109 protein-coding genes, 3 pseudogenes and 1 riboswitch (1 of these 113 cut by a window edge) are annotated in these 115,343 nt (G+C 55.0%); of the genes and pseudogenes, 43 read left to right on the top strand and 69 right to left on the bottom strand.

Annotated features, from left to right (window positions below):
- The first annotated feature begins 10 nt into the window (after positions 1–10).
- From pabB to N6P30_RS06655, 4 genes are all read left to right on the top strand, one after another.
- Entirely contained in the window at positions 11–1,336 is a 1,326-nt protein-coding gene (gene pabB / locus N6P30_RS06640; protein WP_032663285.1) for an aminodeoxychorismate synthase component 1, read from the top strand.
- Positions 1,337–1,342: 6 nt separating this feature from the next.
- Positions 1,343–1,921, top strand: a complete 579-nt coding sequence (locus N6P30_RS06645) for a CoA pyrophosphatase (RefSeq protein WP_023293938.1) — start codon at positions 1,343–1,345, stop codon at positions 1,919–1,921.
- Positions 1,922–2,106: 185 nt separating this feature from the next.
- Positions 2,107–3,471, top strand: coding sequence for an L-serine ammonia-lyase (gene sdaA, locus N6P30_RS06650; protein ID WP_008500494.1), 1,365 nt, complete (start codon positions 2,107–2,109; stop codon positions 3,469–3,471).
- Between the two features lie 130 nt (positions 3,472–3,601).
- Positions 3,602–5,200, top strand: coding sequence for a cyclic diguanylate phosphodiesterase (locus N6P30_RS06655; RefSeq protein ID WP_023293939.1), 1,599 nt, complete (start codon positions 3,602–3,604; stop codon positions 5,198–5,200).
- Positions 5,201–5,206: 6 nt separating this feature from the next.
- Here the strand turns inward: N6P30_RS06655 and yoaE are convergent, their stop codons facing one another.
- Positions 5,207–6,766: a CNNM family cation transport protein YoaE gene (gene yoaE / locus N6P30_RS06660; RefSeq protein WP_008500492.1), complete on the bottom strand. Its 1,560-nt coding sequence runs from the start codon at positions 6,764–6,766 to the stop codon at positions 5,207–5,209.
- Positions 6,754–6,963: a protein YoaL gene (locus N6P30_RS24640; RefSeq protein ID WP_071530947.1), complete on the bottom strand. Its 210-nt coding sequence runs from the start codon at positions 6,961–6,963 to the stop codon at positions 6,754–6,756. Before N6P30_RS24640 ends, yoaE begins: the two co-directional genes overlap by 13 nt.
- Before the next feature lie 264 nt (positions 6,964–7,227).
- On the opposite strand from N6P30_RS24640, the gene manX reads away from it, so the two are divergent.
- The 5 genes from manX (at position 7,228) to mntP (ending at position 11,383) form a co-directional block, all read left to right on the top strand.
- Positions 7,228–8,193: a PTS mannose transporter subunit IIAB gene (gene manX / locus N6P30_RS06665; RefSeq protein WP_008500491.1), complete on the top strand. Its 966-nt coding sequence runs from the start codon at positions 7,228–7,230 to the stop codon at positions 8,191–8,193.
- 46 nt (positions 8,194–8,239) lie between these two features.
- The gene (gene manY, locus N6P30_RS06670; RefSeq protein WP_008500490.1) at positions 8,240–9,040 is read left to right on the top strand and encodes a PTS mannose transporter subunit IIC; all 801 of its coding nucleotides are present in this window, start codon (positions 8,240–8,242) and stop codon (positions 9,038–9,040) included.
- A 12-nt stretch (positions 9,041–9,052) separates the two neighbouring features.
- Positions 9,053–9,904, top strand: a complete 852-nt coding sequence (locus N6P30_RS06675) for a PTS mannose transporter subunit IID (protein WP_006810994.1) — start codon at positions 9,053–9,055, stop codon at positions 9,902–9,904.
- A 55-nt stretch (positions 9,905–9,959) separates the two neighbouring features.
- Complete coding sequence (locus N6P30_RS06680) at positions 9,960–10,418, top strand: DUF986 family protein (RefSeq protein ID WP_023293940.1); 459 nt, start codon at positions 9,960–9,962, stop codon at positions 10,416–10,418.
- Positions 10,419–10,616: 198 nt separating this feature from the next.
- Positions 10,617–10,806: riboswitch (yybP-ykoY riboswitch) on the top strand.
- 10 nt (positions 10,807–10,816) lie between these two features.
- Positions 10,817–11,383: a manganese efflux pump MntP gene (mntP, locus tag N6P30_RS06685; RefSeq protein ID WP_023293941.1), complete on the top strand. Its 567-nt coding sequence runs from the start codon at positions 10,817–10,819 to the stop codon at positions 11,381–11,383.
- On the opposite strand, the gene rlmA is transcribed toward mntP, so the two are convergent.
- From rlmA to mgrB, 7 genes and pseudogenes are all read right to left on the bottom strand, one after another.
- On the bottom strand, positions 11,380–12,195 hold the full coding sequence (gene rlmA / locus N6P30_RS06690) for a 23S rRNA (guanine(745)-N(1))-methyltransferase (protein WP_023293942.1): 816 nt from the start codon (positions 12,193–12,195) through the stop codon (positions 11,380–11,382). The genes mntP and rlmA overlap by 4 nt on opposite strands.
- Before the next feature lie 65 nt (positions 12,196–12,260).
- Complete coding sequence (gene ftsI, locus N6P30_RS06695; RefSeq protein ID WP_023293943.1) at positions 12,261–13,979, bottom strand: peptidoglycan glycosyltransferase FtsI; 1,719 nt, start codon at positions 13,977–13,979, stop codon at positions 12,261–12,263.
- Between the two features lie 219 nt (positions 13,980–14,198).
- The gene (gene cspE / locus N6P30_RS06700) at positions 14,199–14,408 is read right to left on the bottom strand and encodes a transcription antiterminator/RNA stability regulator CspE (RefSeq protein ID WP_001062678.1); all 210 of its coding nucleotides are present in this window, start codon (positions 14,406–14,408) and stop codon (positions 14,199–14,201) included.
- Between the two features lie 12 nt (positions 14,409–14,420).
- Positions 14,421–14,565 (bottom strand): annotated as a pseudogene (locus N6P30_RS06705) (DUF2627 domain-containing protein).
- A gap of 525 nt (positions 14,566–15,090) precedes the next feature.
- Positions 15,091–16,080, bottom strand: coding sequence for an MBL fold metallo-hydrolase (locus tag N6P30_RS06710; protein WP_023293944.1), 990 nt, complete (start codon positions 16,078–16,080; stop codon positions 15,091–15,093).
- Between the two features lie 24 nt (positions 16,081–16,104).
- Positions 16,105–16,395, bottom strand: coding sequence for a YebO family protein (locus tag N6P30_RS06715; protein WP_008500484.1), 291 nt, complete (start codon positions 16,393–16,395; stop codon positions 16,105–16,107).
- Between the two features lie 74 nt (positions 16,396–16,469).
- Positions 16,470–16,613, bottom strand: coding sequence for a PhoP/PhoQ regulator MgrB (gene mgrB / locus N6P30_RS06720; protein WP_006175995.1), 144 nt, complete (start codon positions 16,611–16,613; stop codon positions 16,470–16,472).
- A gap of 159 nt (positions 16,614–16,772) precedes the next feature.
- Here mgrB and N6P30_RS06725 point away from each other — a divergent pair, with 159 nt between their 5' ends.
- Complete coding sequence (locus tag N6P30_RS06725) at positions 16,773–17,012, top strand: YobH family protein (protein WP_008500483.1); 240 nt, start codon at positions 16,773–16,775, stop codon at positions 17,010–17,012.
- A gap of 66 nt (positions 17,013–17,078) precedes the next feature.
- Here the strand turns inward: N6P30_RS06725 and kdgR are convergent, their stop codons facing one another.
- On the bottom strand, positions 17,079–17,870 hold the full coding sequence (gene kdgR / locus N6P30_RS06730; protein WP_021240421.1) for a DNA-binding transcriptional regulator KdgR: 792 nt from the start codon (positions 17,868–17,870) through the stop codon (positions 17,079–17,081).
- Between the two features lie 178 nt (positions 17,871–18,048).
- On the opposite strand from kdgR, the gene N6P30_RS06735 reads away from it, so the two are divergent.
- Complete coding sequence (locus N6P30_RS06735; RefSeq protein ID WP_023293945.1) at positions 18,049–19,422, top strand: MFS transporter; 1,374 nt, start codon at positions 18,049–18,051, stop codon at positions 19,420–19,422.
- Between the two features lie 50 nt (positions 19,423–19,472).
- Here N6P30_RS06735 and htpX read toward each other — a convergent pair whose 3' ends face one another.
- The 4 genes from htpX to N6P30_RS06755 all read right to left on the bottom strand — a co-directional run bounded on the left by htpX (position 19,473) and on the right by N6P30_RS06755 (position 23,896).
- A complete protein-coding gene (gene htpX, locus N6P30_RS06740) occupies positions 19,473–20,354 on the bottom strand; it encodes a protease HtpX (RefSeq protein WP_014884290.1) in 882 nt (293 codons plus the stop codon).
- A gap of 193 nt (positions 20,355–20,547) precedes the next feature.
- Positions 20,548–22,596 (bottom strand): carboxy terminal-processing peptidase, encoded by a 2,049-nt coding sequence (gene prc, locus N6P30_RS06745; protein ID WP_023293946.1) that lies wholly within the window; start codon positions 22,594–22,596, stop codon positions 20,548–20,550.
- Positions 22,597–22,615: 19 nt separating this feature from the next.
- Positions 22,616–23,302 (bottom strand): RNA chaperone ProQ, encoded by a 687-nt coding sequence (gene proQ / locus N6P30_RS06750; protein WP_014884292.1) that lies wholly within the window; start codon positions 23,300–23,302, stop codon positions 22,616–22,618.
- A 96-nt stretch (positions 23,303–23,398) separates the two neighbouring features.
- Entirely contained in the window at positions 23,399–23,896 is a 498-nt protein-coding gene (locus N6P30_RS06755) for a GAF domain-containing protein (RefSeq protein WP_008500476.1), read from the bottom strand.
- 132 nt (positions 23,897–24,028) lie between these two features.
- Between N6P30_RS06755 and yebS the strand changes: the two genes are divergently transcribed.
- The 4 genes from yebS (at position 24,029) to N6P30_RS06775 (ending at position 29,780) form a co-directional block, all read left to right on the top strand.
- Positions 24,029–25,312: a membrane integrity lipid transport subunit YebS gene (yebS, locus tag N6P30_RS06760; RefSeq protein WP_021240425.1), complete on the top strand. Its 1,284-nt coding sequence runs from the start codon at positions 24,029–24,031 to the stop codon at positions 25,310–25,312.
- Positions 25,281–27,914 carry a PqiB family protein gene (locus tag N6P30_RS06765; RefSeq protein ID WP_021240426.1) on the top strand — a complete coding sequence of 878 codons (2,634 nt, stop codon included), beginning with the start codon at positions 25,281–25,283 and terminating at the stop codon, positions 27,912–27,914. The genes yebS and N6P30_RS06765 overlap by 32 nt, the downstream gene beginning before the upstream one ends.
- Positions 27,915–27,991: 77 nt before the next feature.
- Complete coding sequence (rsmF, locus tag N6P30_RS06770; RefSeq protein ID WP_032663281.1) at positions 27,992–29,434, top strand: 16S rRNA (cytosine(1407)-C(5))-methyltransferase RsmF; 1,443 nt, start codon at positions 27,992–27,994, stop codon at positions 29,432–29,434.
- Positions 29,435–29,540: 106 nt separating this feature from the next.
- Positions 29,541–29,780: a YebV family protein gene (locus N6P30_RS06775; protein WP_008500472.1), complete on the top strand. Its 240-nt coding sequence runs from the start codon at positions 29,541–29,543 to the stop codon at positions 29,778–29,780.
- A gap of 34 nt (positions 29,781–29,814) precedes the next feature.
- Here the strand turns inward: N6P30_RS06775 and pphA are convergent, their stop codons facing one another.
- Entirely contained in the window at positions 29,815–30,459 is a 645-nt protein-coding gene (gene pphA, locus N6P30_RS06780) for a protein-serine/threonine phosphatase (protein ID WP_154827292.1), read from the bottom strand.
- Between the two features lie 166 nt (positions 30,460–30,625).
- On the opposite strand from pphA, the gene N6P30_RS06785 reads away from it, so the two are divergent.
- The gene (locus N6P30_RS06785) at positions 30,626–31,567 is read left to right on the top strand and encodes a VirK/YbjX family protein (protein WP_021240429.1); all 942 of its coding nucleotides are present in this window, start codon (positions 30,626–30,628) and stop codon (positions 31,565–31,567) included.
- Positions 31,568–31,873: 306 nt separating this feature from the next.
- Here the strand turns inward: N6P30_RS06785 and N6P30_RS06790 are convergent, their stop codons facing one another.
- From N6P30_RS06790 to yobA, 4 genes are all read right to left on the bottom strand, one after another.
- On the bottom strand, positions 31,874–32,365 hold the full coding sequence (locus N6P30_RS06790; RefSeq protein WP_023293949.1) for a hypothetical protein: 492 nt from the start codon (positions 32,363–32,365) through the stop codon (positions 31,874–31,876).
- A 654-nt stretch (positions 32,366–33,019) separates the two neighbouring features.
- Positions 33,020–33,358: a YebY family protein gene (locus N6P30_RS06795; RefSeq protein ID WP_008500468.1), complete on the bottom strand. Its 339-nt coding sequence runs from the start codon at positions 33,356–33,358 to the stop codon at positions 33,020–33,022.
- A 16-nt stretch (positions 33,359–33,374) separates the two neighbouring features.
- Positions 33,375–34,244, bottom strand: coding sequence for a copper homeostasis membrane protein CopD (gene copD / locus N6P30_RS06800; protein WP_023293950.1), 870 nt, complete (start codon positions 34,242–34,244; stop codon positions 33,375–33,377).
- 1 nt (position 34,245) lies between these two features.
- Entirely contained in the window at positions 34,246–34,617 is a 372-nt protein-coding gene (gene yobA / locus N6P30_RS06805; RefSeq protein WP_008500466.1) for a CopC domain-containing protein YobA, read from the bottom strand.
- A gap of 137 nt (positions 34,618–34,754) precedes the next feature.
- On the opposite strand from yobA, the gene N6P30_RS06810 reads away from it, so the two are divergent.
- The 3 genes from N6P30_RS06810 to exoX all read left to right on the top strand — a co-directional run bounded on the left by N6P30_RS06810 (position 34,755) and on the right by exoX (position 36,433).
- Complete coding sequence (locus N6P30_RS06810; protein WP_023293951.1) at positions 34,755–34,985, top strand: DNA polymerase III subunit theta; 231 nt, start codon at positions 34,755–34,757, stop codon at positions 34,983–34,985.
- Positions 34,986–35,095: 110 nt separating this feature from the next.
- Positions 35,096–35,746 carry a carbon-nitrogen hydrolase family protein gene (locus tag N6P30_RS06815; protein WP_023293952.1) on the top strand — a complete coding sequence of 217 codons (651 nt, stop codon included), beginning with the start codon at positions 35,096–35,098 and terminating at the stop codon, positions 35,744–35,746.
- Positions 35,747–35,770: 24 nt separating this feature from the next.
- Positions 35,771–36,433: an exodeoxyribonuclease X gene (exoX, locus tag N6P30_RS06820; protein ID WP_008500463.1), complete on the top strand. Its 663-nt coding sequence runs from the start codon at positions 35,771–35,773 to the stop codon at positions 36,431–36,433.
- Here exoX and ptrB read toward each other — a convergent pair.
- Both ptrB and N6P30_RS06830 read right to left on the bottom strand, forming a co-directional pair.
- A complete protein-coding gene (gene ptrB / locus N6P30_RS06825) occupies positions 36,430–38,490 on the bottom strand; it encodes an oligopeptidase B (protein WP_023293953.1) in 2,061 nt (686 codons plus the stop codon). The genes exoX and ptrB overlap by 4 nt on opposite strands.
- Positions 38,491–38,575: 85 nt before the next feature.
- Entirely contained in the window at positions 38,576–39,226 is a 651-nt protein-coding gene (locus N6P30_RS06830; RefSeq protein ID WP_021240435.1) for a tellurite resistance TerB family protein, read from the bottom strand.
- A 171-nt stretch (positions 39,227–39,397) separates the two neighbouring features.
- Between N6P30_RS06830 and purT the strand changes: the two genes are divergently transcribed.
- A complete protein-coding gene (gene purT, locus N6P30_RS06835) occupies positions 39,398–40,576 on the top strand; it encodes a formate-dependent phosphoribosylglycinamide formyltransferase (RefSeq protein ID WP_021240436.1) in 1,179 nt (392 codons plus the stop codon).
- A 41-nt stretch (positions 40,577–40,617) separates the two neighbouring features.
- Here the strand turns inward: purT and kdgA are convergent, their stop codons facing one another.
- The 3 genes from kdgA to zwf form a co-directional block, all read right to left on the bottom strand.
- On the bottom strand, positions 40,618–41,259 hold the full coding sequence (kdgA, locus tag N6P30_RS06840) for a bifunctional 4-hydroxy-2-oxoglutarate aldolase/2-dehydro-3-deoxy-phosphogluconate aldolase (protein ID WP_008500459.1): 642 nt from the start codon (positions 41,257–41,259) through the stop codon (positions 40,618–40,620).
- Between the two features lie 39 nt (positions 41,260–41,298).
- A complete protein-coding gene (gene edd, locus N6P30_RS06845; RefSeq protein WP_023293954.1) occupies positions 41,299–43,110 on the bottom strand; it encodes a phosphogluconate dehydratase in 1,812 nt (603 codons plus the stop codon).
- Between the two features lie 233 nt (positions 43,111–43,343).
- Positions 43,344–44,819, bottom strand: a complete 1,476-nt coding sequence (gene zwf, locus N6P30_RS06850; protein ID WP_008500457.1) for a glucose-6-phosphate dehydrogenase — start codon at positions 44,817–44,819, stop codon at positions 43,344–43,346.
- A gap of 356 nt (positions 44,820–45,175) precedes the next feature.
- Here zwf and N6P30_RS06855 point away from each other — a divergent pair, with 356 nt between their 5' ends.
- Together N6P30_RS06855 and pyk are read left to right on the top strand one after the other, a co-directional pair.
- Positions 45,176–46,045, top strand: coding sequence for a MurR/RpiR family transcriptional regulator (locus N6P30_RS06855; RefSeq protein ID WP_008500456.1), 870 nt, complete (start codon positions 45,176–45,178; stop codon positions 46,043–46,045).
- Positions 46,046–46,182: 137 nt separating this feature from the next.
- Complete coding sequence (gene pyk, locus N6P30_RS06860) at positions 46,183–47,625, top strand: pyruvate kinase (protein ID WP_008500455.1); 1,443 nt, start codon at positions 46,183–46,185, stop codon at positions 47,623–47,625.
- A gap of 45 nt (positions 47,626–47,670) precedes the next feature.
- Here pyk and lpxM read toward each other — a convergent pair whose 3' ends face one another.
- From lpxM to znuA, 3 genes are all read right to left on the bottom strand, one after another.
- Positions 47,671–48,642, bottom strand: a complete 972-nt coding sequence (gene lpxM / locus N6P30_RS06865; RefSeq protein WP_008500454.1) for a lauroyl-Kdo(2)-lipid IV(A) myristoyltransferase — start codon at positions 48,640–48,642, stop codon at positions 47,671–47,673.
- Positions 48,643–48,762: 120 nt separating this feature from the next.
- Positions 48,763–50,082 (bottom strand): murein DD-endopeptidase MepM, encoded by a 1,320-nt coding sequence (gene mepM / locus N6P30_RS06870; RefSeq protein WP_008500453.1) that lies wholly within the window; start codon positions 50,080–50,082, stop codon positions 48,763–48,765.
- 15 nt (positions 50,083–50,097) lie between these two features.
- A complete protein-coding gene (znuA, locus tag N6P30_RS06875; protein WP_025910050.1) occupies positions 50,098–51,042 on the bottom strand; it encodes a zinc ABC transporter substrate-binding protein ZnuA in 945 nt (314 codons plus the stop codon).
- Positions 51,043–51,119: 77 nt separating this feature from the next.
- Between znuA and znuC the strand changes: the two genes are divergently transcribed.
- Complete coding sequence (gene znuC / locus N6P30_RS06880; protein ID WP_023293956.1) at positions 51,120–51,875, top strand: zinc ABC transporter ATP-binding protein ZnuC; 756 nt, start codon at positions 51,120–51,122, stop codon at positions 51,873–51,875.
- Positions 51,872–52,657 (top strand): zinc ABC transporter permease subunit ZnuB, encoded by a 786-nt coding sequence (znuB, locus tag N6P30_RS06885; RefSeq protein ID WP_023293957.1) that lies wholly within the window; start codon positions 51,872–51,874, stop codon positions 52,655–52,657. Before znuC ends, znuB begins: the two co-directional genes overlap by 4 nt.
- 52 nt (positions 52,658–52,709) lie before the next feature.
- On the opposite strand, the gene ruvB is transcribed toward znuB, so the two are convergent.
- From ruvB to aspS, 6 genes are all read right to left on the bottom strand, one after another.
- On the bottom strand, positions 52,710–53,720 hold the full coding sequence (ruvB, locus tag N6P30_RS06890) for a Holliday junction branch migration DNA helicase RuvB (RefSeq protein ID WP_008500449.1): 1,011 nt from the start codon (positions 53,718–53,720) through the stop codon (positions 52,710–52,712).
- Positions 53,721–53,728: 8 nt separating this feature from the next.
- Complete coding sequence (gene ruvA / locus N6P30_RS06895; protein ID WP_008500448.1) at positions 53,729–54,343, bottom strand: Holliday junction branch migration protein RuvA; 615 nt, start codon at positions 54,341–54,343, stop codon at positions 53,729–53,731.
- An 80-nt stretch (positions 54,344–54,423) separates the two neighbouring features.
- A complete protein-coding gene (gene ruvC / locus N6P30_RS06900) occupies positions 54,424–54,945 on the bottom strand; it encodes a crossover junction endodeoxyribonuclease RuvC (RefSeq protein WP_003859749.1) in 522 nt (173 codons plus the stop codon).
- 34 nt (positions 54,946–54,979) lie between these two features.
- Positions 54,980–55,720, bottom strand: coding sequence for a YebC/PmpR family DNA-binding transcriptional regulator (locus N6P30_RS06905; protein WP_008500447.1), 741 nt, complete (start codon positions 55,718–55,720; stop codon positions 54,980–54,982).
- Between the two features lie 27 nt (positions 55,721–55,747).
- On the bottom strand, positions 55,748–56,191 hold the full coding sequence (gene nudB, locus N6P30_RS06910) for a dihydroneopterin triphosphate diphosphatase (RefSeq protein WP_008500446.1): 444 nt from the start codon (positions 56,189–56,191) through the stop codon (positions 55,748–55,750).
- Between the two features lies 1 nt (position 56,192).
- Complete coding sequence (aspS, locus tag N6P30_RS06915) at positions 56,193–57,965, bottom strand: aspartate--tRNA ligase (RefSeq protein ID WP_008500445.1); 1,773 nt, start codon at positions 57,963–57,965, stop codon at positions 56,193–56,195.
- A gap of 263 nt (positions 57,966–58,228) precedes the next feature.
- On the opposite strand from aspS, the gene N6P30_RS06920 reads away from it, so the two are divergent.
- The 5 genes from N6P30_RS06920 to cmoB are packed head-to-tail and all read left to right on the top strand — an operon-like array spanning position 58,229 to position 61,809.
- Complete coding sequence (locus tag N6P30_RS06920; protein ID WP_023293958.1) at positions 58,229–58,795, top strand: hydrolase; 567 nt, start codon at positions 58,229–58,231, stop codon at positions 58,793–58,795.
- A complete protein-coding gene (locus N6P30_RS06925; RefSeq protein ID WP_023293959.1) occupies positions 58,792–59,610 on the top strand; it encodes a DUF72 domain-containing protein in 819 nt (272 codons plus the stop codon). The genes N6P30_RS06920 and N6P30_RS06925 overlap by 4 nt, the downstream gene beginning before the upstream one ends.
- Before the next feature lie 51 nt (positions 59,611–59,661).
- The gene (locus N6P30_RS06930) at positions 59,662–60,057 is read left to right on the top strand and encodes an MAPEG family protein (protein WP_021240443.1); all 396 of its coding nucleotides are present in this window, start codon (positions 59,662–59,664) and stop codon (positions 60,055–60,057) included.
- A gap of 40 nt (positions 60,058–60,097) precedes the next feature.
- Positions 60,098–60,841 carry a carboxy-S-adenosyl-L-methionine synthase CmoA gene (gene cmoA, locus N6P30_RS06935; RefSeq protein WP_008500441.1) on the top strand — a complete coding sequence of 248 codons (744 nt, stop codon included), beginning with the start codon at positions 60,098–60,100 and terminating at the stop codon, positions 60,839–60,841.
- Complete coding sequence (cmoB, locus tag N6P30_RS06940) at positions 60,838–61,809, top strand: tRNA 5-methoxyuridine(34)/uridine 5-oxyacetic acid(34) synthase CmoB (protein ID WP_023293960.1); 972 nt, start codon at positions 60,838–60,840, stop codon at positions 61,807–61,809. The genes cmoA and cmoB overlap by 4 nt, the downstream gene beginning before the upstream one ends.
- Before the next feature lie 175 nt (positions 61,810–61,984).
- On the opposite strand, the gene cutC is transcribed toward cmoB, so the two are convergent.
- A complete protein-coding gene (cutC, locus tag N6P30_RS06945) occupies positions 61,985–62,728 on the bottom strand; it encodes a copper homeostasis protein CutC (RefSeq protein WP_023293961.1) in 744 nt (247 codons plus the stop codon).
- 69 nt (positions 62,729–62,797) lie between these two features.
- A complete protein-coding gene (locus tag N6P30_RS06950) occupies positions 62,798–63,367 on the bottom strand; it encodes a VOC family protein (RefSeq protein ID WP_023293962.1) in 570 nt (189 codons plus the stop codon).
- Between the two features lie 239 nt (positions 63,368–63,606).
- Here N6P30_RS06950 and argS point away from each other — a divergent pair, with 239 nt between their 5' ends.
- Positions 63,607–65,340, top strand: coding sequence for an arginine--tRNA ligase (argS, locus tag N6P30_RS06955; protein WP_008500436.1), 1,734 nt, complete (start codon positions 63,607–63,609; stop codon positions 65,338–65,340).
- Between the two features lie 58 nt (positions 65,341–65,398).
- On the opposite strand, the gene N6P30_RS06960 is transcribed toward argS, so the two are convergent.
- From N6P30_RS06960 to N6P30_RS07025, 14 genes and pseudogenes are all read right to left on the bottom strand, one after another.
- The gene (locus N6P30_RS06960) at positions 65,399–65,791 is read right to left on the bottom strand and encodes a flagellar protein FlhE (protein WP_023293963.1); all 393 of its coding nucleotides are present in this window, start codon (positions 65,789–65,791) and stop codon (positions 65,399–65,401) included.
- Positions 65,791–67,869 carry a flagellar biosynthesis protein FlhA gene (gene flhA / locus N6P30_RS06965; RefSeq protein ID WP_008500434.1) on the bottom strand — a complete coding sequence of 693 codons (2,079 nt, stop codon included), beginning with the start codon at positions 67,867–67,869 and terminating at the stop codon, positions 65,791–65,793. The genes N6P30_RS06960 and flhA overlap by 1 nt, the downstream gene beginning before the upstream one ends.
- On the bottom strand, positions 67,862–69,010 hold the full coding sequence (flhB, locus tag N6P30_RS06970; protein WP_021240449.1) for a flagellar biosynthesis protein FlhB: 1,149 nt from the start codon (positions 69,008–69,010) through the stop codon (positions 67,862–67,864). The genes flhA and flhB overlap by 8 nt, the downstream gene beginning before the upstream one ends.
- 148 nt (positions 69,011–69,158) lie before the next feature.
- On the bottom strand, positions 69,159–69,803 hold the full coding sequence (cheZ, locus tag N6P30_RS06975; protein WP_008500432.1) for a protein phosphatase CheZ: 645 nt from the start codon (positions 69,801–69,803) through the stop codon (positions 69,159–69,161).
- A gap of 10 nt (positions 69,804–69,813) precedes the next feature.
- A complete protein-coding gene (gene cheY / locus N6P30_RS06980) occupies positions 69,814–70,203 on the bottom strand; it encodes a chemotaxis response regulator CheY (protein WP_008500431.1) in 390 nt (129 codons plus the stop codon).
- A 17-nt stretch (positions 70,204–70,220) separates the two neighbouring features.
- Positions 70,221–71,270 carry a chemotaxis response regulator protein-glutamate methylesterase gene (locus N6P30_RS06985; protein ID WP_008500430.1) on the bottom strand — a complete coding sequence of 350 codons (1,050 nt, stop codon included), beginning with the start codon at positions 71,268–71,270 and terminating at the stop codon, positions 70,221–70,223.
- On the bottom strand, positions 71,267–72,133 hold the full coding sequence (gene cheR / locus N6P30_RS06990) for a protein-glutamate O-methyltransferase CheR (RefSeq protein WP_008500429.1): 867 nt from the start codon (positions 72,131–72,133) through the stop codon (positions 71,267–71,269). Before cheR ends, N6P30_RS06985 begins: the two co-directional genes overlap by 4 nt.
- Positions 72,134–72,152: 19 nt before the next feature.
- Positions 72,153–73,753 (bottom strand): annotated as a pseudogene (tap, locus tag N6P30_RS06995) (methyl-accepting chemotaxis protein IV).
- Positions 73,754–73,797: 44 nt separating this feature from the next.
- Positions 73,798–75,465, bottom strand: a complete 1,668-nt coding sequence (gene tar, locus N6P30_RS07000) for a methyl-accepting chemotaxis protein II (RefSeq protein WP_023293966.1) — start codon at positions 75,463–75,465, stop codon at positions 73,798–73,800.
- 84 nt (positions 75,466–75,549) lie between these two features.
- The gene (locus N6P30_RS07005) at positions 75,550–76,515 is read right to left on the bottom strand and encodes a spore coat U domain-containing protein (RefSeq protein WP_023293967.1); all 966 of its coding nucleotides are present in this window, start codon (positions 76,513–76,515) and stop codon (positions 75,550–75,552) included.
- Complete coding sequence (locus tag N6P30_RS07010) at positions 76,512–78,896, bottom strand: fimbria/pilus outer membrane usher protein (RefSeq protein WP_023293968.1); 2,385 nt, start codon at positions 78,894–78,896, stop codon at positions 76,512–76,514. Before N6P30_RS07010 ends, N6P30_RS07005 begins: the two co-directional genes overlap by 4 nt.
- Positions 78,872–79,630, bottom strand: coding sequence for a molecular chaperone (locus N6P30_RS07015; protein WP_023293969.1), 759 nt, complete (start codon positions 79,628–79,630; stop codon positions 78,872–78,874). Before N6P30_RS07015 ends, N6P30_RS07010 begins: the two co-directional genes overlap by 25 nt.
- A 16-nt stretch (positions 79,631–79,646) precedes the next feature.
- On the bottom strand, positions 79,647–80,195 hold the full coding sequence (locus N6P30_RS07020) for a spore coat U domain-containing protein (protein WP_025912278.1): 549 nt from the start codon (positions 80,193–80,195) through the stop codon (positions 79,647–79,649).
- 12 nt (positions 80,196–80,207) lie between these two features.
- A complete protein-coding gene (locus tag N6P30_RS07025; protein WP_008500422.1) occupies positions 80,208–80,780 on the bottom strand; it encodes a spore coat U domain-containing protein in 573 nt (190 codons plus the stop codon).
- A 430-nt stretch (positions 80,781–81,210) separates the two neighbouring features.
- Here N6P30_RS07025 and N6P30_RS07030 point away from each other — a divergent pair, with 430 nt between their 5' ends.
- A complete protein-coding gene (locus N6P30_RS07030; RefSeq protein ID WP_008500421.1) occupies positions 81,211–82,476 on the top strand; it encodes a dicarboxylate/amino acid:cation symporter in 1,266 nt (421 codons plus the stop codon).
- 661 nt (positions 82,477–83,137) lie between these two features.
- On the opposite strand, the gene cheW is transcribed toward N6P30_RS07030, so the two are convergent.
- The 6 genes and pseudogenes from cheW to flhD form a co-directional block, all read right to left on the bottom strand.
- The gene (gene cheW / locus N6P30_RS07035) at positions 83,138–83,641 is read right to left on the bottom strand and encodes a chemotaxis protein CheW (RefSeq protein ID WP_008500420.1); all 504 of its coding nucleotides are present in this window, start codon (positions 83,639–83,641) and stop codon (positions 83,138–83,140) included.
- 19 nt (positions 83,642–83,660) lie between these two features.
- The gene (gene cheA / locus N6P30_RS07040; RefSeq protein WP_023293970.1) at positions 83,661–85,697 is read right to left on the bottom strand and encodes a chemotaxis protein CheA; all 2,037 of its coding nucleotides are present in this window, start codon (positions 85,695–85,697) and stop codon (positions 83,661–83,663) included.
- 4 nt (positions 85,698–85,701) lie between these two features.
- Positions 85,702–86,631, bottom strand: coding sequence for a flagellar motor protein MotB (gene motB / locus N6P30_RS07045; protein WP_008500418.1), 930 nt, complete (start codon positions 86,629–86,631; stop codon positions 85,702–85,704).
- A complete protein-coding gene (gene motA / locus N6P30_RS07050) occupies positions 86,628–87,515 on the bottom strand; it encodes a flagellar motor stator protein MotA (RefSeq protein WP_008500417.1) in 888 nt (295 codons plus the stop codon). The genes motB and motA overlap by 4 nt, the downstream gene beginning before the upstream one ends.
- A gap of 123 nt (positions 87,516–87,638) precedes the next feature.
- Positions 87,639–88,217, bottom strand: coding sequence for a flagellar transcriptional regulator FlhC (gene flhC, locus N6P30_RS07055; RefSeq protein WP_008500416.1), 579 nt, complete (start codon positions 88,215–88,217; stop codon positions 87,639–87,641).
- 2 nt (positions 88,218–88,219) lie between these two features.
- Positions 88,220–88,569: pseudogene (flhD, locus tag N6P30_RS07060) on the bottom strand (flagellar transcriptional regulator FlhD).
- A gap of 795 nt (positions 88,570–89,364) precedes the next feature.
- On the opposite strand from flhD, the gene uspC reads away from it, so the two are divergent.
- Positions 89,365–89,793, top strand: coding sequence for a universal stress protein UspC (gene uspC / locus N6P30_RS07065; RefSeq protein WP_023293971.1), 429 nt, complete (start codon positions 89,365–89,367; stop codon positions 89,791–89,793).
- A gap of 15 nt (positions 89,794–89,808) precedes the next feature.
- Here the strand turns inward: uspC and otsA are convergent, their stop codons facing one another.
- The 5 genes from otsA to araF all read right to left on the bottom strand — a co-directional run bounded on the left by otsA (position 89,809) and on the right by araF (position 95,764).
- Entirely contained in the window at positions 89,809–91,233 is a 1,425-nt protein-coding gene (otsA, locus tag N6P30_RS07070) for an alpha,alpha-trehalose-phosphate synthase (protein WP_021240457.1), read from the bottom strand.
- Complete coding sequence (gene otsB, locus N6P30_RS07075) at positions 91,208–92,011, bottom strand: trehalose-phosphatase (protein ID WP_023293972.1); 804 nt, start codon at positions 92,009–92,011, stop codon at positions 91,208–91,210. The genes otsA and otsB overlap by 26 nt, the downstream gene beginning before the upstream one ends.
- Positions 92,012–92,187: 176 nt before the next feature.
- The gene (gene araH, locus N6P30_RS07080; protein WP_171843394.1) at positions 92,188–93,177 is read right to left on the bottom strand and encodes an L-arabinose ABC transporter permease AraH; all 990 of its coding nucleotides are present in this window, start codon (positions 93,175–93,177) and stop codon (positions 92,188–92,190) included.
- An 11-nt stretch (positions 93,178–93,188) separates the two neighbouring features.
- Entirely contained in the window at positions 93,189–94,703 is a 1,515-nt protein-coding gene (araG, locus tag N6P30_RS07085) for an L-arabinose ABC transporter ATP-binding protein AraG (protein WP_023293973.1), read from the bottom strand.
- Positions 94,704–94,774: 71 nt separating this feature from the next.
- Positions 94,775–95,764 (bottom strand): arabinose ABC transporter substrate-binding protein AraF, encoded by a 990-nt coding sequence (gene araF, locus N6P30_RS07090; protein WP_008500409.1) that lies wholly within the window; start codon positions 95,762–95,764, stop codon positions 94,775–94,777.
- A 788-nt stretch (positions 95,765–96,552) separates the two neighbouring features.
- On the opposite strand from araF, the gene N6P30_RS07095 reads away from it, so the two are divergent.
- Together N6P30_RS07095 and N6P30_RS07100 are read left to right on the top strand one after the other, a co-directional pair.
- Entirely contained in the window at positions 96,553–97,056 is a 504-nt protein-coding gene (locus N6P30_RS07095; RefSeq protein WP_008500408.1) for a non-heme ferritin-like protein, read from the top strand.
- A gap of 156 nt (positions 97,057–97,212) precedes the next feature.
- Positions 97,213–98,556: an anaerobic C4-dicarboxylate transporter gene (locus tag N6P30_RS07100; protein ID WP_023293974.1), complete on the top strand. Its 1,344-nt coding sequence runs from the start codon at positions 97,213–97,215 to the stop codon at positions 98,554–98,556.
- A gap of 42 nt (positions 98,557–98,598) precedes the next feature.
- On the opposite strand, the gene N6P30_RS07105 is transcribed toward N6P30_RS07100, so the two are convergent.
- The gene (locus N6P30_RS07105) at positions 98,599–98,850 is read right to left on the bottom strand and encodes a DUF2766 family protein (protein WP_008500405.1); all 252 of its coding nucleotides are present in this window, start codon (positions 98,848–98,850) and stop codon (positions 98,599–98,601) included.
- A 108-nt stretch (positions 98,851–98,958) separates the two neighbouring features.
- Positions 98,959–99,042: a stress response protein AzuC gene (gene azuC / locus N6P30_RS07110; protein WP_014884364.1), complete on the bottom strand. Its 84-nt coding sequence runs from the start codon at positions 99,040–99,042 to the stop codon at positions 98,959–98,961.
- Between the two features lie 234 nt (positions 99,043–99,276).
- On the opposite strand from azuC, the gene yecR reads away from it, so the two are divergent.
- Entirely contained in the window at positions 99,277–99,615 is a 339-nt protein-coding gene (yecR, locus tag N6P30_RS07115; protein ID WP_021240460.1) for a YecR family lipoprotein, read from the top strand.
- A gap of 203 nt (positions 99,616–99,818) precedes the next feature.
- A complete protein-coding gene (gene ftnA / locus N6P30_RS07120; RefSeq protein WP_008500403.1) occupies positions 99,819–100,316 on the top strand; it encodes a non-heme ferritin in 498 nt (165 codons plus the stop codon).
- Between the two features lie 36 nt (positions 100,317–100,352).
- On the opposite strand, the gene N6P30_RS07125 is transcribed toward ftnA, so the two are convergent.
- On the bottom strand, positions 100,353–100,694 hold the full coding sequence (locus N6P30_RS07125; RefSeq protein ID WP_023293975.1) for a hypothetical protein: 342 nt from the start codon (positions 100,692–100,694) through the stop codon (positions 100,353–100,355).
- 229 nt (positions 100,695–100,923) lie between these two features.
- On the opposite strand from N6P30_RS07125, the gene tyrP reads away from it, so the two are divergent.
- Entirely contained in the window at positions 100,924–102,135 is a 1,212-nt protein-coding gene (gene tyrP / locus N6P30_RS07130) for a tyrosine transporter TyrP (protein ID WP_032663268.1), read from the top strand.
- A 33-nt stretch (positions 102,136–102,168) separates the two neighbouring features.
- Here tyrP and N6P30_RS07135 read toward each other — a convergent pair whose 3' ends face one another.
- Entirely contained in the window at positions 102,169–102,837 is a 669-nt protein-coding gene (locus N6P30_RS07135) for a YecA family protein (RefSeq protein ID WP_023293977.1), read from the bottom strand.
- A 424-nt stretch (positions 102,838–103,261) separates the two neighbouring features.
- Here N6P30_RS07135 and N6P30_RS07140 point away from each other — a divergent pair, with 424 nt between their 5' ends.
- From N6P30_RS07140 to N6P30_RS07165, 6 genes are all read left to right on the top strand, one after another.
- Entirely contained in the window at positions 103,262–104,383 is a 1,122-nt protein-coding gene (locus N6P30_RS07140) for a branched-chain amino acid ABC transporter substrate-binding protein (RefSeq protein ID WP_023293978.1), read from the top strand.
- 99 nt (positions 104,384–104,482) lie between these two features.
- Positions 104,483–105,397: an ABC transporter permease subunit gene (locus N6P30_RS07145; protein ID WP_008500397.1), complete on the top strand. Its 915-nt coding sequence runs from the start codon at positions 104,483–104,485 to the stop codon at positions 105,395–105,397.
- Between the two features lie 11 nt (positions 105,398–105,408).
- The gene (gene livM / locus N6P30_RS07150) at positions 105,409–106,683 is read left to right on the top strand and encodes a high-affinity branched-chain amino acid ABC transporter permease LivM (RefSeq protein ID WP_032676933.1); all 1,275 of its coding nucleotides are present in this window, start codon (positions 105,409–105,411) and stop codon (positions 106,681–106,683) included.
- Complete coding sequence (locus N6P30_RS07155) at positions 106,680–107,555, top strand: ATP-binding cassette domain-containing protein (protein WP_021240464.1); 876 nt, start codon at positions 106,680–106,682, stop codon at positions 107,553–107,555. The genes livM and N6P30_RS07155 overlap by 4 nt, the downstream gene beginning before the upstream one ends.
- Positions 107,552–108,268, top strand: a complete 717-nt coding sequence (locus N6P30_RS07160) for an ABC transporter ATP-binding protein (protein ID WP_008500393.1) — start codon at positions 107,552–107,554, stop codon at positions 108,266–108,268. Before N6P30_RS07155 ends, N6P30_RS07160 begins: the two co-directional genes overlap by 4 nt.
- 1 nt (position 108,269) lies before the next feature.
- Positions 108,270–108,428, top strand: coding sequence for a hypothetical protein (locus tag N6P30_RS07165; protein WP_021240466.1), 159 nt, complete (start codon positions 108,270–108,272; stop codon positions 108,426–108,428).
- A gap of 118 nt (positions 108,429–108,546) precedes the next feature.
- On the opposite strand, the gene N6P30_RS07170 is transcribed toward N6P30_RS07165, so the two are convergent.
- From N6P30_RS07170 to N6P30_RS07190, 5 genes are all read right to left on the bottom strand, one after another.
- Complete coding sequence (locus N6P30_RS07170; RefSeq protein WP_023293980.1) at positions 108,547–109,224, bottom strand: DUF2076 domain-containing protein; 678 nt, start codon at positions 109,222–109,224, stop codon at positions 108,547–108,549.
- 647 nt (positions 109,225–109,871) lie between these two features.
- Positions 109,872–111,641: an anti-phage dCTP deaminase gene (locus N6P30_RS07175; RefSeq protein ID WP_023293981.1), complete on the bottom strand. Its 1,770-nt coding sequence runs from the start codon at positions 111,639–111,641 to the stop codon at positions 109,872–109,874.
- A 521-nt stretch (positions 111,642–112,162) separates the two neighbouring features.
- Entirely contained in the window at positions 112,163–113,344 is a 1,182-nt protein-coding gene (locus tag N6P30_RS07180; protein ID WP_023293982.1) for a restriction endonuclease, read from the bottom strand.
- Positions 113,345–113,389: 45 nt separating this feature from the next.
- Positions 113,390–115,228, bottom strand: a complete 1,839-nt coding sequence (locus N6P30_RS07185) for a DUF262 domain-containing protein (protein ID WP_023293983.1) — start codon at positions 115,226–115,228, stop codon at positions 113,390–113,392.
- A gap of 58 nt (positions 115,229–115,286) precedes the next feature.
- On the bottom strand, positions 115,287–115,343 hold the 3' end of the coding sequence (locus N6P30_RS07190; RefSeq protein WP_032676935.1) for a M48 family metallopeptidase. The gene runs 699 nt beyond the window's last position; only the last 57 of its 756 coding nucleotides appear in the window; the start codon falls outside the window, past its right edge; its stop codon occupies positions 115,287–115,289.

Genomic DNA, 115,343 nt, shown 5'->3' on the forward strand with positions numbered 1-115,343 from the left:
TATGCCACACATGAACATGCGCTTCCCCACTGTTATTACCCTGCCCTGGCGGACAGACGCCGCTGAATACTGGTTTTCCCGCCTGAGCCATCTTCCTTTTGCGATGCTGCTGCACTCCGGCCATGCGGACCATCCCTACAGCCGCTTTGATATTCTGGTCGCCGATCCGCTGAAGACGCTGACAACCGATGACCTGTCGCTGACGGACGATCCGCTGGCGCAGCTTCAGCACGATATTAACGCGCTGGGCTTATCCGCTACGCCAAACCCGGACCTTCCCTTCCAGGGAGGCGCGCTGGGCCTGTTTGGCTATGATTTGGGCCGCCGTTTCGAAACGCTGCCCGAGCATGCTCAGGCTGATATTTCTCTGCCAGACATGGCCGTGGGGCTGTATGACTGGGCGTTAATTGTCGATCACCAGAAAAAAACGGTTTCCCTGCTGAGCCATCGTGACGTCCAGGCGCGTCTGGACTGGCTTGAGGCGCAACAGGCTGCACCCGCAGAGACGTTCACGCTGACCTCCGGCTGGCGCTCCAACATGAGCGCTGCGGAATATGCCGAAAAATTCGCGCGCGTTCAGGCGTATCTGCAAAGCGGCGACTGCTACCAGGTTAACCTCGCCCAGCGCTTCCAGGCGACCTATCGGGGAGATGAATGGCAGGCGTTTACCCGCCTAAATGCCAGCAATAAGGCGCCGTTCAGCGCATTTGTCCGTCTGGAACAGGGGGCGATCCTCAGCCTGTCGCCCGAGCGTTTTATTCATCTGGCCGAGGGCACCATTCAAACCCGTCCGATTAAAGGCACGCTGCCACGCCTTGCCGATCCCGACGCCGACCGCAAGCAGGCGGAAAAACTCGCCGCCTCGCCGAAAGACCGCGCCGAAAACCTGATGATTGTCGATCTGATGCGCAACGACATTGGCCGGGTGGCCGTGCCGGGCAGCGTCCGCGTGCCGGAACTGTTTGTCGTCGAGCCTTTCCCTGCGGTGCATCATCTGGTCAGCACCATTACCGCGCGGCTGCCAGACTCGCGCACGGCCTGCGACCTGCTGCGCGCCGCGTTCCCGGGCGGCTCCATCACCGGTGCGCCGAAGGTGCGGGCAATGGAGATCATTGATGAACTGGAGCCCCACCGCCGCAATGCCTGGTGCGGCAGCATCGGCTATATCAGCCTGTGCGGCACGCTGGATACCAGCATTACCATCCGCACGCTGACCGCCTGCAACGGAAACCTTTACTGTTCGGCCGGGGGCGGGATTGTTGCCGATAGTCAGGTCGATGCGGAATATCAGGAAACCTTTGATAAAGTTAACCGTATCCTGAAACTACTGGAGTAATCACGGGTGGAAAAAGAGAACCTGACGCTGGATGATTTTTTATCGCGTTTTCAGCTACTAAGACCGCAGGTCAACCGCGAAGCGCTGAATCAGCGTCAGGCGGCCGTGCTGATCCCGGTCGTGCGTCGCGCACAGCCGGGCCTGCTGCTCACCCAGCGTTCCGCCCATTTACGCAAGCATGCCGGTCAGGTCGCTTTTCCGGGGGGCGCGGTAGACAGCTCCGACGCCTCGCTGATTGCCGCCGCGCTGCGGGAGGCGCAGGAAGAGGTCGCCATTCCGCCGGAGGCCGTTGAGGTCATCGGCGTGCTGCCGCCCGTCAACAGCGTCACCGGCTTTCAGGTTACGCCGGTGGTCGGTATTATCCCGCCGGACCTGCAGTATCACGCCAGCGTCGATGAAGTCTCAGCGGTGTTTGAAATGCCGCTGGAAGAGGCCCTTCGGCTGAGTCGTTACCACCCGCTGGATATTCAGCGTCGTGGGCATGACCATCGGGTCTGGTTGTCCTGGTATCAGCATTATTTTGTCTGGGGCATGACGGCGGGCATCATTCGTGAACTGGCGCTGCAGATCGGCCTGAAACCTTGACTATACTTTACATTCCGCCCTCTTCTGCCAGGTTTGCGATCTGCGTCGCGCTATTAGCAAAACCCATCGTTAACCATTAGTTTAATTCATGTGAATAGTTAAGCCGAGGTCGGTGTTCCCTCTTACACTATGCGCAGTTATAACATCGTTACTGGAACCCCGGTAACCCTGTCAGGAGTGTGAAAGTGATTAGTATATTCGACATGTTCAAAGTGGGAATTGGCCCTTCGTCTTCCCATACTGTTGGCCCGATGAAGGCCGGTAAACAGTTCGTCGATGATCTGGTCGAAAAAGGATTACTGGAAAGCGTTACCCGTGTGGCCGTGGATGTTTACGGCTCGCTGTCATTAACGGGTAAAGGCCACCACACCGATATCGCCATTATTATGGGTCTGGCAGGCAATATGCCGGATACCGTTGATATTGATGCCATTCCGGCATTCATCCGCGACGTGGAAACACGCGGCCGCCTGCTGCTGGCAAACGGCCAGCAGGAAGTCGATTTCCCGCAGGATGACGGCATGCGTTTTCGCAGCGACAACCTGCCGCTGCATGAAAACGGCATGACCATTCACGCATATAGCGGTGAAAAAGAGATTTACAGCAAAACGTATTACTCCATCGGCGGTGGCTTCATCGTGGATGAAGAGCATTTTGGCAAGGACAGCGTCGGCGACGTCAGCGTACCGTACCCGTTCAAATCGGCGACCGAGATGTTGGGTTACTGCAAACAGACCGGTCTTTCCCTGTCCGGCATGGTGATGCAGAACGAACTGGCCCTGCACAGCAAACAAGAGATTGAAGACTATTTTGCCAACGTCTGGCAAACCATGCGCGCCTGTATCGATCGCGGGATGAACACCGAAGGCGTTCTGCCGGGTCCACTGCGCGTGCCGCGTCGTGCCTCTGCTCTGCGCCGTATGTTGGTAACCACGGACAAGTTCTCCAACGACCCGATGAACGTGGTCGACTGGGTGAATATGTTTGCGCTTGCGGTTAACGAAGAGAATGCCGCCGGGGGCCGCGTCGTGACGGCGCCAACCAACGGCGCGTGCGGCATTGTTCCTGCGGTGCTGGCGTATTACGACCACTTTATTGAGCCCGTGACGCCGGACATCTATATCCGTTATTTCCTGGCGGCAGGTGCCATCGGCGCGCTGTACAAGATGAATGCCTCCATCTCCGGTGCGGAAGTGGGCTGTCAGGGTGAAGTCGGCGTGGCCTGCTCCATGGCGGCGGCAGGTCTGGCAGAGCTGCTGGGCGCAAGCCCTGAGCAGGTCTGCGTGGCGGCTGAAATCGGTATGGAACATAACCTCGGTCTGACCTGCGACCCGGTCGCGGGCCAGGTGCAGGTGCCGTGCATTGAGCGTAACGCGATTGCCTCGGTGAAAGCCATCAACGCCTCTCGTATGGCGATGCGCCGTACCAGCGAACCTCGCGTATCGCTGGATAAGGTGATTGAAACCATGTACGAAACGGGCAAAGACATGAACGCGAAATACCGCGAGACGTCCCGTGGTGGCCTGGCCATTAAGGTGCAGTGCGACTAATACTGCCTTTCGCCCATCTGCAACGGATGGGCGAATTTCCCTCTTCTTCCTCGTCTCCTTCTGCTTTCCCCACTACACTTTGACTGTTGCGTCCGGCTTTTGTGGCTGGTGGCTTACCAGGCGACCGTTCATGCAAACTGCACAAACGATCATTAAAAATTATCGCCGAAAACGCGTTATCGTCTGCGTGACGGTTGCGCTCCTCACGCTCATCCTGACGCTAGGCATTCGCTTTATCTCCCAGCGCAACGTTAACCAACAGCGGATCCTCGATTTTACCAGCCATACCGTTCGCGCCCTTGATAACGTTCTGCTTTCCCTGGAAAACCACCGCAACGTGCTGCAGCCGCTGGTGGGGCAGCCCTGCCCGCAGGTGCAGCTGGCGCTGCGGCAGCAGGCAGCCATTTTGCAGACGGTACGCTCCATTGCCCTGATCGAAGACGGTATCCTGTACTGTTCGAGTATTTTCGGCAGCCGCAGCGAGCCTGTGCGTGACGTCCTTCAGGAGCTCCCTGCCAGCACGGCGAAGCTGATTTTATCGACCGACCAGTGGCTGCTTAAGGGCAGCCCTGTTTTGATCCAGTGGTATCCCGTCTCTCAGGACGGTGAAGATGGCGTCGTCGAGATTATCAATATCGACCTGATCGCCAGAATGATCCTTGAGCCCCAGCGTCCGCTCATCAATGACGTGGTGCTGACAGTCGGCAATCGCTTTTTACGCTACGGTCAACGCGTCACCGACAGCCTGATGTTTGATGAGGAGAGCGCCCTTTTCCAGCAGTCTTCAACCCAAAATCCTTTCACGATTACGGTCGGCGGACCTGGCCCCGGAGAGTTAGCCTTAAAAAGCCTGCCCGCCCAGCTGCCGCTGGGACTGATGCTCAGCCTGCTGCTGGGCTATCTCGCCTGGCTGGCGACGGCAAACCGGATGAGCTTTACGTGGGAGATCGATATGGGCATTGCGGCTCGGGAATTTGAGCTTTTCTGCCAGCCGCTGGTGAATGCCCGCACCCAGGCGTGCACTGGCGTGGAGATCCTGCTGCGCTGGAATAACCCCCGTCAGGGTTGGATCACCCCGGAGGTGTTTATCCCTCTGGCAGAAGAACATAACCAGATTGTCCCCCTGACCCGCTACGTCATCGCCGAAACGGTGCGCCAGATAGGCTACTTCCCGTCCAGCCCCGGTTTTCACATCGGCATTAACGTCGCCGCCAGCCATTTCCGCCACGCAGTATTGATTCAGGATCTGAACCGTCTCTGGTTCAGCGCCTGTCCGCGCCAACAGCTGGTAATTGAACTCACGGAACGGGATGCGCTGCTGGACGCGGATTATCGCATCGTGCGCGAACTGCATCGCAAGGGCGTGAAGCTTGCTATCGACGATTTCGGCACCGGGAACAGCTCCCTCTCCTGGCTTGAAAAGCTGCACCCGGACGTCCTGAAGATTGACCAGTCTTTTACGACCGCCATCGGCACCGATGCCGTGAATTCAACGGTGACGGATATGATTATCGCGCTGGGCCAGCGGCTGAATATCGAACTGGTGGCGGAAGGGGTTGAGACTGAGGAGCAGGCGCGCTATTTACGCCGTCACGGCGTACCTGTGCTGCAGGGATTTTTCTATGCGCGGCCGATGCCGCTGCGGGACTTTCCAGACTGGCTGGCGGGAAGTGCTCCCCCGCCAGCACGTCATAACGGGCACATCGTGCCCTTAATGCCGCTGCGTTAAGCAGACTTACTCATCTTCATCGTGGGCAGATTGTTCTTTAACAATGCGGACCATATCAACGCGATAGTCGTTGGCTTCGACAATGGTAATGTGCAGCGGCGGCAGCTCAATCACATCGCCGACGCGCGGGATCTGCCCGTTCACGGCGATAACCAGACCGGCAACGGTCGCGATGTCTTCTTCATCGTTAACCACGTTTTCCAGCCCCAGCGTGTGCGAGAGCGCGTGCAGGTCGGTCGTACCTTTAACCAGCCAGCCTTCGCCATCGGCAACAATTTCCGGCGTTTCGTCTTCATCCGGGAATTCACCGGCAATCGCTTCCAGCACGTCCAGCGGCGTCACCAGCCCCTGCACCACGCCAAACTCGTTGGTGACGATAACAAAGCTACCGCGCGCGCGGCGCAGCACACCGAGCAGGTTGATCGGATCCAGCGTTTCCGGCACCACAATCGCAGGCGATGCGGCAGCAACGGCTTCGACGTTAACGCCTTCTTCCAGAGCGACAAGCATCTCTTTTGCCCTGACCACGCCGATGATCTCATCCAGCTCGCCGCGACACACCGGGAACAGGCTGTGCGGTGAAGAGAGCAGCTGCTGGCGAATTTCATCCACGCTCAGGTTAGCATCGACCCAGCTGATCTCCCCGCGCGGCGTCATGATGCCGCGCAGCGAACGGGAGGCCAGGGAGAGCACGCCGTTAATCATGTAGCGTTCCTGTTCCACAAACGCCCCTTCCGGCACCGGAACCGGGTTGTGGTTTTCGGAATCAGACTGAACGTTCACCTGACGACGACCGCCCATCAGACGCAGAATGGCATCCGCGGTACGGGCGCGCAGCGGCTGATTTGACTGCTGCTTAATAAAGTTACGACGCGCAATCTGGTTGAACAGCTCGATCAGGATCGAGAAGCCAATCGCAGCGTACAGGTAGCCTTTCGGAATATGGAAGCCAAAGCCTTCCGCCACCAGGCTCAGACCAATCATCAGCAGGAAGCTCAGACACAGCACCACCACCGTTGGATGCTGGTTCACGAAACGCGTCAGCGGTTTCGACGCCAGCAGCATGACCGCCATCGCAATAACCACAGCCGCCATCATGACCGGCAGGTGGTTCACCATGCCGACCGCCGTGATCACCGCATCCAGCGAGAAGACCGCATCCAGCACCACGATCTGCAGCACCACTACCCAGAAGCTGGCATAGCCTTTACCGTGACCATCATCGTGCTGCCGGTTTTCCAGCCGCTCATGGAGCTCTGTCGTCGCTTTAAAGAGCAGGAATATCCCCCCGATCAGCATGATCAAATCACGGCCGGAGAAGGTGTAATCCATGACGGAGAACAACGGTTTGGTCAGCGTGACCATCCACGAGATAACGGAGAGCAGACCCAGTCGCATGACCAGCGCCAGCGAGAGACCAATCAGACGCGCTTTATCACGCTGTTTTGGCGGCAGCTTATCCGCAAGGATGGCGATAAACACCAGGTTATCGATGCCGAGAACAATCTCCAGCACCACCAGCGTGAGCAATCCTACCCAGATTGACGGGTCCATTAAGAATTCCATGACAAGCTCCTGCTAAAGGAATGACGAAACGGTGCCCCACTCAACGTGGGCAAAACAGAGGCAGACAGAGTCGATACGTGGCGAGGATCGCCGGTGAAAAAGGCGCGAAATGGCCTGAAAGATGACTGACGTCGGTGACGGTCCATATAGTGGGCTGTAGCCCTATACTCCTGAACAATTAAACGGAGGCTAAACATATCAGACACAATGCATTTTTAGCAAAGATTTACGTTCCTTTGCAAAGATCTGTAACACAGTGGCTGTACCCTTAAGATAAATCTGTCGCGCGTGGCTAAATTACGGATCTTCATCACATAAATTATTTTTTCACTATCTAAAATAATTCGCGGAAGTCTTAGTTTTTGAACTCTAACCCTTATCTGAATCGATTCGGTTCGCCAATACGATTCTCAGTACGACTGCCCGGCAGGCGTATTAATGATAATAAAAGGAGGTAGCAAGTGACCATTGCTATTGTCATAGGCACACATGGTTGGGCTGCTGAGCAGCTACTCAAAACGGCAGAGATGCTGTTGGGCGAGCAGGAAAACGTCGGCTGGATCGATTTCGTTCCCGGTGAAAATGCCGAGACGCTGATTGAGAAGTACAACGCTCAACTCGCGAAGCTGGATACCAGCAAGGGCGTGCTGTTTCTCGTTGATACATGGGGCGGCAGCCCGTTCAATGCTGCCAGCCGCATTGTCGTCGATAAAGAGCACTATGAAGTTGTCGCCGGGGTCAATATCCCCATGCTGGTGGAAACCTTCATGGCGCGCGACGACAATCCGTCTTTCGACGAGCTGGTGGCCCTGGCCGTTGAAACGGGCCGTGAAGGGGTGAAAGCCCTGAAAGCACAGCCGGTGGAAAAACCTGCCCCTGCGCCCGCAGCGGCACCGAAAGCGGCAGCGCCGGCAAAACCGATGGGTCCGAATGATTACATGGTGATTGGCCTTGCGCGTATTGATGACCGCCTCATCCACGGTCAGGTTGCAACGCGCTGGACCAAAGAGACCAACGTTCAACGCATTATCGTGGTCAGCGACGAAGTGGCCGCCGACACCGTTCGTAAAACCCTTTTGACTCAGGTTGCTCCGCCTGGCGTTACCGCGCACGTCGTGGATGTCGCCAAGATGATCCGCGTTTACAACAACCCGAAATATGCGGGCGAACGCGTAATGCTCCTGTTCACTAACCCGACAGACGTAGAGCGCATTGTTGAAGGCGGCGTGAAAATCACCTCCGTTAACATTGGTGGTATGGCCTTCCGTCAGGGCAAAACGCAGGTCAACAACGCCATTTCAGTTGATGCGAAAGATATCGAGGCATTCAACAAGCTGAATGCGCGCGGTATTGAGCTGGAAGCCCGTAAGGTTTCCACGGATCAAAAACTGAAAATGATGGATTTGATCGGCAAAGTTGGGAAATAAGCCCGCGCCGGTTCTCACATAAAGTTTATGTAATAGGAGAAGTGCAATGGAGATTACCACTCTTCAGATTGTACTGGTGTTCGTCGTCGCATGTATTGCGGGTATGGAATCCGTACTTGATGAATTTCAGTTCCACCGCCCTCTGGTGGCCTGTACGCTGATTGGGGCCGTTCTGGGTGACATGAAAACCGGTATCATCATCGGTGGTACCCTGGAAATGATCGCCCTGGGCTGGATGAACATCGGTGCGGCAGTTGCGCCTGATGCCGCGCTGGCCTCTATCATTTCGACCGTTCTGGTTATTGCCGGTCACCAGAGTATTGGTGCAGGTATCGCCCTGGCGATCCCACTGGCAGCCGCAGGCCAGGTTCTGACCATCATTGTTCGTACTATCACCGTAGCCTTCCAGCACGCAGCGGATAAGGCCGCCGAAAACGGCAACCTCACGGCACTGTCGTGGATCCACGTTTCTTCCCTCTTCCTGCAGGCGATGCGTATCGCGATCCCGGCGGTTATCGTTGCGATCTCCGTCGGTACCAGTGAAGTCCAGAGCATGCTGAACGCCATTCCTGAAGTGGTCACCGGTGGTCTGAACATCGCGGGCGGCATGATCGTGGTCGTTGGTTATGCGATGGTCATCAACATGATGCGCGCAGGCTACCTGATGCCGTTCTTCTACCTCGGCTTCGTGACCGCGGCATTCACCAACTTCAACCTGGTTGCACTGGGTGTGATTGGTGCGGTAATGGCGATTCTCTACATCCAGCTCAGCCCGAAATATAACCGCGTCGCGGGTGCCCCAGCGCAGGCTGCTGGTAACAACGATCTCGATAACGAACTGGACTAACAGGTGAGCGACATGGTTGATATGACAAAAACTACCACCGAGAAAAAACTCACTCCGGGTGATATTCGTGGCGTGTTCATCCGTTCTAACCTGTTTCAGGGTTCATGGAACTTCGAACGTATGCAGGCGCTGGGTTTCTGCTTCTCCATGGTTCCGGCAATCAAACGCCTGTATCCGGAAAATAACGAAGCGCGCCGTCAGGCCATCAAGCGTCACCTGGAATTCTTTAACACCCATCCTTACGTTGCGGCCCCCGTACTGGGCGTAACGCTGGCGATGGAAGAGCAGCGTGCGAACGGTGCAGAGATTGACGATGGTGCCATCAACGGTATCAAAGTCGGCCTGATGGGCCCGCTGGCCGGTGTCGGTGACCCGATCTTCTGGGGTACCGTGCGTCCGGTCTTCGCGGCACTGGGTGCCGGTATCGCGATGAGCGGCAGCCTGCTTGGCCCTCTGCTGTTCTTCATCCTGTTCAACGCCGTGCGTCTGCTGACCCGTTACTACGGCGTGGCCTACGGCTACCGTAAAGGGGTGGACATCGTTAAGGACATGGGCGGCGGCTTCCTGCAGAAACTGACTGAGGGGGCGTCAATCCTCGGCCTGTTTGTCATGGGGGCACTGGTTAACAAGTGGACGCACGTGAACATCCCGCTGGTGGTATCGACCATCACCGGACAGGATGGTCAGACCCGCGTCACCACCGTACAGACGATTCTGGACCAGCTGATGCCGGGCCTGGTCCCGCTGCTGTTGACCTTCGCCTGTATGTGGCTGCTGCGTAAGAAAGTGAACCCGCTGTGGATTATCGTTGGCTTCTTCGTCATCGGTATCGCGGGTTACGCCGTCGGCCTGCTGGGTCTGTAATGCAATAACGTTAGACGCCGGGGGCTTGCCCCCGGTTTTTTTATCTGGAGGATGAATGACTGCCACGGACATCGTACTGGTTTTATTTATTATTGCCCTTCTGGCTTATGCGATCTATGACGAGTTCATCATGCCGCGCCGTCACGGCGAGACGCTGCTCTCCCTTCCCCTGCTACGACGCGGGCGCGTGGATGCCTTTATCTTCGTGGGCCTCATCGCCATTCTTATTTATAATAACGTCACCAGCCATGGTGCATTATTAACCACATGGTTATTATGTGCGCTGGCATTAATGGCGATTTATCTGTTCTGGATCCGCATACCAAAAATCATTTTTAAATCCCACGGATTCTTCTTCGCCAATGTATGGATAGAATATAACCGTATTAAAGAGATGAATTTATCCGAGGACGGCGTGCTGGTGATGCAATTAGAACAACGCCGCCTGCTTATTCGGGTGAAGAATATTGATGACCTGGAAAAGATATACAAATTACTCGTTAAGACTCAATGAGTTAGATATATAGCAATGGCTATAACTTGTCTTTATTTTGCGCAGGCAATATAGCCAAAGCTATATCCACACCGTTAATTTTATCTCTATTTGTTAACGATATTTTCACGCTTAAAGACAAATGAAAATCGTTATCAACAAACAATTTAAATAATGCCTCTTCATTGTTGTTTTATATTCTCAAAATATGTTAAGGTTGCGCCCGTCGTTGGGGAGTAGCCGATTTCCTGTTCGCAGGAAATGTACGTGTCAACATACTCGTTGAAAAACGTGGCACGTACGGATCGCTTACCGCATGTCTTATGTGCGTTGCGATCAGGCGAGACCATAGATACATCAACTGCTGTTTACTGGGGGCAGTGATGTGTCATATGGATATCCCCGGTCTGGACGCTGTTATGAATATCTCCGCTACGATCCTTCTCGCTTTTGGCATGTCCATGGACGCGTTTGCTGCTTCCATCGGAAAAGGCGCCACGCTCCACAAACCTAAATTCTCAGAAGCTCTGCGTACCGGCCTGATTTTTGGCGCTATCGAAACGCTGACCCCGCTTCTCGGCTGGGGACTTGGCATGCTCGCCAGCCAGTTCGTGCTGGAGTGGAACCACTGGATTGCCTTCGTCCTGCTGGTGTTCCTCGGTGGCCGAATGGTCATTGAAGGTTTTCGCGGCGGTGATGATGAAGACGAGGAGCCGCAGCACCGTCACGGCTTCTGGCTGCTGGTCACCACGGCCATTGCCACCAGCCTTGATGCGATGGCCGTCGGCGTCGGTCTGGCATTTTTGCAGGTCAATATTATCGCCACCGCGCTGGCTATTGGCTGTGCAACCCTGATTATGTCCACGCTGGGCATGATGGTCGGACGGTTTATCGGCCCGCTGCTGGGTAAACGCGCCGAGATCCTCGGGGGGATTGTGCTGATTGGCATTGGCGCCCAGATCCTCTGGGCACACTTCGCCGGTTAATCTTCGCGCTGCCAGACGTGGATGCTGAAGTCCGTCTGGCAGCGAAATGTTGAGTGTGCCGCTAACGTTTCCCATACCTCAGGTTTTGCCCGCCACGCGAACGGCGTCATCTGCAATAACGCGACGGCCTCTTCCCCTTTCAGCATCATTTCGTACGCCACCGATTCCGCCTGCTTCAGGGTAAAACCGGCCAGCTGTTCAGAATGAGGGGCATGGAGACGCACTTCGTCGTAGATCAGCCCTTTCAGCTCCATCAGATGACGCGGACCTGGCGTCACGGTGACCACCCATCCGCCCGGTTTCACGACGCGCGCCAGCTCCTCCGCCTTACACGGCGCGTAGATGCGGATAACCGCGTCCATGCTGGCATCGTCAAACGGCAGCCGGTGGCTGGACGCCACGCAGAACGTCACGTCGGTATAACGTTTTGCCGCCGCGCGAATGGCCACTTTGGACACGTCCAGACCGAATGTCTGTGCGCCCTTCTCACGAGCAACCTCCGCAAACCGTGCGGTGTAGTACCCTTCCCCACAGCCGATATCGAGCATGGCGGTGGCGGAAGCAGGCAGAATGTCATTCAGCCTCTGCGCGACGGTCTCCCGCAGCGGCAGATAGTGCCCGGCATCGAGAAACGCGCGGCGCGCCCGCATCATCTCTGCACTGTCGCCAGGATCGCGCGAGCGCTTATGCTGCACCGGCAGAAGATTCACGTAGCCTTCTTTTGCCCGGTCAAACTGATGCCCCTGCGGACAGGTATAACGTTTATCTGAGTGCGTCAGGGGGGCGTGGCAAAGGGGACAGCTGAAGGACATGGCAACTCCGGAGCATAATCAAAGGGCGAAGTGTACCGCTATTCGCCCCTGTTATAAACGCCCGGTTAGCGCATGACGATAAGGTGATCGGACCCCGCCGGTAATCCGTCAGGTTTGATATTCTCCAGACGCAGCACGTTACCCATAATCTCGCTGAAGACAGGCGCGGAGACGGCACCGCCGTAGTAGGCCCCGTTTTGCGGATCGTTAATCACCACCACCAGCGCAAAACGCGGATTGCTGGCAGGCGCAACGCCTGCGGTGTAGGCGACGTATTTATCGACATACTTCCCGCTATCGTCAATTTTCTTCGCCGTGCCGGTTTTCACCGCCACCCGGTAATCACGCACGGCAGCCTTAACGCCCCCGCCGCCCGGCAGCGCAACGCTCTCCATCATGTGCTCCACTTCGTGCGCAATCTCTTCCGGCATGACGCGGTGCCCGATAACGGGGGGATCGATGCGGGTGATGGAGAGAGGACGCTCAAGCCCGAACCCGCCAATCGTGGCGTAGACGTGGGCCAGCTGGAGCGGCGTGACCATCAGCCCGTAGCCGAAGGCAAAGGTCGCGCGATCGAGCTGGCTCCAGTATTTACGCTGTGGCAACAGCCCTGAACTTTCCCCCGTTAAGCCAAGCCCCGTATTGGTGCCAAAACCAAAGTTTCGATAGGTGTCAATAAGGTGCTGAACGGGCATCGCCAGAGAAAGCCGGGACACGCCGGTGTCGCTCGATTTTTGCAGGATCCCGGTCATCGTCAGCTCAGGGTAATAGCCCACGTCGCGAATGCGATGCCCGTCAAGGGTATACGGATGGGTGTCAATCACGCTGTCCGGCTGGACCAGGCCCTGCTGCAGGGCCGTCATCAGCACCAGCGGCTTGACGGTCGAACCGGGTTCGAACGTATCGCTGATCGCGCGGTTGCGGAAATCATTTATCGTCGCGCCTTCCCGATTATTGGGATTGAAATCCGGATAGCTCGCCATCGCGAGTATTTCCCCGGTTGGGATATTAATTAATACCGATGCCCCCGACTCGGCCTTGTTCCAGGCCACGGCATTGTCGAGCGCATCTTCGGTGATGGTTTGCAGCCGCTCGTCAATACTTAACTGAATGTTATGCGCCGGTGAGGGCGCGATTTCAGTCAGGTTTTCAACCACGCGCCCGTAGCGATCTTCCCTCACCTGACGTACGCCCGGCTTGCCGGTGAGTTGGGCGTTGAAGCTCTTTTCCACACCTTCAATGCCCTGCCCGTCAATATTGGTGAAGCCAATCAGGTTCGCTGCCACATGACCTGCAGGATAAAAACGGCGGGACTCGTCGCGTAAATTGATGCCGGGCAGATTCAGTTTATCGATCCACTTTGCCTGTGCCGGATCGACCTGGCGGGCAAGGTAAATAAAACGACCCTGCGGGTTGGCGTTGATGCGTGCCGAGAGCGTGCCGAGGGAGAGATGCAGCGCGCTGGCCAGCGCCTGCCAGCGCTCATCAAGGCTGACGCCCCCTTTTGCCAGCACCGTCTTAGGATCGGCCCAGACGGCCTGGACAGGCACGCTCACCGCCAGAGGGCGGCCCTCGCGATCCATTATCATGCCGCGCGGCGCATCAATCGCCAGCTGGCGGAGGGATCGCATATCTTCCTGCTTCACCAGATTGTCAGGCTTAATGATTTGCAGCCAGGCAACGCGGCCCAGCAGAAAAGCCAGACTACAAAAAATAGCTAAACAGAGCAGCACAAAACGCGCCGGCGTGAAATTTCCGACGGTCGCTATCGATTTCTTCTTCACCTGAACCCCAGGACTGTAAAACAACGCACTGATTTAACGGGAAAAGATGGGTTTAGGGTGGCAAAACAGTGCTACTAACCTCGCAGCTTTGCAACAAGTTACTAACAAGACCGTGGATGGTAATATTTTGAAAGATAAGGGACATAAAAAAGCCCCGCGACAGGCGAGGCTTTATGTCTGAAAGTGAAGTGCCGGGCACTTCAGTCAGCAGCGGTTCGATCAGATAGCAGTTACGTTAACTGCAGCTGGGCCTTTCTGGCCGTCCTGAATTTCGAACTCAACGTTCTGGCCTTCAGCCAGAGTTTTGAAGCCGTTACCCTGGATTGCAGAGAAGTGTACGAACACGTCTTTGCTGCCGTCAGCAGGAGTAATGAAACCAAAACCTTTAGACTCGTTGAACCACTTAACTTGACCTTTAATCTTTGCCATTTGCAAAATTCCTTAGAGTGTTTTCTTAGCCCGCAGGCATTAACTGAGATAAAACTGAGACATTACTGCATGAGGCACTAATATAAGGTTCGGCAGAGAAGCGGTATTCAACGACAACGTGTTTACTCAGGACTTCTTTACTGAAAATGCCACACATAAACAGAACTGTACCTCGTTTGACCCAAAACGTGTTATCACACACTATGTTTAATATGGCAAGCCATTTTTAAACATGTCTCGATCCGCCGCACAAATTCGAACAGTGCCTGTCAGGTTTTGCACAATTATGCGCATCGCGTACAGACAGCCCTGCTGCGTAACAAAGACCCAGCATTGCTTGCACAACCGCTGTAATCTAAGACTTTTTTAACATAGCTCATTCATTACGAACCGTCCAGCAACCAGGAAAAGAAATCTTTCGTCCTGATTGAGTTAGAACATTTTGTGAAAAGTTATGCTTAAATCATTGTAACGCGACCAAATTGTTTCAGAGAAAAAACACTGTTAAAAACCCGCTTCCATCTGTATTAAAATGCACCAGCGAATAAACAGCGTTATGCACCAAAATAATGAAATTTTTATGACTCTGCATCAAAAGAAGGCAAGCAAAACGTTTCGATAAAAATAAAACATTCCCAGGCGCGTTTACATCAAGAATATATGCAACAATTTATCGCTTCGTTTAGAAGGAGAAATATTCACCAATTTTCAGTATCCTGAAAGAATGATTAACTGGTGCTAAATTATCGAGCGCGTCAGTTAACTCCTGCACAGGTTCATCTAAAGCTTCATCTGCCAGTTCAAACACGCCCCAGTGAATGGGAAACGCCAGAGGGCAACCCAACTGCTGCCACAATGCCACCGCTGATTGCGGATCCATATGATGAACAGCCATGAACCATCGTGGGGCATAGGCACCAATCGGCAACGCGGCGGCATCTATCTGGCCCAGGCGTTCAGGAATCAACAACAGCTCAGGCGAATAGCCGGTATCACCGCTGAACCAGAAACGGTGATGCCATCCTTCCATCACCCAGCCGCACCATAAGGAACGATTGCGGTTCCATGGCGTGCGCATGCTCCAGTGCTGTGCCGGCACGGCGGTCAGCGTCATCCCCTGCCAGGTGAAACTCTGCCACCAGTCGAGTTCGACCACGCGTTTTGCTCCCCGGCGACGAAACCAGTCGGCCAGGCCCAACGGAACGAAACAACAGACCTCGGGAAAGCGCTTGAGGATTCTGCGAATGGTTGCGTCATCAAGATGATCGTAATGATTATGGGAGATGACAACCGCATCAAGCTGATGAAGTTGCTCGACAGACAGTACGGGAGGCGTTTTGCGCTGGGGTCCCAGGAAAGGCAGCGGAGAAGCACGTCGTGAAAACACCGGATCGGTAAGGATGATATTGCCGTCCAGCTGCAGCAACACGCTCGCGTGTCCGAGCCACCACACCCCATCTTCATGAGATTGCGCCAGCTCAACGGGTTGCCACCACTGGCGGATGAAATCGTCATAACCCAGCGCGGGCGGCTTCGGTAAACCGGCCTCTTTGCGCGCTTTACGCCAACGGTCAAGGTCACCGGGTTGATGTCCGACAGGAAGGGTATTACGAAAACCGTTCGGGGTATGATGTTTCAGGGAGGGGTCATACCAGGGATTTTTCCAGACCACAGCCACCTCCCAGGACAAAAAAGATTAACGCTCAGCCACCAGGCGGATAAAGTCGTCTTCGTCTTTGTTATCTTCAGCGACCGCGTCTTTCGGCGCGTCTTTCTCTTCCGGTTCGTTAGCCTCGCAAAGACGGCGTAGCAATGCATTCTGGCGTTTTTGCTGATCGAGCAGCGCTTCCAGCAGTTCGATCTGCTCATTTGTACGCGAACTGGCCCGATTCACGAAAAACCAGATAACCAGCCCCACAAGCAGAACCACCAAAGAAATCATCAGGGATGCCATATTCAGCAGCCCTGAATTCAGTAACTCACCCATTTCACCACCTCAATAAAAACGTCTATTTTACCACTGGCGTGAAGGAAGGAAATCACGTTGAGAAAAAATGTGTATTACCACGGAATAAATTTGTTGATTGCGCAAACGCCGCTAAAAAACTGTACATCCTGATCGCACATCACATTGATCGTCTGCGTCCATAACACCACGCACGCTATCAGTACGATAATCAGAATTACCCAGCGTATTTTTTTCACTCCACACTCCGTCTAAGGACCTGATGTAACGAGATTATCACGCTTATCTTAAACAAGGGCTAACTGCGCCACCATCGCGGTTTTTAAGAATGCTGCACTTGTTTCATTGCGTAAACACGTTACGCTAGCATTACGATAACAACGATAAAAGAGGTAATAATGCGATTCATCATTCGAACAATTATTGCACTGGCCCTTGTCTGGATTGGCCTTCTGTTAACGGGCTATGGTGTGCTTGTGGGGAGCACAGAAAACGCAGCCGGGTTAGGCATTCAGTGTAAATACCTAACCGCACAAGGAATGAGCACCGCCCAGTATCTGCATACTGACAGCGGGATCATTGGCTTAACCCAATGTCCTGTACTGCGTAAAACATCCGTCGTGATTGATAACGGCTAATCAGCCAGGTTCATGAGGCATAAAAAACGCCGCATCAGATGCGGCGTTTTTTCATTTCAGCAGGGATTAAAACGGGTAGTCGTGATAGCCCATCTGTTCAGAAATTTTACGTGCGGCAGTGTGCAGAATAGTCACATACTCATGCAGACGCTCTTCGGAGAAGCGTAAGGTTGGGAAAGAGATACTTAAGCCCGCAATCACCACGCCAAAGCGGTCAAATACCGGGACGCCGATACAGCGCAGCCCCTCTTCCTGCTCTTCGTTATCTTCGCCATACCCTTGCTCGCGCACGCGGTCGAGCACCGTAAGCAGCGCTTCCGTACTGGTAATGGTTCGTTCCGTGCTGCGCTTGTATTCCACGCCGTCGAGGATCTGCTCCACTTCCTCGCGATCGCGCCACGCCAGCAGAACCTTACCAATCGCGGTACTGTAGAGCGGGTTGCGGCGCCCAATGCGCGAATACATGCGCAGATTGTACATGGAGTCGATTTTATGGATGTAAACGATGCTGTCTTCATCCAGCGCACCGAGATGAATGGTCTCTTTGGTCAGGCGAGAGATTTCACGCATCTGAATGTCCGCGCTGCGGATCAGGTCAACATTTTGTAGCGCACGCGCACCTAATTCAAACAGCTTCAGCGTCAGAGAATATTTTTCAGATTCGCCTTCCTGCGCAACGTAACCCAATGACTTCATGGTTTGCAAAAAGCGATAAACGGTGCTTTTTGACATCATCACGCGCTGTGACAGCTCTGTAATACCTATTTCACGCTCTTCTCCAAGCGCCTGTAAGATGCCAAACACCTTCAGCACGGAAGAAACAGAATCTGGTTGTTTATCCAAATCCGCAATAGCCATTTACCACCTCATAGCGAGTGTTTTATAAAAATCAGAACTGGTTTTTATTATAAGTTCCCGTCATGTCAGCTGCAATCAATCCGCGTTTACTTCGTTACAAATCTGCGACATATCGCGGCTGTAACAATGCTAAAATAGTTACCCTGAGAATAATTTCACGCTGAGCTTTTTACTCCTGATGGAAAAGAATCTTTCCGATGGCCTGCCATTACCCCAGCGGTATGGCGCAATAGCGACCATCATTATCGGTATCTCCATGGCCGTCCTTGACGGCGCGATTGCGAACGTTGCCCTGCCAACCATCGCCAGCGACCTGCATGCCTCACCCGCCAGTTCGATTTGGATTGTTAACGCCTACCAGATTGCGATTGTGGTTTCACTGCTCTCGTTCTCTTTCCTGGGCGATATGTTCGGTTACCGCCGGGTGTATCAGTGTGGCCTGGTGGTTTTCACGTTTACCTCCCTGTTCTGCGCCCTTTCAGATTCACTGCATACCCTGACGCTTGCGCGTATTGCGCAGGGTTTTGGCGGCGCGGCGCTCATGAGCGTAAACACGGCGCTGATCCGCTTGATTTATCCGCAGCGTCATCTGGGGCGCGGAATGGGGATAAACTCGTTTATTGTCGCCGTCTCTTCTGCCGCCGGGCCAACCATTGCGGCGGCGATCCTCTCCGTTGCGTCATGGCAATGGCTGTTCGCCATTAACGTGCCGCTGGGTATCGTCGCCATCTTCTTTGCCCTGCGCTTTCTTCCCGCTAACGGTCCCAAAAGCAGCATGCCGCGCTTCGACGTGGCAAGTGCGGTGATGAATGCCCTGACCTTCGGCCTGCTGATTACGGCGCTAAGCGGCTTTGCCCAGGGACAATCGCTGATGCTTACCGGCGCTGAGCTCATCGCCCTGCTGGCGATCGGCTTCTTCTTTGTTCGCCGCCAGCTCACCCTCCCCGCGCCTTTGCTGCCCGTTGATCTGCTGCGTATTCCTCTCTTTTCACTCTCCATTTGCACGTCCGTCTGCTCGTTTTGCGCCCAGATGCTGGCTCTGGTTTCTCTGCCCTTCTTTCTGCAGAGCGTGGTAGGCCGGTCAGAAGTGGAGACCGGACTGCTGCTCACCCCCTGGCCGCTGGCGACCATGGTGATGGCCCCGCTGGCAGGTTACTTAATTGAACGCGTTCATGCCGGTTTACTCGGGGCGCTGGGGCTGGCGGTGATGGCGACAGGCCTTTTCGCACTGGCATTGCTGCCCTCGTCGCCTTCCGATCTGGACATTATCTGGCGCATGATCCTCTGCGGCGCGGGGTTTGGGCTGTTCCAGTCCCCCAATAACCACACCATTATCACCTCAGCACCGCGACATCGTAGCGGAGGGGCCAGCGGCATGTTGGGAACCGCGCGTCTGCTTGGGCAAAGCACCGGTGCGGCGTTGGTCGCCCTGATGTTTAACCTCGCAGGCCAGAACGGCAACCATGTTGCCCTCCTCACCGCCGGTGTGCTTGCCACCCTCGCGGCCATCGTCAGCGGCCTGCGGGTGACCCAGCCCAGGGTTCAGGCATAAAAAAAGCCGGGCGGAGTGTTCTCCTGCCCGGCTTATTGTGTTTTGTTGCGTTACTTCAGGTATTCCCCACTGCGCAGCGCTTCAATACGTTTATCCAGCGGCGGGTGAGACATAAACAGCTCGCTCAGCGATTTGGATTTACCGTTAATGCAGAAGGCCATCATGCTGTTCGCTTCCTGCGGCTCGTATGAGGTTTTCAGACGCTGCAGCGCGGCAATCATCTTCTCGCGACCAACCAGCTTCGCAGAACCGGCATCCGCGTGGAATTCACGGTGGCGGGAGAACCACATCGTGATGATGCTCGCCAGAATACCGAATACCAGTTCCAGCACCATCGACACGGCAAAATAGATCAGCGGGTTGCCGTTGCTCTCTTCGCCTTCGTCACGGTTGCCGCCCATGAAGCCAGCGGCAATCTGCGCCAGAATGCGGGAGATAAAGATCACGAAGGTGTTTACCACGCCCTGAATCAGGGTCATGGTCACCATGTCACCGTTTGCGATATGGCTGATTTCGTGGGCGATAACCGCTTCGGCTTCGTCACGGCTCATGTTCTGCAGCAGTCCGGTGCTAACAGCGACCAGTGACGCATCGCGACGGGCACCCGTGGCGAACGCGTTGATGTCCGGAGCATGGTAAATGGCCACCTGCGGCATGGCGATCCCGGCCTGACGGGACTGCTGAGCCACCGTATTCATCAGCCACTGTTCCATATCGTTACGCGGCTGTTCAATAACCTCACCCCCTACCGATTTCAATGCCATCCACTTCGACATCAGCAGGGAGATGAACGAGCCACCAAAACCAAACAGCAGCGCCATAATCAACAGACCCTGAACGCTGCTCGACTGAATTCCTGTCAGGCTTAGCACGAGCCCGAAAACCACCATCACCGCAAGGTTGGTGAGCAGGAAGAGCGCGATTCGCATCATAATTTTCTTTTTACCTCAGTTTAACAAAACGCACTATGCGATTACCCACATCGTATGGGTATTGCGGCTATTTTCAAGCATCCTGAGGGCGTAAGTCACCAGAAAGACACAACTTTACACAATTGAAAATCTGGCTGACGGAAGGATAAAGTACAAAAAGAAACAGGCACAATCTCTTGTGCCTGTTGGGAGGTTATTTTGCCGGAGCGGGCTGTACGGCAGGTTTCTCTTTTTCCTGATTTGCCAGGTCGAGAGCGATATGCACCGTCTCGTCGAGATACGGATCCGGCTCCTGGTAATCTTTTGGCAGATCGTCCAGTTTCTTGAGCAGAGGTTTACCTTCACGCTTGAAGCGATCGTTGACACGCGCCAGGCGGGTTGCATCGTCTTCGTTGTTCTCTTTTTCACGCTGAGCGTAGTTCAGAGAAACGATATTCCGCTTATCTTTCAGGGCATTGAATCGGGCAATATCCTTCAGGATGTACTGGAACTCCGGATCTTTCGCGATGCGGTCGTTATGCGCCTTCAGCAGCTCAGGGCCAAATTGCGTCATATCACCCGCTTTCACGTAGGTCGCGGCATTGATGCTGTCCCACGGCAACGCGTTATCTTCAAACTTCTCGCCAGTTTCCGTCTCCTGGGTGCCTGTCGGCATGATGATGTCCGGCGTGACACCCTTACGCTGCGTACTGCCGCCGTTTACGCGGTAGAATTTCTGAATGGTGTACTGAACCGAGCCCAGTGCAGGCCATTCCGGACGCAGCATTTGATCGTAAATCCGATTCAGAGAGCGGTACTGCTGAACGGTGCCTTTACCGAAGGTTGGCTCACCGACGATCAGCGCGCGGCCGTAGTCCTGCATGGCAGCGGCGAAGATCTCAGATGCAGATGCACTGAAGCGGTCAACCAGAACCACCAGCGGGCCTTTGTAGTAGACCACACCGTCATTGTCCGCATCTTCACGCACTTTACCGTTGTTATCGCGCACCTGAACCACCGGGCCAGATGGGATGAACAGGCCAGAGAGTGAAACCGCTTCCGTCAGCGCCCCGCCGCCGTTACTGCGCAGGTCGATGATGATGCTGCTGACGTTCTGCTTTTCAAGTTTCTGCAGCTGAACTTTCACATCGTCAGTCAACCCGACGTAGAAGCCAGGAATATCCAGGACACCCACCTTCTCTTTACCCACGGTTTTCACCGACATTTTCACCGCGCGGTCTTCCAGACGGATACGCTCACGGGTCAGGGTAACGATACGGGTTTTGGTGCCTTTTCCGGCTGGCAGAATTTCCAGACGAACCTTGCTGCCCTTCGGACCTTTGATCAGCGCAACCACGTCATCAAGACGCCAGCCGATCACATCGACCATGTTCTGGCCGGTTTGCCCCACCCCCACAATGCGATCGCCTACGCTAATGGCTTTGCTTTTGGATGCCGGGCCACCCGCGACCATCGAATTGATCACCGTATAATCATCGTCCATCTGCAGCACCGCGCCGATACCTTCCAGAGACAGGCTCATTTCGGTATTAAACTGCTCGGTGTTGCGAGGTGAGAGATAGTTGGTGTGCGGATCGATTTCGTGCGCAAAGGCTGTCATGGCCAGTGAGAAAACATCCTCACTGTTGGTCTGTGCCAGGCGACGAATAGCAAATTTGTAACGACGCGTCAGCGTGTCACGGATCTCTTTTTCGTCTTTGCCGGTGAGCTTAAGGCTCAGCTCGTCGTATTTCACTTTGCCGTCCCACAGCGCATTCAGCTCGGCTTCATCTTTTGGCCAGGGCGCTTTGCTGCGGTCCAGATTGAAGGTGTCGTTGCCGGTGAAGTCCATCGGACGTTCCAGCACTTTCAGCGCGTACTGATAGCGTTCGAAGCGGCGCTTTTGCGACAGGTTGTAGAGATCGTAGAAGAGATCCAGCTTGCCTGAACGCAACTCGTCACCCACCTCGGATTTCCGCTTAGCGAACTGCTCGACATCGCTGGCGAGCAAAACGTTATGGCTGTAATCCAGCAAGTTCAGATAGCGGTCAAAGAGTTTGGCCGAAAAGGCCTGATCGAGATCGAACTGACGATAGTGCGAACGGGTGAAACGTGAGGTCACGCGCTCGCTCACCGTCGCGTGCTGCGTCTCTTCCTTGAGTACCGGAATTTGATCAACACGCGTGATATCGTCCACTGCAAAGGCGTGACCTGTTATAGCAAACAGGCCCGCCAGCGCGGTGAGCTTAAAAAAAGTGTTCATGCCAGGCTTGGCCTCCGTTTCAGAACAACAAGTGTTCTGCGCGTACAATCATTGACATACCAGAAGTCAGCTGTACACGAACGCCATCTTTGGTGATTTCCAGTACGGTGGCGTCCATAGCATTGTTACCCGCTTTTACCTTCAGTGCCTGACCCACGCTCAGGGCGTTGATGTCAGAAACCGGCGTATGGCGCGGCTCTTCACGAGGGGCACGCGGGGCTTTTGCTGCTGGTTTGTCTGCACGCGGTTTGCGATCGTTATTATCGTGACGACGCGGCGCAGGGCGTGGTTTACGCTCACGACGAGGCGCTTCTTCCTGGCCGTTTGCCGCGGCGGCTTCGCGTTTTTTCGCTTGCTGTTCTGCACGTTGTGCCTGAACGCGTGCTTTGGCTTCTTCCAGCTGCTTGCGCGCGTGCTCAACGTGCTGCTCGTCCAGCTCACCGCAAGGGTTGCCGTCGAGATCCACGCGGGTCGCGCCAGGTTTGATACCGTACAGGTAACGCCAGCTCGAAGTATAAAGACGTAAGGCGGAACGCAGCTGAGTTTTGCTGAGGTTCATTTCCCCTTCAACACGCGCCACCAGATCCTGAAAAATACCGACTTTCAGGGGACGAGCTTCGCCTTCCGCGCTGAAGCACTGCGGGAAACGCTCGGCCAGAAATGCGATAACTTCTTTACTGCTATTCAACTTAGGTTGATTTTCCATGAAATTTCCTGATTACAACGGACGTTGCCAACAAGCGCAGGCATGAACAGGCGTCATTATAATGACGCTATCAGTAAATGCTACGTTATCCGTTGATTATCCTGCGACGCTCGCAAAGAATTTTTGATAATCGGTTGCTGCGAGTACGTTTTCCAGATTCGCCACCAGCTCGCGCAGCCCCTGTTCGTCCTCGGTTGTAAAGCGACTGAAGACCGTACTGTCGATGTCCAGAACGCCAATAATCTGATTTTTGACCACCAGCGGCAGAACGATTTCAGAATTACTGGCGGCATCACAGGCGATGTGCCCGTCAAACGCATGAACGTCTTCCACACGCTGGACCTGATTCTCGGCCACCGCCGTGCCGCATACGCCACGCCCTACCGGAATACGCACGCAGGCCAGTTTGCCCTGGAACGGACCGAGCACCAGCGTTTCACCTTCCAGAAGGTAAAAGCCAGCCCAGTTCACGTCAGAGAGACGTTCAAACAGCAATGCGCTAGTATTTGCCAGAGTGGCTAAGAAGCTGGTCTCACCCGCCATCAATGCCTTAAAATCGCGGTTCAGATCCGCGTAGAATTCTGTTTTGTTCATTATTCAATCACTTAGTTGTCTTACAAAATTACCGCATAGCCTATTAAAATAAGCATTAAATGCGCTCATGCTCAAGATGAATCCGTTCATGAGTTATTATAACTTTCAACAATACTTATTTGTGCGCAGCTGATGGCCTTAAAAACAACCAAAATTACGCCGACAAGAAAGATAACAGTCCATACGGTAAGCGAAGCTTTGCCTCGTGCACATTATCAGCGTTGCCCCCAGTGCGATACGCTTTTTATGTTGCCGAAGATGAAATCGCACCAAAGTGCCTTCTGTCCCCGCTGTGACGCCAAAATTCGCGATGGCCGCGACTGGTCGTTGACCCGCCTCGCCGCCATGGCCGTTACCATGCTGCTGCTGATGCCCTTCGCCTGGAGTGAGCCGCTGCTAAAACTCTACCTGCTCGGCGTGCGCATTGACGCCAACGTGCTGCAGGGTATCTGGCAGATGACCCGTCAGGGCGATCCCATCACCGCCGCGATGGTGCTGTTCTGTACCGTCGGCGCACCCCTGGTGCTGGTTGCCGCCATTGCCTATCTCTGGTTTGGCAACATTCTTGGCATGAACCTTCGCCCGGTGCTGCTGATGCTGGATAAGCTCAAAGAGTGGGTCATGCTGGATATTTATCTGGTGGGCGTGGGGGTTGCGTCAATAAAAGTGCAGGACTACGCCTTTTTGCAGCCCGGCGTCGGACTCTTTGCCTTCATCTGTCTGGTATTGCTGAGCATCCTGACGCTGATCCACCTGAACGTTGAGCAGCTCTGGGAGCGATTCTACCCTCAGCGCCCCGCCACGCGTCCCGATGAAAATCTGCGCGTCTGTCTGGGTTGCCACTATACCGGGTTACCCGACACGCGCGGACGCTGCCCACGGTGCCACATTCCGTTGAGACTGCGGCGCAATAACAGCCTGCAAAAATGCTGGGCGGCGCTGATCGCCTCCCTGGTGTTTCTGATCCCCGCCAATATGCTGCCGATTTCCATCATTTACGTGAATGGTGGACGTCAGGAGGATACTATCCTCTCCGGGATTATCTCCCTTGCGCACAGCAATGTCGGGGTGGCGGCAATCGTCTTTATTGCCAGTATCCTGGTTCCCTTTACCAAAGTGGTGGTGATGATTACCCTGCTCATCAGCATTCACTTAAAGTGTGAACAAGGTTTACGGACCCGCATTTTGCTTCTGCGATTCGTCACCTGGATTGGCCGCTGGTCAATGTTAGATCTGTTCGTGATTTCGCTGATGATGTCGCTCATCAATCGCGATCAGTTACTTGCTTTTACAATGGGACCCGCGGCTTTTTATTTCGGCTCTGCGGTGATATTGACTATTCTTGCTGTGGAATGGCTGGATAGCCGCTTACTTTGGGATGCACATGAGTCAGGAAACCCCCGCTTCGCCGACTGAAGCGAGAATTAAAACAAAACGCCGCATTTCGCCATTCTGGTTGCTGCCCGTCATCGCCCTGATGATTGCAGGCTGGCTTATCTGGACAAGCTATGAGGATCGCGGCAGTACCGTCACCATTGATTTCCAGACCGCCGACGGCATCGTCGCCGGGCGAACCCCCGTACGCTTCCAGGGGGTTGAAGTGGGTACGGTTCAGGATATCTCCCTTGGAAAAGGGCTGAACAAGATTCAGGTGCGGGTCAGTATTAAATCTGACATGCAGGATGCCCTGCGCAGCGAAACGCAGTTCTGGCTGGTGACGCCAAAAGCCTCGCTGGCCGGTGTTTCCGGTCTGGATGCGCTCGTCGGCGGTAACTATATCGGCATGATGCCCGGCAAAGGCGAACCGCAGGATCACTTTGTGGCTCTGGATACGCAGCCCAAATACCGCCTCAATAACGGCGATTTGATGATTCATCTCCAGGCGCCGGACCTCGGTTCCCTGAACAGCGGCTCCCTGGTCTATTTTCGTAAGATCCCGGTTGGCCGCGTGTATGACTACGCGATTAACCCGAATAAACAGGGCGTCACCATTGATGTGCTGATCGAGCGCCGCTTCACCAATCTGGTGAAAAAAGGCAGCCGCTTCTGGAACGTGTCCGGCGTGGATGCCGACCTCAGCCTGAGCGGTGCGAAAGTGAAGCTGGAGAGTTTGGCAGCACTGGTGAACGGCGCCATCGCCTTTGACTCCCCGGAAAACTCAAGCCCTGCCACGGCTGATGACACGTTCGGATTGTACGCCGATCTGGCGCACAGCCAGCGCGGCGTGATTGTCAAACTCGCCCTTCCCGATGCTAAAGGACTAAAAGCGGGTTCAACGCCGCTGATGTATCAGGGTCTGCAGGTCGGCCAGCTCACCAAAATGACGCTCAACCCGGGCGGATCGGTCACTGGCGAAATGACGGTCGATCCGAGCGTGGTCGATCTCCTGCGCGAGAAAACACGCATCGAAATGCGCAGTCCAAAGATCTCCCTGAACGATACCAGCCTCAGCACGCTGCTGACCGGCAATACCTTTGAGCTGATCCCCGGGGAAGGTCAGCCCAGCAATAGCTTCGTGATTGCCCCGGCGGATAAAGCCCTGCTGCAAAAGCCGGGCGTCGTGACGGTTACGCTCAATGCGCCAGAAAGCTATGGGATTGAAGCCGGTCAGCCGTTGATTTTACACGGCGTGCAGGTGGGACAGGTGCTGGAGCGGAAGCTCTCCGCGGATGGGGTGCAATTCTCCGTCGCCATCGATCCGCAATACAGAGAGCTGGTGCACGGTGACAGTAAATTCGTGGTGAACAGTCGCGTCGACGTGAAGGTAGGTCTGGACGGCGTGGAGTTTCTCGGCGCCAGCGCCAGCGAATGGGTGAACGGCGGCATCCGTATTTTGCCGGGGGATAAAGGCCCCGTGCGCGACAGCTACCCGCTGTATGCCAACCTTGAGAAAGCGGTTGAAAACAGCCTGAGCGATCTTCCTACCACCACGCTGACGTTAAGCGCCGAGACCCTGCCGGACGTTCAGGCGGGCTCCGTGGTGCTGTATCGCAAGTTTGAAGTCGGGGAAGTGATCACCGTTCGCCCGCGTGCCGACGCCTTTGATATCGAACTGCACATCAAGCCGGAGTACCGCAAGCTGCTGACGCCGAACAGCGTCTTCTGGGCCGAAGGCGGCGCGAAAGTGCAGCTGAACGGTAACGGACTGACCGTACAGGCCTCTCCGCTGTCACGCGCGCTGCGCGGGGCGATTAGCTTCGATAACCTCAGCGGCGCGGGCGCGAACCTGCGTAAAGGCGATAAGCGAATTCTCTTCCCGTCCGAGACCGCCGCCCGCGCAGTGGGCGGGCAGATTACCCTGCACGCGTTTGATGCCGGTAAGCTGGCGGAAGGCATGCCCATCCGCTACCTGGGCATTGATATCGGGCAGATCCAGAAGCTGACGCTGATCACCTCGCGTAACGAGGTGCAGGCTACCGCCGTGCTCTACCCGGAATATGTGCAGACGTTTGCGCGCGCGGGTTCGCGCTTCTCGGTGGTGACACCGCAGATCTCGGCCGCAGGCGTTGAGCATCTCGACACCATTTTGCAGCCGTACATCAACGTTGAGCCCGGCCAGGGCAATGCCCGTCGTGATTTCGAGCTGCAGGAAGCCACGATCACCGACTCGCGCTACCTTGGTGGGCTGAGCATCGTGGTGGAAGTGCCGGAAGCCGGCTCGCTGAGCATCGGCACGCCGGTCCTGTTCCGAGGCATTGAGGTCGGTACGGTCACGGGCCTGACGCTCGGGACGCTCTCCGACCGCGTGATGGTGGCGCTACGCATCAGCGAACGCTACCAGCACCTGGTGCGTAATAACTCGGTGTTCTGGCTGGCATCCGGCTACTCGCTGGACTTCGGCCTGACGGGAGGCGTGGTGAAAACCGGGACCTTCAACCAGTTCATTCGCGGCGGTATTGCCTTTGCCACACCGCCGGGGACGCCGCTGGCGCCGAAAGCGCAGCCGGGTAAACATTTCCTGCTGCTCGAAAGCGAACCGAAAGAGTGGCGCGAATGGGGAACCGCCCTGCCGCGTTAATCTGCAAGGCTCCGGTGTCAACGCACCGGAGCCTTTATGTTACACTGCGCACCTGAACTTTTCCCTGTGGTGTGCCCGTGGCTCAAAACTCCGTATTTCTTCCTGAACAATTCCTGGCGCAGATGCGCGAGGCGCTTCCTTCTCACCTGTCGTTAGACGATTTTATCGCCGCCTGCCAGCGTCCGTTACGCCGCAGTATTCGCGTCAACACGCTGAAAATCAGCGTCGAGGATTTTCTGGCGCTGGTCGCGCCCTACAGCTGGCAGCTTACGCCGGTACCGTGGTGCGCTGAGGGGTTCTGGATCGAGCGCGATGACGAAGACGCCGTGCCGCTGGGAAGCACCGCGGAACATCTGAGTGGTCTGTTCTATATCCAGGAAGCCAGCTCGATGCTGCCGGTGGCAGCCCTGTTCGCCGATGGCAATGCGCCCGAGCGCGTGATGGATGTGGCCGCGGCGCCCGGCTCAAAAACCACGCAGATTGCCGCCCGTATGGGTAACCGCGGCGCGATCCTCGCCAACGAGTTTTCCGCCAGCCGCGTGAAGGTATTGCATGCCAACATCAGCCGCTGCGGTATTCATAACGTTGCCCTGACGCACTTCGACGGCCGCGTGTTTGGCGCTGCCCTGCCGGAAGCCTTCGACGCCATTCTGCTGGACGCCCCCTGCTCCGGCGAAGGGGTGGTGCGTAAAGATCCCGATGCGTTAAAGAACTGGTCCGTGGAAAGCAACATTGAGATCGCCGCCACGCAGCGGGAGCTGATCGAGAGCGCATTCCATGCCCTTCGCCCTGGCGGCACGCTGGTCTATTCAACGTGCACCTTAAACCGCGATGAAAACGAAGACGTCTGCCTGTGGCTGAAAGCGCAATACCCGGATGCGGTCGAATTCCTGCCGCTTAACGATCTGTTTGCCTCGGCACAGGAGGCGATTACGCAGGAGGGTTTCCTCCACGTATTCCCGCAGATTTACGACTGCGAAGGCTTCTTTGTGGCACGTCTGCGTAAAACGCAGGCGGTTGCTCCCCTGCCCGCACCCAAATTCAAGGTCGGCAACTTCCCGTTTGCCCCCCTCAAAGGTCGCGATGCAGCACAGCTTGTCGCCGCCGCCGAAAAAATTGGCCTGGTCTGGGATGAGAGCCTGCACCTCTGGATCCGTGATAAAGAGGTATGGCTGTTCCCGGCTGAGATCGAACCGCTCATCGGAAAGGTCCGTTTTTCCCGAATCGGAATCCGCCTGGCGGAAGTGCATAATAAAGGCTATCGCTGGCAGCATGAGGCCGTCATCGCCCTTGCCGGGCACGAGAATACCTTTGCCCTGACGCATCAGGAAGCCGAAGAGTGGTACCGTGGTCGCGATGTCTATCCTGACAGCACGCCATCAGGCGATGAAGTGATCGTGACGTATCAGGGATACCCGCTCGGGCTGGCAAAAAAAGTCGGTTCACGACTGAAAAACAGCTATCCGCGCGAGCTGGTCCGGGATGGACGACTGTTTACCGGTAACGATCGCACGGCCTGAAAAAAAGCGCATTTTTTTACTGGCGATTTTGCTCTCCTTGTCTACGATCAAAAATGGGTGGCCGTACTGGTCATACCAGATTTTGACAACCGACCCGGAGAGCACTATGACGAAAACCAGCGTGCGTATTGGCGCTTTTGAGATCGACGACGCAGAACTGCGCGGCGAAGCGCAAGGCGATCGAACGTTAAGTATTCCCTGCAAATCCGACCCGGATTTGTGCATGCAGCTCGATGCATGGGATGCAGACACCAGCGTCCCGGCAATACTTGATGGCGAACATTCTGTTCTTTACCGTGAGCATTACGATAGTAAAACCGATGCCTGGGTCATGCGTCTTGCCTGACCTAAAGAGAACCCGCCCGAAGGCGGGTTATTTATTACTGCAGCTGCGCCAGCGTAAAGTAACCGTCAAATACGGCGCCCGTATCAATGTAGTGGAGATTGTCAAAATCATACCTTCTGTCGACGGGCGTATGTCCGAACCAGAAATGATCCGCACCGCTAATGCCCTGCCCTTTACCCACCATAAACCCCATCAACCGATCGCGATCCCATAAAACGCGCTGGGCGCTCACCGGTTTTTGCCAGCGGTATTCCGCTGCCGGATAATCCGCATGGGCAATCACGTTCAGACCGTTCGCACAGATTATCTCGATGATATGCGGTAAATCGTGACAGGCCTCGAGCAACGATAGCGCAAGCTGTTGCTGGTCCCGTTCAAGTTGCCTGAACCATATTCCGCCATTCATTGTCCAGAGTGAAAAATCGTTATTATCCAGACTGTCGAGCGCAATTTGCTCATGGTTGCCCCGGACGGCACGAAACCATTTTTCATTGATAAGCTGTAATGATTTAACGCTGTCCGGACCGCGATCGATCATATCCCCAACGGAAATAAGCAAATCCTCATACGGATTAAAATGACGGCGTTTAAGCTCATCCATAAGCCGCTGATAACAGCCATGTATATCGCTGACCACCCAGACGTGACGCCACATTCCACCTTCAATTCGCTGATACATAGCCCCTCCTTTTAACAGTATAGCCGCCACAGAAAGGGCAACAGCCGGGCGTGGTCCTCACGAAGTGAAACAAACGGTAAACCAAACAGAAATAAAGATCCTCGCGCTATTAATCCCTTTTTCCTGGCTCTTTAGAATAAGGGTATAAAAAAAGAGGGGTCTTCACGTGTCTAATACGCACCTGCATAACGATGTTTTCTATCCGCATCGCACAAATATTATTTCTGAGCTGGTGAACGGCAAACGCGTCCCGGGGCCGATTTGGCGCAAGCGCGAATATCGCCTGAAGTTCCTGTTACGTTCGCTGGTGTTCTGGTCTTCTACCCATCGCATGCTGGAGGCGCTTTCTGGTCGCGACGATTTCGACAGACTTCTGGCCTCTCAAATTACGTTGCCGAGCAAAACCCACCGGCAGTACCTGATGCGCGGTTTGACGGCTAACGATCGCGCCGACGCGATCGTTAGCCATTATTACTGGATTGATAGCCTGAAAGAGAGCGGCCTCGCCCTGGCACTGACCAGCCCACAGGAGAAGCCCGTTGCGCAGTTCCATGCAAAAGACGGAGTTATCTATACGGTTAATGCGTCCTCTGCGGGGAAAGCCGAGCGTGAAGGCGAAAGCACGCTTTGGCTTCGCGACAACGAGGATACGCTGCTGGCCAGCCTGACCTTTAGCGTCGCGCGCAGCAATGGGCAACAGGTCATGGTCATCGGTGGGCTCCAGGGCCCCCGCCGCAGCGTAACGCGTGACGTTATTAAACAGGCCACCCGCGCCTGCCACGGTTTGTTCCCTAAGCGCGTGTTGATGGAAGTGCTTTTCCAGCTGGCTGCACAGTCCTCCGTCCGGGCGATTTTTGCCGTCAGCGATGAGGGCCACGTATTCCGTGCGCTGCGCTATCGCCTCAGCAAAGGCCGCCATTTCCACGCCAGCTATGATGAATTTTGGGCCTCTCTGGACGGTAAAAAGCTCTCAGCCTTCTGCTGGCAGCTGCCGCTACAGATGGCGCGTAAATCGCTTGAAGAGATTGCCAGTAAAAAACGCGCTGAATACCGCCGTCGTTTTGAGCTGCTTGATGAAATTGAGGCGTCGGTTAAGTCGCACTTTTAGACCCCGCACGCGCTTTGTTGAATTGCAATAGAAAAATTAACAAGGCAGGCAAACGGGCTGAATTTAGCTATGCCGTGTTGTGAATTACAAAAAAGTTCTCAAGGGATGCTCTGTATCGTAAAGGTAGCGTTCGAAAACGATTTCTTTTACACCACAATTAACCTTTTATCATTCAAATACTTAAGCATTAAAAACCCGTCAAATACGGGTTTTTAATGCTTACCAATACATCCATTCGGTCTGAATGTCGTTGTGCGCTAAGTTCCAAAATATTATCGAACTGAAGAACAAGCAGAGAGCTTTAATTCAGTTACATGCTTTTGCATAAAGTTCATTAAATGCTTTAATCTGAGATCGAACTTCATCGACCAGAAATTTATCATCAGTTGCGTAAGCTATCGGTCGTCGTGAATACTTGAAGCCCAGAACCAAATGATATGGTTCGGCAGCAATAAAACGAGCACCTATTTTTCGGCCTAGTTGAGTCTCACCAGAGAGAATACCGCAAACATAGAGATGCCCTTCAGAATGATGTAATGACATTTCCGTAAAAGAAACTGGCTTGGTTGTATCTAAGTCGCTGTCACAGAAACCAATCATCATTTTCCTTGTTTGCTTATCTTCAAAATTTTTTGCAAGCTGCTCTTTGAACACATTGCAACTATCAGGATTTCCTGCCCCGCGCTTAAAGAATTCAATCACTGCTGGTTTTACAGCTTCAAAATTGTATTGTTCTTGAGCATGACTGCACTGGGCCACAGTTAAGAGTATAAACAGGAGTAAATTCTTTGTTTTCATGGACGCCATTCCCTAAAAATATCTCTTAACATATCGGCAGATTTTGGATTTACCCAACTTATTTTATCCAAATGTTCGAACCCCGCTCCGCGGAGAAAGAAAACCTGGACCGCTAACTCCTGACGGTCTTCCCCGGGCGTTCGAGAGATAAGGGGTTCGCCCGGGTTGAAATTCGGACCTAACTCGCCACCTTTCCATGAGAGCAGAAGCCTCGCGAACAGACCCTATGAAAAGGAGCGCGGAGAGGAATTTGCTCAATGCTTGCTCGGCCACAAAAATTTAACAATGACCAAAAAATACCTGGACGTACGCGGTGCAGATTATGTTATGGTTTAGACAGGATATGGAATATTCGAGTAATTCTCGGGGCATTTCGTGTAAAGACCGAAAAACTCTTGAGAAACAAACAGATAAAAAGAGACCGAATACGATTCCTGTATTCGGTCCAGGGAAATGGCTCTTGGGAGAGAGCCGTGCGCTAAAAGTTGGCATTAATGCAGGCTAAGTCGCCTTGCCTTTTAAGAATAGATGACGACGCCAGGTTTTCCAGTCCACAGCTAAAGCGGTCGGAAAAAAAGCGCCAGAGCATCATAAAATGTGAAAAACCGCAGTGCTTTCGCAAGCATCTGCGGTTTTTTATTGGAAACCTGAACGTTAGCAGAGCTTGTCGGCGCGCTCGATAAACGGGGCCAGGCTCATTTTCTGTCCCGGATTCGCCGGGTCATCGATCTGAATGATGCTAATCGGCTGGCCGCTGCTCTTGCCGCTGGCCACCTGCTGCTCGGCGGTTTCATTTAACGGGTATTGCACCAGCGTGCTCGGGTTAATCGCGTACAGCGCATGGCCCGGACGGCAGGTCAGCATCACCTCTTCACGGTTGAAGGCCCATTTGTCCTTACCCACTTCAAAACGGCTGACGGTGATAACCTGCGGTGCGGCAAACGCGCTCCCCGTGCAGGCCAGCAATATGAGAGAAAGTACTGTCTTTTTCATATGATATTTAACCTTGTCAGAAGGGTTCCCAGGTGGCGAACAGACTGACCGTTGCCAGTACCAGCGCCCCCAGCACCACTTCTGCCTGTGTCATCCTGATAAAAATCTGTTGTGCTCGCCCGGTCTCCGGACGAAACCGTGGCACCAGAAAATACCGATTTGCCAGCGCAATTACCACCATCAACGCCACCAGCGCACATTTGAACAACAAAAACTGCACGTAGTCAGCCTGCCAGGGAATATGGACGCCCAGTATCATGAGCGCATTGATCGCTCCGCTGAGCAGCACGCCCGCGACCGCATAATGGCCCACGCGCGAGAAGCGCATCATGGTATAGATGGCGGCATTCTGCCAGCGCCCTTTCGCCAGACGCATGCAGAGCAGCAGGGGCAGTAATCCGCCAAGCCAGGTAGCAGCACAGATCAGGTGAAAAGCGTGATTAAGGCGCTGCAACGCCCCCATCGGACCGTCGTTCATCGCCGCGTGCCCTACCCCCGCCAGCAGGATAAGCTGCCCCATGGCGAGCAGCAGCAGCCGCGAACCTTTCAGCGGCGCGAGCCATGCTGCAGCGACCGTCATCGCAGCGAGAATCATTTGCCACAGCCAGACGCCGCCAAACTGTGTCCTCATTACGCCGGACCAGACCTGTGGGGCAAATACATCGCCCCAGCCGTTACCCATCTGCCCGCCCTGAAGCATAAACATCAGGAGTGCAGCCGCCAGGCTCACAAAAGCCGCCACTTTCTGCTGCAGCTGGAAACGTCGGGACATCAGCCGCTGGAGAGAGGAAGGCGCAAACCAGACGCTGTAAAGCGCGTTGCCAAAAATCAGCATCAGCGCCCCGAAATGGATAAAGCGCAACCCGATATAACACAGCGCCAGCATGCTATTTCACGCTAAAGTGATAGCTACCTTTGGTTTTATGACCGTCTACAGAGACGACATGCCAGTCTACCTGGTACGTCCCTGGCGTCAGCGTTTGGTCCAGCGGAACGGTGAGCTGCGCCTTGTTCTTTTCGTCGCGCGTGGCGGTTCCCGTTTTGATGACCTGCTTTTGCGCATCCGTCACCACCACACCGCTAAATCCCGGTTCGATGCCTTCTGAAAAATTCAGCGTCAGTGCCTGCGGAGCGCTCACCACGCTGTCCGCTGCCGGGATCGGCTGCTTAAGGTGCGCATGCGCCAGCACGGAGGGGGTCATCATTGTAGAGGCCAGAAAAACCAGTGCGCATACCGCGCGGGAAGCGGAGAAACCCATCGCAATCATTCCTTTTTGTTATGTCTGTATGCTAAAGAATAACGCTGTATAATAAACGAGTCGAGGATCATCCTGCCTCCGCTTGTCATCGTCGTGCAATCGCGGTAACGTTGCCGCCGCATAAAAAGGAGAAGGTAATGAAGATCAATCTGGCCACCCTTCCACAGGACGAGATGGATAAAGTGAATGTCGATCTCGCTGCCGCTGGCGTCGCGTTTAAAGAGCGTTACAACATGCCTGTCGTGGCTGAAGTCGTTGAACGGGAACAGCCCGCCCATCTGCGCGACTGGTTTCGCGAAAGACTCATCGCCCACCGTCTCGCCTCGGTCAACCTCTCCCGTTTACCGTACGAACCTAAAGTTAAATAAGCTTAACGAGCCGTTACACTTCCTTACGCTGAATCTGGCAGGATAAGAAAACCCTGATAAATTTAGGTGTATTCTTAAATCCCTGCGACTCAGTGTATAAGGAAGTCACGATGTCACATTGGAATATAGCGGCGGCCCAGTATAGCGGGCAGCATCAGAGTGTCGATGACCATATCACGCACCACCTGCGCTTCATCGCCGAAGCAGCACGGCAGGGGTGCGATCTGCTGGTGTTTCCTGAACTGTCATTAACAGGCTCGGGAACGACTGCGTTACCTCTCCCACCCGGCGACGCCCAGCTGGAACCGCTGCTCGACGCGGCGCATCGTTACCGGATAACCGTGATTGCCGGGCTCCCCGTGGAGCGGGATGGTCAGCGCCAGAAAGGTCTCGCGCTCTTCACCCCAGCTCGTCAACGCATCCTTCGCTACCCGCAAGGTGGCGGAGCCAGCCTGGTGCCGGGAGAGAAACAGCTCAGCATTATTGATGCGCATGCCGATTCCCCCAATCTCGATCCCAGAGCGTCGCTGTTTACCAGCTGTCAGTCAGTGGAGGATAACCGCTGGCGGCAGTCCATCAGTACCCTGCAGCGCTTCGCGCATAAATATGCCATAGCGGTGCTGATGGCGAACGCCTGCGGCGGTAGCGCGCTGTGGGATGAAAAAGGCCAGCTGATCGTTCGCGCGGATAAGGGCGAGCTGCTGTTGACCGGCACGCTCGGCGGAGAGGGTTGGCAAGGCGATATCATTCCTTTAGGCTAGGCGTTTTAAGCTCAGGAGTGTTCAATGCTGCGCGTCATCGATACCGAAACTTGCGATCTTCAGGGCGGAATTGTGGAAGTGGCCTCTGTCGACGTGGTTGATGGTAAAATCGTCAACCCAATGAGCCATCTGGTGCGTCCTGACCGCCCCATCAGCCCTCAGGCGATGGCTATCCATCGCATTACCGAATCGATGGTGGCGGACAAGCCGTGGATCGAGGAGATCATTCCCCACTATTACGGTAGCCCGTGGTACGTCGCGCATAACGCCAGTTTTGACCGCCGGGTGCTCCCTGAGATGCCGGGGGAATGGATTTGTACCATGAAGCTGGCGCGTCGCCTCTGGCCAGGCATTAAATACAGCAACATGGCGCTGTACAAGTCCCGCAAGCTCAGCGTCCGCACGCCTGAGGGGCTTCATCATCACCGCGCCCTGTACGACTGCTATATCACCGCCGCGCTACTCATCGATATTATGAACACCTCAGGCTGGACGCCGGATGATATGGCGACCATCACCGGCCGTCCCGCACTGCTGACCACGTTTACCTTTGGTAAATACCGGGGCAGAGCGGTGTCGGATATTGCGGATAAAGACCCGGGCTATTTGCGCTGGCTGTATAACAACCTTGACAAAATGAGCCCGGAACTGCGCCTGACGCTAAAGCACTATCTGGGAGAAGCTTAACGCTCTGCACGGCCTGGCAGCGTCTCCTGCGCCAGGCCAATCAGGAAGGCGTATTCCAGCGCCACCCCTTCATACGATTTAAATCGTCCCGATTTCCCGCCGTGTCCGGAATCCATGTCGGTACACAGCAGCAGCAGGTTGTCGTCGGTTTTCAGCTCCCGCAGTTTCGCCACCCATTTTGCCGGCTCCCAGTACTGCACCTGAGAGTCATGCAGACCGGTGGTGACCAGCATGTGGGGATAGGCTTTCGCCTCGACGTTATCGTAAGGGCTGTACGTTTTCATATAGCGGTAGTAAATCTCATCCTGCGGATTCCCCCACTCTTCAAACTCCCCGGTCGTCAGCGGAATGGATTCATCGAGCATGGTCGTCACCACATCGACAAACGGCACCTGCGCGACAATCCCCTTAAAGCGTTCGGGACGCTGGTTGATAACCGCCCCCATCAGCATACCGCCCGCGCTGCCGCCCATGCCAAAGCAGAGTTTCGGATCGCCATAGCCCTGATCAATCAGCGCATCGCAGACGTCGAGGTAATCATTGAAGGTGTTTTTCTTTTTCAGGAATTTCCCGTCCTCATACCAGTGCTGCCCCAGCTCACCGCCGCCGCGAATATGGGCGATGGCGAAAACAAAGCCGCGGTCGAGCAGGCTTAAACGGCTGCTGCTGAAATCAGCATCCATGCTGGAGCCGTAGGAGCCGTAGCCGTACACCAGGATCGGGTTTTTGCCTTTCTGGAAATGGGCTTTGTGATAGACGAGCGAGACGGGGACCTCGACGCCATCCCGGGCGGTGACCCACAGGTGCTCGCTGCGGTAGTTTTCGGACTCAAACCCTTTAACCTCGGTCTGCTTTATCACCTGACGCTGCCCGGTATCCATGTCCAGCTCAAACAGGGTGTCCGGTGTGGTCATGGATGAATAGCCGTAGCGCAGCCGCGATGATTCGGGTTCGGGATTGAACCCAATCCACGTCACATAGGCCGGGTCGTCGAACGCGATCCCCACCACTTCCCGCGTTTTGCGGTTGATTTGCCGGATGCTGGTCAGCCCGCGCTGGCGCTCCTCCACCACCAGCCAGTCGGTGAACAGGGTAAACCCTTCCAGCATCACCTGATCCCGCGCGGGGATAAGCACCTCCCACTTGCGCTCATCGCGTACTTTGGTTTTATAGAGGCCAAAGTTTTTACCCTCGCGATTCGAGCGCAGATAAAAGCTGTGCTGGAAGTGATCCAGGCTGTACTCATGATCCTTTCGGCGCGGCAGAAAACAGAGCGGCTGGGCGTCCGGCAGTTCGGCATCCAGCAGCAGGACTTCCGACGTCGTGGCGCTGGCCAGGAAGATAATCACATAATGGCGCGAAGAGGTTTTATGCAGGCTGACATAAAACGTTTCGTCTTTCTCTTCATAGACCAGCTCGTCGTCTGCGGAGTCCGTTCCGATGGTATGCCGCCATACCTGATAGGGCAGCAGCGTAGAGGCGTGCTTTTTGACGTAGTACACCGTCTCGGAATCATTCGCCCAGACAAAATCCGGGGAGACGTTTTCCAGCATTTCCGGATACCAGTTGCCGGTGTCCAGATTGCGAAAACGCAGGCCGTACTGGCGACGGGAGAGATAATCCTCCGCCAGCGCCATCACCGCATTATCCGGCGAAATGGACATGCCGCCCAGAGTATAAAACTCGCTGTGGGCCGCGCGCTGGTTGGCATCCAGCAGAATATCCCACGCATCCCATTCGGCGCTCAGGACCGACTGACGCTGGTAGATGGGATACTCGTTGCCGGGCTCATAAATATGGCGATAGCGATAGCCATTTTTGGTCCAGGGCGCGGAGATATCGCGCTGAGGAATACGCTGCACCATTTCATTCAGCAGCTGGTCCTGAAGCGTCTGCTGGCTGGACATGACCTTGCGGCCATAGTCGTTTTCCTCGTGCAGGTAGTCGAGCACCTCTGGCCGGGAGCGCGAATCGTCCCGTAGCCAGTAATAGTTGTCTATACGCGTATCGCCATGCGTGGTGATCGCATAAGGTATACGTCGGGCTTTCGGTGGCATGTCGTCATTCTTTTTCGTTTTACACCCTATAAGGTTGGCAAAACCCACGCATGATGCAAGCGAAACAGGGTCGCAACGGCGAGAACTATCCCTGTAACGCCTGTTTTTGTTCCCGAATATCCCGCTCAATGCCTTCGCGCACGTCTTGTGGGATCTTTAACGCATCGCCCAGGGCGTTAAGGTAGCTCCGCTCCATAAAGTGATCGATATCGATGGCGGCACAGCTGAGGAAATAGAGTTCAAGCGCCTCTTCCTCATTTTTCACGCTTTGCGCCAGACGCTGCGGATCCAGGGGCTGTTCGATGGCCTGCGCCACCAGCGCTCTGCCCTTCTCTTCGACGCCGGCTTCGCGAAGCTGCTGTTCGATCGCCAGCCGTTCCTTATCGTCGATATGTCCGTCACTTTTCGCGGCAAAAACCAGCGCAAGAATGAGCCTTTCGGTACGCAGATCCAGCGGCGAGGTGTGCTCGCCGTAGTGCGGTTCATCGCTGTGCGCGGTCCGGACCCTGTCCTTGTATTTATTCCACAGGACGGTGCCCGCAATGGCGCCCCCACCGGCCAGCAGCGCGCCTGTCCCGTACTTTGCCAGCAGCTTGCGCGAGGATTTATTCGCGACCAGCAGGCCTGCCAGCCCGCCGAGCGCCCCGGGCACCAGCAGTTTGCTGAGATCCCGCTCGCCGGAAGACGACGTTTTCTGCCCTAACAGTGATTGCAATTGATTTAGCCAGCCAGACATGGTTTCCCTCACTTAACGGTGAACATGTTCCACAGCGTAAGCGAGCAGGCGTCAGGAAATGTCTGGGCGGGCTAAAGAAGCGCAAATTTCTTCTCCCCTCACCTGGCCGTGCACAAGACAGACGCAAACGTTTTCGTTTATACTGCCCGCAACTTTTTCAGGGGGATTGTTATGATTCGTTTAGGAACCGCGCTGCGACCTGCGGCGACGCGAGTGATGCTGTTGGGATCGGGCGAGCTGGGAAAAGAGGTCGCCATTGAGTGCCAGCGTTTAGGCGTGGAAGTCATTGCCGTAGACCGCTACGCCGATGCACCCGCCATGCACGTCGCCCATCGTTCTTATGTGATTAACATGCTGGACGGCGATGCCCTTCGTGAGCTGATTTCACGCGAGAAGCCTGATTTCGTTGTACCGGAAATTGAAGCCATCGCCACCGACACGCTGATTGCGCTTGAGCAGGAAGGCCAGCGCGTGGTGCCCTGCGCGAAAGCCGCAAAGCTGACCATGAACCGCGAAGGCATTCGTCGTCTGGCGGCAGAAGAGCTCGGGTTGCCCACGTCGAGCTATCGTTTTGCTGGCGATAAAGCCGCATTCCTGCAAGCCGTTGAGGAGATTGGTTACCCGTGCATCGTTAAGCCGGTGATGAGCTCCTCCGGTAAAGGACAGAGCTTTATCCGCGACAGCAGCACGCTGGACAAGGCGTGGGAGTATGCCCAGCAGGGTGGCCGCGCAGGCGCCGGTCGCGTGATCGTTGAAGGGGTGGTGAAGTTTGATTTCGAGATCACCCTGCTGACCGTCAGCGCCGTTGACGGCGTCCATTTCTGCGACCCGATTGGCCACCGCCAGGAAGATGGCGATTACCGCGAATCCTGGCAGCCGCAGCAGATGAGCGCCCTGGCGCTGGAGCGTGCGCAGGCGATCGCCCGTAAAACCGTCCTGGCGCTGGGCGGCTATGGCCTGTTTGGCGTGGAGCTGTTTGTGTGCGGTGATGAGGTGATTTTCAGCGAGGTCTCCCCGCGCCCGCATGACACCGGCATGGTCACGCTGATTTCGCAGGATCTCTCCGAGTTCGCCCTGCACGTGCGCGCCTTCCTCGGCCTGCCCGTCGGCGGTATCCGTCAGTACGGCCCGGCCGCCTCGGCGGTGATCCTGCCGCAGTTAACCAGCCAGAACGTTACGTTTGATAACGTCGACGCGGCGGTGGGTGCCGGGTTGCAGGTCCGTTTGTTCGGCAAGCCGGAGATCGACGGAACCCGTCGTCTTGGCGTGGCGTTAGCCACCGGAGATAACGTTGATGACGCCGTGGCGAGAGCGAAAGCGGCCGCAGCAAGCGTTAAGGTAACGGGATAAAAAAACGGGCCGAAAGGCCCGTTTTTCATGCGGCGAATGACTTACTGCTTCGCGCCTTCTACCGCTTCGCGAGCCAGTTTGGTGATGCGATCCCAGTCGCCCGCTTCCAGCGCATCCGCCGGAACCAGCCATGAGCCACCGATGCACAGCACGCTTTTCAGCGCCAGGTAGTCACGGTAGTTGGCAGGAGAGATACCGCCCGTCGGGCAGAAGCGTACCTGAGAGAATGGACCGGCAATCGCCTGCAGCGCTTTGGTGCCGCCGTTCGCTTCCGCCGGGAAGAATTTGAACTCTTTCAGACCGTAGTCCATGCCCAGCATCAGTTCAGAGACGGTGCTGATGCCCGGGATCAGCGGAATAGTGCCTTCGGTCGCGGCTTTCAGCAGCGACTCGGTCAGGCCCGGGCTGATGGCAAACTGTGCGCCCGCTTCGGTCACTTCAGCCAGCTGTTTTGCGTTCGTTACGGTACCCGCACCGATAATGGCGTCCGGCACTTCTTTGGCAATCGCGCGAATGGCATCCATCGCGCAGGCGGTACGCAGGGTCACTTCCAGAACGCGAACGCCGCCCGCAACCAGCGCTTTCGCCATCGGTACAGCGTGCTCCAGCTTGTTTACCACGATAACCGGCACGACAGGGCCAGTGGTCAGGATTGCTTCTGCACTTGTTTTCCAGTTTTTCATCAGAGTCTTCTCTCGCCAGATCGTTAAAATCAAGTCGTCTTAAAACGTAATACAGGTTGCGCCCTGCTCAGCACCGGAGAGGTTCTCACGCAGTGCGCCAAACATTTCGCGTCCTGTTCCCACGCGCGACGCGCTCAGGTCAGGAATATGGGGCTGACGTGCCGCCAGCTCGGCGTCATCCACCAGCAGGGTTAACTCGCCTGTCTGACCGTTAACGCGGATCATGTCACCGTCACGCACTTTCGCCAGCAGGCCACCGTCGTACGCTTCCGGCGTCACGTGGATAGCTGATGGCACTTTACCTGAGGCGCCAGAGAGGCGTCCATCGGTCACCAGTGCAATTTTGAAACGGCGGTCCAATAATACACCAAGTGGTGGCATAAGTTTATGTAATTCTGGCATCCCGTTGGCTTTAGGCCCCTGATAACGCACCACTACCACGCAGTCTTTGTCGAGCAGACCGGCGTCAAAGGCAGGTAATACGTCGTGCTGGCTTTCAAATACCACCGCTGGCGCTTCGATAATCTGGTTCTCTTCCGGTACGGCAGAGGTCTTCATTACCGCGCGACCGAGGTTACCGCTCAGCACCTTTGTGCCACCGTGAGGAGAGAAAGGTTTGTCGATGGTGGCGATAACCTGCGCATCAAGAGATGCGGTCGCCCCTTCGCGCCAGTCCAGCTCGCCGTTGTTCAGCCATGGCTCCTGGGTGTAGCGCTGCAGGCCAAAGCCCGCTACGGTGTTAACATCTTCATGCAGCAGACCGCCCTTCAGCAGCTCGCGCATGAGCAGCGGTACGCCGCCTGCGGCCTGGAAGTGGTTGATGTCCGCCGGACCGTTTGGATACAGGCGCGCCATCAACGGCACCACGGAAGAGATCTCGGAGAAGTCATCCCAGTTAATCAGAATGCCCGCCGCACGCGCCATGGCCACCAGGTGCATGGTGTGGTTGGTCGAACCGCCGGTGGCCAGCAGCGCAACAATTCCGTTGACGATAACTTTTTCGTCGACCATTTTGCCCATCGGCATCCATTCGTTGCCGTTTCCGGTCAGACGCGTGACCTGACGGGCCGCGGCCTCGGTCAGCGCCTTGCGCAGCGGTGCGTCCGGCTGGATAAACGACGAGCCCGGCAGTTGCATCCCCATAAACTCCACCACCATCTGGTTCGTGTTCGCGGTACCGTAGAACGTACAGGTGCCCGGCGCGTGGTAGGATGCAGCTTCCGCTTCCAGCAGCGCCTGACGATCTGCTTTTCCTTCCGCGTACAGCTGGCGAATGCGCACTTTTTCTTTGTTCGGCAGGCCGCTTGCCATTGGGCCCGACGGCACGAAGATCGCAGGCAGATGACCAAACGACAGCGCGGCCATCACCAGGCCCGGAACAATCTTGTCGCATACGCCGAGATAGAGCGCGCCATCAAACATGTTGTGTGACAGGCCCACCGCCGCGGACATGGCAATGACTTCACGGCTCAGCAGGGAGAGCTCCATACCGTCCTGACCCTGCGTCACGCCGTCGCACATGGCGGGTACCCCACCCGCCACCTGGCCGACCGCACTCACGCTGTGCAGCGCTTTACGGATGATGTCCGGGTAGACCTCATAGGGCTGGTGCGCGGAAAGCATATCGTTATAGGCAGTAATGATGGCGATATTGTTACGCAACATGCTTTTCAGCGACGCTTTATCGTCAGGCTGGCAGGCGGCGAAGCCGTGCGCCAGGTTACCGCAGGCCAGCTGGGAACGGTGAACGGTGTTGCTCTTCGCCTGTTCAATCCGGGCGAGGTAGGCCGAACGGGTCTCTTTCGAGCGCTCAATAATGCGCTGTGTTACGCGTAACAATGTCGGATTCATAAAAGCTCCTCTCATTTATCTGTCCGGGCTCGGGAGTTTACAAAGTCGCTGGCAGTTGTTAACAACGCTGAAACGCTTGCTGTCCGGAGCTCAGGGGCAAAATCACTTCCGGCAGTGTAATAAAAAAAGCTCCGCGGGTGAATCCACGCGGAGCTTAAAAGTTGAAAATTGTGCCACGAGCTGTGTTAGATCATGTTACCGGTAAAATAACACTTTCGGGCTAGCGGATTATCTTACTCAAACTCGTTCCAGGAGCGGCCATCACGGGTGATCATTGCCACCGACGCGACAGGTCCCCATGTGCCCGCCTGATACGGTTTTGGCGCATCCTGATCGGCAGCCCAGGCTTCGGTGATGGAGTCGACCCATTTCCACGCCTCTTCCACCTCATCGCGACGCACGAACAGCGCCTGGATACCGCGCATGGTTTCCAGCAGCAGACGCTCGTACGCATCGGCCAGGTGCGTCTGGTTAAAGGTTTCGGAGTAGCTCAGATCCAGCTTGGTGGTCTGCAGGTTGTGTTTGTGATCCAGGCCCGGCACTTTGTTGAGGATCTGGATGTCCACGCCCTCGTCCGGCTGCAGACGAATGGTCAGTTTGTTCTGCGGCAGCTCCTGCCAGGACTCTTTGAACAGGTTCAGTTCCGGGTTCTTAAAGTAGACAACCACTTCGGAACATTTCGCAGGCAGACGCTTACCGGTGCGCAGGTAGAACGGAACCCCCGCCCAGCGCCAGTCGTCGATGTCCACGCGGATGGCCACGAACGTCTCGGTGTTGCTGGACTTGTTCGCGCCCTCTTCTTCCAGGTAGCCAGGCACTTTTTTACCTTGCGCAAACCCGGCGGTGTACTGGCCGCGAACGGTCTTCTCGCGCACGTTGGAGCGGTCGATGCGGCGCAGCGACTTCAGCACTTTCACTTTGGCGTCACGGATGCTGTCCGCCGTCAGATCGGACGGAGGAGACATGGCAATCATGCACAAAATCTGCAGCAGGTGGTTCTGGATCATGTCGCGCATCTGACCGGCCTGGTCAAAGTAACCCCAGCGGCCTTCAATCCCCACCTCTTCCGCCACGGTGATTTCCACGTGGTCGATGGTGCGGTTGTCCCAGTTGTTCACAAACAGGGAGTTAGCAAAACGCAGCGCCAGCAGGTTCAGCACCGTCTCTTTACCGAGATAGTGGTCAATACGGTAGACCTGGCACTCTTCAAAGAACTCGCCCACCTGGTCGTTGATTTCACGCGAGGTTGCCAGGGACGTACCCAACGGCTTCTCCATCACGACGCGCGCCGGTTTGGCGTTCAGTTTGGCTTCGCCCAGGCCTTTGCAGATGGCGCCGAAGGTGCTTGGCGGCATGGCGAAATAGTTAATGGTGACACGGTTTTTCTGATCCAGCATCGCGCCCAAGCGAGCGAATGCGCTGACGTCATTCACGTCAAGGTTGCAGAAATCGAGACGACCGCTCAGGGTATCCCACAAACTTTCATCAATTTTTTCCTTCATGAAAGTTTCGAGCGCCTCGCGGACGACTTTGGTATAAGCGTCCTTGTCCCAGTCGGCGCGCCCAACACCCAGGATACGCGTATCCGGATGAATTTGGCCCGCTTTCTCCAGTTGATACAGGGAAGGCAGCAATTTTCGGCGTGCAAGATCGCCTTTCGCGCCGAAAATGACCAGGTCACATGCCTGGGCTGTTTGCGTTACCGCCATGTCATTCTCCTCAGTTGGATCACCTGGTACTTCTGCCAGGTATCGTTGTAATTTTATTACAATGCACTGTACTGCTTTTACGTCATTCCCGAAACCATTAGCGCTTATCGTCGCGTGCGATACCGCGATTTTTCACCCTTCGGGTGATTTCGACGGCTTAATGACGCAACAACCGTCGTTTCTTTGCGCAACAGGGTCATAGCAAAACCCGACATCGATCAAGTAATGAAAAAAAACAACAACATTATCTCGTCGATTGTTACCCTTAATGGAAGCCACAGGGGTAATATCGGCTAAATCGAATCACGATTTCATCAATTAATGAAATCGTTTACACCCATGAGCGTCCTGTTAACATGAACATGCTGGAAAAAATCCAGTTTCAACTGGAACACCTTAGCAAATCCGAGCGAAAAGTGGCCGAGGTCATTCTCGCCTCTCCCGCTCAGGCGATTCATTCAAGCATCGCCGCTCTGGCACAGGAAGCGGGTGTTAGCGAACCCACGGTCAATCGCTTCTGCCGCAGCCTGGAAACGCGCGGCTTTCCTGATTTTAAACTGCATCTGGCACAAAGTCTGGCTAACGGCACCCCTTATGTTAATCGTAATGTGGATGAAGACGACAGCGTTGATGCCTACACCGCGAAAATTTTTGAGTCGGCCATGGCTTCGCTTGACCACGTCCGTCAGTCTCTGGACATGAGTTCCGTGAATCGCGCAGTGGATTTACTCACCCAGGCCAAGCGAATTGCCTTCTTTGGGCTCGGGTCGTCGGCGGCCGTCGCGCATGACGCCATGAACAAATTTTTCCGCTTTAACGTCCCGGTGATTTATTCCGATGACATTGTCCTGCAACGCATGAGCTGTATGAATTGCAGTGAAGATGACGTCGTGGTACTGATTTCGCATACTGGCCGCACTAAGAGTCAGGTAGAACTGGCGCAGCTGGCCCGTGAAAACGATGCCATGGTGATTGCGCTGACCACGGCGGGCACACCGCTGGCCCGTGAGGCGACGCTGGCGATCACTCTCGACGTGCCGGAAGACACCGACATTTATATGCCAATGGTCTCCCGACTGGCCCAGCTCACCGTGATTGACGTGCTGGCAACCGGTTTTACCTTACGCCGTGGGGCAAAATTCCGGGATAACTTGAAGCGGGTCAAGGAAGCGCTGAAGGAATCGCGTTTTGATAAAGAATTGCTTATAAAGAGCGATGTTCGATAGTTGATAACGAAGACGTCACGAATAATGACGAAGTAACGATTTACGGCATTCGGTCCCCTCTCCACTGCCTTGCAGCAGATGAAGGCCGATTCAATGTTCACGCAACACCAAAGTTGTTTCAGTCAACGGAGTATTACATGTCCAGAAGGCTTCGCAGAACCAAGATCGTAACCACCTTAGGCCCGGCCACCGATCGCGATAATAATCTCGAGAAAATTATCGCCGCTGGCGCCAACGTGGTGCGTATGAACTTCTCTCACGGTACGCCAGAAGACCATAAATTACGTGCCGATAAAGTGCGTGAAATCGCAGCTAAACTGGGCCGTCACGTTGCGATCCTCGGCGATTTGCAGGGTCCAAAAATTCGTGTCTCCACCTTTAAAGAGGGGAAAGTTTTCCTCAATATCGGCGACAAATTCCTGCTGGATGCCAACCTGGGCAAAGGCGAAGGCGATAAAGAAAAAGTCGGTATCGACTATAAAGGCCTCCCGGCTGACGTCGTACCTGGCGATATCCTGCTGCTTGATGACGGCCGCGTACAGCTGAAAGTGCTGGAAGTTCAAGGCATGAAAGTGTTCACCGAAGTTACCGTCGGCGGCCCGCTCTCCAACAATAAAGGCATCAACAAGCTGGGCGGCGGCCTCTCTGCGGAAGCGCTTACTGATAAAGATAAAGCGGATATTGTGACTGCTGCGCTGATCGGTGTTGACTACCTGGCTGTCTCCTTCCCGCGCTGCGGCGAAGATCTGAACTATGCGCGTCGTCTGGCGCGTGATGCAGGCTGCGATGCCAAAATCGTCGCCAAAGTTGAGCGTGCGGAAGCCGTTTGCGATCAGGATGCTATGGACGACGTGATCCTTGCCTCTGACGTGGTGATGGTTGCACGTGGCGACCTGGGTGTGGAAATCGGCGACCCTGAGCTGGTGGGTATTCAGAAAGCCCTGATTCGTCGCGCACGTCAGCTGAACCGCGCGGTGATTACCGCCACTCAGATGATGGAATCGATGATCACCAACCCGATGCCAACCCGTGCAGAAGTGATGGACGTGGCCAACGCCGTGCTGGACGGTACCGATGCGGTAATGCTCTCTGCGGAAACCGCTGCGGGCCAGTATCCGGCAGAAACCGTGGCCGCCATGGCACGTGTTTGCCTGGGTGCTGAAAAGATCCCAAGCATCAACGTCTCTAAACACCGTCTGGACGTGCAGTTCGACAATGTTGAAGAAGCGATTGCGATGTCTGCAATGTATGCGGCAAACCATCTGAAGGGCGTTACCGCGATCATCACTATGACCGAATCTGGCCGCACCGCGCTAATGACCTCTCGTATCAGCTCGGGTCTGCCGATCTTCGCCATGTCCCGTCACGAACGTACGCTGAACCTGACGGCGCTGTACCGCGGCGTGACGCCGGTACATTTCGACAGCACCAATGACGGCGTGGCCGCGGCGCACGATGCCGTAAACCTGCTGCGCGACAAAGGCTATCTGGTCTCTGGTGATATCGTCATTGTGACCCAGGGCGATGTGATGAGCACCATCGGCTCAACCAACACCACGCGCGTTATGACCGTCGAGTAATAACGACTCTGTTAAAAAGCCCTCTCCAGATGGAGAGGGCTTTTTTTATTTCGTTGGATAAAGCTCTTTGCGTTTATACGGCTCTTTTTCACCCGGCTTACGCGTTTTAAGCAGCTTCAGGATCCACGTGTATTGCTCGGCATGCGGCCCTACCAGGATCTCCACCTCTTCGTTCATCCGACGGGCAATGGTGTGGTCGTCAGCGGTCAGCAGATCGTCCATCGGCGGACGAACCTCAATGCTCAGGCGATGCGTTTTACCGTCGTAGACCGGGAATAGCGGGATCACGCGGGCACGACACACTTTCATCAGGCGGCCAATCGCAGGGAGCGTCGCTTTATAGGTCGCAAAGAAATCGACAAACTCGCTGTGCTCGGGACCGTGGTCCTGATCCGGCAGATAGTAGCCCCAGTACCCCTGGCGTACCGACTGAATGAACGGCTTAATGCCATCGTTGCGCGCATGCAGGCGTCCGCCAAAACGACGACGCACCGTATTCCAGACAAAATCGAAGATTTTATTGCCCTGGTTATGGAACATTGCCGCCATCTTCTGGCCCTGAGAGGCCATCAGCATCGCCGGAATATCAACGCCCCAGCCGTGTGGGACAAGGAAAATGACTTTCTCGTCATTGCGACGCATCTCCTCAATGATATCCAGCCCTTTCCAGTCTACGCGATCGACAATTTTCTCCGGCCCTTTCAGCGCCAGCTCCGCCATCATCGCCATGGCCTGCGGTGCGGTGGTATACATCTCATCAATGATTGCCTCGCGCTCGGCGTCGCTCTTTTCAGGAAAACAGTAATAGAGATTGATCTGCGCGCGACGGCGGGCACTCTTGCCTAAGCGCCCGGCAAGACGGCCAATTTTACCCAGGACAGGATCGCGGACGGAAGCCGGCAGCAACGCTATCCCCGCAAAGGCGTAAACACCGAGCCAGGCGCCCCAGTTGCGCGGATGGCGGAAGGATTTTTCAAACTCAGGAATGTATTCAATATTGTTTTTTTGGGTTTCCATGCTGGATCCAGGGTCTGATGACGCAAAATTAATTCAGATAGTGTAGCGAGGCAGTCGTCCGCGCACAAAAGAAAAAGCCGGCGTCAGGGTGCACCGGCTTTTTTAACGAAAACAGAGGGCTTAGTCTAAGCTCAGCTGCGGCAACACCTCTTTCACCTGCGCCAGGTAATCCGTACGATCTTTACCCGTCAGGCCTTCGGTGCGCGGCAGTTTCGCCGTCAGCGGGTTCACAGCCTGCTGGTTGATCCACACTTCGTAGTGCAGGTGCGGGCCGGTAGAGCGACCGGTATTACCGGATATCGCAATGCGGTCACCACGCTTCACCTTCTGTCCTGGTTTAACCAGCAGCTTACGCAGGTGCATATAGCGGGTCGTATACGTGCGACCATGACGTACCGCAACATAATATCCGGCTGCGCCGCTACGTTTGGCCACCACCACTTCGCCATCCCCAACCGCGAGTACCGGTGTACCCTGCGGCATAGCAAAGTCAACGCCACGGTGCGGTGCGACGCGTCCGGTGACCGGGTTCAGACGACGCGGGTTAAAGTTGGAGGAGACGCGGAACTGTTTCGCCGTCGGGAAGCGCAGGAAGCCCTTTGCAAGGCCCGTACCGGTGCGGTCGTAGAACTTGCCGTCTTCGGCACGGATCGCGTAGTAATCTTTGCCTTCGGAGCGCAGACGCACGCCCAGCAGCTGGCTTTGCTCGCGCTTGCCGTCCAGCATTTCGCGGGACATCAGGACGGAAAACTCATCGCCTTTTTTCAGCTTGCGGAAATCCATCTGCCACTGCATGGCTTTGATCACCGAACTGATTTCAGCGCTGGTCAACCCTGCGTCGCGCGCGCTGGAGACAAAGCTTGCGCCCACGGTGCCTTTGAGAACACTGTTGACCCAGTCGCCCTTCTGCATTTCGCTGGTCATTTTGAAACCGGTTGCCGTGCGATCGTAGGTGCGGGTTTCACGGCGGGACATTTCCCAGGTCAGACGCTGGAGATCGCCATCGGCCGTTAACGTCCAGGAGAGCTGTTGCCCAATTTTCAGGTTGCGAAGATCTTTATCTGCCGCCGCCAGCTGGCTGATATTGCCCATGTCGATGCCGTACTGGTTCAGCACGCTGCTCAGCGTGTCCCCGGTAGAAACTACATATTCGTGGATACCCGCTTCGTTCTCGGTTTTATCGTCCAGTTCATCCTGTGGAATGGCTTCATCTTCCTGAGCCGACTGGTCGATAGGCTCACTGGCTTCAGGCAGCAAAGAGCGGATTTCGCTCTTTTCAAGCTCGATGGTTTTGATGATAGGGGCAGAACTCGGGTGGTAAACATAGGGCCGCCAGACGGCGACCGCTAAGGTGAGTACTGTAAGCGACCCCAGCATGACGCGGTGGGGTCGAGGCAGATTGTTAAATGCCAGGGCGACAGAGCGGGCTATCTGTTGCACGTATTCACTTCCTCGTTAATCTCCTTTCAGGCAGCTCGCATACTGGTTCGCCAGTTGGCTGAGGAACTGCGAATAGCTCGCTTTGCTCAACTGGATATTCGTTCCTAGCGGGTCAAGGGTCCCCATGCGCACGGATGTCCCCCTGGCCACGGCTTCTACGACCGCTGGCCTGAACTGTGGCTCAGCAAAAACGCATGTCGCTTTTTGCTCAACCAGCTGTGTTCTGATTTCATGTAAACGCTGCGCACCAGGTTGAATTTCAGGGTTGACGGTAAAGTGCCCCAGCGGGGTCAAACCGTAGTGTTTTTCGTAATAGCCGTAGGCGTCATGAAAAACGAAATACCCTTTTCCTTTCAACGGTGCGAGCTCATTACCTACCTGCTTATCGGTTGCGGCTAATTGTGCCTCAAAATCTTTCAGGTTGGCGTCTAGTTTGGCTCGACTTTGCGGCATAAGTTCCACTAATTTGTCATGGATTGCAACCGCTGAAAGCCGCGCTATCTCTGGGGATAACCAAAGATGCATGTTGTACTCGCCGTGATGGTGATCTCCATCACCTTTTTCACCGTCGGCAGCATGATGGTCATGTTCATCGCCGTCGTCATCCGTCCCTTTCATGAGTAACGGTTTCACGCCTGGGAGGGCGGCAATCGCGACCTGTTTTTCGCCCGCCACCTGTTTTGCTGACTTCTGCATAAACGCTTCCATTTCCGGACCAATCCAGACAACTAAGTCCGCGTTTTGTAAGCGTTTTACGTCTGAAGGGCGCAGGGAGTAGTCATGCTCGGATGCACCATCCGGGAGCAGAACCTGAGTTTCTGTTACCCCGTCAGCAATGGCTGACGCGATAAACCCGAGTGGTTTAAGCGAAGCGACAACCGCAGCGTTAACATCTTGTGCGGTTGTGCCCCAAAGGGCAGCGGATAATGCTGCGAAAAGAAGCGTATTTTTATGTAACATAATGCGACTAATCATCGTAGTGAATGCGTGGAATGTGATATTATAACATTCGTTGACTTCTTCAAGCTTAAAATGACATGACGACATTGGTTTCTCTTGAAAATATTTCGGTCTCATTTGGCCAGCGCCGCGTCCTCTCTGACGTGTCGCTCGATCTGAAGCCCGGCAAAATTCTGACGCTGCTCGGCCCCAATGGCGCAGGCAAATCCACCCTGGTTCGCGTGGTGCTGGGTCTGGTCGCACCTGATGAAGGCGTGATCAAGCGTGAGGAAAAATTGCGTATCGGCTATGTGCCGCAAAAGCTTCACCTTGACGCCACCCTGCCGCTGACGGTGAGCCGTTTCCTGCGCCTGCGCCCCGGCACGCGTAAAGCCGATATTCTCCCGGCGCTGAAGCGCGTGCAGGCAGGCCATCTTGTCGATGCGCCGCTGCAAAAACTGTCCGGCGGTGAAACGCAGCGCATATTACTTGCCCGTGCGTTGCTCAGCAGCCCGCAGCTGCTGGTGCTGGATGAGCCGACTCAGGGGGTCGACGTCAACGGCCAGGTAGCGCTGTACGATCTTATTGACCAGCTGCGTCAGGAACTGAATTGTGCGGTACTGATGGTATCCCACGACCTGCATCTGGTGATGGCAAAGACTGACGAAGTGCTGTGTCTTAACCACCACATCTGCTGCTCCGGCACGCCAGAAGTCGTCTCCATGCACCCGGAATTTATCTCCATGTTCGGCCCTCGCGGCGCTGAACAGCTCGGCATCTATCGCCATCATCATAATCACCGCCATGATTTGCAGGGACGAATCGTTCTGCGTCGGGGAAATGGACACTCATGATTGAACTGTTACTGCCCGGCTGGCTGGCCGGGATTATGCTTGCCTGCGCCGCGGGTCCACTCGGCTCGTTTGTGGTGTGGCGCAGAATGTCTTACTTCGGCGATACCCTGGCGCACGCGTCCCTGCTGGGCGTGGCTTTTGGCCTGCTGCTGAACGTCAACCCGTTCTATGCGGTGATTGTGGTCACGCTGCTGCTGGCGGCCGGTCTGGTCTGGCTGGAAAAACGCCCTCACCTCGCCATCGATACCCTGCTTGGCATCATGGCGCACAGCGCCCTGTCGCTGGGCCTGGTGGTGGTCAGCCTGATGTCGAATATCCGCGTGGATCTGATGGCTTACCTGTTCGGTGACCTGCTGGCCGTCACGCCTGACGATCTCATCGCTATCGCCATTGGCGTTGTGGTGGTGCTCGGGATTCTGCTCTGGCAGTGGCGTAACCTGCTGGCGATGACCGTCAGCCCCGATCTGGCGTTCGTCGATGGCGTGAATCTGCAGCGCGTTAAGCTGCTGCTGATGCTTGTAACGGCGTTAACCATTGGCGTGGCGATGAAGTTTGTCGGCGCGCTGATTATTACGTCGCTGCTGATCATCCCTGCGGCTACGGCGCGTCGTTTTGCCCGTACGCCGGAGCAGATGGCCGGTGTGGCCGTGATTGTCGGAATGATTGCGGTAACGGGTGGACTCACCTTCTCGGCGTTCTATGACACGCCTGCCGGGCCGTCCGTGGTGCTGAGTGCGGCGGTGCTGTTTATCTTCAGTATGATGAAGAAGACCGCGCAGTAGTGGACATGTCCCCGGTGGCGCTTCGCTTACCGGGGCGACAAATTATCGCTGCTTACGGCATTGCCGGTGGCGTAATGCCGAAATGATTCCACGCCCGCACCGTCGCCATACGTCCACGCGGTGTGCGCTGCAGGAAGCCCTGCTGAATCAGATACGGTTCAAGCACATCCTCAATGGTTTCACGCTCTTCCCCGATTGCCGCCGCCAGGTTATCCAGCCCGACCGGGCCACCAAAGAACTTGTCCAGCACCGCCAGCAGCAGCTTGCGGTCCATGTAGTCAAAACCTTCGGCATCGACGTTCAGCATATCCAGCGCCTGCGCGGCGATCTCTGCGGAGATCGAACCGTTGTGCTTCACCTCAGCAAAGTCACGCACGCGGCGCAGCAGGCGGTTGGCGATACGCGGCGTACCGCGGGAACGTTTCGCCACTTCAAACGCCCCCTCTTCGCTCATCTCCAGCCCCATATAGCGGGCGCTGCGGCCAACGATGTGCTGGAGGTCGGCCACCTGGTAAAACTCCAGACGCTGCACGATACCGAAGCGGTCGCGCAGTGGAGAGGTCAACGACCCGGCTCGCGTTGTTGCGCCAATCAGGGTAAACGGCGGCAGATCGATTTTGATGGAGCGTGCCGCCGGACCTTCACCAATCATGATATCCAGCTGATAATCTTCCATCGCCGGATAGAGCACCTCTTCCACCACCGGTGACAGGCGGTGGATCTCATCGATAAACAGCACGTCATGCGGTTCGAGGTTGGTCAGCATGGCCGCCAAATCGCCCGCCTTCTCCAGCACCGGGCCTGAGGTGGTGCGCAGGTTAACGCCCATTTCATTAGCGACGATATTCGCCAGCGTGGTTTTGCCTAAACCCGGCGGGCCAAAAATCAGCAGGTGATCGAGCGCATCGCCGCGCAGCTTTGCCGCCTGGATAAAAATCTCCATCTGGGAACGAACCTGCGGCTGGCCAATGTACTCATCAAGCAGTTTTGGGCGAATCGCGCGATCCACCACATCCTCTGCCTGAACAGTGCCTGCCGAAACCAGGCGGTCTGCTTCAATCATCCTTTACCTCACAATGCAGCGCGCAGCGCTTCACGAATCAGGGTTTCACTGCTGGCGTCCGGTTTGGCAATTTTACTTACCATGCGGCTGGCCTCCTGAGGTTTATAGCCCAGTGCCACCAGCGCGGCAACCGCTTCCTGCTCCGCGTCATCATCCGCCGCAGGCGCACCTGGCGAGGTCAGTACCAGATCGGCCGCCGGCGTGAAGAGATCGCCATGCAGGCCTTTAAAGCGGTCTTTCATCTCGACAATCAGGCGTTCTGCCGTTTTCTTACCGATGCCAGGAAGCTTAATCAGAGCCGCAGGATCTTCACGCTCAACGGCATTCACAAACTGTGGTGCAGACATGCCGGATAAGATCGCCAGCGCCAGCTTCGGCCCGACGCCGTTGGTTTTAATCAGCTCGCGGAACAGGGTGCGTTCCTGTTTGTTGTTGAAGCCGTACAGCAACTGAGCATCTTCACGCACCACAAACTGGGTAAAGACAATCGCCTCTTTGCCCGCGTCCGGCAGCTCGTAGAAGCAGGTCATCGGCATATGGACTTCATAGCCCACGCCACCCACTTCCAGCAGCACTAACGGGGGTTGTTTTTCAATGATGATGCCTCTGAGTCTGCCTATCACGTGACGCTCCTGCGTTCTGGAAGAAATTAACTGCCGACATAATAAAAAAAGGCTGGATAAACATCCAGCCTGATTTGTCATTATCGTAACCTGCCTCGCGCCAGATTGAGCCGCGATTCGCTCATTTGCATCGCGTTCTGGCTGACGTGACAGTGGGTAATCGCAATCGCCAGCGCATCGGCGGCGTCGGCCTGCGGGTTCGCAGGGAGCTTGAGCAGGGTCCGCACCATGTGCTGCACCTGACTTTTCTCCGCGCTACCGATGCCCACCACCGTTTGCTTAACCTGCCTTGCCGCGTATTCGAATACCGGCAAATCCTGGTTCACCGCAGCCACGATGGCCACCCCGCGCGCCTGACCGAGCTTTAGCGCCGAATCGGCATTTTTCGCCATAAAGACCTGCTCGATGGCGAAATAGTCCGGCTGAAACTGGGTGATGATCTCCGACACGCCCGCATAGATGAGCTTCAGGCGCGACGGCAGATCGTCCACTTTGGTGCGAATACAGCCGCTGCCCAGGTAGGTTAACTGGCGTCCCACCTGACGGATAACGCCATAACCGGTGACGCGTGAGCCTGGGTCAATCCCGAGAATAATCGACATCACGCGTCTCCTGTAACGGGTTTACACGCTCTCATCAGAGAGTCGCTGCAACCTCATCAGAGATTTCACCGTTGTGATACACTTCCTGCACGTCGTCGCAGTCTTCGAGCATGTCGATCAGACGCAGCAGTTTTGGTGCCGTTTCTGCATCCATATCCGCTTTGGTGGACGGGATCATGGAGACTTCAGCGTTGTCCGCTTTCAGGCCCGCCGCTTCCAGCGCATCGCGCACGGCACCCATCTCTTCCCAGGCGGTATAAACGTCGATAGCGCCGTCGTCGAAGGTCACTACGTCTTCCGCACCGGCTTCCAGCGCCGCTTCCATGATCGCATCTTCGTCGCCTTTCTCGAAGGAGATGACGCCTTTTTTGCTGAACAGGTAAGCAACAGAACCGTCAGTGCCCAGGTTGCCACCGGTTTTGGTGAACGCGTGGCGCACTTCCGCAACGGTACGGTTACGGTTGTCGGACAGGCACTCAACCATCACCGCCGTACCGCCAGGACCGTAACCTTCATAAATGATGGTTTCCATGTTCGCGTCTTCATCACCGCCCACGCCACGTGCGATAGCACGGTTCAGGGTGTCACGCGTCATGTTGTTAGACAGCGCTTTATCCACCGCCGCGCGCAGACGTGGGTTAGAGGCCGGATCGCCGCCGCCAAGACGCGCTGCGGTTACCAGCTCGCGAATGATTTTGGTAAAGATCTTACCGCGCTTGGCATCCTGTGCCGCTTTGCGGTGTTTGGTGTTGGCCCACTTACTATGACCTGCCATAAAAATATCCTCAAAGAGCGCGCCTTTTCAGGCAGCGTTAATTACAAATTCTTCAATCGCCTGCCGGTTGCTCCACGACTTGGTCAGTGCGGCGGCATCCGCCGCATTCACCCAGCGGTAGGTCAGGTGTTCGGTAAACACGATCTCCCGTTCATGGGGGAGCGCGAGACAGAACCACGATTCCGTATTGCGCTCGGTACCCGGCGCGTAGCGATGACGTAAATGGCTAAAAATTTCGAACTCCACCGTGCGCTGACAGTCCTTCAGGGTCAGTTGCTCGCGGGCAACGTCAATGGCGACCTCTTCCTTTACTTCACGCGCGGCGGCCTGCGGCGCGGTTTCCCCCTCTTCCAGACTGCCGGTAACCGACTGCCAGAATTCAGGGTCATCGCGCCGCTGCAACATCAGCACCCGCTTCGTGTCTTCTGCATAAATGACCACCAGGACCGAAACGGGGAGCTTATATGTCATATCAGTTTTTCTCTTCCTTCTTCACCACCTCAATGCCCAGCTCAGCCAGTGCGGCCGGGTTGGCAAAGCTTGGCGCTTCGGTCATCAGACACGCTGCAGCAGTGGTTTTCGGGAAAGCGATAACATCACGGATGTTATCGGTGCCGGTCAGCAGCATGGTCAGACGGTCAAGACCGAAGGCCAGACCCGCGTGCGGAGGCGTACCGTATTTCAGCGCGTCCAGCAGGAAGCCGAATTTCTCGCGCTGCTCCTGCTCGTTGATGCCCAGGATGCCGAACACGGTCTGCTGCATTTCACCGCTGTGAATACGCACGGAACCACCGCCCACTTCGTAGCCGTTGATGACCATATCGTAGGCGTTGGCGACGGCCTCTTCCGGTGCCGCTTTCAGCTCGGCAGCCGTCATGTCTTTCGGCGAGGTGAACGGGTGGTGCATCGCGGTCAGGCCGCCTTCACCGTCGTCTTCAAACATTGGGAAGTCGATAACCCACAGCGGCGCCCATTTGCTCTCGTCGGTCAGATTCAGGTCTTTACCGAGCTTCAGACGCAGCGCGCCCATCGCATCCGCAACGACTTTCTTGTTATCTGCACCGAAGAAGATCATGTCGCCGTCCTGCGCGCCGGTGCGCTCCAGGATCGCTTCCACGATGTCCGCGTTCAGGAATTTCGCAACCGGGCTGGTGATACCTTCCAGACCTTTCGCACGCTCGGTCACTTTAATATAGGCCAGACCTTTCGCGCCGTAGATCTTGATGAAGTTGCCGTAGTCGTCGATCTGCTTACGGCTCAGAGCCGCGCCGCCCGGTACACGCAGCGCGGCCACGCGGCCTTTGGCGTCGTTAGCCGGACCCGCGAAGACCGCGAACTCCACGTTTTTAACCAGATCAGCTACGTCCACCAGCTCCATCGGGTTACGCAGGTCGGGTTTGTCAGAGCCATAGCGACGCTCGGCTTCCGCGAAGGTCATGATTGGGAAATCGCCCAGCTCAACGCCTTTCACGTCATTCCACAGGCTACGCACCAGGGCTTCCATCACTTCACGCACCTGCTCGGCGGTCATGAAGGAGGTTTCCACATCGATCTGGGTAAATTCAGGCTGGCGGTCAGCACGCAGGTCTTCGTCGCGGAAGCATTTCACGATCTGATAGTAGCGATCGAAGCCGGACATCATCAGCAGCTGTTTGAACAGCTGAGGAGACTGTGGCAGCGCGTAGAATTTGCCTTTATGGACGCGGGATGGCACCAGATAATCGCGCGCGCCTTCCGGCGTGGCTTTGGTCAACATCGGGGTTTCGATATCGAGGAAACCGTGGTCATCCATAAAGCGACGCACCAGGCTGGTGATTTTCGCACGGGTTTTCAGGCGCTGAGCCATCTCCGGACGACGCAGATCCAGATAGCGGTATTTCAGACGCGCTTCTTCAGTGTTGACGTGGTTGGAGTCCAGCGGCAGCGCTTCAGCACGGTTGATGATCGTCAGATCGGACGCCAGCACTTCAATGGCACCCGTCGCCATGTCGGCGTTAACGTTTTTCTCGTCACGCGCACGCACGGTGCCGGTGACCTGAATGCAGAACTCATTACGCAGCTCAGAGGCCAGCTTCAACGCATCTGCGCGATCCGGATCGAAGAACACCTGAACGATACCTTCGCGGTCGCGCATATCGATGAAGATAAGGCTACCAAGATCACGACGACGATTGACCCAACCACACAGGGTGACCTGCTGTCCGACGTGGGACTGACGCAGCTGCCCGCAATATTCTGTACGCATGAGATATCCCTTAATTAGCCGCAGGCTAAATGTCGCCTGGTATGCAGGCTACTATGTCGCAGCTTTCTGTATGTCACAACTGGATGAAAAAAGGCGGCTATTATACTGGAAATTCCGCCGGACGATAAGAGCGAACCACGGCCAGGCGGTCGTTTGCTGCACTCTTATTGCGCATTCTCACAAAAATTAACAAAATTATGCGACCAATAACAGGCCATCGCGTCGTATGGTGTGTGGAAGTGATTCATTTAACGGGAGTAACGATGTTAACCCTTGATGCCAGCAAAACCGCGCTTGTGGTGATTGATTTACAGGAAGGCATTTTGCCCTTCGCCGGTGGCCCGCATACCGCGGACGATGTGGTCAGCCGCGCCGCCCGCCTGGCGGAAAAATGCCGTGCCAGCGGTGCCCCGGTTGTCATGGTGCGCGTCGGCTGGTCTGCGGATTACGCAGAAGCGTTAAAACAGCCCGTTGATGCGCAAACTCCCGCCCGCGCCCTGCCGGAAAACTGGTGGACGTACCCGGCCTCGCTCGGCAAACGCGACGGCGACATCGAAGTGACCAAACGTCAGTGGGGCGCCTTCTACGGGACCGATCTCGAGCTGCAGCTCCGCCGTCGCGGCATTGACACGATCATCCTGTGCGGCATTTCCACCAACATCGGCGTGGAGTCGACCGCCCGCAACGCGTGGGAGCTGGGCTTTAATCTGGTGATAGCCGAAGATGCGTGTAGCGCGGCCTCAGCGGAACAGCACCAGGGCAGCATGACGCACATCTTCCCGCGCATCGGTCGCGTGCGCAGCACGGACGAGATCCTTAGCGCGTTATGATGTATGTGGGCCTGCCCCAGTGGTCGCACCCGAAATGGGTGCGTCTGGGCATCACCAGCCTTGAGGAGTATGCCCGACACTTCAACTGCGTCGAGGGTAATACCACCCTGTATGCGCTCCCGAAAGCCGAGATTGTTGCGCGCTGGCGGGAGCAAACAACCGACGACTTCCGCTTCTGCTTCAAGTTTCCGGCGACCATTTCTCACCAGGCCGCGCTGCGAAACTGCGGTGAGTTGACCGACGAATTCTTTGGCCGGATGGCGCCTCTGGCAAACCGCATCGGCCAGTACTGGCTGCAGCTTCCCGCCACGTTTGCTCCGCGCGACCTGCCTGCGCTCTGGCAGTTCCTGGATGCCCTGCCCCGGGAATTTACCTACGGCGTGGAGGTTCGACATCAGGACTTCTTTGCGAAAGGCGAAGCGGAAAAAGCGCTCAACCGCGGCCTGCTTGAGCGTTCCGTTAACCGTGTGATCCTCGATAGCCGTCCGGTGCACAGCGCGATACCGCATAACGAGGCCATCGTTGAAGCTCAGCGTAAAAAACCGAAAGTGCCGGTCCACGCCATCGTTACCGCGCAAAACCCAATGGTCAGGTTTATCGGCAGCGATAACATGCCGCAAAACCAGGCGATGTTCGCCGTCTGGCTGGAAAAACTGGCCTCGTGGGAACACACCACCACGCCGTATCTCTTTTTGCACACGCCGGATATTGCCCAGGCCCCCGAACTGGTCGATGCTCTGTGGCAGGCCTTGCAGGCTGCGGTGCCGTCCGTGGGCAGCGCCCCTTCCATCCCACAACAATCTTCTCTTTTCTGATATCACCCCCTATCATAGGGAAGTGCCATCTGCCAAAAACAGGGAGTTTGTATGGTCAGCGCGCTGTACGCGGTGTTAGGTGCATTACTGCTGATTAAGTTTTCATTTGACGTTGTGCGCCTCAGAACGCTTTACCGCGTTTCTTACGGTGACGGCGGATTTTCTGAGCTGCAAAGCGCAATCCGCATTCACGGCAATGCGGTCGAATACATCCCCGCGGCCTTAATCCTGCTGCTGTTTATGGAGATGAATGGCGCAGAAACCTGGATGGTGCACATCTGTGGCCTGCTGCTTATCGCTGGCCGCCTGATGCATTATTACGGCTTTCACCACCGCTTAATCCGCTGGCGTCGTTCCGGCATGAGTGCAACCTGGTGTTCGCTTTTGCTGATGGTGCTGGCTAACCTGTGGTATATGCCGTGGGAGTTGGTTTTCTCCCTCCATTAGCGCACAATACGCCACTTTATTTTTCCCGGATTTTTACGTTATGTCAGATCGCGACACGCTTTTTTCCGCGCCTATCGCCAGCCTGGGCGACTGGACCTTCGATGAACGGGTAGCCGAAGTCTTCCCGGATATGATCCAGCGCTCTGTTCCCGGTTATTCCAATATTATCTCTATGATCGGCATGCTGGCTGAGCGCTTCGTTCAACCCGGCACGCAGGTCTATGACCTGGGCTGCTCGCTCGGCGCGGCAACGCTGTCGGTACGTCGTAACGTTCATCACGAAGGCTGCCGAATCATTGCCGTGGATAACTCTCCGGCCATGGTGGAACGCTGCCGCCGCCATATTGACGCCTACAAAGCCCCTGTTCCGGTTGACGTGGTGGAAGGCGATATCCGTGAGATTGAGATCCAAAACGCCTCGATGGTGGTGCTGAATTTCACCCTGCAGTTCCTGGTGCCGGAAGACCGCCAGCTGCTGCTGGACAAAATCTATCAGGGGCTGAATCCTGGCGGCGCGCTGGTGCTCTCGGAGAAATTCAGCTTTGAAGATGCCGAGGTTGGCGAGCTGCTGTTCAATATGCACCACGATTTCAAACGGGCGAACGGCTACAGCGAGCTGGAGATCAGCCAGAAGCGCAGCATGCTCGAAAACGTGATGCTGACGGACTCCGTAGAAACCCACAAGACGCGCCTGCGTCAGGCCGGATTTGAGCATAGCGAACTGTGGTTCCAGTGCTTCAACTTTGGGTCTCTGGTGGCGCTGAAAGCGGGGAAACCCGCATGATCGAGTTCAGCAACTTCTATCAGCTGATTGCCAAAAATCACCTCTCCCACTGGCTGGAGACGCTGCCTGCGCAGATTGCCGCCTGGCAGCGGGATCAGCAGCACGGCCTGTTAAAGCAGTGGGCAAATGCGGTGGAGTTTCTGCCGGAACTGACCCCGCATCGTCTGGATCTCCTGCACAGCGTCACCGCAGAGAGTGAAGAACCGCTTCCGCCAGGGCAGATCAACCGTATCGAAACGCTGATGCGCAACCTGATGCCGTGGCGTAAAGGGCCGTTCTCGCTGTACGGCGTGAACATCAATACCGAATGGCGCTCAGACTGGAAATGGGATCGCGTTCTGCCGCACCTTTCCGACCTGACCGGGCGCACCATTCTGGACGTGGGCTGCGGTAGCGGCTATCACATGTGGCGCATGATTGGCGCGGGCGCGCATCTGGTGGTTGGTATCGACCCGATGCAGCTGTTCCTGTGTCAGTTTGAAGCGGTACGTAAGCTGCTGGGTAACGACCAGCACGCGCACCTGCTGCCGCTGGGTATTGAGCAGCTGCCCGCACTGAAAGCCTTTGATACCGTGTTCTCCATGGGCGTGCTGTATCACCGCCGTTCCCCCCTGGAGCACCTTTGGCAACTGAAAGATCAGCTGGTCAGCGGCGGCGAGCTGGTGCTGGAAACGCTGGTGATCGAAGGCGATGAACATGCCGTTCTGGTACCGGGCGATCGCTACGCGCAGATGCGCAACGTTTACTTCATCCCTTCCGCGCTGGCGCTGAAGAACTGGCTGGAGAAATGCGGATTTGTGGATGTGCGGATTGCCGATGTCAGCGTGACCTCTATCGAAGAGCAGCGCCGGACCGAGTGGATGATCACCGAATCGCTGGAGCAGTTCCTCGACCCGGCCGACCACAGCAAAACCATCGAAGGCTATCCGGCCCCGATGCGAGCGGTGTTGATTGCGACGAAGCCGTAGCCTGTTAGCCGGGTGGCCGCTGCGCCTTACCCGGCCTACTCCCGATTTTCCAGGTCCGGTAAGCGAAGCGCTACCGGGCGCAGGAGAAAAAAAGGCCCCTGTGTAATTTGCAGGGGCCTGGTACAAGCAAGCATCATATTGGGCGACATGATGCGCGGTAAAAATCGGTACGTTGCTACACGTGATGGCGCTCAATCAGCGACTTCATTTCCGCAACCGACTCTCCCTCGACACCGTAGCGTGAATACTCATCCGCTTCAGCATCCGTCGACATTGACAATCCTGTATTGCGATAACGCATGGGTGACGGCATCCATTTGCCTGCCGAGCTGTGCAGCTCTTCTACCCCGGCGTTTAAAAACCGTTCCAGATTGCTGGCACGGACTCCCGCACCCGCCATTATTATTGGAACACCGGAATGTGCTTTTAGTTCCGTAATTAATTGCAGTCCTTTTTCAGCGGACGGCTGTTGACCCGATGTCAGAATGCGCGCCACGCCGAGTTCTCCAAGCGTTTCAAAGGCCTGAAGCGGATCTTTACACATATCAAATGCGCGATGAAAAGTGACGGCGAGCCCCTGCGCGGCGCTCATGACCTGACGCATGCGCGGGAGGTCGATATTGCCGTCTTCATCCAGCAGGCCGGTGACCAGCCCGGGGAACCCCAGGTCGTGCACGAGGGCGATATCATCAAGCATGGCACCGAACTCGCCCGCCGTGTAACAAAAATCACCGCCGCGTGGACGAATAATCGGGTGAACGGGAATCGTGACGGCCTGACGGGCAGCCTTCAGCACGCCGTAAGAAGGCGTCAGCCCGCCCTCTTTGGGTGCCGCACACAGTTCAATGCGGTCAGCCCCGTAATTTTGCGCGGTGACGGCACACTCCACGCTGTAACAGCAAATCTCCAGCAGCGCCATGTAATCCTCCTTAAATTCCACCAAACGCACCATCATGACACGCCGTCTGTTTTCAGTCCCGGCGGGAACTCACATCTCTTGCGCCTCACTGGCAACGATCTGCTTAATGGTCCAGGGATGAAACTTCACCGTGACCTGCCCGTCCGTGACGGCCAGCGTCGGGTTGGGTAACCGCTCGCGTTCGCCTTTGGGCGAACTGGTCTTCACAAAAATCCCCGGCTGGCTTAAGCCTTCGTCAGCTAACAGGGCCAGCGCGCGCGCGTTTAATGTTTCCGGCTCACCCGGCAGGACAATTTCAATGTGCTCCCACCCTTCGTGCGGATAGCGCTTCTCGCCCGGCCACGGCAGTTCAACCACGGTGAATTGCCAGTGGGCCACGTTCACCGGCTCACGCAGCCTGAACAGGCAGATGGGGCGACCGTTAATGATATTCTCGGACAGTAACTCGCCGCACTGTTCAAATCCGCGACGCCAGCGCTCTGCGGTAGCATTCTGATGGCAGCGCAAAGAGATGTGATCGGCCTCGAGCGGCGCGATATCCAGGCCGAGACGGGTGGCAAGTTCTGTGAACGCCTGGGTGAAGCGCGGTAAATCTGCGGAAATATCATGCAGTTCGTCAATGGATTGCCAGTTCGCCATAAGTCACTCTCTTTTCGTGTCGCAAAGCCGCTAATTTACTCTGTTGCTCTGTTTTGACCAACCGCAGAATCCGGCTTTTTACGACTGCATGTTTATGCACACCTTCTTAGCCTGGATTCTGAGCGATCTTCAGGCCCCGCGATGCTGACGGCAGAAGGCATTTGCAGTATACTCCCGCCCTAAATTCTCTAACTGGCGCGGGTGGTTGTGAGCCCGCATCAAAAAAGTAAGGTATCCAGGTGAATATTCAGGCTCTTCTCTCCGAAAAAGTCAGTCAGGCACTGATTGCCGCAGGCGCGCCTGCGGATTGCGAACCGCAGGTTCGTCAGTCAGCAAAAGTACAGTTTGGCGACTATCAGGCTAATGGCGTGATGGCAGTGGCTAAAAAACTGGGTATGCCGCCGCGACAGCTCGCTGAGCAGGTACTGACGCATCTGGATCTCGCCGGCATTGCCAGCAAAACCGAAATCGCCGGCCCGGGCTTTATCAACATCTTCCTTGAGCCTGCCTTCCTGGCAAGCCACGTTGACGCGGCGCTGAAATCCGATCGTCTGGGTGTTTCCCAGCCGGAAGCGCAGACCGTCGTGATCGACTACTCTGCCCCGAACGTGGCGAAAGAGATGCACGTTGGCCACCTGCGCTCCACCATCATCGGTGATGCCGCGGTGCGTACGCTCGAGTTCCTCGGTCACAAGGTGATCCGCGCGAATCACGTGGGCGACTGGGGTACCCAGTTCGGGATGCTGATTGCTTACCTGGAAAAACAGCAGCAGGAAAATGCGGGCGAAATGGCGCTGGCGGACCTGGAAGGGTTTTATCGCGAAGCCAAAAAGCACTATGACGAAGATGAAGCCTTTGCCGAGCGCGCGCGCAGCTACGTGGTAAAACTGCAGGGCGGCGATCAATACTTCCTCGAGATGTGGCGCAAGCTGGTTGACATCACCATGTCTCAGAACCAGCTTACCTATAACCGTCTGAACGTCACCCTGACCCGTGACGACGTGATGGGTGAAAGCCTGTATAACCCAATGCTGCCCGGCATTGTGGCGGACCTGAAAGCGAAAAACCTGGCGGTGGAGAGCGAAGGCGCAACGGTGGTGTTCCTTGATGAGTACAAAAACAAGGAAGGCGAACCGATGGGCGTGATCATCCAGAAAAAGGATGGCGGCTACCTCTACACCACGACCGACATTGCCTGTGCGAAATACCGTTACGAAACGCTGCACGCCGACCGCGTGCTGTACTACATCGACTCCCGTCAGCACCAGCACCTGATGCAGGCGTGGACCATCGTGCGTAAAGCCGGGTACGTACCGGACAGCGTTCCGCTGGAACACCACATGTTCGGCATGATGCTGGGTAAAGACGGTAAGCCGTTCAAAACCCGCGCGGGCGGGACCGTGAAGCTCTCCGACCTGCTGGACGAAGCGCTGGAACGCGCCCGTCGTCTGGTGGCCGAGAAGAATCCGGACATGCCGGCCGACGAGCTGGAAAAACTGGCGAACGCCGTGGGTATCGGCGCGGTGAAATACGCGGACCTGTCCAAGAACCGTACCACCGACTACATCTTCGACTGGGATAACATGCTGGCGTTTGAAGGCAACACCGCGCCATACATGCAGTACGCTTACACCCGCGTGCTGTCGGTCTTCCGCAAAGCCAATATCGACGAAAGCGTGCTGGCGAATGCCACCGTGACCATCACGGAAGATCGTGAAGCGCAGCTGGCGGCGCGTCTGCTGCAGTTCGAAGAGACGCTGACCGTGGTCGCGCGTGACGGCACGCCGCACGTGATGTGTGCTTACCTGTACGATCTGGCGGGTCTGTTCTCCGGCTTCTACGAGCACTGCCCAATTCTCTCTGCGGAGAATGAATCGGTCCGCAACAGCCGCCTGAAGCTGGCGCAGCTGACGGCGAAGACCCTGAAGCTGGGTCTGGATACTCTGGGTATCGAAACCGTAGAACGTATGTAATACAAAAAACCCGGCAATCGCCGGGTTTTGTTTTTTTGCAGTCCTGACAATTCAACCGTCAGCGGTAGTTCACGATGACAGAATTACTCTGCACCTTCAGCGCCGGGATCAAACGTCCCCCGCCCGGCACTTCCCAGATGAAACGCAAAGGTTCAATAGCCGGCACGCCGTTGAACGCCTGCGTTGTTCCATTTTCGCCATCAATTTCCGTGCAGCGCGTCTGAGAGCAGAGGCGCACCCGCAGGCCCGCTGGCGTTGGGCCAATCAGCCGGTAGTTCCAGACCACCAGACCCATCAGACCGGAAACCTCTTCAGCAGGCGCCAGCGGGTTAGACGACATGGCAACACCGCGGTTGCTGAGGGTCACCCCCATGCTGCTCGCCTGCCAGGTGCCTCCCCCGGCAGCCTGTGCCACCAGCGGGAAGAACAGCATCCAAAGCCATTTACGCATTATTTTCCTCCAATCGTCGCGGTCATGCGGATATGACGGTTATCCGACAGCTCCAGATTCGACAGCACGACCAGCTGGCTCAGGCTGCGGCGCAGGAAGCGCGACAGCAGCGGACGCAGCGCGTGGTTCACCAGCAGCACCGGCGGCGCGCCCAGCATCTCCTGACGCGCCAGCGCCTCCTGGGTTTGCGCCAGCAGACGGTCCGCCAGGCCCGGCTCCAGGCCGCCGCCGCCCTGCAGAGCCTGCAGCAGCAGACGCTCAAGCGGCGTATCGAGGCCGATCACCTGCACTTCCCCGGTTCCCGGGAACCACTGCTGGGTAATGGCGCGTCCCAGCGCCACGCGCACCACCGCCGTCAGCTCGTGAGGATCGCTCTGGATTGGCGCGTGTTCGGCAAGCGTTTCCAGAATGGTGCGCATATCGCGGATCGGCACCTTCTCGTCGAGCAGGTTTTGCAGCACCTTATGCAGCGTGGTTAAGGTCAGCACACCCGGAACCAGATCTTCCGTCAGCTTCGGCATCTCCTGCGTGACGCGGTCCAGAAGCTGCTGCGCTTCCTGACGGCCAAACAGCTCCGCCGAGAATTGCCCAATCAGGTGGTTAAGGTGGGTTGCCACCACGGTACTGGCTTCAACAACCGTGTAACCCTGGATCTGCGCCTGCTCTTTCAGCGCGCTTTCAATCCAGATCGCGGCCAGACCAAAGGCCGGATCGATGGTTTGCTCGCCCGGCAGCGTGCCTGCGGCGGTGCCGGGGTTAATCGCCAGCCAGCGGCCCGGATAGGCATCACCGCTGCCAATTTCAACGCCTTTCATCAGGATGCGATAGCGCGCGGGCGGCAGGTCCATATTGTCGCGGATGTGTACCACAGGCGGCAGGAAGCCCATGTCCTGGGCGAATTTTTTACGGATACTGCGGATACGGCCGAGCAGCTCGCCGTCCTGCTGGAAATCGACCATCGGGATCAGGCGATACCCGACTTCCATTCCCAGAGAATCCTCCAGCTGAACGTCGTTCCAGGTCGCTTCGACGGCCTGATTATTCTCCGGCATTTTGACCGGAACAGGTTCCGCTGCCGGTTTGGTTTCACGGCCACGCATCCACCAGGCAAGGCCCAGCAGCGCCGCCGTAAACAGCAGGAAGACGAGGTTTGGCATACCCGGCACCAGGCCGAGCAACCCGAGCACCGCCGCGGCCAGCAGCATCACGCGCGGGTTACTGAACAGCTGGCCCACCATCTGCTCGCCAACGTCCTGATCGGTGCTCACGCGGGTCACGATGACACCCGCCGCAGTGGAGATCACCAGCGCCGGGATCTGCGCGACCAGACCGTCACCGATGGTCAGCAGCGTATAGCTTTCCGCCGCGTGGCCCATGTCCATCCCGTGCTGCAATACGCCCACCAGCAGGCCGCCGACCACGTTAATCACCATGATCAGAATGCCCGCGATGGCGTCACCGCGCACAAACTTACTCGCACCGTCCATGGAGCCGTAGAAGTCCGCTTCCTGCGTCACTTCCGCACGGCGCTTTTTGGCTTCATCTTCGGCGATTAGCCCGGCGTTCAGGTCGGCGTCGATCGCCATCTGCTTGCCCGGCATTCCGTCCAGCACAAATCGCGCGCCCACTTCCGCAATACGCCCTGCACCTTTGGTGATAACCATAAAGTTGATGATCACGAGGATGACGAACACCACGATCCCGATAGCGAAATTTCCGCCTACCAGGAAGTGGCCGAACGCTTCCACCACTTTACCCGCCGCTGCCGCCCCGGTGTGGCCTTCCATCAGGATGATACGCGTGGACGCCACGTTCAGCGCCAGTCGCAGCAGGGTGGTAAACAGCAGAATGGTCGGGAACGCGGCGAACTCCAGGGTACGCTGGGTGAACATCGCCACCAGCAGCACCATAATGGACAGTGCGATATTGAAAGTGAAAAGCAGGTCGAGGATGAACGCCGGGAGCGGCAGTACCATCATCGACAGAATTAGCAGGATCAGAATCGGCCCGGCCAGGATCTGCCATTGGGTCGATTTCAGGTTGCCGGGCAGGCGCAACATTGCCACCAGATTAGCCATCAGTGTCCTTCTCGTTCATAAAATCCAGCGCGGCAGGCACCGGAAGGTTCTCAGGTTTCACAGGCCGTTGACCGCCGGCCAAACGCCAGCGCTTCAACTGCCATACCCAGGCCAGCACTTCCGCCACGGCGGCGTAGAGTTGTCCGGGGATCTGTTGTCCAATATCCGCATGGCGGTACAAGGCACGCGCCAGCGGAGGGGCTTCGAGGATCGGCACGCGGTGTTCGGTGCCAATTTCACGGATACGCAGCGCGATCAGCCCCGCCCCTTTCGCCACCACTTTCGGCGCGCTCATTTTGTTTTCGTCATAGCGCAGCGCAACGGAATAGTGTGTCGGGTTGGTAACGATGACGTCGGCCTTAGGCACATCGTCCATCATGCGGCGACGGGCGGCGGCACGTTGCATCTGGCGGATGCGCCCCTTCACGTGCGGGTCACCTTCCATCTGCTTATATTCGTCACGGATATCCTGACGCGACATCCGCAGCTTCTTGAAGTGGGTATAGAGCTGGAAGATCACGTCAAAACCCACCATCGGGATAATGCTGAGCACCACCAGCAGCGCGCAGAGCCCGACCAGATTCAGCGCGTTGCTCATCGCGGTGAGCGGCGATTCGCTGATAAGACGCATCATTTCCGGCCAGTGGTACCAGAGGTAAAACCCCGCGGAGCTGCCCATCAGCACCGATTTGAGAATGGCTTTGAGCAGCTCGGCCCCGGTCTGGGCAGAGAACATTTTCGCAATACCCGGCAGCGGGTTGAGTTTGGAAAATTTCGGCTGCAGCGATTTGGCGCTGAAGACCAGACCGCCGAGCATCACCGGCGAGACCAGCGCGACCAGCACAACCCCGGTAATGAGGGGCAGCAGTGCAACCATGGCCCCTTTAATCAGCTGAATAATCTGGCTGAGGATCAGATTCGGATCGTTGACCATACTGTGGTCAAAACGGAGGCCGGTTGAGAGCATGCCCGCCAGCTTGCGGGCGAGCGACTCCCCGCCCCACCAGATAATGCACACCCCTACGATAAGGATCAGCAGGGAGGTCAATTCTCGGGATCGGGGGATCTGCCCTTCCTCACGCGCCTTTTCTAGTCGGTGGGGTGTGGGGGCTTCCGTTTTGTCGTCGTTCTCTTCTGCCACTGTGCACGCTCAGCCCATTACGTCAGGGGTATCATGCCAGCGCAGCGGAAATCCAATGGCGGGAAAAGCCCGTTTATTCGGGCTCTTTTCGGTGATTTTGTCGCAAACCGCCCCAGGCGGCGTTAACCCCCTGAAGCGGAATGGACCATCAGAAGCCGAGGCTGTCCAGCAGGTCGTCCACCTGATCCTGGCTTGCCACCACGCCCGCCTTGCTGGCGTCGAGCTGTGGACCATTGAGCAGGCTTTCGTTCTCGCGTTTTGGACGGGCTGCCGGTTCCGGGATGTTCTCCAGCAGCACCATCAGCAGCTGGCGCTCAATCTCCTGGATCACATCCATCATGCGCTTAATGACCTGACCGGTCAGGTCCTGGAAATCCTGCGCCATCATGATGTCCAGCAGCTGGGCATTGGTGAAGCTGGTGTGACCAGGCACATCCCCCAGGAACTGACGGGTGTCGGTCACCAGTTCGCGGGCATCCGCCAGCTCGATTGGGTTCTCAAACCACTCGTCCCAGCGTTTGGTGAGCGCTTTCGCACCCTTTTCCATCGCATCCTGGTGCGGTTGTGACGCTTCAACGCTGTTCAGCGCACGTTCCGCGGCCTGAGCGGTCATCTGCACGACGTAGTCCAGACGATCGCGTGCATCAGGAATCGCTTCCGCCGCTTCGGCAATTGCCTGATCCAGACCCAGCTCACGCAGGCTGTCACGCAACATGCGCGTCAGGCTGCCGATGCGGACGATAATGTCGCTCGGCGAGTGTTCTTCAACGGGTTTCATAGCAGGTTGCATCATAACCAACACCTCACATGCCGAGTTTCTCGAAGATCTTACCGAGCTTCTCTTCCAGGGTCGCCGCCGTGAATGGCTTCACCACGTAGCCGCTTGCGCCCGCCTGTGCAGCGGCAATGATGTTCTCTTTTTTCGCTTCTGCCGTGACCATCAGAACCGGCATGGACGCCATTCCCGCATCAGCACGAATGGTTTTCAGCAGTTCCAGACCGTCCATGTTTGGCATGTTCCAGTCGGAGATCACAAAACCAAACCCGCCCGCCTGCAGCTTGTTCAGCGCATCCACGCCGTCTTCTGCTTCTTCAACGTTATTGAAGCCCAGCTCTTTCAGCAGGTTGCGCACAATGCGACGCATGGTGGAAAAGTCATCCACAACCAAAAACTTAAGCTCTTTATCCGCCATAAAATAATACTCCTGAGTCAAATACGTATTGCCTGTCCGGCACTGATTTTCGCCAGCATCTGCTGGCTTACCTGGCTAAGATCGACCACTTCGCTCACGCCACCCATATTGATGGCCTCGCGCGGCATGCCGAACACCACACAACTTGCTTCATTCTGCGCAATCGTCCAGGCGCCAGCCTGGTGCATTGCAAGCATTCCGGCGGCCCCGTCGTTGCCCATCCCCGTCAGGATCACCCCCACGGCGTTGCGCCCCGCATGTTTCGCCACCGAATGAAACAGCACATCCACCGACGGACGGTGCCGGTTGACCGGCGGTCCGTCATGAATTTTGATTTGATAGTTAGCGCCGCTGCGCGCCAGTTCCATATGCTTGTCGCCAGGGGCGATATAGGCATGTCCCGGCAGCACGCGCTCGCCGTCTTCCGCCTCTTTCACGCTGATCTGGCACAGCTTGTTCAGGCGTTCGGCGAACGAACGGGTAAAGCCTGGCGGCATATGCTGCGTGATCAGAATACCCGGACTTGAGAGCGGCAATGGCTGGAGTACATGACGAATTGCCTCTGTTCCTCCGGTTGACGCGCCAATGACCAGCAGTTTTTCCGAGCTGAGTAAGGGACCGGCCTTCAGGGTCGCCGGCGCGGCCATCGGCGTGTGGGCGGCAAGCTTTGCCCGCGACGCGGTGCGGATCTTCTCGGCGATCATCTCGCTGTACGCCAGCATCCCTTCACGGATGCCGAGCTGCGGCTTGGTGACAAAATCCACCGCTCCCAGCTCCAGCGCGCGCAGGGTGATTTCCGATCCTTTCCCGGTCAGGGAGGAGACCATCACCACCGGCATGGGCCGCAGCCGCATTAATTTTTCGAGGAAATCTATGCCATCCATGCGCGGCATCTCGACATCCAGCGTTAGCACGTCGGGGTTATATTTTTTAATTAAATCCCGCGCTACCAGCGGATCGGGGGCGGTTGCCACCATCTCCATGTCGCTGTGGCTATTGATAATTTCAGTCATGATCTGACGCATCAGCGCTGAATCATCGACGGACAATACCCTGATTTTACTCATGCTTTTTCCTTACTCAGCGCATATACCGTTTGCCCACGCAGGCTAAACTCACGCACGAGGTTGCTGAAGTTTTCCGAGTGCCCGGCAAACAGTAAACCGTCAGGCTTGAGCAACGGAACAAACCGACGCAAAATGTCCTGTTGCGTCGTTTTATCAAAATAGATCATGACGTTACGGCAAAAAATGGCGTCGAACGGCCCCGGCACGTTGTACTGCTTATCCAGCAGGTTAACGGGCGCGAATTCGACGCAGTTCGCCAGCTCCTGGCGTACGCGTACCAGGCCTTCATGCGGGCCCGTGCCGCGCATGAAATAACGCTGCAGCTGCTGCGGCGACAGCGTTTTCAGTTCATCCTGGCGATAAACACCGTTACGCGCCTTCTCCAGCACTTCGGTATCGATATCGCTGGCGTAGACCTTCCAGCGTCCCGGCGCCATCCCCAGCGTATCGGCAAGGGTGATCGCCAGCGAGTACGGCTCTTCACCCGTCGAGGCGGCCGCACTCCAGACGCGATACTCCCCGGTGCGCCGGCGCGCATGCTCGGCCAGGACCGGGAAGTGGTGGGCCTCCCGGAAAAATGCCGTCAGGTTGGTGGTTAACGAGTTAATAAAAGCCTGCCACTCTGCGCTGTTCTGGTTCGCCTCGAGCATGCTCAGATAGCGGCCAAAATCATCCAGCCCCAGCGTACGCAAGCGCCGCACCAGACGGTTGTAGACCATGTCCCGCTTATGATCCGCAAGCACGATCCCCGCACGCTGGTAGATTAACTGACATATCCGACGAAAATGCGCGTCGGACAGCGCGAGGCGCTGTGTCATCTGCAACAATAATGACGTTTGCCCAGGGGGCATTGGTGATGTCATAGCGCCTTCTTAATTACATTCAGGATACAACTGGCACGGCCTGCGACCGCCCGACTTCTGTTACTGCTTCAACGTGCTCTTTCACATTAAATACCGCGACCAGCCCGGTCAGACGATCCGCCTGGCTGGCCAGCTGATCGGTTGCCGCTGCCGCTTCCTCAACTAACGAGGCGTTCTGTTGCGTCACCTGATCCATCTGGGTGACCGCCTGAGCAACCTGCTCAATCCCGCGACGCTGTTCATCCGACGCCGAGGCAATCTCGCCCATGATGTCGTTCACCCGCGTCACGGAGGTGACGATTTCGTGCATGGTTTGTGCCGCCGTATCCACCAGGGCAGAGCCTTGCTGAACCCGTGACACCGATTCTTCAATCAGCACCTTAATTTCTTTCGCCGCGTTGGCGCTGCGGCTCGCCAGGTTACGCACCTCACCCGCCACCACCGCAAATCCGCGCCCCTGCTCCCCGGCACGCGCCGCTTCAACGGCAGCATTCAGCGCCAGAATGTTGGTCTGGAATGCGATACCGTCAATCACGCTGATGATGTCACCAATTTTCTGTGAACTGGTGGCGATCTCCTGCATGGTGCTGGCGACGTGGGACGCCTGGTCGCCGCCCTTCTTCGCCGTCATCGCCGCCTGTTTTGACAGGTCAGACGCCTGACGCGCGTTATCGGCGTTCTGGCTAACCGTCGCGGTCAGCTGCTCCATGCTGGCTGCCGTCTGCGCCAGCGAGGCCGCCTGCTGCTCGGTGCGGGATGAGAGATCGTTGTTACCCGCCGCAATCTCTGAGATCCCGGTGTGCATGGCATAACTGCCCTGACGCACGTCGGATACCGTTTCCCGCAGCGATCCCTGCATCGCCTTCAGGCTGGCAAAGATCGCCGAAATTTCGTTTTTGCCGAACACCGCCACCGGACGCGCCAGGTCGCCTTTCGCAATGCTGTCGAAGTGGCTGCTGATAATCGCCAGCGGCTGCACAATCATTTTGCGTGACCAGAGCAGCGCGGCGCCGGTCAGCAAGCCCGCCAGAATCACCATCACGCCGAGATGACGCCCGACATGTGATAGCTGGTGCGGCTTGCTTCACCGGCGCGCAGAACAGACTGATTGATATCCTGCTGCCATGCGTCAAAGCTGCCGTCAAACGCCGCCTGTGAGGCCTGAACCGGCGCGGTCATAAAGTCCGACAGCTGGTTGTTCTCAAGCCACGTCGCCTGATGGTCGAGATCGCTGTACCACTGTTCAAAGTGGGTCTTCATGGCGGCCTTCAGCGCTTTCTCTTTCTCGCTGCCGGTGGCCTGTGCCGCAAAGGTCTTAAACTGTGCGTCAGCCTGTTTCAGGCTGTCGCGTGCGGTGGCCATCAGCGCCTTAATGTCATCCGGCGGATAACTTAGCGCGGTTAAGGTTCCCGCCTTGTTCAGCGCAGTGCTTGCCTGCAACAGCACGGCACGGGTTTGTGCCAGTGCGGAGCGCTGCTGATTACTCGCCTCAACGTCCTGCAAATTCTGATAGCCATCGCGAAACGCCCAAAAAGACAACCCGTTACTGCCAACCTGCAACACACCGCAAAGGATCAGAATCAAAAACAGTGTGGTCGAGATACGAATACGATTTAACATCCACGCTCCCATCAAGCGGCAAGCAGCCGCGGTTTAATTGTCAGTCAAAATGTTTCCCAGTTTTCATCTTGTCCGGTCGTCGCGGTACGCGTATGGTTTGCAGCCGTTTCAGCGGCTGGCGCGCGGTACGTCGCCTGCGGGGTGACCGTGTTTCCAGCGAGTGAAGCGAGACGAAACGCCGAGACGGCCATCTTCAGACGGCTCGCCTGGTCTTCCAGCGCAGCGGCCGCCGCAGCGGACTCCTGCACCAGGGCGGCGTTTTGCTGTGTCACGCGATCCATTTCCGATACCGCCAGGGCAACCTGGTCGATACCACGACTCTGCTCATCAGACGCAGAGGCGATTTCACCCATGATGTCCGTCACGCGGGTGACGGCATTCACGATGTCATTCATGGTCTCTCCGGCGCTTTCCACCAGCACGGAGCCGGTATCGACGCGGGAGACGGAATCTTCAATCAGCGATTTGATCTCTTTTGCCGCGTTGGCGCTGCGGCTGGCCAGGTTGCGCACTTCCCCGGCCACCACGGCAAACCCGCGTCCCTGTTCGCCCGCGCGCGCCGCTTCCACGGCGGCGTTCAGCGCCAGAATGTTGGTCTGGAAGGCAATGCCGTCGATGACGCTGATGATGTCGGCGATTTTCTTCGAGCTCTCGGCGATGTCGTGCATGGTTTTCACTACGCCATCCACCACGCGGCCGCCGCGCTGCGCCGTCTCGGAGGCGCTTTCCGCCAGCTGAGACGCCTGGCGGGCGTTATCGGCGTTCTGCTTCACGGTCGCGGTGAGCTGCTCCATGCTGGCCGCCGTCTCTTCCAGGGCGGACGCCTGCTGTTCAGTGCGCGAAGAGAGGTCGTTATTGCCCATCGCAATTTCGCTGGTGCCGGTATAGATGGCATCCGTGCCGCTACGCACGTTGGCGACGGTATCGATAAGCGAACGCTGCATATGGTCAACGCTGTTTGCCAGATCGGTGATCTCATTGCGCCCGGACACGGTCAGCGTTTTGGTCAGGTCACCGCCGGCAATGTCACGAATATGGGCGATGACGCGACCGAGAGGGTTCAGTAGGATATGGCGAATGCCGTACCAGACCGCGATCAGCACAATGACCAGCGCCAGCGCCAGCACCGCCATCTGCCATTTCGCAAAGCGGTAGTCATTCTGGCTTTCAGCAAACGCGGAGTGATACAGATCGCCACTGACCTTTGCATATTCCCCCAGCGCCGCGCCGAGGGCGTTTTGCATCCCCTGCGTCGGCTGCGCGAAATAGGCGTCCATGTTGCCGCTCTCCAGGAACTGAATCAGCTCTGCCAGACCGGCATGGTAGGCGTTGTATTTTTCGTCGATATTCTGGCTCACCTGCTCCATCGCAGGCTGCGGGGTGATTTTCTTAAAGGCCTCGTAATGCTTTGCGGCATCCGCAAGTGTCGCCCGGGCATTTTTCAGCAGATCGGTTTTCGCGCTGCTCTGCTGATTGTTGGGATCCATCATCATGCGCGCGGACGAGCGGCTCAGGTTGATACGCGTTTGCAGCATCAGATCCCACGTTGAGGTGAGTTCACTCTGCTGCAGGCGGAGATCGTTCGAGGCCGCGAAGCTGTCCTGGTTCTGTTTTAATGACGAGAAAAAAAGCCCGCCGGAGATAAGCTGAAGTAGTGCGAAAATGACCAGCACCATCATAAGCATTGTGACAACGCGGATACGGTTCAACATACAACACCTTCTCATAGATTTATTAACGGTGTTATCGGCACAGCCAACAGGAACTTTACATTTGAGAAAGGGAAAAGCGCGGGGTTAGAAAGCCACGTCGACAATCAGCGTATCGGTGTAGGTTCCGGCGGGTGGCGTGGCCTGATTAGTCAGCACTTTCGCGGTGTAGTTGTAGGTACGCAGTAAACCGTCGGCACTGACCTGCGACGACGTCGCGCTGGTCCAGCGTTCGCTGCCGCTGCCGCCCCAGCGGTTACCCGTGGCTTCTTTATAGATGTCATAACTGAGGTAGTTACTGCCGCTTACCATCCGGCGCACGTTATTCAGCGCGTTAGCACCGTTGTTAATGCCGATGGTATAGGTACTGCCTTTGGTACAGGTGACGGCAATCGCCTGTGAGACGGTGGGGAAACTTTGTACCAGCGGCGCACTGTTGAAGTTGACGTCCGGCGTGGTCATGGCGCTACAGTCGTTGGTGACGGTCATATCCAACGTGATGCTGGTTCCTTTCGTTCCGGTTTGCAGTCCCGACAAACACGCGTTGAGCACGCCCACCGAGCAGACTCTATAGGTGATATCGAAGTTTAGCGTCACCTGATAAGGACCCGCGGTCACATTTTGCCCCGGTACCGTGCGGAAATAGAGAGGGATATTGTATTGTTTGCCGCCGATCAGATTTAACAAGGTACTGCTGTCCCAGGTATAGGTTTTACTGGTCTGCACTTCGCTGTTGTTAGCGCAGCCCGACTGCCCGCACAGGCGCGTCGGGATCACATCGGTGATGGCCGCGTTGTCGGTGCGCTTCATGGTCGCACGACCATTGGCCGAAACGGTAGCTGAGACAAAATTCAGCGTGATGGTGTCCCCGGTCAGCAAGTTCACTAGCGCATCACAGGCTACGACCAGTGTTCCGGTGGTTGCCACTTCGCCAGAACCACTCAGCGCGAATGAGGTTACACTCCCAAACGCGGCGTTGACCGTACTGACTCGACAGTCAGCCCAACTGCCGCTGGCCACCAGCAGCAGAAGCATAAACAGCAGGCGCGTCATGGCGCCTCCCGACACACCAGCGGACCGTAGGTTTGCAGCTTGTGCTCCGGGTTGGCTCCCACGGTCAGGGTGACCTTGCAGCGTTTTCCGTCAGGCGCGATCACCTCCAGCGGATTCACATCGCTAAGGTTTTCCAGCCAGGCAATACCGTCATACCCCACCACCGCATTGCTGCGCGAGGCACGCCGGACCTGGCTTCCCACCGGCAGCGCCTGGCCGCGCGCATCGTGGAGGATGACGCTTGCCACCCTCTCCTGCTCCATCGGGAAATCGACCAGATAGCCGCTGTGACGCCGAATCGCAATTCGCCGCTCGGTCTCTTTCAGCCGGGTGTCCGCCGGCAGGTTCAGGGTATCAATGCGGTAGCTTGCCGGGTAATACGCCGACACCCCGCTGACCAGCAGGTAACCGTTGTTATTCGTTTTGCCAACGGGCTGGTTCTCATAGCTGACGGGCACGTCCGGATGACCGTCGGTACTGATGACCACAAACGCATCGTTGATCTTATTCGCCGCGAACAGCTCGCCGTCCATCAGAACAATCGCGCCCATCGCCTCGCCCCACCAGGTCATCATGTCCCTTTCGCCGTAGCCGCCGCCCTGCAGTTCAATATTGTTATTACGCCAGCCCAGCGTGCCCTGCTGATAGTCACTGGATTTTGACTGGTTGGCCCAGGCCATGTTCCAGCTAAAGCCGCCGTCAGACGGCATGGAATGGTTGTAGTTAATGCGCTGGGTATTGCCCGCATCCGGGGTGTTTTCGACGGTGAACGCGGCGCTGTCGCGTGCCCCCAGCGGCACCTGTAGCGACAGCGCGACCGTCCAGTCTCCCCGCTGCTGGTCCCGGCTCCCGGCGAGGTAAATACTGCTCGCGCCCCACAAATTACGGCTCCATGAGAGATTAAGCAGCTCGGTTTTTTGACTGTCAAAACTCTCCACGCCAATCCAGGCTGCGCCGATGTTGCCGTACTGTCCCAGGTTGAACGTCAGAGAATACTGGTCCGTATTGCGGCTGAAGCTGGCGATGGGTTTATCGTTCTCGTCATACACCGTAGGCTGGTCGTACAGGGCCAGATTGCCAAAGCCGCGGTCCCGACGCGTGTGCTGGGTGGCCACGCTGAACTCGCTGGTGCTGTACTGGTAACCCCAGTTGATTTGCCCGCCCGCCTCCCCGCGCATGCGGCTTTGCGAGTAAGAGGTATTCACCACGCCAAACTGGCCGAGTTTAATCACCGTCCCGGCCCCGCCCAGTGCCAGCGCCTGCGCCCCTTCGGCATGACCCTCCAGCGTCAGCCAGTCCGTCACCCCGTAGCGATACGAGCCGCTGCCTGCCGCCGGGCCGTAGTCAAAATTCTTGATACCGTAATTACGCCGCAGGCTGCCCAGCGTCACGGCGCCGTCGCTCAGCCCTTTTTTGAGCAGGTCGCTGGAGACGTAAAACGGCAGCGTGGTGCTGACCTGGCGCCCTAATGCATCCGTCGTGACCAGTACCGCATCCCCGGCGCCGTTGATATAGGGCAGATTGGTCAGGGTGAAGGGGCCCGGCTGAAGCTGGGTTGAGCCGGACCGATAGCCGTTGATAAAGAGATCCACCGAGGTGGGTACCGCCGCTTCCCCCGCGAATTCGGGCAGCGGCCACGTCACCAGGTCAGGGCGCAGGGAGAAATCTCGCCCGACGCTGATCCCTCCCATCCGCACGCTGGAGCTCCAGCTCAGGGCATCGCTGATCACGTCCCCGACGCTCCAGCTCATTGCGTCATCCTCATTCGTGAACAGCAGGGTCGTGTCATAGCGGACATACCCTTCCTGCTGACCGTCGTTACCGGTGAAATTTTCCCGGGCATAGCCGGTGGAGGAAAACGAGCCGTTCTCATTGAAATAGCGGAATTCATGCCAGAGGGACGCCTGTCCGCCGATATGCTCCGTGTGGTTGGTGTAGAGATCGTAATTGAGCAGCGCGCCGCGCCCGAAGTGCGGTTTGGCCTGCGCCGTTTGCGCGCCGAACGGCGTCACGCGGGATGCGACCCAGTCCCGGGGAACGGTCAGCAGCAGACGTTGCCCGGCGCTGTCGTACTCCACCCGAACCTGAGAAAGCGATGAGAGACTCACCTCTCCGGCAGGAACATGTTCCGGGGGCAGCCCCGCGCGCAGCAGGTCAGCGCTGGAGATAAAGAAAGCGCCTTTGCGCTGCGTCACGGGCACGACCAGACCGGTATCGTAGTGGTTGAGCACGAGGGCAAGCTGGAAGACCGCTTCATCATGTATCGCCTGTGCCTGGGGCGGCGGCGGAAGGCTGTCATCGCCGGGCTCAGCCCAGGTCGCGGAACTGACGCAAAGCAGTATCATCATCGCCGGCTTCAGTTGACGGGCGTCGACTGCCATTGTGCGTCCCTGGCATTAATCTGCGCGCTCATCCGCTCTGGCTGACGAACGCCTGCGGGTATCGGCCAGCTGCGGGTGCTGCGGGGAAGTACGTAACCCAGCAATCCCTCCGCGACCGTGCGTTTCTGCCCTCCCTGCTCCAGCGCCACCTGGCTCAGCCTGACATGGACATCCCCCCGATTCCGAACCTCCAGTACCGGCTGCCCATCCGCTCGCGTCACCCGCCAGCTCAGGTTCCGGGTCTCCACCAGCGCGTGATGCGCCCCTTCTTTTATTGTCGGGATCCCCTGGCCATACACAAACAGCGGAATGGAGTAACGCATCTGCAACTTGAGGCCGATGGCGGGTTCTGCTTTGGCATCAGGCTGAGGAATTTCATCCACGATAATGCGGTAGGCCTGTTCGACGCCTGCGGGAACGGGGGCCTGCTTAATAAGACGGATAAGCTGCTTGCTGCCTGTGCCAATCGTGACGATGGGCGGGCTGGCGACCACATCCTGCTGCGCGGAGTAGCGCTCGTGTCCGTCCTCCTGCTTCCAGCGCACAATACGCACCTGCATCGTGGTGGCGCTGTTTCCCTGGTTCTGGATCCACAGCTCCGTGGCGTTGGCGTCTGCCGCAAGCCACGGGTCGATAGGCCAGAGCAGAATGGTGGCTGCCGCCTGCGCCTGACCGGTTGCCACAGCCATTCCCAACGCGCCCGCCAGACAAACAGGTCTGAAAACTGGCTTCATCAACACTCTCCCTTTATTACCATGACAAGGTCACGGTGAGCTGATCGGAATACGTTCCTGCCGGGCTAAATCCGGTCAGTAGCGCCACGCCAAAAAGCGGCAGCGCGATGTTATTGCTGTTGCTATAGGTCACCGGTATCGCCTGGTTGACGCCAATTTCGCTGTTCGCGGCCAGCGAGCTGCTGCTGTAAAGCCGGTATCCCACCACGTCGGCGCCGTTCGAGCGCTTCATGCGGCGAACGGTTGAATAATTCTGTCCGCCATTAATGCTCATGCTCAGCGCCACGCCCGGCGTGCAGGCGATAGACAACGCCCCGTTTGGCACAAAGCTGGTGCTGACCGGTGCGCTCTCGACGCCGTTATGGGTGCCAAAATCCAGCGTCCCGAGCACCCCTCCGCTGCCGGTGGCCACCGCGCATCCCGGAACAATCGTCGCGCTGACCTTAAAGGACTGTGACGTCACCGCCTCCGCCGCGGGCGTCATCAGCAATCCGACGATCAGCGCGAAAAAAGGCTGCACGTGTCCCTCTGCGCATATGCGCAGACCAGTAAGAGTTGCCTTCATGGCGGTGCAGGACTAATAGGTGACGCTGACGTTAATCGTGTCGGTGTAGGTGCCCGGGACGACCGTCACGCTGTTACCGCCGCCGGTAATACGTCCGTAGAGGGTGTAACTGTCCACCCCTCCGGCCGTAGAGGCGATCGGCAGCGCGGTGTTATTGGCAATCACGCTGTTAAACCCGCTGTCGCTGTACAGGCTGTATGCCACGCCCTGTGCCGCGTTGGCGGTGTTAACCAGATAGCGCGCAGGGGTTCCCGGGGTGCCGACAACGGTGCCGGGTGCGGTGGAGTTGGTGTTGCCGGTGATCGCCACCGTATAGCTGGCGGTCGTACATTGAATAGTGAAGGTGTTTCCGCCGCTGGCGCCGGTGAGCTGCGTGGTCAGAGTGGAAAACGTTGCGGGATGGGTGCCGAAATCCAGTGTCCCGAAGTTAATCCCGTTTTGCGTGGGCGATCCGTTTATCAGACAACCGTTCGTGAGCGTCAGCGTCGCGCCGATGGTGCCGCTACTGGTGACGGCCAGCGCCTGATGGACCGTTGTCGCAGTCAGTAAGGTGCCTGCGCAGATCAAAAGGAGTTTTCTTTTCATTTACCACCCTCCAGAAGACGTCTCCGTTCCCTTGCCACGTTTTATTTTTGTCGTTCAAGATGTTAGCCCCGCTTAATGTTCCTCTGAGGGGGGTTATTGAGAATTTAGTTTACGGATATCGCTTCGACCACCTGCCCCTTAACGCATAAGCACTTTGTCTTATTGACTTCTTATTGCCTTAAATAACAGAGAGTTAAATTATTTTTTTCAGCATTTTCATGCTATCAGGAGAGAATATATCCATTAAAGTGTGATGCAGATCACAATATATCGTCAGGGCAATAACAACAAAATTAATAAAACTTAAAAAGGAGTTGTATCCCCCTACGCTTTGCGTCAATTTATGTGCCGAATAATTTCCCGCGTCGTAATAAAAAATTTATATGTATCGGTGCGGGCTACATCTGAAGCGCATAGAGGGTCTTTTTTCGTGGCAAGTGCAAACAAACTCACACTCTTCATCGTGATATTCATGCTGGCGGGTATTCTTTCAGGGGCAGCAATTCATGAATATGCATCTGCGGATGCCATCAAAGCCTGGTCGGATAATATTACCCTTCTGACCGATATTTTCCTGCGACTGATCAAAATGGTCATTGCGCCGCTGGTCTTCAGTACGCTCACCGTCGGCATTATGAAGCTGGGCGAAACCTCCACCATTGGCCGCGTGGGCGGCAAAGCGATGGTATGGTTTATCAGCTCATCCGTGCTCTCAATTCTGGTCGGCCTGTTTATCGTCACGCTGGAGCATCCGGGCAGCGGGCTGAACCTGACCGTCCCGACCGAAGCGGTGGATACCGGATTAGCCGTTGGGGGGATGACGCTGAAAGCGTTCCTGTCTCACACCATTCCGACCAGCATCGCGGGGGCGATGTCGAACAATGAGATCCTGCAGATTGTGGTGTTCTCAATGTTCTTTGGCATTGGCGGCGCGTCGCTGGGGCAGAAATTCAATGCCCCGCTGGTGGCCGCGCTGGACGTGGTTTCTCATATTATGCTGAAGGTCACAGGCTACGTAATGTACGTTGCGCCGCTGGCCATTTTCGCGGCAATCTCCTCCGTTATCGCCACGCAGGGTCTGGGCATTCTGTTGAACTATGCCTCCTTTATTGGCGGCTACTATGTTGCCATTCTTCTCACCTGCATGGTGCTGCTGGCCGTGGGTTACATGGTGCTGAAAAAAGAGGTGTTCCGCCTGGTCAGCATGCTGAAAGATCCGGTTCTGGTGGCGTTTACCACCAGCAGTTCTGAAGCGGCCTACCCTAAAACGCTGGAGCAGCTGGAGCGTTTTGGCTGCTCGCGCAACATCGCCTCTTTCGTACTGCCGATTGGCTACTCCTTCAACCTGGTGGGGTCGATGGTGTACTGCTCTTTCGCCTCGATGTTTATTGCGCAGGCGTACAACATTCATCTGAGCTTCTCTGAGGTGACGGTGCTGATGCTGACCCTGATGCTGGCCTCAAAAGGGATTGCGGGCGTACCGCGCTCCTCGCTGGTGGTGCTGGCCGCGACGATCCCAAGCTTTAACATTCCGGTGGCCGGTATTCTGCTGCTGATGGGGATCGACCACTTCCTGGATATGGGCCGTTCCGCAATTAACGTTCTGGGTAATGGTATTGCGACCGCCATGCTGTCGCAGAATGAAGGCGCGCGGGACGCGGAAGCTGAAGCTGAACTGGTAAAGCAGGAAGCGTAATGGCATGAAAAAGCCGGGTGGCGGCTTCGCCTTACCCGGCCACCAAATGGCCCGAACACGTAGGCCGGGTAAGCGTCAGCACCACCCGGCTTTGTTTTTATGCCACGCGACTCGCCGCGATATCCAGCAGTGAAGACGGCCCCGAGCATTAACGTATGGGTGGCCACGAAAGCTGAGCAGGTGGAGCAGGCTGTAAAAACGCCGGGTGGCGGCTTCGCCTTACCCGGCCTACAAATGACTCGAACACGTAGGCCGGGTAAGCGTCAGCGCCACCCGGCTTTGTTTTTATGCCACGTGACTCGCCGCGATATCCAGCGGCGAAGAAGGCCCCGAGCATTAACGTATGGGTGGCCACGGAAGCTGGGCTGGTGGAGCAGGATGTAAAAACGCCGGGTGGCGGCTTCGCCTTACCCGGCCAACAAATGACTCGAACACGTAGGCCGGGTAAGCGTCAGCGCCACCCGGCTTTGTTTTAGGCTACGCGACTCGCCGCGATATCCTGCAGTGAAGACGGCCCCCGAGCATTAACGTATGGGTGGCCACGAAAGCTGAGCAGGTGGAGCAGGATGTAAAAAAAGCCGGGTGGCGGCTTTGCCTTACCCGGCCTACAAATGGCTCGAACACGTAGGCCGGGTAAGCGTCAGCGCCACCCGGCTTTGTTTTAGGCTACGTGACTCGCGGCGATATCCAGCAGCGCCATCTCATCGCTGTTCAGCAGCTTCTCAATGTTCACCAGAATCAGCATACGCTCGCCGAGCGCGCCCAGACCGGTCAGGTATTCGGTCGACAGCGTGACCGCAAACTCTGGCGCAGGACGAATCTGATCAGAGGTCAGAGAAAGCACGTCAGACACGCCATCCACCACGATCCCCACCACGCGCTGCCCCAGATTCAGGACGATCACCACGGTGTTGTCGTTGTAGTCAACGTCGCCCTGGCTGAACTTCACGCGCAGATCCACGATGGGCACAATGACGCCACGCAGATTGGTGACACCTTTAATAAACGCAGGCGTGTTAGCGATGCGGGTAACCTGGTCGTAACCACGGATTTCCTGCACTTTCAGGATATCGATGCCGTACTCTTCATCGCCTAAAGTGAATACCAGAAATTCCTGTCCTGATGGCTCGCCCGCCAGTTTCGTTACATTACTCATACCGGTCATGTTATTACCTTCTACTTAATCAGGCGGCTGTGTACGCCACACGTTGTTCACGATTTAATCCCTGAAGCGCCGACACGTCGACGATCAGCGCCACGCTACCATCACCCAGAATGGTGGCGGCAGAAATACCCGGCACTTTGCGGTAGTTGCTTTCGAGGTTCTTCACCACCACCTGGTGCTGACCGATCAGCTGATCGACCAGCAATGCGTAGCGGCGGCCCGCGCTTTGCAGGATCACCACGATACCCTGCGTGGCCTCGGTCTTCGCCCCGTCCACTTCGAACACTTTCCACAGTTCCACCAGCGGCAGGTACTCACCGCGCACTTCGAGGACGCGCTCGCCGCCCGCCAGCGGATGCAGATCTTCCTCACGCGGCTGGAGGGATTCCATCACGGCGTTCAGCGGGAGGATAAAGACTTCGTCCGCCACTTTGACTGACATGCCGTCGAGGATCGCCAGCGTCAGCGGCAGCAGGATGCGAATGGTCGTGCCGGAACCCTGTTTGGACTGAATCTCAACGTGGCCGCCCATCTCCTGGATGTTACGTTTCACCACGTCCATGCCCACGCCGCGCCCGGAGACGTCGGTCACCTGCTCTGCGGTAGAGAAGCCCGGTGCGAAGATCAGCATGCCCACTTCTTCATCGGTCATGTTTTCATTGACCGCCATTCCCTGCGAAATCGCTTTTGCCAGGATGCGCTCGCGGTTCAGACCTGCGCCGTCATCGGTCACTTCAATGCAGATGTTTCCACCCTGATGTTCCGCAGACAGGATCAGATTCCCGACCGGGGATTTCCCTGCGGCAATGCGGTTTTCCGGCAGTTCGATACCGTGGTCGAGGCTGTTACGCACCAGGTGCGTTAACGGGTCAATGATGCGCTCGATCAGGCTTTTATCCAGTTCGGTTGAGCTGCCCATCAGGGTCAGTTCAATCTGCTTGTTCAGCTTGCTGGCGAGATCGCGAACCAGACGCGGGAAGCGGCTGAAGACATATTCCATCGGCATCATACGGATGGACATGACCGATTCCTGCAGATCGCGGGCGTTACGCTGCAGCTGGCCCATGCTGGTAATCAAATCCCCGTGGGTGACCGGGTCGAGTTCGTTTGAACGTTGCGCCAGCATCGACTGGGTGATCACCAGTTCGCCCACCAGGTTAATCAGCTGATCAACCTTCTCAACGGCGACACGGATGCTGGTCGACTCGCTGGAGCGCGCGGCAGGTTTTTCACCACGGCCCGGTGCAGCAGCCTCTTTTGGCACCGCCTTGAGCGCCGGAGCCGCAGGCGCCACAGCCGGTGCGGCAGCCTGAGCGACAACAGCCGCCTCTTCCACAGCCGCAGGAACGTCAACCGCGACCGTTTCGGTTTCGAAGGCGATTTGATCGGCTTCAATCACAAAGCACAGCACCGCCACGATATCGTCCTGGCCAATACCGTCATCAAGCGTCGCGGCCAGGCTGTCTTTGCCTTTAACCACGTTGCTTAATTTCGCCAGGTTACCCAGCTCTTCTTCCAGCAGGTTAACTTCATTCTCTTTCAGGCGAGACAGTACCACGCGCAGTTTGCCCGCCGGTGCGTCGGCAGGGGCAGACGCCTGCGCGGCAACCGTATCCACAACGCTCAGTTTTGCGGCAGGAACCACGGCTGCGGCAACCTCACCTTTGGCTTCCAGCGCGAGCTGGCGCAGCGCATTGCAGATGTATTCAAAGCTGGCGGCGTCAGGCTCTGCCGAACTTTTATAGGCGTCGAGCTGTTCCTGCATAATATCTTTGGTTTCCAAAAACAGGTTGATAATGTCGGTATTGAGCTGCATCTCACCGCGTCGTGCTTCATCAAGCAGGTTTTCCATTAAATGGGTCGTTTCCTGCAGGATGGTAAATCCAAACGTTCCGGCTCCGCCTTTAATGGAATGCGCCGCACGGAAGATGGCATTGAGCTGCTCGGAATCCGGTGCTTCGGGCACCAAATCGAGCAAGTGTTGCTCCATATCGGCCAACAATTCGTCGGCTTCATCAAAGAATGTCTGGTAAAAATCGCTAATATCCATGCTCACGCTATCACCTCGGATTGGCTGGTGGCGATGTTGGAACGGCAGCCGAAGGAACGGCCCCAGGCTGTTTTAAATCGTCCAGTGACTCATTCTGACTTTCGGCGTTTTCATGCAGGATGGCCTGCTCCGCCTGCTGGTTCAGCACTAAAAGACTGATACGACGGTTGATGGCATCATCCGGCCCGCGGTCGGAAACGCGCATGGTTGCGGCCATGCCGACTACGCGCAGTACCTTGCCATCATCAAGCCCACCTGCCACCAGCTCGCGGCGCGAGGCGTTGGCACGGTCGGCAGAAAGTTCCCAGTTGCTGTATCCCTTCTCCCCACTGGCGTACGGGAAATCATCCGTGTGGCCTGACAGGCTGATTCGGTTAGGAATGCCGTTCAGCACCGGTGCAATGGCACGCAGAATATCGCGCATGTACGGTTCGACTTCCGCACTCCCGGTTTTAAACATCGGGCGGTTCTGGCTGTCGATAATCTGGATACGCAGCCCTTCCTGCACCAGGTCAATCTTCAGATGCGGTCGCAGCGCGCGCAGCTTCGGATCCGCTTCAATCAGCTGATCGAGATCGCCACGCAGTTTTTTCAGGCGCGCCTGTTCCATCTTTCGTTTCAGCTCGTCGATGTTCGGCTCTTTTTTCACCTCACCCTTCTGCTGGGTGTAATCATCGCCGCCGCCCGGGATCGGGCTTTCGCTGTTAGAGATACGCGGCCCGCCGGCCACCGCCGTTGCCAGCGGCGTGCGGAAATATTCGGCAATCTGGATCAGTTCTTTTGGGCTGGAGATGGAGATCAGCCACATCACCAGAAAGAACGCCATCATTGCGGTCATAAAATCGGCGTACGCGATTTTCCACGAGCCGTGCGCGCCATGCCCACCGCCCTTGTGCTTGCGTTTTTTTACGATGACGATCGGATGGGACTGGTTTTTCATGCGTCCTCAGTTGTCGTCTGTTGGTTTGGGTTTTTCACCGCACGCACGTGTTCTTCAAGCTCGATAAACGACGGACGCTCGCTGGAGTAAAGCGTTTTACGGCCAAACTCAACCGCGATCGGTGGCGCATAACCGTTGAGGTTAGAGAGCAGCGTGATCTTCACGCACTGCATCATTTTGGTGGTTTCCGCGCTCTTCTGGCGCAGCACGCTGGCCAGCGGAGAGATAAAGCCGTACGCCAGCAAAATACCGAGGAAGGTGCCCACCATCGCATGGGCAATCAGCGCGCCGAGCTCGGCTGCCGGACGGTCCGCTGAGGCCAGGGCGTGCACCACCCCCATGACCGCAGCAACGATACCGAATGCCGGAAGCGAGTCGCCGACCAGCGCCAGGCTGTTAGCCGGCACTTCCGATTCGCTTTCATGGGTTTCAATCTCTTCATCCATCAGCGCTTCGATTTCGAAGGTATTCATGTTGCCGCTGATGATCAGTCGCAGATAGTCGACGATGAAATCCAGCATCATGGCATCAGCAAGAATGCGCGGATAGCTGGCAAAAATTTCGCTCTCTTTCGGGTTTTCAATATCCCGCTCAAGCGAGAACATGCCCTGCTGACGCGACTTCGCCATCAGGCGATAGAGCAGTGCCAGCAGATCCATATACATGCTTTTGGTGTATTTTGAGCGACGGAACAGCAACGGAATTGCTTTCAGCGTGCCCTTGATCGATTTACCGTTGTTGCCAACGATAAAAGCCCCTACCCCTGCGCCGCCGATGATAATAAGTTCAGCCGGTTGATAGAGTGCTCCAAGGTGCCCGCCGGTCATCATGTAACCACCGAAAACTGTACCGAGAACTACCAGGTAACCTAATAAGATAAGCACGACATCATCCTTCCGCTAGTGACTATGGCAAGGACGTCCAGCTCGCAGCGTTGACCGTTCGCGGGGTAAAAAAAAGCAGCGGTAATCGCTTACCGCTGCTGGAATCTTTCCCACACGTTCGGGTTAAACAGCTTGTTCGATCTGTTCATCCAGCAGTTGTGGAATAATATCGGCAGCATCCCGGGAAAGTTTACGTCTTTTTACTGCACGGGAAGGAGGCTGACATAAACTACAGGCGAAGCTGCCTGCAGGTTGGTGAGCATGGGTAATGAAATTGCCGTTGCAGCAGTTGCAGCGCGACAGCTCAAGCATTCCGCTCTCAACAAAACGCACCAGCGTCCATGCGCGGGTCAGCGCCAGCAGAGGACCTTCTTCCTGCTGTGGGCATTGTTCAAGGTAAAGTTTGTAGGCTTTGATCACGGCGTCAACGCCGCTACACAAACCGGTTTTGAGAAGATACTGCCAGGCATTACAGAACATGGAAGCATGAATATTCTGCTCCCACGTCATAAACCAGTCGGTAGAAAACGGCAGCATGCCTTTCGGCGGGGGACTACCACGTAACTCTTTGTACAGTTTGATGAGACGACCACGGCTCAACTGCGTCTCGCTTTCCAGCATTTGTAAACGAGCACCCAGCGTAATCAACTCCATGGCCAACTGTATGTCACGCGCTTCCTGAACAATGCTTTTCTCGCTCATTGCTAGGCCCTTTTCTTACGGGCTACGTCATCAGGCTGGCTGATTTCGTTAAGCAAGCGAGTAGAGAGAAGAATACCGGTATGGATCTGTTGAAGATCGTCTACACGGGACTCCTGCGTCAGACGCGTTATAGTCTGAGAGTCATCGAAACGGAACTGGCAAACCAGTTGATTCGTTTCAGCCAGTTTAACCATCTGCGGGAGGGTTAAACCGCCCAGCATGGTTGCCATCTCTTCGTTAATACCCAGACGAAACATCGCGGACGCCTTGTCCTGACTAATCAAACGCTGCGCGAGCAGTTATACGACAAATTGATGTCATAGATATGTTTTAGCAACTCGGATGTATGCATTGTTCCCATCCCGAATAACCAACTATTATTTTTATGCGGAAAGACCGCACCCCGTGATGTCGCCGGGAAATCACCCGGTATAAAAAAGAAAAGGCTAAATGCATAGTTGAATTTAGGTTTGTATTCATCGAAACGCGTAAGAGAGGAAACGCGAATGCGTCTCTTACATGTTTTATCATTTCTTACAAATAACTAAGATTTTTCCTAATTCGACGCAAACTCTACTCGTCAGTTTTGACACATACAATCCAGCCATCCTCAAATTTAAAAAAAATGTGATCTACGTCACACAATTTAAGTGAATATGACCCATAAATCCATCAGTATGACTTGTAATTTGTTCAAATTTTAACCAATCGACACTGTTTTGTATTCTTAATTGACGAATACTCATGCAGAAGGGGGATCAGAACTGGCATGCAACGTGCTTTTCCTCGGGTGGACGTCGCGCGGAAACATTTACATCATTCACCCCTCCGGGAAACATTTTTCTTACTGTGAAAAAACATAGAGTTATGCAGGCAGCCCAAAAAAAATGTTTCAGAGCGTGATCATTCGAAATGATTTTGTAACGCATCAAAACGATTCAACAGTCAAGGCATAAAATTGTGTGATTTACGTTAAGTTGTTAATTTTTTTCATTTAGGCGCATTTTTCAGTTATTCTTCTTATAAGAATAATTAATGAATAATTATGATAAGCTTCACACTAATGTCGTAATCAGCCCTTGCAGAACCCGGAAAATCGCGGTAAAGGTGATCAAACGCTGTCAGTCAGACACCCAAGGAGTGCGCCATGAGTTACTCCCATCTACTTGTTTCTGTTGCCGTTTCCCCAGAAAGCCATCAACTCGTCGCCCGGGCAGTTTCCATTGCCAGACCTCACAATGCCCGCATCAGCCTCATCACGCTTGCGGCCGAACCCGAGATGTATAATCAGCTGGCTGCCCCCATGCTGGAGGATATTCGTGAGGTACTTCAGGAGGAAACGCAGCAATTTCTGCGCGACCTGGTCGAAAAGGCACACTATCCTGTCTATGAAACCGTAATTGCGACAGGAGAACTTAATGCCCATATTCTCGACATGTGTCGTAAACAGAATATTGATTTAGTGATATGCGGGAATCATAACCACAGCTTTTTATCGCGCGCGGCCTGCGCGGCGAAATCCATTGTCGCATCAAGTCAGGTTGACGTGTTATTAGTGCCGCTTGGGGGGCGTTAACCCCCCAGGGAAATATCAGGCAAGTTTAGGGAAAGTTGCGATCTTTTTTTGTAGATCGCCTTCATGGCTTTGTGGGGCGATATCGCGGAGATCCTGAATAAAACGCGCCTGCCAGTGGTTAATATCGTTCTTCCGGATCGTCTCCATCATTTCAGCATGGCGGGAAATACGTTCCGTGAGCGGCATGGTCAGCGCGCGGTTCAGGGCATTCGCCACGTCATCGCGATCGTAAGGGTTCACAATCAGCGCCGAGGTAAGCTCATTCGCGGCCCCGGCAAACTGGGATAGCACCAGAACACCCGGATCGGCGGGGTCCTGCGCTGCCACATACTCTTTCGCGACCAGGTTCATCCCGTCGCGCAGCGGCGTCACCAGGCCGACGTCCGCGTAGCGGAAGACCTTCATCAGGATCTTGCGGTCGAAGTGCTGATTCAGATAAAACAGCGGCGTCCAGCCCAGTTGACCGTAACGGCCATTAATGCGCCCGGCTTCTGTCTCCAGCTGATGGCGAATATCCTGATAGGCCTGAACCTCACCGCGCGACGTCGGCGCTATCTGGGTATAGCGAATTTTACCGTGGTGCTCCGGATATTTATCCAGCAGCGTTTCATACGCCAGGAAGCGTTCCGGCAGCCCTTTAGAATAATCAAGACGCTCGACCGAGAAGATATTTTTCACGTGCTTGAGTTCATTCTTAAGCTGCGCCAGCTTCGGCGGCAGCGGGCCGGAGGCCTGCTCCGCGATTTCGTCAGGTTCAATCCCTATTGGATACACTTCGGTGTGGAACGTTTTTCCCCACGCCGTATGGGTTTTCCCGCCTTTGGTCACCAGACGCGCTTTCCCTGACACGGAGTCAAGGAATGCCAGGCGGTCATTTTCCGTCTGGAAGCCCAGCAAATCGTAGTCACACAGCGCCTCCAGCAGCTCTTCATGCGGCGGCAGCGCGGTAAAAATTTCCGGCGTCGGGAACGGGATGTGCAGGAAGAAGCCAATCCGGTTATTCACTCCCCTCTTTCGCAGCTCTCTCGCGAACGGCAGCAGGTGATAATCGTGGATCCATAAAATATCGTCTTCTTCTATTAAAGGCAGCAGTTTATCCGCCAGCAGCGCATTCACGCGCGCGTAGCCTTCGAAGGATTCACGCTGGAATTTGACCAGGTCAAGACGATAGTGAAACGCCGGCCACAGGACGGCATTCGAGAACTGCGAGTAATACTCGTCGTAGTCTTTCTCTTTCAGTGCAAACGACGCCCACGTGATATTCCCGCGCGTCACTTTTTTGAGCGGTTTCTCTTCTTCACTGATTTCTCCGCTCCAGCCAAACCACAGCCCGCCAGCGGCTTTCAAGGCACCTAACACCCCTACCGCCAGGCCACCCGCACTGGCTTTTTTATCATCAGGCGGTGCGATTCGGTTAGAGACGACGACTAAGCGCCCCATAATGGTTTCCCCCTTTGTTTTGCGCTATTTGTTGTTGTTGCTGGTTAGCGATATCAGATACCCACTGCCAGACGCTGGCGACATCCGCCAGCCGCCATTCGGCGACAGTGTCACCAGGCCCTACCTTAACGGCGATCCCTCCGGCCTGATTAACCACACGGAACCCGGCCTCGTCGGTCAGGTCATCCCCTAAGAAAACAGGCGTCCGGCCCTTAAAAGGCGCCTCCGCCATAAAGGCGGTGATGGCTGCGCCTTTATTAATCCCCTCCGGCTTTAACTCCACCACGCATTTGCCCGGCTGCAGCGCCAGCTGTGGATGCGCATCCGCAACCGTCTGAGCAAGCGCGAGCACGGCATCTTCGTGCTGCGGTGCCTGGCGATAATGCAGGGCAAAGGCCATGCCTTTGGCTTCCAGCTCGGTGCCAGGCAGGTCGGCCAGCGCAGCAGAGAGCCGCTTCTGGAGCGTTTGCGTGAGTGCGTCGGGGAGTGAAACGATATGCGTTTGATCATGGATGTCGCGGCGCTCCGCTCCGTGTACACCGGCCAGCGGAAAGTGGTATGGACTGGCGAGCAGATCCAGCTCGGCCATTGAGCGCCCTGATATCAATGCCAGTGCTCCCTCATTCATGAGCGAGAGCTGATGCAAATCCTGTAACACCGCCTCCGGAATAGACACCTGATCGGGGTGCGGTTTTATCCCGGCGAGCGTGCCGTCGAGATCAAAAAAGAAAGCATAGTGTCCGGGCAGTACAGGCGGTGCGGTTAACAAGTCAGCCACCCTTTTCCTCCTTACGGTTGACGAGAGGTAAACGCCTTTACCTCTTTCATAGCCATGTAAGTATAGACAGTGTGACGTCGCTCGCCATTTGACAACCGCCCCGCCAGTTTTACTGGCGGGGCGGTGAAGGGGTCAACTATGGTTATAAGTTGAGCAATAAAAGAGGTGCAAAACGGTTACACGGTACGCTTCGCTTTTTGCTTGTAACGGTCGAAAATCACCGCTGCCAGCAGGATCAGACCACGCACCACGTACTGCGAGAACGGCGAAATATTCAGCAGGTTCATGGCGTTCTCTACCGTGCCCAAAATCAGGATACCGGCCACCACATATGAGATTTTTCCGATGCCTCCCTTGAGGGAAACGCCCCCTAACACGCAGGCCGAAATAACGATCAGCTCATAACCGATAGAGGTCATTGGCTGGCCGCTGGTCATACGCGACGCCAGAATAATCCCCGCCGCGGCAGAAACGAGCCCCGAGAGCACAAAGATAATAATCTTGGTGCGCACCACCGGCACCCCGGCCAGACGGGCGGCCTCTTCGTTACCGCCAATCGCCAGCGTATTACGGCCAAAGGTGGTCCGGTTAAGCAGGAAGCCGAACAGGATCAGGCAGGCCACGGTCAGCCAGATAGGCGCAGGCAGACCCAGCCAGTTGGCGTAACCCAGCGTAAAGAAACGCTCGTCTTCAATCCCCACCGCTTTACCGTCGGAGATGATATAGGCCAGCCCGCGGACAATTTGCATTGTCGCAAGCGTCGTGATCAGGGCGTTAATCTTCAGGCGCGCGATAACAAAACCGTTCACCAGGCCGCTGATGACGCCGAGTAACAGACCGGCAAAAACGCCAATCCACAGGCTCTCCGTCATGTTGATCACCACGGCCGTCGTAACGCCTGCACAGGCAATCACCGACGCCACCGACAGGTCAAAATCGCCGGAGGCCAGACAGAACAGCATCCCGCAGGCCACCATCCCGGACATGGAGATGGCGAGACCCAGCCCCTTCATATTAATGAAGGTGGCAAAGTTGGGGACAAAGATCGCGCAGGCGACGAACAGTGCGGCAAACACCACCAGCATGCCGTACTGATCCCAGATACGCCCAACGCTCAACGCCGACTTCGACTTCGGCACTCCGGATGTAGTAACAGAGGACATCATTAACTCCTTACTCAGGCGACGGCCTGGCTAACTTTAGGCATGGCGAGGTTCAACGCCTGTTGTTCATTCGCCTGTTCATGAAGTAATTCGCCGGCAATTTCGCCTTCACGCATCACCACAATGCGGTCGGCCACGCCCAGCACCTCCGGCAGATCGCTGGAGGCGAAGAGCACCGCCACGCCGCGTTTTGCCAGCTCATAGATCACGTTATAAATCTCGTGTTTTGCCCCCACGTCGATACCGCGCGTCGGCTCATCCAGTAAGATGACCTTCATGTCCTCCGACAGCCAGCGGCCCAGAATGGCCTTCTGCTGGTTTCCGCCTGACAGATTCATGATCAGCTGTTCCGGACCCGGCGTTTTGATATTCAGTGAACGAATATGGTGGTCGGCATTGCTCGACTCCCAGCTATCGTTTATCAGGCAACCTGCGCGAATAAACTTACGGCGGGCAGAAATATTGATGTTGTCGCGTACCGAGTGCACCGGAATAATGCCCTCTGCTTTCCGGTCTTCCGGACAGAGCATCATCCCTGCCCCGATCGCGTGAGCCGGTTTCTGAATGTCTACCCGCTCGCCGTCAATGGAGACCTGCCCATCGGTAATACGGGTACCGCCGAACAGCCCTTTCATCAATTCGCTACGCCCCGCGCCTACCAGACCAAACAGGCCGACGATTTCACCGCTGCGTACGGATAACGAAATCGGCGTTCTGACGCCCGGCGCTTTTACGCTATCGAGGCGCAGACGCTCAGGGCCGTACTGGCGAGGCTGCCAGTGATAGATATCACCCAGATCGCGTCCGACCATCGCCTGAACAAGCTGGTCATGGTTCACCTGCGCCATGTCGGTAAAGGTGCGCACATAGCGTCCATCTTTAAACACGGTGATGGCATCGCTGAGAGCAAAAATCTCTTCCATGCGGTGCGAAACGTACAAAATCGTCCGGCCTTCCTGACGCAATTCGCGGATCACGCGGAACAGATTTTCGATTTCACGCTTAGAGAGCGAACTGGTGGGTTCATCGAAGGCAATTATTCTGGCGTTACGCGCCAGTGCCTTGGCAATTTCAACCATCTGCCACTGGCCGATGGAGAGATATTTCAGCGGCGTCTGGGGATCGACGTCCAGCCCCAGGTGTTTTAGCTGCAGCCCCGCTTCATAATTAAGTAGCGAACGATTCACCACGCCGCCTTTGTGCGGGAGCTGTCCTAAATAGATGTTTTCCGCCACGGTCATCTCAGGGATGAGGTGCAGCTCCTGATAGATAATGGCCACCCCGGCATTAAGCGCCGCCGTGGTATCGGCAAAAGAGATCTCTTCGCCGCGGATCGCCAGCGTGCCGGTTGTTGGCGAGTAGTTGCCGCTGAGGATTTTCAACAGCGTGGATTTTCCCGCACCGTTTTCCCCCATAAGGGCGTGAACCTGGCCGGCATAGCAGTCGAAGCTGATATCGGTCAGCGCGTTCACACCGGGGAAGGTTTTCCCGATGCCGCGAAAAGAGAGATACGGATCAGACTGTCGCATAACGTCTCCGTGATTCCTGTAGTGTGTACGTCAGGCCCCTCACGCAGGATGAGGGGCACAATCACCGCGAATTACTTCCCGCCCAGTCCTTTTTTCGCCAGCTCCTCTTTGAAGTTGTCGCGGGTGATGAGCACCACGTCGGTCACTTCGGTAAATTTCGGTGGTTCAGCCCCTTTGGTGACCCAGTTGTAAAGCATCTCGCTGGATTTATAGCCGTGAACGTCCGGGCTTGGCAGCAGTGAGCCGTAGAAGCCGGTGGCCTGCGCTTTGGACAGCTCGCTGACGGCGTCAACGCCGTTGATGCCAATCCCGATCACGTCAGGTGCCTTGAAGCCCTGACCTTCCGTCGCGCGCACGCCGCCCAGCACGGTGTTGTCGTTCATGCCGACCACCAGCCAGTGTTTGACCTCCGGATGCTGAACCAGCATGGAGTTGGCGGCGTCGAAAGCGCCCGGGATATCGTTAGATTTGGTGGGAACTTTGTAGATCTGTTTTTCCGGGAAACCGGCCGCCTTCAGCGCGTCCATTGACCCGGTCGTACGACGACGCGCCGTGTCCAGCTCATCCGCTGTAATAGCCATCACTGCGGTCTCTTTGACGTCCCAGCCGCGTTTTTGCATCTCTTTATAGAGTTCCTGGCCCTGACGTTCGCCGATTTTTGTCGCGGCCATCATGACCAGCGGGACGCTGTCCATCGGCTTGCCTTTGGCGTTCACGAACTGATCGTCAACGGCAATGACCTTCATGTCGTAACCGCGGGCTTTTGCCGCGATGGCCGAGCCCAGCTTTGGATCCGGCGTACAAATAACGAAACCTTTCGCACCGCTGGCCGCCAGGCTGTCGATGGCGTTCAGGGTTTTCTCACCGTCAGGCACGGCGATTTTAATCACTTCAAAACCTAAATCTTTCCCGGCCTTATCGGCGAATTTCCACTCCGTCTGGAACCAGGGCTCTTCGGGCTGTTTTACCAAAAAACCGAGCTTTAAATTCTCAGCAATAGCGGATTGTGACATAACGGCAGCCAGACCGATGGCCGCCAGCGCTTTAGTAAATTTGTGCATGGTAAACTCCAGCTTTAGCTTTCTTTTCTGTAGGGAATATGTGCGTGCTTCTTATTTAATCGGACTTAAAACAAGGCATTAGCGCTTACCTCGTTATAAGCGTTATTGCTGGTGATAGTTTTAGCGGGAAATTAATCATCCATAAGAGAGCCCCATCACACCGCAGAATTACAGTAATTGCGTACATAAATTCAGCGAAAAATGACATAAAAAAGGCAGTATTTGTCAGACAAATGAAATGAGGGTAAGCAGGATTATCCATAAGATTAGCTAAGATATCCCTGATGCCCCGGTTCGGGCACGAGAACGCCGGACGTCAGAAAAGTGCAGTATGTTTTTCATCAAAAATGCCACACGCACTGAAAATTATTTACTCCAAAGAATTTGATTTAGCGCAATTTTATTAATGCACCTGATATACGGAATAATTAATCCGTGATTCATTTTTTTACAGAGCATTATTCCGGTTTAATATTCCCGAAAGAGTAACAGCATATCTCTTCGATAAAAAATGTTGATTATCAGAGGATTATCTAAACACCGATCTATGGCGAGCTAATTGTATTTCTGTACTATATTAAAGTTTGTAATGTATGGTAAACACAGCCAATTTAAGAGTTTTCTTAGACCAAAGACAAGGGTATGCTTATTTATATCGAACACAGGAAGTGAATTTCGGTCGACTTCGTTTACTGCAGAAAGCGTATTTCTGCTCTTTTTCTTCGTACTTGCCTGGTGCTCAGGTTAAGCAACGGACATCACGTCCCACCGTCAATAAGGATATGAGTATGGCTACCCAAACGATGATGCAAAAACTTAACGCGCAGATGAACCTTGAGTTCTATGCCTCCAATCTGCACCTGCACTTAAGTGCGTGGTGCGCTGAGAATAGCCTCACGGGCTCTGCCACCTTCTTTCGCTCTCAGGCACAAAGTAACGTCACCCATATGATGCGCGTTTTTAACTTCCTGAAAGCTGCAGGGGCAAACCCTGTCGTTAAAGCCCTTGATGGGATAAACGAGAGCTACTCTTGTCTGGAAGAACTGTTTCAGAAAACGCTTGAAGAGTATGAACAACGCTGCAGCACCCTCAACAAACTGGCCGATGAAGCCAAAGCGCAGCAGGACATTACGACGCTCAGATTCTTACGCGATATGGATAAAGAGCAGCAGCAGGATGGCCTGCTGCTGAAGACGCTGGCGGATGAGCTGCATAACGCGCAGCAGGCAGGTTTATGTCCTGAGCAAACCGACCGTCACCTGCTCGACATTGTGGCGGTGCAGCACCACTGAGTTTTTGGCCTGCTTCCGTCCCGGGGAGCAGGTCCCCTTCCCCTCTCCAACCTTCTGCTTTTGCTGAAATTTAACAAATCAGATCTGGCTCCCAATGATTAACCACACAACGTGTGATGATTTATTTAATTACATAATCATTGACGAGGGAGCATCATGATCACCATTGAGTTTGTTGTCATTCTCCTCTGCCTGCTGACGGGTACGCGTTTCGGCGGTATGGGGCTTGGGTTAATCAGCGGTATTGGTCTTTTTATTTTATGTTTCGTCTTTGGTCTGCAGCCGGGTAAACCCCCGGTTGACGTCATGCTGACCATCCTCGCGGTGATTGGCTGTGCCGCTACCCTGCAAACGGCGGGCGGTCTCAACGTGATGATGCAGTTTGCGGAACGTCTGCTGCGCAAACACCCGCAGCACATCACCCTGCTCGCCCCGTTTACCACCTGGATGCTGACCTTTCTGTGCGGCACCGGCCATGTGGTCTACACCATGTTCCCGATTATTGCGGATATCGCCCTGAAAAAAGGGATCCGCCCGGAGCGCCCTATGGCCGTGGCGTCGGTCGCGTCGCAGATGGCGATCACGGCCTCCCCCGTTTCCGTTGCCGTCGTGTCGCTGGTGTCCATCCTGGCGGCCCAGCATGGGATCGGCCACGCGTGGGGAATTCTGGAAATTCTCGCCGTGTCGGTTCCCGCTTCACTTTTCGGCGTGGCTATTGCTGCACTGTGGAGTTTACGGCGCGGGAAAGATTTGGCGGACGACATGGAGTTTCAGGAAAAGCTAAAAGATCCTAAGCAGCGCGAGTTTATCTATGGCGGAACAGAGACGTTAATGAATCAGCGTTTCCCAAAACAGGCCTACTGGTCCACGTGGATTTTCTTTGCCGGCATTGCCGTGGTCGTTATGCTGGGGGCCTTCCCTGAGCTGCGCCCCGCCTTTGAACTGAAAGGCAAAATGACGGCGCTGTCGATGAACCTTGTCATCCAGATGATGATGCTAATTGCGGGTGCCGTGATGCTGATGGCCTGTAAGGTCAATGCCTCCGCGATTTCCAACGGCGCGGTGTTCAAGGCCGGTATGGTTGCGATCTTCTCGGTATTCGGCGTGGCGTGGATGAGCGATACCTTTTTCCAGGCGCATCTCGACGAGTTAAAGCTGGCCCTGGAAGGCGTGGTGAAAAGCCACCCGTGGACATATGCGATTGTGCTGTTTCTGGTGTCAAAACTGGTGAACAGCCAGGCGGCGGCGCTGACGGCGGTGGCGCCGATGGGGTTGATGTTGGGCATCGACCCGAAAATGCTGATCGCCTTTTTCCCGGCGTCCTACGGCTATTTTGTCCTGCCGACCTATCCCAGCGATTTGGCCTGCATCGGCTTTGACCGGTCAGGCACGACCCGCATCGGTAAATTTATCATCAACCACAGCTTTATTTTGCCAGGGCTGATTGGGGTAAGCTGCGCGTGTGCCGCGAGCTACCTGCTGGTCCAGACGTTCTTCTGATAACATCAAAGGGCGACGCATGCCGTCGCCCATTTCCCTGCGTCAGTGGGACTCTCCCTGTGGCGTGAATCGCAGCTCGATCAGCGCGATGGCCTTCTGGATCGCACGAAGCGTTACCGGGTCAGCGGCAGCAGGATGGCTGGCAAAATCGATGTTTTTCAGCTGGGTAGACATCTTCTCGCGCACTTCAACCGGCGCAATCACGTCCAGAACATCCAGGATTTGTTTGATAACCAGCTGGCAGGCGACAACGTCAGAGACCAGTTCCTGATCGGCGCTCAGGTTTTGTGACATGGGGTTTCTCCTTATTTAAAGGCCGCCATAGTATCAAAACACGCCCCCTGACATCTTCCCTTCAACGTCTGCAGGTATAAAAAAACCTGCCGAAGCAGGTTTTTTTTATCAGAACATGGCGCCCGGCGGCACGTCTTTGAACGTGCGGCAGTAATTGGCCCACATACTTTTCAGGATTTTGCGCAGTTTCACAGTGATGCTCCATCAACTTGTTATACAACTTTATCGTCAATGCGCCTATAATATGACCACAATCACAAAAATCAATGCTTTTGTGATAGAAATCACAATTTAATCAGAATGGGGTCTGATCGCGTTCACCATCGACCCGTTGCGAAGAGTGAGGGCAGATTGTCCGGCTATTCCAGCCATTGCGGCGGGCATCTGCGGGTACGATAACGTATTTCCATCCACTCAGAGCGAACCATGAAAAGAGTCATTGTAGCCGGCACACTCCTCCTGCTCGCGGGGTGCAGCATTAACCGCCAGGCTGAAGTCAGCAGCCTCGATGCGCCGAACGGCATCGTCCGCCTTAACTACGGTCAGGCAGCGCTGCAAAATGCGTATTCCGATGAGTATGTGAATAACGGTACGGCGGCAAAAGCGTGTCAGAGCATGGGGTACGCCACGGCCTCAGCCTATGGTCAGCCCATTAAAACCTGCACCCTCATTAGCGGCTCGTTGTGTCTGAACGAGAGCGTGACTATCCAGTATAAATGTATGGGTTATGCCGTGAACCCTAAGTCAAACAATCCGTGGTATTAATCCAGACTGCCAGCGCAGGCTGGCAGTTTATTTCATCACGAACAAAAACAATTCTCATTAATAAATGATAAAATCGCCAATGCGTTTTATTCCCATTCGTATTTTAAATAAATAAAATAAATATTTTACGTTTTGCAAATAATTAAATAACAAATTATAGTGTCGCTCATTGTGAACCAGAAATAATAACCCGGAGCGCCACCATGCTGAAAACTGAAATGATCGACAAGCTCAACGCACAAATGAATCTTGAGCTGTATTCATCCCTTCTCTACCAGCAGATGAGCGCCTGGTGCAGCTATCACAGCTTCGAAGGCGCTGCCGCGTTTCTGCGTCGTCACGCGCAGGAAGAGATGACCCACATGCAGCGTCTGTTTGATTATCTGACGGATACCGGCAGCCTGCCGCGCATTGAAACCGTGGCATCCCCATTTGCTGAATATAATTCTCTCGATGAACTGTTCCGCGCCACCTACGAGCACGAGCAGCTGATCACCCAGAAAATTAACGAACTGGTTCATGCCGCGATGACCAGCCAGGATTATCCAACCTTCAATTTCCTGCAGTGGTATGTCGCCGAACAGCATGAAGAAGAGAAGCTGTTTAAATCCGTGCTGGATAAATTATCTCTGGTGGGGAAATCAGGCGAAGGTCTTTACTTTATTGATAAAGAACTTTCCACGCTGGATACGCAGAATTAATTTCAGCGCGGTGCGGGTTCCCTGCACCGCGTTAATTTACATACACCCAGCGCAGCTGGTGCAGCGCCAGTCGTGAGGATTCACGGCCTGGTAAAAATAGCGGTAGCTGGCCGTCTCCAGCGCAATACCCATCTCGAAAAACATATCCGTCAACCAGTCGACATTCGCTATGATCCACTCATCTTCCTGTAAGCCTTGTGCAAAGGTCTCATCCTCAGGATCAATAACCGAATAGATTCCCCAGGTGCCCATATCTTTTTCGCGGCGGGACTCCGGAAGTATCAGGGGCTGGTTCTGCCAGTGGATTATCCAGTGGCCATGGCACAACAGGTTGCCTCCACGGCTCCATGCCGCGGTAAAAGGATTCTCCCCCGCCATAAAACCCTCACTTTATTTGATAATTTATATTTATTGTTTACGTTACGCCGAAATGTTGCTCAGCAACATTGCCCTCATGTAGTAGGCGGAAGCCTATAAAGGGTCAGAGGAATATTAATGTGTAAAATATTCATTACACTGCTTGTAACGGTGATTTGACGAGTTACGGCTTTTCCCTTACTCTGCGCCGCAGATTTTGTCGCGGTTAAGAAGCGTTGTAGAGGAAAGCGTGAAAAACAGAACTCTGGGAAGTATTTTTATCGTCGCCGGAACGACGATTGGCGCAGGAATGCTGGCAATGCCTCTGGCAGCCGCGGGCGTGGGATTTGGCATGACCCTGCTGCTGCTGGGGACGCTCTGGGCGCTGATGTGCTACACCGCCCTGCTGTTGCTTGAGGTTTACCAGCATGTGCCCGCCGATACCGGTCTGGGTTCCCTCGCGGCGCGCTACCTGGGACGCTACGGCCAGTGGATAACCGGCTTCAGCATGATGTTCCTGATGTACGCCCTGACCGCCGCCTACATCAGCGGGGCCGGGGAGCTGATCGCTTCCAGCGTTAACGACTGGTTTGGCTCTGACATTACCCCGGCGACGGGCGCTATCTTCTTTGCGCTCATCGGCGGCGGCGTGGTCTGTGTGGGAACATCGCTGGTCGATCTGTTTAACCGTTTCCTGTTCAGCGCCAAAATTCTGTTCCTGATTGTCATGCTGGTCCTGCTGGCACCGCACGTGCACAAGATCAACCTGCTGGCGCTGCCGCTGGAAAAAGGGCTGGCGCTTTCCGCCATCCCGGTCATTTTCACCTCGTTTGGCTTCCACGGCAGCGTGCCGAGCATCGTCAGCTATATGAACGGCGATATTCGCAAGCTGCGCCGCGTCTTTGTTATCGGCAGCGCGATCCCGCTGATTGCCTACATTTTCTGGCAGCTGGTGACCCTGGGCAGCATCGACTCTTCAACCTTTATTGGCCTGATGGCACAGCACGCAGGCCTGAACGGTTTTCTGCTGGCGCTGCGCGAGGTCGTCACCTCCCCGCACGTGGAGCTGGCGGTACACCTCTTTGCCGACCTGGCGCTGGCAACCTCGTTTCTGGGCGTGGCGCTTGGCCTGTTTGACTATCTGGCCGACCTGTTCCAGCGCCGCAATACCGCCGCAGGACGGTTACAGACCGGGGCCATCACCTTCCTGCCGCCGCTGGCCTTTGCGCTGTTTTATCCACGCGGGTTTGTGATGGCGCTGGGGTATGCGGGGGTGGCGCTCTCGGTCCTTGCCCTGCTCCTCCCTTCCCTGCTGGCGTGGAAGAGCCGCCAGCAGCATCCGCAGCAGGGTTACCGCGTGGCGGGAGGAAAACCGCTGCTGTGCATTGTGTTTGGCTGTGGGGTGGTGATTATTCTGGTGCAGGTACTGATTGCGGCGGGAATGCTGCCGGAAGTGGGTTAATGAAAAAAGGGGCTGTCATCAGCCCCTTTTTTATCAGTGCAAACAGCAGCTCTTGAACTTCTTCCCGCTGCCGCAAGGACACGGATCGTTACGCCCAACCTTCGTGCCGTTCACCATCGGCTTCTTCACCTCCGGCTGCTGCGGATTGTTCACCCAGTAGTTATACAAGCGCAGCGCCGCAGGCTGAATACGTTCAATGCTGGCGGTATATTCTTCTTCGGTCAATTCATCCAGCTGGTCGCCGATCTCTTCGCTACCGTGCAGCGCAATCACATCCAGATCGGCCTTCAGCTCGTCCGGCAAGGCTGACCAGTCCGTCAGCGCCACGCCGCGCATGTAGCCGTAGCACCACTCTTCCACCACGGTATAGCTCTCACCGTCAATGTCGTTATAGCCAAACATCGGTTCAAACTGGTCCGGATATTCGCTCAGGCGCTCGGCAATATCGTTCATATGCTTAAAGCAAAGATCGATAAAACGGTTCATCTCGCGATCGTTTTTCCAGCGCGGAATGTATTTCTCGCCACCCCACACCGCCACCAGCCAGGTATCTGGCTCAACGACAACAGGACCGGAAAGCACTGCGGTAAACATGCCGTCCAGTTCAGACACGTCAAGCACGGACGCATCGTCATGACCGTAAGACATTAACGTCTCTTCAAGCCACGCCATTTCGCTTTCATTTAATGGGCCTTCAGTCATCGCTGACACTCCTGATAAAAAGGAAACGATCCTAACACATATCTCACGCCTCTCCGGGCTGAAGTTTAGGTCTTTATTGCTGCAAAAACGTGCAAATCGTGACCTTTGCACAACTTATGGGCTTTATTGTTAACGATATGTGATCTCCGCTGTAATTTCTTCTCCTCCCGCAAGGCGGCATAACGCGGCGCTCTATACTCAAACATGTCACAGGCCCGTCAATGGGTTAACCATTCTGGCAACGTTTTTGCTTAATGTTCTTCGCGCGACGCTGCGCAGGGAAACCTCGCCGTATATGCAGGATGCCGTCTGTATCTTGTTCGTTTAGTGCATTTTGTTCTTGCTCGTGTTTCGGATTGGCTGCGCCGCCGGGCGTTCGGGTTTACGCCGTGGTGCAAAAACCTCTTTGCTAAGGAACATAATAATGTCGCTGAAATTTATCAGAACTCCGCTTTCTCTCGTGTTGGCCGGTTGCCTGGTGACGGCGTTTTCCGCCAGGGCAGATATCGTGATTGGCGTGGCCGGGCCGTTCACGGGTCCTAATGCCACCTATGGCGATCAGTACTGGCACGGCGCAACGCAGGCCGCTGAAGACATTAACGCCGCCGGCGGCATTAACGGCGAGAAGATCAAACTGGTTCAGGGGGATGACGCCTGCGAGCCTAAGCAGGCGGTGGCGGTGGCCAACCGCTTAGTCGACCAGGATAAAGTCAACGCCGTGGTCGGTCATTTCTGCTCCTCTTCCACCATGCCCGCCTCCGAGGTTTACAGCGATGCGGGGATCATCGCTATTACCCCCGGTTCAACCAACCCGCTGATTACCGAACGCGGCATGAGCGACATGTTCCGCATGTGCGGCCGCGATGACCAGCAGGGCCAGGTGGCCAGCGACTTCATCATCGACAAGCTGAAAGCCAAACGGGTGGTGATTATTCACGATAAAGACACCTATGGTCAGGGCCTGGCTGACGCCACCAAAGCGGCGCTGGCGAAACGTGGGGTTCAGGATGTGATGTACGAGGGGTTATCCCGCGGTGAAAAAGACTTTAACGCGCTGGTCACTAAGATCGGCGCGCAAAAACCGGACGTCGTGTTCTTCGGGGGCTGTCATCCGGAAGCCGGCCCGCTGGTTCGCCAGATGCGTGAGCAGGGTGTGCAGGCGAAATTCTTCTCCGGGGACTGTATCGTCAACGAAGAGATGGTGACCGCGGCGGGCGGCCCGCAATATACCAAGGGCATTTACATGACCTTCGGTAAAGATCCGCGCCTGATCCCGGACGGCAAAGCGGTAATCGAGAAATTCCGCGCCGGTAAATTCGAGCCGGAAGGTTACACCCTGTACTCCTACGCCTCGGTACAGGCGATTGCCGCCGCCTTCAAGGCCACCGGCGGCAAGGACTCTGCCAAAGCCAGCGAGTGGCTGAAGGCCAATTCCGTCGACACGGTGATGGGCAAAAAAGCCTGGGACAGCAAAGGCGATCTGAAAGTCTCTGACTACGTGGTTTACCAGTGGGACGACAAAGGAAAATATAAGGAAGTGGAGTAACGGGACGGAGTCACGCTCAACGTCGATGGGCTCGCCCGTCGGCGCGTAATAAACATCAGGCTGCGCGGCTCGCGCAGCCTATAAAACGAGCGCGCTAAAATGAGTACATTCTTCCTGCAACAGTTAATCAATGGCTTAACGCTGGGTTCCGTCTACGGCCTGATCGCCATCGGCTACACCATGGTGTACGGCATTATCGGCATGATTAATTTCGCCCACGGCGAAGTGTATATGATTTCAGCCTATCTCTGCGCCATTGGCCTGGCGCTGCTCTCATTCTTCGGCCTGCAGTCCTTCCCGCTGCTGATCCTCGGCACGCTGGTGTTCACCATTGTGGTCACCGGGGTGTACGGCTGGACCATCGAGCGTATCGCCTATAAGCCGCTGCGCAACTCCACGCGCCTGGCACCGCTGATCTCCGCCATCGGGATATCGCTTATCCTGCAAAACTACGCGCAGCTGAGCCAGGGCCCGCGCCAGCAAGGGGTACCGACCATGCTGGACGGCGTGATTCGCCTGCATCTGGGCGAAGGGTTCGTGCAGATAACCTACACCAAAGTGTTTATCCTGGTGGCCTCGTTTGCCGGCATGCTGGTGCTCACCTGGATAATCAACCGTACCCGGCTGGGGAGGATGTGCCGTGCGGTGCAGCAGGATCGCAAAATGGCCTCCATTCTGGGGATTAACACCGACCGGATTATTTCGCTGGTCTTCGTCATCGGCGCGGCGATGGCGGGCCTGGCGGGGGTGCTGATCACCATGAACTACGGCACCTTTGATTTCTACGTCGGGTTCGTGATCGGCATTAAAGCCTTCACGGCGGCGGTACTTGGCGGCATCGGCTCCCTCCCCGGCGCCATGCTCGGTGGCCTTATCCTGGGCGTGGCGGAAGCGCAGTTCTCGGGCATGGTGAACTCGGACTATAAAGACGTCTTCTCGTTTGGCCTGCTGGTGATGATCCTGATTTTCCGCCCTCAGGGGCTGCTCGGGCGCCCGATTGTGGCCAAAGTGTGAGGGAGACAATGATGACGTCACACGGTTTTTCACTTAAACGCTGCATTCTGGACGCGATTTTCTCCGGGCTGATTGCGCTGATTATCTTCGGCCCCATTGCAGGTGTGGTGCTGGACGGGTACAGCTTTACCTTCGCCGGGCAGCGCCTGGCCTGGATGGTGGGTATCGTCATGTCGGGGCGTTTTCTGCTGAGCGCTTTTTTAGGTACCGCTGCCGGGGCCCGCTTCCAGGCGCGCTTCGAGGCCGACAGCGCGGGCGTTTATGTCCGGCCACCGGATTACAAAAGCCGCATGCGCTGGATCATTCCCCTGGTGATTACCCTTGCGATTTGCTTTCCGTTTGTCGCCACGAAATATGTGCTAACCGTCGCCATTCTCGGGCTGATCTACGTGCTTCTCGGTCTGGGGCTGAACATCGTCGTGGGCCTGGCCGGCCTGCTGGATCTGGGGTATGTCGCGTTCTATGCGATTGGTGCGTACGGCCTGGCGCTGGGATACCAGTATCTCGGCCTGGGCTTCTGGAGCATGCTGCCGCTGGCGGCAATCATGGCCGCCGCCGCAGGTGCCCTGCTCGGCTTCCCGGTACTGCGCATGCACGGTGACTATCTGGCCATCGTCACCCTCGGCTTCGGGGAGATCATTCGCCTGATACTGAACAACTGGCTGACCTTCACCGGCGGCCCCAACGGCGTGTCTGCCCCTCCCCCCACCTTTTTCGGTCTTGAGTTTGGGCGACGCGCAAAAGAAGGCGGCGTGCCCTTCCACGAGTTTTTCAACCTGACCTACAACCCGAACATGAAGTTTATCTTTATCTACGCGGTGCTGTTTCTGGTGGTGATGCTGGTGCTTTACATCAAGCACCGCCTGACGCGCATGCCGATTGGTCGGGCGTGGGAAGCCCTGCGCGAAGACGAAATTGCCTGCCGCTCAATGGGGTTGAATCATGTTCTGGTTAAGCTTTCCGCCTTTACGCTGGGCGCGTCCACCGCAGGCATTGCCGGGGTGTTCTTCGCCACCTATCAGGGGTTCGTGAATCCGACCTCCTTTACCTTCTTTGAATCGGCATTGATCCTCGCCATTGTGGTGCTGGGCGGTATGGGTTCTACGCTTGGCGTGGTGCTGGCCGCCTTTGTGCTCACGGTCACGCCGGAGCTGCTGCGCAGTTTTGCCGAGTACCGCGTCCTGCTGTTTGGCATGCTGATGGTGGTGATGATGATCTGGCGTCCACGCGGTTTGATCCGCATTAACCGCAGCGGGTTTGCCGTGCGTAAGGGCGTCGCACCATGAACGAAACGATATTACGCGTTGAGCATCTGATGATGCATTTTGGCGGGATTAAGGCGCTAAACGACGTCAACCTGGACGTGCAGCGCGGCTCCATTACCGCCCTGATTGGCCCCAACGGGGCGGGAAAAACAACCGTGTTTAACTGCCTGACGGGGTTCTACAGAGCCTCCGGCGGCAACATTTTGTTTAATACCCGCCATAAAACGACCAATGTTATTCAGGTCCTCGGGCAAAAATTCCAGCCCGGCGACTGGATTAACCCCGCGCAGTTCGGGCAGCGTCTTTTCTACAAAATGTTCGGCGGAACCCACCTGGTCAACCGTGCCGGGCTGGCGCGCACGTTTCAAAACATCCGTCTTTTTCGCGAGATGTCGGTCGTGGAAAATCTGCTGGTCGCGCAGCATATGCGCGTTAACCGTAATCTGCTCGCCGGGATCTTAAATACGCCGGCATACCGGCGGGCTGAAAGCGACGCCCTGGACAGAGCCTTCTACTGGCTGGAAGTAGTGGATCTGGTGGAGTGCGCCAATCGCCTGGCGGGAGAGATGTCATACGGCCAGCAGCGGCGACTGGAAATCGCGCGGGCAATGTGCACCGGGCCGGAAATGATCTGTCTGGATGAACCCGCCGCCGGGCTTAACCCGGTTGAAACGCACAAGCTGAGCGGCATTATTCGCTTTCTGCGGGATCATCACGACATCACGGTATTGCTGATTGAGCATGATATGGGGATGGTGATGGACATTTCGGACGACATTATCGTGCTCGACCACGGCGATGTGATTGCCAGGGGGAAACCCGAGCAGATCCAGCATGATGAAAAGGTCATTGCAGCCTACCTGGGCACGGATGAAAGCGAGGTCTCCCTATGAGCGAACCGCTGCTGGCTTTTCGCGAGGTGGATGTGTTTTACGGCGTCATTCAGGCGCTGAAGCAGGTCTCTCTTGAGGTGAATAAGGGGGAAACCGTGGCGCTGATTGGCGCAAACGGTGCGGGTAAATCGACATTGCTGATGTCCATCTTCGGCCAGCCCCGTATCCGCAGCGGGCAGATCCTGTTCTGTGGTGAAGATATCAGCCATCAATCCACCCACTACGTTGCGTCCGGCGGCATTGCGCAGGCACCGGAAGGCAGACGTATCTTCCCGGATATGACTGTGGAAGAGAACCTGCTGATGGGGACCATTCCCATCGGCAATCAGTTTGCGGCTGAAGATATGCAAACCATGTTCGACCTTTTCCCTCGCCTTAAGGAGCGACGTAAACAGCGCGCGATGACCATGTCCGGCGGAGAACAGCAGATGCTGGCGATCGCCCGGGCGCTGATGAGCCGTCCAAAGCTGCTGCTGCTGGATGAGCCCAGCCTGGGCTTAGCCCCGATTGTGGTGAAGCAGATCTTCCAGACGCTGCGCGAACTGGCCCGCAGCGGTATGACCATTTTTCTGGTGGAACAGAATGCGCACCATGCGTTGAAGCTGTCTGACCGCGGGTATGTGATGGTGAACGGACAGATCCGGCTGAGCGGCAGCGGTGAGGAATTGCTGGGGAATCAGGAGGTGAGGAAGGCTTATTTGGGCGGGGTGTGATGTGACACCTGCCGAATGGGCTTATGCCGTGATGGACCATTTCGGGACATACGGGATAGAAGAACTGGAGGATACGTTAGTCGATATCGCCTCTTTGTTTGGATTGCTTCCGGCAATTCTTACAGGTTTGTTAGTAAGAAAAGCAGTAAAAAGAATGTGATTTATGAGCCTTCAGGCTTAGCCTCGAAGGCTTTTTTGACCCGGAAAAGCAAAACCCCGAAAGTTGGATACCCAACTTTCAGGGTTAACTTCATTTCGATGGTGACACGATAACGTCGTTAAATAAAACTGTCGTCGTCATTGCTGTAGTCGTCATCTACATCGTCGTTCTGCCAGATGTCGTTATTACTGCCGAACGGATCGTTCTGGTTGAGGAAACGGGTGTCAGAGACGTTATTAACATCGCCGTATTGATTACCGACAAACGGTTCACCACCGACGGGCATTGTCGGCTCTTCGATGATGTTCACGATCTCTTCCGGCCGCGACTGATGGAACATGCTGGTAAGCATCTCGGCAAGCGCGATGCCACCGGCCACGCCAGCGGCTGTCTGGAGCGCGCCAGCCATAAAACCGCCGCCGCGAGTAGCTGGCGCTGGCGCCCGAGAGTAATCCTGCGCCGGTGGCTGTTGCGGCTGGGCATTCCAGCTGTTGTCAGGCTGCGGGTTACTTTTCCCGCCACCAAACAGGCCGCCGAGGAAACTGCCGCCCGTCGAGGGTTTGCTTTTTTGCGCGGCTAATTCGCTTTCAAGCTCCTGAACCCGGGCCTGCAGACGTTTCAGCGCCGCTTCCTGAATCAAAATCGACTGCGCCATATAGTAGGGGGCCGCAGGCTGCTGTCTGACAAATTCAGCGATCTGACGCTCTGCATCTGCATCACGTTTGCTGTTTTGTTGTCCGGCCTGTTTAAGACGCTCGAAAAGTCCGTTGATAAGCTGCTGTTCTTCATATTGCATGACAATAACCTTCCGCTCTCCAGGGTGGATACCAACCAGCTTATCAGCAGCGGCGACCTGTGTCTGGCGAGTGAAATGTTTGTTTAAGATTGGTTGCAGGTTAGCTGACAATCGCCCTGCTTTCCGGGCTTGATATTAGAGAGTTAGGCTTAACGTTCTGGTATGGCAGCAAATTCCCGGGCACAGCACGATCGTGATGACGATGAGATACGCTCACTTCGTGCTAAACTGGAGGCACAAAAAAACCACCTTTCGGTGGTTTCACGACACTGCTTATTGCTTTGATTATTCTTTGTTTCCCATGGTAGCCGGAGTGGGACTTGAACCCACACAGCGCGAACGCCGAGGGATTTTAAATTCTACGCAGGATCAATGTGTTACATAGCTATTCATTGCAAAAGGCTGCTAAAATTGATTACTCATTTTGCTGTAATTGGCTGAAAATAGATAATCATGGATAGCGTTGAGCATAGAAACTGCACAGGTACTGAAAATTAGTGGACTGTAATTGTGCCTCCTCCCATGGAAGACGAGAAAAATCTTCCATGTTTATGCCAAAACTCGGCACACCATGATTGTTTTTAACATAGCCTAGACTGACTTCCTTGAACCCAGTTCATGATTGCAACCTTGGAATTATATTTCTGTCAAAATGAGCACTCATCCCACATCTCAGCAGCAGCTTTCTCAATTTCTATATAAGACTTTGATAATAAAGGTGTCCTAATAGGGGCTGATGCTTTATCCCAATCAAGGATACCACCGCCCTTATCCTTGCGGCGTAATTTAGAACCGCTGCCAAGACTCATTGAAAAAAGATCCAAGAAACGACGTGGTCCAACCCCAATAAACGGTTCAAAACTGACTAGATTATTATTATCTTTAAGTGTGCGTTCCAATTCAGATCTTAGATGGATCGATTCAGAATGGAAATCTAACGCACGACTTTTAGGGTAAGGTTCTACGTAGACAACGCGTTTAATCCCACTAGCAATAATGTGTTTTGCACAATTGTGGCATGGGAACGTTGTACAATAAAGTGTTGAACCTGTGGTAGGAATACCAGCACGACTACAAGATAACAATGCATCCATTTCAGCATGAACAACACGGCCAAATTCAGTCAAATCAGATATTTTACTTTCCTTAAGTGCTTTTTTAAGATCAAGTTCACGCAAACTATCTACTAGGCCTTGGTTTAAAAGATTCGTCGCAATTTCTTGGATAATGACTGACTGCGCATGTTTATTTGAGTCCCCTTCTCTTGTATAGTCCTTTCCGTCTGGTTGATCTTCAACTTTTCCAGTTTCTTCGTTCACTTCAGCCCAGTAAAGACCTCCACCAGATTTAGGTACATCATTAGCGCCAGTTGCAATTATTTGTGTATCTCGGCTAATCACTGCACCGACTTGGCGTGATAAATCACCAGAACGAACTGAGCTATTAAAAGCCATAAACATGGCAAACTCATCAAATGTCGGGTTTTTATAAGGGTGTGAAAAAATTAATTCTAAAAATCGTTGCAAGCGATTCTTAACCTGGTCATTATTACTGCCAAGATTTAAAAAAAAGTCAGCAAGGTGATAAGTATCTCTAGTTTTTTGTCCATGATCAATTGATTCATCTTCATCAATACGAATTAGATCATTAGCCTGGCTTTGAGTCATTCCCTTATCATCGGTTAAATGCTGATGCCGCCGTTTCTCATCTGCATGAATACCTATTAAGTAGAATCCTCCCCCATATACTTTTCTTAAGAACTCAACTTCACCAGGATGTTTAAGTGAGTTGACTATATAGGCTCGCTTTGTATCTGTCGGGGATCTTAACTCTGAAATCTTCTTTGCTACCCCTGCAGCTAATATGCCATTATTACCCATACTTTTTCGCAAAGAATCACCTAACTGCATGTAGTGTCGAATACGTTCATACTCATCCGTTTGTGAAGTACTTGTCAAACAACTCGACACCCTAATTTCCTTAACCGAATAACCAAACCCTTTCAAACGGTCGATTAATGGTTCAGTAACTCGTTTATATTCTGTTCCAACAGCACTCACAATACCAATGACGAGTTCGCCATCGTTGATCCCAGTAGTAAGATATTGGCGCTCTACTGAAGAATCTTTTTCATCATTGCATTGAGACTTTATCAACGCATCAGGAGATAATGCTGAGGATTGTGGCCTTATAGCCATTGGTTCTGTTGGGTATAGTAATTTAGGTACTTCAGATTCAAGGGCTAATTTCCCCGGTTCTCTTCCCTGAAAACTGATAGAACCCGTTGATTCAAACCAGTTCATCACACCGCCATTTAGTCTTAAAACTTTTTTATTCGGTTGTGAATCATCCCACTCACCATTGAGTGAAGCTAATTTTCCACTAAGCTCTTGAAAAGTACCAGAGAATTTCAACATTATAGATCTCACTCTTAGTTTTTCAGATTGAGAAGAAGCGTCACTATTGCCTGTTCAGGCTAATGCAACTATATATCAATAGCTTCACATTACAGTGACCGAACATCTTTTTGCCAAGCGGGAAGAAATACGATATTGCCTTTTTTAGAATCACAAGGAATACTATCCCCCACCAGCATATACAACATGCTATGATACTCCCCCGGTAAAAACTAGCAATATCAAACCATTACAGAACACAAAAAAGACAGTTTGCACTCTTTTCATTATGCGTGAAAAGTAAAAACAACAATTACCACAAAATGTGGAAACCCGTAAGTGTAGATAGTCATATTCACACTGTGATGCCAGAAGATGAAAGAGGTTCATCATCCGAATGAACGATGGATTCCCCTCACTTCCTAGCCCGTGATGCTCAGCAGTTATATGCTATATTGACGAAACATCACAGGTAAATCCCCTGATACGGAAACCTACCTAGTTCTATCCGTGTCTGAAAAGTTTCTAAAAATGTTTCAACGTTATGAGTTTGACTGGAAATCTTCGATTATCTTTTGATTATAATCATCCAGATACTTTTGCAGTTCATCCCTGTCGATCAGACGTACCAAGGCTGATTCAGCTAACTCTTTCGCAGAGCGTGTGAAGTAGGAATTAGTCACAACCATCGCCTCATCACAACCATAGAACGTTTTAGCAGAGATCACCTGCTGCACCGCCGAGTTACCTACAGAACCAGAATAATTTTTCGCCTGAATAACCATATCCTTACCAAATCGAGTGACGAAGAGATCTGCACCCTGATCTTGCGTTCTCTTGGTTTCTTTGACGTCATAACCCATAGTCTGGAATATTTCCACAAGGAAATCTTCGAACTGGAAACCGTCCATCGCATCAACTAAATACATGGTGACGAATTTATTAGGGTTAAAATGCTCAAGGCGTGTAGCTAATCTATCAACCAGAATATCAAAATAAATACGTTCGCACACAGCCAAGTATTTTTTAACTTCATCAAATAAAACCAAAGGGACACCAGGCGTGGCCTCCGCTTTTTCATTGAACTCTACTGATGAGAACTCTATATTATTACTCCATATATAGAATAGAAATAATGAAAGATCTGCCCGGAAAGTGGTGCCTGCTTCCTCAATCCATGACTTCAACGATTCAGTAAGTGTGGATTTAATATGCCGTTTAACTTCCTTAGCGAAACCATAATAAAGAGCGTTAAATGACGTGGTAAGGAGTAATTTATCTAATAGCTCAGGTAACTGCTCAAGCTCATTGAACCCTTTCCTGACCAACACCTCACGGAAAAGTTGTAATTCGGAGTATGTACCATTATCTGTTGAGTAATCTGCTTCCGATTTATTATTATGTGAGAATCTTGAAGTGTAAATGAAGTTAGTAAAATATGGATCTTTTAAACTGGAGTATTTTTCGAGAACATTTTCAAGCAATTGATTAAGCTGAGTTTGTTCTTTCTTTTTCCCAAACAGATCTTTCAGCATACCCTTAGAACGATACTGAAACTCGGGATAAAAAGATGGATTCAATGGCGTCATACGTTGTATATCTATTGCTTGTGCAGTCGATGATGCTGAACCCCATGCAGACGTTTTTACAGGTGAAACGCCGCTACACCATGGACAATTAATCTCAAAAGTCGTTCTACTGCAAGTATCACACTGATAAATCATGACAACCCTCCATACCATTGCAGATTAATAAAAATTATAATTTTGCTATAAATTATCAGCCCAAATATTCTCACAAATTATTTTATACAAAGACTGTCGTTCATCGACATCTTGTTTTTTAAATGAATCATGTGGCTTGAAAGGCAATCCGAATACATTTCTCAACTGATTGAAATTAGGGTTATTCATATATGCCAATGGGCATAACGATTTAGCCAGGAGATTCTCTTTAATGTAATGAGGTTGCTTTTGATCGTAACACAAATCACCATATGACTGGTTTGAGCCTCTAGGTAATAAAACCAAATCACCTAAGCGATTTCTGTAATTGTTAAATTCGTGCTCTTGTTCAAACTCATCAGAGTAACGTTCATATTTATCGGCCCAAATATGCTCGACTTCAAATGGCTTACCATGTTCTGGCTGATAATATGTAATGAAGGTTGTACTCATTCCGGCTTGTTGCTCAACCCACGCAGTTATACGAGAAAGCAAAAACTTCACAAAACGATAGTTTTGACCATGGAGACGAAACTCTTCCATTCCTGCAAAAGTATCTGGCATTTCGGATAACTTCTTAGATAACAAATCTTTTAATTCTTCAATACTTTTACCACGAATTTCTTTAACAAGACTGTACATTGTGTAACGAATAGAACTGGCAGAGAATTTTCGGAAATTAACAGAACGACGAACAACAAATGTTTCAATATAGCGCGCCACCAGGTTTATTTTGGCTATCACAGCCTCAGGACTGTCACCTACATTTAATGGAGCCAACATCAAAGGGAAACTTAAAGTAGGTGCAATACCCCAATGGTGGATATAAAATACATATTCCAGTTGGTGCGTTAATGCTCTCTCAGCATTCAGTATTTGTGTATAGGCATTCAAATAAAACAAAAAGTTTTTTTGTATAAATCGTTCGAATGTCTCACCATTATCTGGGTCCAATCCCACCGCCTGAAGATTATCTCTAACCCAGCTATGAAAACGCGTACCTATTTTTTCAAAGTCTTCATTTTTTGAACCAGCTTTACCCGGGCGTATTGTATCAGCATATTGAGCACGCAACCATGACTGGAAAAAACGTTGGTCTTCATCTTTATCATAGTTTTTTAAATCCATCATCGCTTTTTTCCAGAGTTCATTTGCCTTTTGGCGTTTATCTCCCTGATGAAAGCGTGAAAGTAAAAAACCTTTAAGCATTTCGGACGGAGTAAGATTCAATCCTCGGTCATTCATAGTCTCAAAGATGGTATATGCGTTTTCATCTGAATAGGCAACTATCTCAACCATAATAACGTTATACTTAAGCCAGTCGATAAAAAAAGGAAAAGCCTGACCTTTTAATTCATCAGGAAAAGCATCTGTGATATTCTGATATCTCTCCACCATGTTATGGGTTGACTCATCATCCCCATCAACTAAACTATAGCTACCAAAATTAAACAATGCTTCCATGCAAGGTATTCTGTCTTCAACTACTATATTGAATGATTTGCTGCCACGTAACTCGGAGAAAATCATTGATTCTATTTTCTCTTCATATTTAAGTTCTTTCTGAAGGTTATGGAGGTAAATTAGAAATAAAGTTAATGAAGTCAGTCGTTGCTGACCATCAATAATACTCCGTTTCCCATCTTTACTACTCACAACAAATGGTCCTAAGTAATAATTATTGTAGTTTTCACCCTGCTCCCGAGAATCACCGACGGTGTATTCATTGAGAAACGCAGATGTTAAGTCTGTAACCAACTCTTCAATATGTTTCTCACCCCAGCTATACTCGCGCTGAAAGTAATCAACGGTATATTTTTGCGCATTTAGAACATCAAACAAATTACGATGGCGTGCTTCAATTTTATTATCTAACTTACTCATTATTATACTCCCTACATTAACGAGACTGACCAAACCCTTAAGAACTCATATTGATAAGTTACATATCAGCCAACAACATCCCAGCCATCCCATCCAGTCGCTTCTTGACTTTTTC

Origin of the sequence: Enterobacter sp. PL1 (genome assembly GCF_945957325.1) — a bacterium.
GTDB classification, from domain to species: Bacteria; Pseudomonadota; Gammaproteobacteria; order Enterobacterales; family Enterobacteriaceae; genus Enterobacter; species Enterobacter roggenkampii.

Excerpts from the sequence above, each read along its gene's own strand:
- pabB (WP_032663285.1), top strand. The coding sequence starts at position 11 with ATGAACATGCGCTTCCCCACTGTTATTACCCTGCCCTGGCGGACAGAC.
- N6P30_RS06655 (WP_023293939.1), top strand. The coding sequence starts at position 3,602 with ATGCAAACTGCACAAACGATCATTAAAAATTATCGCCGAAAACGCGTT.
- yoaE (WP_008500492.1), bottom strand. The coding sequence starts at position 6,766 with ATGGAATTCTTAATGGACCCGTCAATCTGGGTAGGATTGCTCACGCTG.
- N6P30_RS24640 (WP_071530947.1), bottom strand. The coding sequence starts at position 6,963 with ATGTTTAGCCTCCGTTTAATTGTTCAGGAGTATAGGGCTACAGCCCAC.
- manY (WP_008500490.1), top strand. The coding sequence starts at position 8,240 with ATGGAGATTACCACTCTTCAGATTGTACTGGTGTTCGTCGTCGCATGT.
- N6P30_RS06675 (WP_006810994.1), top strand. The coding sequence starts at position 9,053 with ATGGTTGATATGACAAAAACTACCACCGAGAAAAAACTCACTCCGGGT.
- N6P30_RS06680 (WP_023293940.1), top strand. The coding sequence starts at position 9,960 with ATGACTGCCACGGACATCGTACTGGTTTTATTTATTATTGCCCTTCTG.
- mntP (WP_023293941.1), top strand. The coding sequence starts at position 10,817 with ATGAATATCTCCGCTACGATCCTTCTCGCTTTTGGCATGTCCATGGAC.
- rlmA (WP_023293942.1), bottom strand. The coding sequence starts at position 12,195 with ATGTCCTTCAGCTGTCCCCTTTGCCACGCCCCCCTGACGCACTCAGAT.
- cspE (WP_001062678.1), bottom strand. The coding sequence starts at position 14,408 with ATGGCAAAGATTAAAGGTCAAGTTAAGTGGTTCAACGAGTCTAAAGGT.
- N6P30_RS06715 (WP_008500484.1), bottom strand. The coding sequence starts at position 16,395 with ATGGGTGAGTTACTGAATTCAGGGCTGCTGAATATGGCATCCCTGATG.
- N6P30_RS06725 (WP_008500483.1), top strand. The coding sequence starts at position 16,773 with ATGCGATTCATCATTCGAACAATTATTGCACTGGCCCTTGTCTGGATT.
- kdgR (WP_021240421.1), bottom strand. The coding sequence starts at position 17,870 with ATGGCTATTGCGGATTTGGATAAACAACCAGATTCTGTTTCTTCCGTG.
- N6P30_RS06735 (WP_023293945.1), top strand. The coding sequence starts at position 18,049 with ATGGAAAAGAATCTTTCCGATGGCCTGCCATTACCCCAGCGGTATGGC.
- htpX (WP_014884290.1), bottom strand. The coding sequence starts at position 20,354 with ATGATGCGAATCGCGCTCTTCCTGCTCACCAACCTTGCGGTGATGGTG.
- prc (WP_023293946.1), bottom strand. The coding sequence starts at position 22,596 with ATGAACACTTTTTTTAAGCTCACCGCGCTGGCGGGCCTGTTTGCTATA.
- proQ (WP_014884292.1), bottom strand. The coding sequence starts at position 23,302 with ATGGAAAATCAACCTAAGTTGAATAGCAGTAAAGAAGTTATCGCATTT.
- N6P30_RS06755 (WP_008500476.1), bottom strand. The coding sequence starts at position 23,896 with ATGAACAAAACAGAATTCTACGCGGATCTGAACCGCGATTTTAAGGCA.
- yebS (WP_021240425.1), top strand. The coding sequence starts at position 24,029 with ATGGCCTTAAAAACAACCAAAATTACGCCGACAAGAAAGATAACAGTC.
- N6P30_RS06765 (WP_021240426.1), top strand. The coding sequence starts at position 25,281 with ATGAGTCAGGAAACCCCCGCTTCGCCGACTGAAGCGAGAATTAAAACA.
- N6P30_RS06775 (WP_008500472.1), top strand. The coding sequence starts at position 29,541 with ATGACGAAAACCAGCGTGCGTATTGGCGCTTTTGAGATCGACGACGCA.
- pphA (WP_154827292.1), bottom strand. The coding sequence starts at position 30,459 with ATGTATCAGCGAATTGAAGGTGGAATGTGGCGTCACGTCTGGGTGGTC.
- N6P30_RS06790 (WP_023293949.1), bottom strand. The coding sequence starts at position 32,365 with ATGAAAACAAAGAATTTACTCCTGTTTATACTCTTAACTGTGGCCCAG.
- N6P30_RS06795 (WP_008500468.1), bottom strand. The coding sequence starts at position 33,358 with ATGAAAAAGACAGTACTTTCTCTCATATTGCTGGCCTGCACGGGGAGC.
- copD (WP_023293950.1), bottom strand. The coding sequence starts at position 34,244 with ATGCTGGCGCTGTGTTATATCGGGTTGCGCTTTATCCATTTCGGGGCG.
- yobA (WP_008500466.1), bottom strand. The coding sequence starts at position 34,617 with ATGGGTTTCTCCGCTTCCCGCGCGGTATGCGCACTGGTTTTTCTGGCC.
- N6P30_RS06810 (WP_023293951.1), top strand. The coding sequence starts at position 34,755 with ATGAAGATCAATCTGGCCACCCTTCCACAGGACGAGATGGATAAAGTG.
- N6P30_RS06815 (WP_023293952.1), top strand. The coding sequence starts at position 35,096 with ATGTCACATTGGAATATAGCGGCGGCCCAGTATAGCGGGCAGCATCAG.
- exoX (WP_008500463.1), top strand. The coding sequence starts at position 35,771 with ATGCTGCGCGTCATCGATACCGAAACTTGCGATCTTCAGGGCGGAATT.
- ptrB (WP_023293953.1), bottom strand. The coding sequence starts at position 38,490 with ATGCCACCGAAAGCCCGACGTATACCTTATGCGATCACCACGCATGGC.
- N6P30_RS06830 (WP_021240435.1), bottom strand. The coding sequence starts at position 39,226 with ATGTCTGGCTGGCTAAATCAATTGCAATCACTGTTAGGGCAGAAAACG.
- purT (WP_021240436.1), top strand. The coding sequence starts at position 39,398 with ATGATTCGTTTAGGAACCGCGCTGCGACCTGCGGCGACGCGAGTGATG.
- kdgA (WP_008500459.1), bottom strand. The coding sequence starts at position 41,259 with ATGAAAAACTGGAAAACAAGTGCAGAAGCAATCCTGACCACTGGCCCT.
- edd (WP_023293954.1), bottom strand. The coding sequence starts at position 43,110 with ATGAATCCGACATTGTTACGCGTAACACAGCGCATTATTGAGCGCTCG.
- zwf (WP_008500457.1), bottom strand. The coding sequence starts at position 44,819 with ATGGCGGTAACGCAAACAGCCCAGGCATGTGACCTGGTCATTTTCGGC.
- N6P30_RS06855 (WP_008500456.1), top strand. The coding sequence starts at position 45,176 with ATGAACATGCTGGAAAAAATCCAGTTTCAACTGGAACACCTTAGCAAA.
- pyk (WP_008500455.1), top strand. The coding sequence starts at position 46,183 with ATGTCCAGAAGGCTTCGCAGAACCAAGATCGTAACCACCTTAGGCCCG.
- lpxM (WP_008500454.1), bottom strand. The coding sequence starts at position 48,642 with ATGGAAACCCAAAAAAACAATATTGAATACATTCCTGAGTTTGAAAAA.
- znuA (WP_025910050.1), bottom strand. The coding sequence starts at position 51,042 with ATGTTACATAAAAATACGCTTCTTTTCGCAGCATTATCCGCTGCCCTT.
- znuC (WP_023293956.1), top strand. The coding sequence starts at position 51,120 with ATGACGACATTGGTTTCTCTTGAAAATATTTCGGTCTCATTTGGCCAG.
- znuB (WP_023293957.1), top strand. The coding sequence starts at position 51,872 with ATGATTGAACTGTTACTGCCCGGCTGGCTGGCCGGGATTATGCTTGCC.
- ruvB (WP_008500449.1), bottom strand. The coding sequence starts at position 53,720 with ATGATTGAAGCAGACCGCCTGGTTTCGGCAGGCACTGTTCAGGCAGAG.
- ruvC (WP_003859749.1), bottom strand. The coding sequence starts at position 54,945 with ATGTCGATTATTCTCGGGATTGACCCAGGCTCACGCGTCACCGGTTAT.
- N6P30_RS06905 (WP_008500447.1), bottom strand. The coding sequence starts at position 55,720 with ATGGCAGGTCATAGTAAGTGGGCCAACACCAAACACCGCAAAGCGGCA.
- nudB (WP_008500446.1), bottom strand. The coding sequence starts at position 56,191 with ATGACATATAAGCTCCCCGTTTCGGTCCTGGTGGTCATTTATGCAGAA.
- aspS (WP_008500445.1), bottom strand. The coding sequence starts at position 57,965 with ATGCGTACAGAATATTGCGGGCAGCTGCGTCAGTCCCACGTCGGACAG.
- N6P30_RS06920 (WP_023293958.1), top strand. The coding sequence starts at position 58,229 with ATGTTAACCCTTGATGCCAGCAAAACCGCGCTTGTGGTGATTGATTTA.
- N6P30_RS06925 (WP_023293959.1), top strand. The coding sequence starts at position 58,792 with ATGATGTATGTGGGCCTGCCCCAGTGGTCGCACCCGAAATGGGTGCGT.
- N6P30_RS06930 (WP_021240443.1), top strand. The coding sequence starts at position 59,662 with ATGGTCAGCGCGCTGTACGCGGTGTTAGGTGCATTACTGCTGATTAAG.
- cmoA (WP_008500441.1), top strand. The coding sequence starts at position 60,098 with ATGTCAGATCGCGACACGCTTTTTTCCGCGCCTATCGCCAGCCTGGGC.
- cmoB (WP_023293960.1), top strand. The coding sequence starts at position 60,838 with ATGATCGAGTTCAGCAACTTCTATCAGCTGATTGCCAAAAATCACCTC.
- cutC (WP_023293961.1), bottom strand. The coding sequence starts at position 62,728 with ATGGCGCTGCTGGAGATTTGCTGTTACAGCGTGGAGTGTGCCGTCACC.
- N6P30_RS06950 (WP_023293962.1), bottom strand. The coding sequence starts at position 63,367 with ATGGCGAACTGGCAATCCATTGACGAACTGCATGATATTTCCGCAGAT.
- N6P30_RS06960 (WP_023293963.1), bottom strand. The coding sequence starts at position 65,791 with ATGCGTAAATGGCTTTGGATGCTGTTCTTCCCGCTGGTGGCACAGGCT.
- flhA (WP_008500434.1), bottom strand. The coding sequence starts at position 67,869 with ATGGCTAATCTGGTGGCAATGTTGCGCCTGCCCGGCAACCTGAAATCG.
- cheZ (WP_008500432.1), bottom strand. The coding sequence starts at position 69,803 with ATGATGCAACCTGCTATGAAACCCGTTGAAGAACACTCGCCGAGCGAC.
- cheY (WP_008500431.1), bottom strand. The coding sequence starts at position 70,203 with ATGGCGGATAAAGAGCTTAAGTTTTTGGTTGTGGATGACTTTTCCACC.
- N6P30_RS06985 (WP_008500430.1), bottom strand. The coding sequence starts at position 71,270 with ATGAGTAAAATCAGGGTATTGTCCGTCGATGATTCAGCGCTGATGCGT.
- cheR (WP_008500429.1), bottom strand. The coding sequence starts at position 72,133 with ATGACATCACCAATGCCCCCTGGGCAAACGTCATTATTGTTGCAGATG.
- tar (WP_023293966.1), bottom strand. The coding sequence starts at position 75,465 with ATGTTGAACCGTATCCGCGTTGTCACAATGCTTATGATGGTGCTGGTC.
- N6P30_RS07005 (WP_023293967.1), bottom strand. The coding sequence starts at position 76,515 with ATGACGCGCCTGCTGTTTATGCTTCTGCTGCTGGTGGCCAGCGGCAGT.
- N6P30_RS07010 (WP_023293968.1), bottom strand. The coding sequence starts at position 78,896 with ATGGCAGTCGACGCCCGTCAACTGAAGCCGGCGATGATGATACTGCTT.
- N6P30_RS07015 (WP_023293969.1), bottom strand. The coding sequence starts at position 79,630 with ATGAAGCCAGTTTTCAGACCTGTTTGTCTGGCGGGCGCGTTGGGAATG.
- N6P30_RS07020 (WP_025912278.1), bottom strand. The coding sequence starts at position 80,195 with ATGAAGGCAACTCTTACTGGTCTGCGCATATGCGCAGAGGGACACGTG.
- N6P30_RS07025 (WP_008500422.1), bottom strand. The coding sequence starts at position 80,780 with ATGAAAAGAAAACTCCTTTTGATCTGCGCAGGCACCTTACTGACTGCG.
- cheW (WP_008500420.1), bottom strand. The coding sequence starts at position 83,641 with ATGACCGGTATGAGTAATGTAACGAAACTGGCGGGCGAGCCATCAGGA.
- motB (WP_008500418.1), bottom strand. The coding sequence starts at position 86,631 with ATGAAAAACCAGTCCCATCCGATCGTCATCGTAAAAAAACGCAAGCAC.
- flhC (WP_008500416.1), bottom strand. The coding sequence starts at position 88,217 with ATGAGCGAGAAAAGCATTGTTCAGGAAGCGCGTGACATACAGTTGGCC.
- uspC (WP_023293971.1), top strand. The coding sequence starts at position 89,365 with ATGAGTTACTCCCATCTACTTGTTTCTGTTGCCGTTTCCCCAGAAAGC.
- otsA (WP_021240457.1), bottom strand. The coding sequence starts at position 91,233 with ATGGGGCGCTTAGTCGTCGTCTCTAACCGAATCGCACCGCCTGATGAT.
- araH (WP_171843394.1), bottom strand. The coding sequence starts at position 93,177 with ATGATGTCCTCTGTTACTACATCCGGAGTGCCGAAGTCGAAGTCGGCG.
- araG (WP_023293973.1), bottom strand. The coding sequence starts at position 94,703 with ATGCGACAGTCTGATCCGTATCTCTCTTTTCGCGGCATCGGGAAAACC.
- araF (WP_008500409.1), bottom strand. The coding sequence starts at position 95,764 with ATGCACAAATTTACTAAAGCGCTGGCGGCCATCGGTCTGGCTGCCGTT.
- N6P30_RS07095 (WP_008500408.1), top strand. The coding sequence starts at position 96,553 with ATGGCTACCCAAACGATGATGCAAAAACTTAACGCGCAGATGAACCTT.
- N6P30_RS07100 (WP_023293974.1), top strand. The coding sequence starts at position 97,213 with ATGATCACCATTGAGTTTGTTGTCATTCTCCTCTGCCTGCTGACGGGT.
- N6P30_RS07105 (WP_008500405.1), bottom strand. The coding sequence starts at position 98,850 with ATGTCACAAAACCTGAGCGCCGATCAGGAACTGGTCTCTGACGTTGTC.
- yecR (WP_021240460.1), top strand. The coding sequence starts at position 99,277 with ATGAAAAGAGTCATTGTAGCCGGCACACTCCTCCTGCTCGCGGGGTGC.
- ftnA (WP_008500403.1), top strand. The coding sequence starts at position 99,819 with ATGCTGAAAACTGAAATGATCGACAAGCTCAACGCACAAATGAATCTT.
- N6P30_RS07125 (WP_023293975.1), bottom strand. The coding sequence starts at position 100,694 with ATGGCGGGGGAGAATCCTTTTACCGCGGCATGGAGCCGTGGAGGCAAC.
- N6P30_RS07135 (WP_023293977.1), bottom strand. The coding sequence starts at position 102,837 with ATGACTGAAGGCCCATTAAATGAAAGCGAAATGGCGTGGCTTGAAGAG.
- N6P30_RS07140 (WP_023293978.1), top strand. The coding sequence starts at position 103,262 with ATGTCGCTGAAATTTATCAGAACTCCGCTTTCTCTCGTGTTGGCCGGT.
- N6P30_RS07145 (WP_008500397.1), top strand. The coding sequence starts at position 104,483 with ATGAGTACATTCTTCCTGCAACAGTTAATCAATGGCTTAACGCTGGGT.
- livM (WP_032676933.1), top strand. The coding sequence starts at position 105,409 with ATGACGTCACACGGTTTTTCACTTAAACGCTGCATTCTGGACGCGATT.
- N6P30_RS07155 (WP_021240464.1), top strand. The coding sequence starts at position 106,680 with ATGAACGAAACGATATTACGCGTTGAGCATCTGATGATGCATTTTGGC.
- N6P30_RS07160 (WP_008500393.1), top strand. The coding sequence starts at position 107,552 with ATGAGCGAACCGCTGCTGGCTTTTCGCGAGGTGGATGTGTTTTACGGC.
- N6P30_RS07170 (WP_023293980.1), bottom strand. The coding sequence starts at position 109,224 with ATGCAATATGAAGAACAGCAGCTTATCAACGGACTTTTCGAGCGTCTT.
- N6P30_RS07175 (WP_023293981.1), bottom strand. The coding sequence starts at position 111,641 with ATGTTGAAATTCTCTGGTACTTTTCAAGAGCTTAGTGGAAAATTAGCT.
- N6P30_RS07180 (WP_023293982.1), bottom strand. The coding sequence starts at position 113,344 with ATGATTTATCAGTGTGATACTTGCAGTAGAACGACTTTTGAGATTAAT.
- N6P30_RS07185 (WP_023293983.1), bottom strand. The coding sequence starts at position 115,228 with ATGAGTAAGTTAGATAATAAAATTGAAGCACGCCATCGTAATTTGTTT.